The 113,400-nt window shown below is 73.1% G+C and carries 98 protein-coding genes, 1 pseudogene and 1 riboswitch (1 of these 100 only partly in view); of the genes and pseudogenes, 51 read left to right on the forward strand and 48 right to left on the reverse strand.

Annotation, left to right across the window (positions count from 1 at the left end; genetic code table 11):
* The 10 genes and pseudogenes from ACFVQG_RS03935 to ACFVQG_RS03980 all read right to left on the reverse strand — a co-directional run.
* Positions 1-146: pseudogene (locus tag ACFVQG_RS03935) on the reverse strand (sulfate adenylyltransferase small subunit); the annotation flags it as partial.
* Entirely contained in the window at positions 143-679 is a 537-nt protein-coding gene (gene cysC / locus ACFVQG_RS03940) for an adenylyl-sulfate kinase (protein WP_383376542.1), read from the reverse strand. The pseudogene ACFVQG_RS03935 and the gene cysC, both read right to left, overlap by 4 nt.
* A gap of 65 nt (positions 680-744) precedes the next feature.
* Complete coding sequence (locus ACFVQG_RS03945) at positions 745-1,464, reverse strand: phosphoadenylyl-sulfate reductase (RefSeq protein WP_383376544.1); 720 nt, start codon at positions 1,462-1,464, stop codon at positions 745-747.
* Positions 1,461-1,640, reverse strand: coding sequence for a hypothetical protein (locus ACFVQG_RS03950; RefSeq protein ID WP_383376546.1), 180 nt, complete (start codon positions 1,638-1,640; stop codon positions 1,461-1,463). The genes ACFVQG_RS03945 and ACFVQG_RS03950 overlap by 4 nt, the downstream gene beginning before the upstream one ends.
* On the reverse strand, positions 1,637-3,334 hold the full coding sequence (locus ACFVQG_RS03955) for a nitrite/sulfite reductase (RefSeq protein ID WP_383376548.1): 1,698 nt from the start codon (positions 3,332-3,334) through the stop codon (positions 1,637-1,639). The genes ACFVQG_RS03950 and ACFVQG_RS03955 overlap by 4 nt, the downstream gene beginning before the upstream one ends.
* Positions 3,335-3,460: 126 nt before the next feature.
* Positions 3,461-3,544, reverse strand: coding sequence for a putative leader peptide (locus ACFVQG_RS03960; protein ID WP_309486338.1), 84 nt, complete (start codon positions 3,542-3,544; stop codon positions 3,461-3,463).
* Positions 3,545-3,680: 136 nt separating this feature from the next.
* A complete protein-coding gene (locus tag ACFVQG_RS03965) occupies positions 3,681-4,256 on the reverse strand; it encodes a GNAT family N-acetyltransferase (protein WP_383376550.1) in 576 nt (191 codons plus the stop codon).
* A gap of 29 nt (positions 4,257-4,285) precedes the next feature.
* A complete protein-coding gene (locus ACFVQG_RS03970; RefSeq protein WP_383376552.1) occupies positions 4,286-5,575 on the reverse strand; it encodes a hypothetical protein in 1,290 nt (429 codons plus the stop codon).
* Positions 5,576-5,724: 149 nt separating this feature from the next.
* Positions 5,725-6,996, reverse strand: coding sequence for a GAF domain-containing protein (locus tag ACFVQG_RS03975; protein WP_383377909.1), 1,272 nt, complete (start codon positions 6,994-6,996; stop codon positions 5,725-5,727).
* A gap of 308 nt (positions 6,997-7,304) precedes the next feature.
* Positions 7,305-8,939, reverse strand: a complete 1,635-nt coding sequence (locus ACFVQG_RS03980; RefSeq protein ID WP_383376554.1) for an acyl-CoA dehydrogenase family protein — start codon at positions 8,937-8,939, stop codon at positions 7,305-7,307.
* A 177-nt stretch (positions 8,940-9,116) separates the two neighbouring features.
* Here ACFVQG_RS03980 and ACFVQG_RS03985 point away from each other — a divergent pair, with 177 nt between their 5' ends.
* Positions 9,117-10,316 (forward strand): YihY/virulence factor BrkB family protein, encoded by a 1,200-nt coding sequence (locus tag ACFVQG_RS03985; protein WP_383376556.1) that lies wholly within the window; start codon positions 9,117-9,119, stop codon positions 10,314-10,316.
* A 21-nt stretch (positions 10,317-10,337) separates the two neighbouring features.
* On the opposite strand, the gene ACFVQG_RS03990 is transcribed toward ACFVQG_RS03985, so the two are convergent.
* The gene (locus tag ACFVQG_RS03990; RefSeq protein ID WP_383376558.1) at positions 10,338-11,189 is read right to left on the reverse strand and encodes an NmrA family NAD(P)-binding protein; all 852 of its coding nucleotides are present in this window, start codon (positions 11,187-11,189) and stop codon (positions 10,338-10,340) included.
* An 81-nt stretch (positions 11,190-11,270) separates the two neighbouring features.
* On the opposite strand from ACFVQG_RS03990, the gene ACFVQG_RS03995 reads away from it, so the two are divergent.
* On the forward strand, positions 11,271-12,212 hold the full coding sequence (locus ACFVQG_RS03995) for an AraC family transcriptional regulator (protein ID WP_383376559.1): 942 nt from the start codon (positions 11,271-11,273) through the stop codon (positions 12,210-12,212).
* A 20-nt stretch (positions 12,213-12,232) separates the two neighbouring features.
* Positions 12,233-12,922, forward strand: coding sequence for a helix-turn-helix domain-containing protein (locus ACFVQG_RS04000; RefSeq protein WP_383376561.1), 690 nt, complete (start codon positions 12,233-12,235; stop codon positions 12,920-12,922).
* 113 nt (positions 12,923-13,035) lie between these two features.
* Here the strand turns inward: ACFVQG_RS04000 and ACFVQG_RS04005 are convergent, their stop codons facing one another.
* The gene (locus ACFVQG_RS04005) at positions 13,036-13,437 is read right to left on the reverse strand and encodes a VOC family protein (protein ID WP_383376563.1); all 402 of its coding nucleotides are present in this window, start codon (positions 13,435-13,437) and stop codon (positions 13,036-13,038) included.
* A 119-nt stretch (positions 13,438-13,556) separates the two neighbouring features.
* On the opposite strand from ACFVQG_RS04005, the gene cutA reads away from it, so the two are divergent.
* Positions 13,557-13,886 (forward strand): divalent-cation tolerance protein CutA, encoded by a 330-nt coding sequence (cutA, locus tag ACFVQG_RS04010; protein WP_383376564.1) that lies wholly within the window; start codon positions 13,557-13,559, stop codon positions 13,884-13,886.
* A 26-nt stretch (positions 13,887-13,912) separates the two neighbouring features.
* On the opposite strand, the gene ACFVQG_RS04015 is transcribed toward cutA, so the two are convergent.
* Positions 13,913-15,517 carry a carboxylesterase/lipase family protein gene (locus tag ACFVQG_RS04015; RefSeq protein ID WP_383376566.1) on the reverse strand — a complete coding sequence of 535 codons (1,605 nt, stop codon included), beginning with the start codon at positions 15,515-15,517 and terminating at the stop codon, positions 13,913-13,915.
* A gap of 104 nt (positions 15,518-15,621) precedes the next feature.
* On the opposite strand from ACFVQG_RS04015, the gene ACFVQG_RS04020 reads away from it, so the two are divergent.
* Both ACFVQG_RS04020 and ACFVQG_RS04025 read left to right on the forward strand, forming a co-directional pair.
* Complete coding sequence (locus ACFVQG_RS04020) at positions 15,622-15,825, forward strand: hypothetical protein (RefSeq protein ID WP_383376568.1); 204 nt, start codon at positions 15,622-15,624, stop codon at positions 15,823-15,825.
* Positions 15,826-16,002: 177 nt separating this feature from the next.
* Positions 16,003-17,016 (forward strand): hydroxyacid dehydrogenase, encoded by a 1,014-nt coding sequence (locus ACFVQG_RS04025; RefSeq protein WP_383376570.1) that lies wholly within the window; start codon positions 16,003-16,005, stop codon positions 17,014-17,016.
* A gap of 16 nt (positions 17,017-17,032) precedes the next feature.
* On the opposite strand, the gene ACFVQG_RS04030 is transcribed toward ACFVQG_RS04025, so the two are convergent.
* Positions 17,033-18,217, reverse strand: a complete 1,185-nt coding sequence (locus tag ACFVQG_RS04030) for a septum formation family protein (RefSeq protein ID WP_383376572.1) — start codon at positions 18,215-18,217, stop codon at positions 17,033-17,035.
* A 293-nt stretch (positions 18,218-18,510) separates the two neighbouring features.
* On the opposite strand from ACFVQG_RS04030, the gene ACFVQG_RS04035 reads away from it, so the two are divergent.
* Positions 18,511-19,557, forward strand: a complete 1,047-nt coding sequence (locus tag ACFVQG_RS04035) for a LacI family DNA-binding transcriptional regulator (RefSeq protein ID WP_383376574.1) — start codon at positions 18,511-18,513, stop codon at positions 19,555-19,557.
* Between the two features lie 2 nt (positions 19,558-19,559).
* Here ACFVQG_RS04035 and ACFVQG_RS04040 read toward each other — a convergent pair whose 3' ends face one another.
* Both ACFVQG_RS04040 and ACFVQG_RS04045 read right to left on the reverse strand, forming a co-directional pair.
* Positions 19,560-20,219 carry a ThuA domain-containing protein gene (locus ACFVQG_RS04040; protein WP_383376576.1) on the reverse strand — a complete coding sequence of 220 codons (660 nt, stop codon included), beginning with the start codon at positions 20,217-20,219 and terminating at the stop codon, positions 19,560-19,562.
* Between the two features lie 109 nt (positions 20,220-20,328).
* Positions 20,329-20,964: a hypothetical protein gene (locus tag ACFVQG_RS04045; RefSeq protein ID WP_383376578.1), complete on the reverse strand. Its 636-nt coding sequence runs from the start codon at positions 20,962-20,964 to the stop codon at positions 20,329-20,331.
* 63 nt (positions 20,965-21,027) lie between these two features.
* On the opposite strand from ACFVQG_RS04045, the gene ACFVQG_RS04050 reads away from it, so the two are divergent.
* Positions 21,028-21,675: a VOC family protein gene (locus tag ACFVQG_RS04050; RefSeq protein ID WP_383376580.1), complete on the forward strand. Its 648-nt coding sequence runs from the start codon at positions 21,028-21,030 to the stop codon at positions 21,673-21,675.
* A 339-nt stretch (positions 21,676-22,014) separates the two neighbouring features.
* Here ACFVQG_RS04050 and ACFVQG_RS04055 read toward each other — a convergent pair whose 3' ends face one another.
* On the reverse strand, positions 22,015-22,836 hold the full coding sequence (locus ACFVQG_RS04055) for a class I SAM-dependent methyltransferase (protein WP_383376582.1): 822 nt from the start codon (positions 22,834-22,836) through the stop codon (positions 22,015-22,017).
* Between the two features lie 44 nt (positions 22,837-22,880).
* Positions 22,881-23,582 (reverse strand): NIPSNAP family protein, encoded by a 702-nt coding sequence (locus ACFVQG_RS04060; RefSeq protein WP_383376585.1) that lies wholly within the window; start codon positions 23,580-23,582, stop codon positions 22,881-22,883.
* Between the two features lie 115 nt (positions 23,583-23,697).
* Here ACFVQG_RS04060 and ACFVQG_RS04065 point away from each other — a divergent pair, with 115 nt between their 5' ends.
* Both ACFVQG_RS04065 and ACFVQG_RS04070 read left to right on the forward strand, forming a co-directional pair.
* Entirely contained in the window at positions 23,698-24,675 is a 978-nt protein-coding gene (locus ACFVQG_RS04065; RefSeq protein ID WP_383376587.1) for a helix-turn-helix transcriptional regulator, read from the forward strand.
* A gap of 911 nt (positions 24,676-25,586) precedes the next feature.
* Positions 25,587-25,994: a RidA family protein gene (locus ACFVQG_RS04070; RefSeq protein WP_383376589.1), complete on the forward strand. Its 408-nt coding sequence runs from the start codon at positions 25,587-25,589 to the stop codon at positions 25,992-25,994.
* 5 nt (positions 25,995-25,999) lie between these two features.
* Here the strand turns inward: ACFVQG_RS04070 and mmuM are convergent, their stop codons facing one another.
* The gene (mmuM, locus tag ACFVQG_RS04075) at positions 26,000-26,944 is read right to left on the reverse strand and encodes a homocysteine S-methyltransferase (protein WP_383376591.1); all 945 of its coding nucleotides are present in this window, start codon (positions 26,942-26,944) and stop codon (positions 26,000-26,002) included.
* A gap of 230 nt (positions 26,945-27,174) precedes the next feature.
* On the opposite strand from mmuM, the gene ACFVQG_RS04080 reads away from it, so the two are divergent.
* From ACFVQG_RS04080 to ACFVQG_RS04105, 6 genes are all read left to right on the forward strand, one after another.
* Positions 27,175-28,299, forward strand: a complete 1,125-nt coding sequence (locus tag ACFVQG_RS04080; RefSeq protein WP_383376593.1) for a family 43 glycosylhydrolase — start codon at positions 27,175-27,177, stop codon at positions 28,297-28,299.
* A complete protein-coding gene (locus ACFVQG_RS04085) occupies positions 28,296-29,705 on the forward strand; it encodes an RICIN domain-containing protein (RefSeq protein WP_383376595.1) in 1,410 nt (469 codons plus the stop codon). The genes ACFVQG_RS04080 and ACFVQG_RS04085 overlap by 4 nt, the downstream gene beginning before the upstream one ends.
* Before the next feature lie 249 nt (positions 29,706-29,954).
* Positions 29,955-31,034, forward strand: coding sequence for a rhamnogalacturonan acetylesterase (locus ACFVQG_RS04090; RefSeq protein ID WP_383376597.1), 1,080 nt, complete (start codon positions 29,955-29,957; stop codon positions 31,032-31,034).
* Between the two features lie 62 nt (positions 31,035-31,096).
* A complete protein-coding gene (locus tag ACFVQG_RS04095) occupies positions 31,097-32,842 on the forward strand; it encodes a DUF2264 domain-containing protein (protein ID WP_383376599.1) in 1,746 nt (581 codons plus the stop codon).
* Between the two features lie 10 nt (positions 32,843-32,852).
* Positions 32,853-33,611 carry an isocitrate lyase/phosphoenolpyruvate mutase family protein gene (locus tag ACFVQG_RS04100; RefSeq protein ID WP_383376601.1) on the forward strand — a complete coding sequence of 253 codons (759 nt, stop codon included), beginning with the start codon at positions 32,853-32,855 and terminating at the stop codon, positions 33,609-33,611.
* Between the two features lie 105 nt (positions 33,612-33,716).
* Entirely contained in the window at positions 33,717-34,163 is a 447-nt protein-coding gene (locus ACFVQG_RS04105) for an NUDIX hydrolase (RefSeq protein WP_383376603.1), read from the forward strand.
* Positions 34,164-34,178: 15 nt separating this feature from the next.
* Here the strand turns inward: ACFVQG_RS04105 and ACFVQG_RS04110 are convergent, their stop codons facing one another.
* The 3 genes from ACFVQG_RS04110 to ACFVQG_RS04120 form a co-directional block, all read right to left on the reverse strand.
* Positions 34,179-34,904 carry a hypothetical protein gene (locus ACFVQG_RS04110; RefSeq protein ID WP_383376605.1) on the reverse strand — a complete coding sequence of 242 codons (726 nt, stop codon included), beginning with the start codon at positions 34,902-34,904 and terminating at the stop codon, positions 34,179-34,181.
* Positions 34,905-34,940: 36 nt separating this feature from the next.
* Positions 34,941-36,398, reverse strand: a complete 1,458-nt coding sequence (locus ACFVQG_RS04115; RefSeq protein ID WP_383376607.1) for a hypothetical protein — start codon at positions 36,396-36,398, stop codon at positions 34,941-34,943.
* 127 nt (positions 36,399-36,525) lie between these two features.
* Positions 36,526-37,113, reverse strand: a complete 588-nt coding sequence (locus ACFVQG_RS04120; protein ID WP_383376609.1) for a TetR/AcrR family transcriptional regulator — start codon at positions 37,111-37,113, stop codon at positions 36,526-36,528.
* Positions 37,114-37,373: 260 nt separating this feature from the next.
* Between ACFVQG_RS04120 and ACFVQG_RS04125 the strand changes: the two genes are divergently transcribed.
* The 3 genes from ACFVQG_RS04125 (at position 37,374) to ACFVQG_RS04135 (ending at position 41,025) form a co-directional block, all read left to right on the forward strand.
* On the forward strand, positions 37,374-39,092 hold the full coding sequence (locus ACFVQG_RS04125; protein ID WP_383376611.1) for a PHP domain-containing protein: 1,719 nt from the start codon (positions 37,374-37,376) through the stop codon (positions 39,090-39,092).
* Positions 39,089-39,604 (forward strand): hypothetical protein, encoded by a 516-nt coding sequence (locus ACFVQG_RS04130; RefSeq protein ID WP_383376613.1) that lies wholly within the window; start codon positions 39,089-39,091, stop codon positions 39,602-39,604. Before ACFVQG_RS04125 ends, ACFVQG_RS04130 begins: the two co-directional genes overlap by 4 nt.
* Positions 39,605-39,870: 266 nt before the next feature.
* Positions 39,871-41,025: a phosphatidylserine/phosphatidylglycerophosphate/cardiolipin synthase family protein gene (locus ACFVQG_RS04135; RefSeq protein WP_383376615.1), complete on the forward strand. Its 1,155-nt coding sequence runs from the start codon at positions 39,871-39,873 to the stop codon at positions 41,023-41,025.
* Positions 41,026-41,086: 61 nt separating this feature from the next.
* Here ACFVQG_RS04135 and ACFVQG_RS04140 read toward each other — a convergent pair whose 3' ends face one another.
* The 8 genes from ACFVQG_RS04140 to ACFVQG_RS04175 all read right to left on the reverse strand — a co-directional run bounded on the left by ACFVQG_RS04140 (position 41,087) and on the right by ACFVQG_RS04175 (position 50,684).
* A complete protein-coding gene (locus ACFVQG_RS04140) occupies positions 41,087-43,948 on the reverse strand; it encodes a glycoside hydrolase family 2 TIM barrel-domain containing protein (protein ID WP_383376617.1) in 2,862 nt (953 codons plus the stop codon).
* A gap of 12 nt (positions 43,949-43,960) precedes the next feature.
* Positions 43,961-44,818 carry a carbohydrate ABC transporter permease gene (locus ACFVQG_RS04145; RefSeq protein WP_383376619.1) on the reverse strand — a complete coding sequence of 286 codons (858 nt, stop codon included), beginning with the start codon at positions 44,816-44,818 and terminating at the stop codon, positions 43,961-43,963.
* Complete coding sequence (locus ACFVQG_RS04150; protein WP_383376621.1) at positions 44,815-45,705, reverse strand: carbohydrate ABC transporter permease; 891 nt, start codon at positions 45,703-45,705, stop codon at positions 44,815-44,817. Before ACFVQG_RS04150 ends, ACFVQG_RS04145 begins: the two co-directional genes overlap by 4 nt.
* Before the next feature lie 20 nt (positions 45,706-45,725).
* Positions 45,726-46,991 (reverse strand): ABC transporter substrate-binding protein, encoded by a 1,266-nt coding sequence (locus ACFVQG_RS04155; protein WP_383376623.1) that lies wholly within the window; start codon positions 46,989-46,991, stop codon positions 45,726-45,728.
* Between the two features lie 167 nt (positions 46,992-47,158).
* On the reverse strand, positions 47,159-48,409 hold the full coding sequence (locus ACFVQG_RS04160) for an ROK family protein (protein WP_383376625.1): 1,251 nt from the start codon (positions 48,407-48,409) through the stop codon (positions 47,159-47,161).
* Positions 48,410-48,483: 74 nt separating this feature from the next.
* Positions 48,484-49,737, reverse strand: coding sequence for an FAD-binding protein (locus ACFVQG_RS04165; RefSeq protein WP_383376628.1), 1,254 nt, complete (start codon positions 49,735-49,737; stop codon positions 48,484-48,486).
* 39 nt (positions 49,738-49,776) lie between these two features.
* On the reverse strand, positions 49,777-50,082 hold the full coding sequence (locus ACFVQG_RS04170; protein WP_383376630.1) for a hypothetical protein: 306 nt from the start codon (positions 50,080-50,082) through the stop codon (positions 49,777-49,779).
* A gap of 77 nt (positions 50,083-50,159) precedes the next feature.
* The gene (locus ACFVQG_RS04175) at positions 50,160-50,684 is read right to left on the reverse strand and encodes a TetR/AcrR family transcriptional regulator (RefSeq protein ID WP_383376632.1); all 525 of its coding nucleotides are present in this window, start codon (positions 50,682-50,684) and stop codon (positions 50,160-50,162) included.
* Positions 50,685-50,824: 140 nt separating this feature from the next.
* Between ACFVQG_RS04175 and ACFVQG_RS04180 the strand changes: the two genes are divergently transcribed.
* The 5 genes from ACFVQG_RS04180 (at position 50,825) to ACFVQG_RS04200 (ending at position 57,214) form a co-directional block, all read left to right on the forward strand.
* Positions 50,825-52,147 (forward strand): radical SAM protein, encoded by a 1,323-nt coding sequence (locus ACFVQG_RS04180; RefSeq protein ID WP_383376634.1) that lies wholly within the window; start codon positions 50,825-50,827, stop codon positions 52,145-52,147.
* Between the two features lie 161 nt (positions 52,148-52,308).
* On the forward strand, positions 52,309-53,847 hold the full coding sequence (locus ACFVQG_RS04185) for a cellulose binding domain-containing protein (RefSeq protein WP_383376636.1): 1,539 nt from the start codon (positions 52,309-52,311) through the stop codon (positions 53,845-53,847).
* Positions 53,848-54,077: 230 nt separating this feature from the next.
* Complete coding sequence (gene rsgA, locus ACFVQG_RS04190; RefSeq protein WP_383376638.1) at positions 54,078-55,178, forward strand: ribosome small subunit-dependent GTPase A; 1,101 nt, start codon at positions 54,078-54,080, stop codon at positions 55,176-55,178.
* A 93-nt stretch (positions 55,179-55,271) separates the two neighbouring features.
* Positions 55,272-56,669, forward strand: coding sequence for a DNA-3-methyladenine glycosylase 2 family protein (locus ACFVQG_RS04195; protein WP_383377911.1), 1,398 nt, complete (start codon positions 55,272-55,274; stop codon positions 56,667-56,669).
* A 2-nt stretch (positions 56,670-56,671) separates the two neighbouring features.
* Positions 56,672-57,214: a methylated-DNA--[protein]-cysteine S-methyltransferase gene (locus tag ACFVQG_RS04200; RefSeq protein ID WP_383376640.1), complete on the forward strand. Its 543-nt coding sequence runs from the start codon at positions 56,672-56,674 to the stop codon at positions 57,212-57,214.
* On the opposite strand, the gene ACFVQG_RS04205 is transcribed toward ACFVQG_RS04200, so the two are convergent.
* A complete protein-coding gene (locus ACFVQG_RS04205; protein WP_383376642.1) occupies positions 57,177-57,659 on the reverse strand; it encodes a DUF456 domain-containing protein in 483 nt (160 codons plus the stop codon). The genes ACFVQG_RS04200 and ACFVQG_RS04205 overlap by 38 nt on opposite strands.
* Before the next feature lie 170 nt (positions 57,660-57,829).
* The gene (locus ACFVQG_RS04210) at positions 57,830-58,813 is read right to left on the reverse strand and encodes a helix-turn-helix domain-containing protein (RefSeq protein ID WP_383376644.1); all 984 of its coding nucleotides are present in this window, start codon (positions 58,811-58,813) and stop codon (positions 57,830-57,832) included.
* Between the two features lie 304 nt (positions 58,814-59,117).
* Here ACFVQG_RS04210 and ACFVQG_RS04215 point away from each other — a divergent pair, with 304 nt between their 5' ends.
* The 3 genes from ACFVQG_RS04215 (at position 59,118) to ACFVQG_RS04225 (ending at position 62,881) form a co-directional block, all read left to right on the forward strand.
* Positions 59,118-60,431 carry a protein phosphatase 2C domain-containing protein gene (locus ACFVQG_RS04215; RefSeq protein WP_383376646.1) on the forward strand — a complete coding sequence of 438 codons (1,314 nt, stop codon included), beginning with the start codon at positions 59,118-59,120 and terminating at the stop codon, positions 60,429-60,431.
* A 79-nt stretch (positions 60,432-60,510) separates the two neighbouring features.
* Positions 60,511-62,253, forward strand: coding sequence for a pyruvate dehydrogenase (locus ACFVQG_RS04220; protein ID WP_383376648.1), 1,743 nt, complete (start codon positions 60,511-60,513; stop codon positions 62,251-62,253).
* Between the two features lie 187 nt (positions 62,254-62,440).
* Positions 62,441-62,881, forward strand: coding sequence for an ATP-binding protein (locus ACFVQG_RS04225; RefSeq protein ID WP_383376650.1), 441 nt, complete (start codon positions 62,441-62,443; stop codon positions 62,879-62,881).
* 140 nt (positions 62,882-63,021) lie between these two features.
* On the opposite strand, the gene ACFVQG_RS04230 is transcribed toward ACFVQG_RS04225, so the two are convergent.
* Both ACFVQG_RS04230 and ACFVQG_RS04235 read right to left on the reverse strand, forming a co-directional pair.
* The gene (locus ACFVQG_RS04230; protein WP_383376652.1) at positions 63,022-64,074 is read right to left on the reverse strand and encodes a DUF2637 domain-containing protein; all 1,053 of its coding nucleotides are present in this window, start codon (positions 64,072-64,074) and stop codon (positions 63,022-63,024) included.
* 303 nt (positions 64,075-64,377) lie between these two features.
* Positions 64,378-65,232 carry a (2Fe-2S)-binding protein gene (locus ACFVQG_RS04235; RefSeq protein WP_383376654.1) on the reverse strand — a complete coding sequence of 285 codons (855 nt, stop codon included), beginning with the start codon at positions 65,230-65,232 and terminating at the stop codon, positions 64,378-64,380.
* 162 nt (positions 65,233-65,394) lie between these two features.
* Between ACFVQG_RS04235 and ACFVQG_RS04240 the strand changes: the two genes are divergently transcribed.
* Positions 65,395-66,126 carry a GntR family transcriptional regulator gene (locus ACFVQG_RS04240; protein ID WP_383376656.1) on the forward strand — a complete coding sequence of 244 codons (732 nt, stop codon included), beginning with the start codon at positions 65,395-65,397 and terminating at the stop codon, positions 66,124-66,126.
* A gap of 57 nt (positions 66,127-66,183) precedes the next feature.
* On the opposite strand, the gene ACFVQG_RS04245 is transcribed toward ACFVQG_RS04240, so the two are convergent.
* Both ACFVQG_RS04245 and ACFVQG_RS04250 read right to left on the reverse strand, forming a co-directional pair.
* Positions 66,184-66,942, reverse strand: coding sequence for a hypothetical protein (locus ACFVQG_RS04245; RefSeq protein ID WP_383376658.1), 759 nt, complete (start codon positions 66,940-66,942; stop codon positions 66,184-66,186).
* A 142-nt stretch (positions 66,943-67,084) separates the two neighbouring features.
* A complete protein-coding gene (locus ACFVQG_RS04250) occupies positions 67,085-68,758 on the reverse strand; it encodes a PucR family transcriptional regulator (protein ID WP_383376660.1) in 1,674 nt (557 codons plus the stop codon).
* Between the two features lie 355 nt (positions 68,759-69,113).
* Here ACFVQG_RS04250 and ACFVQG_RS04255 point away from each other — a divergent pair, with 355 nt between their 5' ends.
* The 5 genes from ACFVQG_RS04255 to ACFVQG_RS04275 all read left to right on the forward strand — a co-directional run bounded on the left by ACFVQG_RS04255 (position 69,114) and on the right by ACFVQG_RS04275 (position 75,740).
* Positions 69,114-70,004, forward strand: a complete 891-nt coding sequence (locus ACFVQG_RS04255; RefSeq protein ID WP_383376662.1) for an FAD binding domain-containing protein — start codon at positions 69,114-69,116, stop codon at positions 70,002-70,004.
* The gene (locus ACFVQG_RS04260) at positions 70,004-70,558 is read left to right on the forward strand and encodes a (2Fe-2S)-binding protein (RefSeq protein ID WP_383376664.1); all 555 of its coding nucleotides are present in this window, start codon (positions 70,004-70,006) and stop codon (positions 70,556-70,558) included. The genes ACFVQG_RS04255 and ACFVQG_RS04260 overlap by 1 nt, the downstream gene beginning before the upstream one ends.
* A gap of 3 nt (positions 70,559-70,561) precedes the next feature.
* Complete coding sequence (locus ACFVQG_RS04265) at positions 70,562-72,952, forward strand: xanthine dehydrogenase family protein molybdopterin-binding subunit (protein WP_383376666.1); 2,391 nt, start codon at positions 70,562-70,564, stop codon at positions 72,950-72,952.
* A 127-nt stretch (positions 72,953-73,079) separates the two neighbouring features.
* Positions 73,080-74,537 (forward strand): NCS2 family permease, encoded by a 1,458-nt coding sequence (locus tag ACFVQG_RS04270; protein ID WP_383376668.1) that lies wholly within the window; start codon positions 73,080-73,082, stop codon positions 74,535-74,537.
* A 51-nt stretch (positions 74,538-74,588) separates the two neighbouring features.
* Positions 74,589-75,740, forward strand: coding sequence for an XdhC family protein (locus ACFVQG_RS04275; RefSeq protein WP_383376670.1), 1,152 nt, complete (start codon positions 74,589-74,591; stop codon positions 75,738-75,740).
* A 6-nt stretch (positions 75,741-75,746) separates the two neighbouring features.
* On the opposite strand, the gene ACFVQG_RS04280 is transcribed toward ACFVQG_RS04275, so the two are convergent.
* Positions 75,747-77,381: a hypothetical protein gene (locus ACFVQG_RS04280; protein ID WP_383376672.1), complete on the reverse strand. Its 1,635-nt coding sequence runs from the start codon at positions 77,379-77,381 to the stop codon at positions 75,747-75,749.
* A gap of 93 nt (positions 77,382-77,474) precedes the next feature.
* Here ACFVQG_RS04280 and ACFVQG_RS04285 point away from each other — a divergent pair, with 93 nt between their 5' ends.
* From ACFVQG_RS04285 to ACFVQG_RS04295, 3 genes are all read left to right on the forward strand, one after another.
* The gene (locus tag ACFVQG_RS04285; RefSeq protein ID WP_383376674.1) at positions 77,475-78,929 is read left to right on the forward strand and encodes a hypothetical protein; all 1,455 of its coding nucleotides are present in this window, start codon (positions 77,475-77,477) and stop codon (positions 78,927-78,929) included.
* A 113-nt stretch (positions 78,930-79,042) separates the two neighbouring features.
* Positions 79,043-79,861 (forward strand): hypothetical protein, encoded by an 819-nt coding sequence (locus tag ACFVQG_RS04290; RefSeq protein ID WP_383376676.1) that lies wholly within the window; start codon positions 79,043-79,045, stop codon positions 79,859-79,861.
* Complete coding sequence (locus ACFVQG_RS04295) at positions 79,858-81,654, forward strand: S1 RNA-binding domain-containing protein (RefSeq protein WP_383376679.1); 1,797 nt, start codon at positions 79,858-79,860, stop codon at positions 81,652-81,654. Before ACFVQG_RS04290 ends, ACFVQG_RS04295 begins: the two co-directional genes overlap by 4 nt.
* Positions 81,655-81,661: 7 nt before the next feature.
* On the opposite strand, the gene ACFVQG_RS04300 is transcribed toward ACFVQG_RS04295, so the two are convergent.
* Positions 81,662-82,102 (reverse strand): SRPBCC family protein, encoded by a 441-nt coding sequence (locus ACFVQG_RS04300; protein ID WP_383376681.1) that lies wholly within the window; start codon positions 82,100-82,102, stop codon positions 81,662-81,664.
* A gap of 143 nt (positions 82,103-82,245) precedes the next feature.
* Here ACFVQG_RS04300 and ACFVQG_RS04305 point away from each other — a divergent pair, with 143 nt between their 5' ends.
* The 12 genes from ACFVQG_RS04305 (at position 82,246) to ACFVQG_RS04360 (ending at position 94,536) form a co-directional block, all read left to right on the forward strand.
* Positions 82,246-83,223 carry an NAD-dependent epimerase/dehydratase family protein gene (locus tag ACFVQG_RS04305; protein ID WP_383376683.1) on the forward strand — a complete coding sequence of 326 codons (978 nt, stop codon included), beginning with the start codon at positions 82,246-82,248 and terminating at the stop codon, positions 83,221-83,223.
* A 152-nt stretch (positions 83,224-83,375) separates the two neighbouring features.
* A complete protein-coding gene (locus ACFVQG_RS04310) occupies positions 83,376-85,016 on the forward strand; it encodes a carbamoyltransferase (RefSeq protein WP_383376685.1) in 1,641 nt (546 codons plus the stop codon).
* A complete protein-coding gene (locus ACFVQG_RS04315; protein ID WP_383376687.1) occupies positions 85,013-86,011 on the forward strand; it encodes a glycosyltransferase family 2 protein in 999 nt (332 codons plus the stop codon). The genes ACFVQG_RS04310 and ACFVQG_RS04315 overlap by 4 nt, the downstream gene beginning before the upstream one ends.
* A 59-nt stretch (positions 86,012-86,070) precedes the next feature.
* A complete protein-coding gene (locus ACFVQG_RS04320) occupies positions 86,071-86,628 on the forward strand; it encodes a D-glycero-alpha-D-manno-heptose-1,7-bisphosphate 7-phosphatase (RefSeq protein WP_383377913.1) in 558 nt (185 codons plus the stop codon).
* Positions 86,625-87,635: a glycosyltransferase family 9 protein gene (locus ACFVQG_RS04325; RefSeq protein ID WP_383376689.1), complete on the forward strand. Its 1,011-nt coding sequence runs from the start codon at positions 86,625-86,627 to the stop codon at positions 87,633-87,635. The genes ACFVQG_RS04320 and ACFVQG_RS04325 overlap by 4 nt, the downstream gene beginning before the upstream one ends.
* Positions 87,632-88,570, forward strand: a complete 939-nt coding sequence (locus ACFVQG_RS04330; RefSeq protein WP_383376691.1) for a glycosyltransferase — start codon at positions 87,632-87,634, stop codon at positions 88,568-88,570. The genes ACFVQG_RS04325 and ACFVQG_RS04330 overlap by 4 nt, the downstream gene beginning before the upstream one ends.
* Positions 88,567-89,793 (forward strand): glycosyltransferase, encoded by a 1,227-nt coding sequence (locus tag ACFVQG_RS04335; protein WP_383376693.1) that lies wholly within the window; start codon positions 88,567-88,569, stop codon positions 89,791-89,793. The genes ACFVQG_RS04330 and ACFVQG_RS04335 overlap by 4 nt, the downstream gene beginning before the upstream one ends.
* Complete coding sequence (locus tag ACFVQG_RS04340; protein WP_383376695.1) at positions 89,793-90,389, forward strand: SIS domain-containing protein; 597 nt, start codon at positions 89,793-89,795, stop codon at positions 90,387-90,389. The genes ACFVQG_RS04335 and ACFVQG_RS04340 overlap by 1 nt, the downstream gene beginning before the upstream one ends.
* On the forward strand, positions 90,382-91,725 hold the full coding sequence (gene rfaE2, locus ACFVQG_RS04345) for a D-glycero-beta-D-manno-heptose 1-phosphate adenylyltransferase (protein ID WP_383376697.1): 1,344 nt from the start codon (positions 90,382-90,384) through the stop codon (positions 91,723-91,725). Before ACFVQG_RS04340 ends, rfaE2 begins: the two co-directional genes overlap by 8 nt.
* A gap of 11 nt (positions 91,726-91,736) precedes the next feature.
* A complete protein-coding gene (locus tag ACFVQG_RS04350; RefSeq protein ID WP_383377916.1) occupies positions 91,737-92,762 on the forward strand; it encodes a glycosyltransferase family 9 protein in 1,026 nt (341 codons plus the stop codon).
* Entirely contained in the window at positions 92,759-93,643 is an 885-nt protein-coding gene (locus ACFVQG_RS04355; RefSeq protein ID WP_383376699.1) for a glycosyltransferase family 2 protein, read from the forward strand. Before ACFVQG_RS04350 ends, ACFVQG_RS04355 begins: the two co-directional genes overlap by 4 nt.
* A complete protein-coding gene (locus ACFVQG_RS04360; protein WP_383376701.1) occupies positions 93,640-94,536 on the forward strand; it encodes a glycosyltransferase family 2 protein in 897 nt (298 codons plus the stop codon). Before ACFVQG_RS04355 ends, ACFVQG_RS04360 begins: the two co-directional genes overlap by 4 nt.
* Before the next feature lie 29 nt (positions 94,537-94,565).
* Here ACFVQG_RS04360 and ACFVQG_RS04365 read toward each other — a convergent pair whose 3' ends face one another.
* Together ACFVQG_RS04365 and ACFVQG_RS04370 are read right to left on the reverse strand one after the other, a co-directional pair.
* Positions 94,566-95,489: a polysaccharide pyruvyl transferase family protein gene (locus tag ACFVQG_RS04365; RefSeq protein WP_383376703.1), complete on the reverse strand. Its 924-nt coding sequence runs from the start codon at positions 95,487-95,489 to the stop codon at positions 94,566-94,568.
* 84 nt (positions 95,490-95,573) lie between these two features.
* Positions 95,574-95,999, reverse strand: a complete 426-nt coding sequence (locus tag ACFVQG_RS04370; RefSeq protein ID WP_383376705.1) for a MarR family winged helix-turn-helix transcriptional regulator — start codon at positions 95,997-95,999, stop codon at positions 95,574-95,576.
* A 112-nt stretch (positions 96,000-96,111) separates the two neighbouring features.
* Between ACFVQG_RS04370 and ACFVQG_RS04375 the strand changes: the two genes are divergently transcribed.
* The gene (locus ACFVQG_RS04375) at positions 96,112-96,537 is read left to right on the forward strand and encodes a PaaI family thioesterase (RefSeq protein ID WP_383377918.1); all 426 of its coding nucleotides are present in this window, start codon (positions 96,112-96,114) and stop codon (positions 96,535-96,537) included.
* 4 nt (positions 96,538-96,541) lie between these two features.
* Here the strand turns inward: ACFVQG_RS04375 and ACFVQG_RS04380 are convergent, their stop codons facing one another.
* Positions 96,542-98,611 (reverse strand): SpoIIE family protein phosphatase, encoded by a 2,070-nt coding sequence (locus tag ACFVQG_RS04380; RefSeq protein WP_383376707.1) that lies wholly within the window; start codon positions 98,609-98,611, stop codon positions 96,542-96,544.
* A 209-nt stretch (positions 98,612-98,820) separates the two neighbouring features.
* Between ACFVQG_RS04380 and ACFVQG_RS04385 the strand changes: the two genes are divergently transcribed.
* Entirely contained in the window at positions 98,821-101,295 is a 2,475-nt protein-coding gene (locus ACFVQG_RS04385; RefSeq protein ID WP_383376709.1) for a SpoIIE family protein phosphatase, read from the forward strand.
* Here ACFVQG_RS04385 and ACFVQG_RS04390 read toward each other — a convergent pair.
* Entirely contained in the window at positions 101,282-101,845 is a 564-nt protein-coding gene (locus ACFVQG_RS04390; RefSeq protein WP_383376711.1) for a hypothetical protein, read from the reverse strand. The two genes, ACFVQG_RS04385 and ACFVQG_RS04390, sit on opposite strands and share 14 nt — an antisense overlap.
* A gap of 217 nt (positions 101,846-102,062) precedes the next feature.
* Here ACFVQG_RS04390 and ACFVQG_RS04395 point away from each other — a divergent pair, with 217 nt between their 5' ends.
* Entirely contained in the window at positions 102,063-102,863 is an 801-nt protein-coding gene (locus ACFVQG_RS04395) for a helix-turn-helix domain-containing protein (RefSeq protein ID WP_383376713.1), read from the forward strand.
* 4 nt (positions 102,864-102,867) lie between these two features.
* Here the strand turns inward: ACFVQG_RS04395 and ACFVQG_RS04400 are convergent, their stop codons facing one another.
* The 6 genes from ACFVQG_RS04400 to ACFVQG_RS04425 all read right to left on the reverse strand — a co-directional run.
* On the reverse strand, positions 102,868-103,719 hold the full coding sequence (locus ACFVQG_RS04400; protein ID WP_383376714.1) for an energy-coupling factor ABC transporter ATP-binding protein: 852 nt from the start codon (positions 103,717-103,719) through the stop codon (positions 102,868-102,870).
* Positions 103,716-104,465, reverse strand: a complete 750-nt coding sequence (gene cbiQ / locus ACFVQG_RS04405; protein ID WP_383376716.1) for a cobalt ECF transporter T component CbiQ — start codon at positions 104,463-104,465, stop codon at positions 103,716-103,718. Before cbiQ ends, ACFVQG_RS04400 begins: the two co-directional genes overlap by 4 nt.
* Complete coding sequence (locus ACFVQG_RS04410; protein WP_383376718.1) at positions 104,466-104,804, reverse strand: energy-coupling factor ABC transporter substrate-binding protein; 339 nt, start codon at positions 104,802-104,804, stop codon at positions 104,466-104,468.
* Positions 104,801-105,493: an energy-coupling factor ABC transporter permease gene (locus ACFVQG_RS04415; RefSeq protein ID WP_383376720.1), complete on the reverse strand. Its 693-nt coding sequence runs from the start codon at positions 105,491-105,493 to the stop codon at positions 104,801-104,803. Before ACFVQG_RS04415 ends, ACFVQG_RS04410 begins: the two co-directional genes overlap by 4 nt.
* A gap of 29 nt (positions 105,494-105,522) precedes the next feature.
* A riboswitch (cobalamin riboswitch) is annotated at positions 105,523-105,708 on the reverse strand.
* A gap of 96 nt (positions 105,709-105,804) precedes the next feature.
* Complete coding sequence (locus ACFVQG_RS04420) at positions 105,805-106,134, reverse strand: hypothetical protein (RefSeq protein ID WP_383376722.1); 330 nt, start codon at positions 106,132-106,134, stop codon at positions 105,805-105,807.
* 135 nt (positions 106,135-106,269) lie between these two features.
* Positions 106,270-113,400: the 3' portion of a DNRLRE domain-containing protein gene (locus ACFVQG_RS04425; protein WP_383377920.1), read on the reverse strand. 1,455 nt of this gene lie beyond the right edge of the window; 7,131 of the gene's 8,586 nt are visible here — the last part of the coding sequence; its start codon lies beyond the right edge, outside the window — the gene reads right to left on this strand; it ends in the stop codon at positions 106,270-106,272.

The raw sequence follows: 113,400 nt of genomic DNA on the forward strand, positions 1-113,400 counted from the left end.
TTGCCGCCGGAGAAGAGGATCACCGGCTTCTCGAACTCGCCCGCCACCTCACGGAAGATATGGACCGCCTCGGACTCCAGCGCGTCCAGGTGGGAGAGGGTGTACGGGGCGCCCGTGCTCTCCTCGAGTGTGGCAACGGTCGTCATGCCAGTCCCCTTTCGCTGAGCAGGGCGTACACGGACGCCGCGGACTCCCGCACGGTCTGGTGCTGCGACTCGATGCGCAGGTCCGGCGTCTCGGGCTCCTCGTAGGGGTCGTCCACCCCGGTGAGCCCGGTCAGTTCGCCCGCGGCCTGCTTGGCGTACAGGCCCTTGACGTCCCGTTCGCTGCACACGTCGACGGGAGTGGCGACATGCACCTCGACGTACGACGTGCCACCCACCTCGTGCCGCTTGCGCACGGCGTCCCGGCTGTCGGCGTAGGGCGCGATCACCGGAACGAGTGCCTTGACGCCGTTGCGGGCGAGCAGTTCGGCGACGAAGCCGATGCGCTGCACATTGGTGTGCCGGTCCTCGCGGCTGAAGCCGAGGCCCGCCGAGATGAACTCGCGGATCTCGTCGCCGTCGAGCACCTCGACGAGGTGGCCCTCCTCGCGCAACCGGTCGGCCAGTTCGTACGCGATGGTGGTCTTGCCCGCGCTCGGCAGACCCGTGAGCCAGACGGTGGCTCCGGTGGTCACGGCATTCTCCTGGGGTGTCTCGGGGATCGGGTGAAGGGCATTGTTCACCTGAACGGCGCCGGCGGTCATCCGTGCAGTCCGCACTCGGTCTTGGCCCGGCCCGCCCAGCGGCCCGCGCGCGCGTCCTCGCCCTCGAGGGTGCGGCGGGTGCAGGGGGCGCAGCCGACGGAGGCGTAACCGTCCATCAGCAGCGGGTTGGTGAGCACGCCGTGCTCGGCGACGTAGGCGTCCACGTCGTCCTGGGTCCAGCGGGCGATGGGGGAGATCTTCACCTTCTGGCGCTTCTCGTCCCAGCCGACGACCGGGGTGTTCGCCCGCGTGGGTGACTCGTCGCGGCGCAGTCCGGTCGCCCAGGCGAGGTAACCCTTGAGCCCTTCCTCGAGCGGCTTGACCTTGCGCAGGAAGCAGCACAGGTCGGGGTCGCGGTCGTGCAGCTTGGGGCCGTATTCGGCGTCCTGTTCGGCGACCGTCTGGCGGGGGGTGAGGGTGATGACGTTGACGTCCATCACGGCCTCGACCGCGTCGCGGGTGCCGATGGTCTCCTCGAAGTGGTAGCCGGTGTCGAGGAACACCACGTCGACGCCGGGCATCGCGCGGGAGGCGAGATGGGCGACGACGGCGTCCTCCATGGAGGAGGTCACGCAGAAGCGCCTGCCGAAGGTGTCGGCGGCCCACTGGAGGATCTCCAGCGCGGAGGCGTCCTCCAGGTCGCGGCCCGCCTGCTCGGCGAGCGCCTTGAGATCGTCGGTCGTGCGGTCCTCTGACTGTCGCTGAGCCGTCGTCATATCTCGTCCCCGTCCGTGGTCTGGTGCCGAAGGCCCCGGGCCAGCAGGCCCAGGAACTTCAGCTGGAATGCGCGGTTGCACGCGGCGCATTCCCAGGCGCCGTGGCCCTGCTCGCTGGGTCGCAGGTCCTCTTCGCCGCAGTAGGGGCAGTAGAAGGGGGCGGCCCGCTCGCTCATGAGAGGGCCTCCTCGGACGCGCGGGCGACCCAGGTGGCGAACCGCTCGCCGTCCTCGCGCTCCGCCTGGAAGCGCCGGACGACCCGCTCCACGTAGTCGGGCAGCTCGTCGGCGGTGACCTTCAGGCCGCGCACCTTGCGGCCGAACCCGGCCTGCAGGCCGAGCGCGCCGCCGAGGTGCACCTGGTAGCCCTCGACCTGGCGGCCCTGGTCGTCGAGGACCAGCTGGCCCTTGAGACCGATGTCCGCGACCTGGATACGGGCGCAGGCGTTCGGGCAGCCGTTGAGGTTGATGGTGATCGGTTCGTCGAAGTCCGGGACCCGGCGCTCCAGTTCGTCGATGAGGGAGGCGCCGCGCGCCTTGGTCTCGACGATGGCGAGCTTGCAGTACTCGATGCCGGTGCAGGCCATGGTGCCGCGCCGGAACGCGGACGGCCGGACGGTCAGGTCGAGCGCCTCCAGCTCCTCCACGAGGGAGTTCACCTGCGCCTCTGCCACGTCGAGCACGATCATCTTCTGCTCGACGGTGGTGCGCAGTCGGCCCGAGCCATGGGCCTCGGCCAGCTCGGCGATCTTGGTGAGGGTGGCGCCGTCGACGCGGCCGACGCGGGGGGCGAAACCGACGTAGAAGCGGCCGTCGCGCTGCTGGTGCACGCCGACGTGGTCGCGCCAGCGCTCCACGGGCTGGGCGGGGGCGGGTCCGTCGACGAGCTTGTGCCCCAGGTACTCGTCCTCCAGGACCTGCCGGAACTTCTCCGGGCCCCAGTCGGCGACCAGGAACTTCAGGCGGGCGCGGTTGCGCAGCCGACGGTAACCGTAGTCGCGGAAGATGGAGATGACGCCCTCGTAGACGTCCGCGACCTCGTCCAGCGGGACCCAGGCGCCGAGCCGGACGCCGATCTTGGGGTTGGTGGACAGTCCGCCGCCCACCCACAGGTCGAAGCCGGGGCCGTGCTCGGGGTGGACGACACCGACGAAGGCGACGTCGTTGATCTCGTGGGCCACGTCGAGCAGGGGCGAGCCGGAGATCGCGGACTTGAACTTGCGGGGCAGGTTCGAGAACGCCTTGTTGCCGATGATCCGGCGCTGGATCTCCTCGATGGCCGGGGAGCCGTCGATGATCTCGTCCGCGGCGATCCCGGCGACCGGCGAGCCGAGGATCACCCGGGGGGTGTCGCCGCAGGCCTCGGTGGTGGACAGGCCGACGGCCTCCAGGCGGTCCCAGATCTCGGGGACGTCCTCGATGCGGATCCAGTGGTACTGGATGTTCTGCCGGTCGGTGATGTCGGCGGTGCCCCGGGCGAACTCCTGCGAGATCTCGCCGATGACGCGCAGCTGCTCGGTGGTGAGACGGCCGCCGTCGACGCGGACGCGGAGCATGAAGTACTTGTCGTCCAGCTCCTCCGGCTCCAGTACGGCGGTCTTGCCGCCGTCGATGCCGGGCTTGCGCTGGGTGTACAGGCCCCACCAGCGCATCCGGCCGCGCAGGTCGTTGGGGTCGATGGAGTCGAAGCCACGCTTGGAGTAGATCGTCTCAATGCGTGTCCGCACATTGAGACCGTCGTCGTCCTTCTTGAACTGTTCGTTGCCGTTGAGCGGGGTGAAGTGACCCACGGCCCACTGACCCTCACCGCGGTGACGGCTCACCTTGCGGCGGGAAGTCGCGGCGGCAGGGTTCTGCGGGGTGGCGGCCATGGTGGATACGTCCTTCGGGACAGGCGGAAGCGGCTCTGACCTGCGCATACGGGCGCATGGAAGCATGCTCGCGCAACGTTGCGCGGGGAGGCTGGGAAGCTGGGTGTCGGCGGTGCTGCGGGGCGGTCAGCTCGCCGGACAGATGGCGCTGGACATGCGGCCGAGATCGACGTGACGTCGACTCACCAAGGCGATTCCAGTTCCAGACATGACGGCAGCGTGTCATGGCGATCTGGACACAGTCCAGCTTCGTCCATGATGTGGACATACTTGTCTCACCTTGCAAGACAGGTATGTCCTTCGTCACATGGCGCGTCCGCGCCCTTGTCGACGCAGGTCAGAACGGCTAGGGCGAACCCCAGGCGCCCGGCCAGGGGCCGGGGGAGGCGACCTCCGGCTCCTCCTCCACCTTGGTGTCGAACAGCTTGAAGCCCCGGCGCTGGTAGTTGGCCATGGCGTGCTCACCGTCCTTGCTGCACGTGTGCAGCCACACCCGCTTCGTGCGCGCCAGCCCGGGCCAGCGGTCCGCGAGATCCCAGGCGCGGGCGGTGCCGTACGACAGCAGGTGACCGCCGATCCGGCGCCCGCGGAAGGCCGGAACCAGCCCGAAGTAGACGATCTCCACGACCCCGTCGTCCTGCGGCTCCAGCTCCACGTATCCCGCGGGCGTGCCCCGGTCGTAGGCGACCCAGGTCTCCACCCCCGGCCGGGTCAGGTGCTCCCGCCACCGGGCGTGGCTCCAGCCGAGCCGGTCCACCCAGGCGATGTCCTGGCCTACGGAGGCGTACAGGAAGCGGCTGAACTCGGGGGAGGGCACCTCGGCGCGGACGATCCGCACCTCGCCGTGGGGGGCGGCGGCGGGCAGGAGGTCGCCCGGGGCGGTCTGCTCCAGGGACCAGGTGGTCACGGGGATGTTCGGCATGCCGGAAATCATGCGGGAAAGGGAACCATCTACTCCAGCGAGCTGTCGATCGTGTTCAGGGGCAGCGCGAACAGCACCCGCCCCGACTGCGACCAGACCTCGCCGGTCTCCGCCCACAGGGACAGCGACTGCGCGGACCCGCTCCAGCACAGATACGTCCGGTCCGCGCCGCACCGCGCGGTGCGGATGCCGTCGGTGTCCTGCCGCCACAGCGAGCCGTGGCCCGCGGGCCCGTCGCTCTCCCTCGCCAGGTACCAGCGGGACCGTGCGGTCCCCGGCGCGCGGTGGGAGAGGACGCCTCGCACGTCGGCCACCCGGGTGGCGTAGGCGGCGTCCGGGTGGGCCGTACCGTCCGGGGAGGTGGCGAGCAGCCCCATGCGGGACCGCTCCCCGCTGAAGGAGTAGCGCCACAGCCCGGTGGGCCGCTCGTCGTCCCCCGCGACCGGACCGCTGGCGACCAGGCTGTCCGGGGCGGTGCTGCGGTCCAGGGAGACGGCCGCGAACCGGGCCTCGTCCCCGGTCAGCCGGTACGCGCCCACCGCGGGCAGCACATAGCGGTCGCCGTCCGCCGCGAAACCGCCGGGGACCCGGCCGACCGCGTCGGCGTCGACGTCGGTGCGCTGGATGCGGTCGAGGTCGCAGACGTACAGCGAGCGGCCCTCGTCGGCGGTGACCAGCAGCTTGTCCTCGTACCAGACGAGACCGGAGACGTCGGAGCCCAGGGCGCGGTAGTCCCGGCCGTCGTCGACCGGCACGACGAGCATGGCCCAGGTGTACGTCAGCCGGTCGGGGTCGCCCGCGTCGACGAAGGCGATCCTGGCCTGGTCGTCGCCGCCCGCCGTCCGGCTCCAGCCGGAGAGGATCACCCGGTTGGCGCCCCAGCGGCCGTCGTCGTCGGCGTCTCCGGAGGTGGTGACCGCACCGGCGCTCGCCGTCCGGGTGTCGTCGGCGTGCCAGCAGTACGCGCGTGTGGCGGCCGGTTCGACGGGCAGCGCCTCGCGCTCGTCGGAGGAGCAGTCGTCGGCGGTGCGCAGGGTCCGGTCGGCGTCGGCGAGGACCGTCCCGACACCGACGGGTTCGCCCATCGCGTCGGACAGCCGGTCGAGGCTGCGGCGCGGGACGAGGTCCTCGCTCAGCCGCAGCGGGGCGGTGGCGTCGGCGGCGGTGAGCGGCTTCAGCGCGCCGGGGTCGTCGGCGACCGTGGCCTGGGAGGTGCTGATCAGCGCGGCGGCGGCGGTCAGCGCGAACGCCGTGGAGGCCAGCGCCGCGCGCAGCGCCCGGCCGCGTCTGCGCCGACGGTGTCTGCCGCGATACGTCATTCGTCCTCCCGACGCGCCAACTGCGTCCGCTGATCCGTACGTTGACCGAGGAGCAGATGGGGTGGCCCTTAGGGATGCTACGGCAGGGGGCCGCGGTGGCGGACGAAGACCCCGGAAATACCCGGAACCCGGGCCGGGGCCGGAGGGGCTCAGCAGGGCGCCACCCGTCCGGTCCGGGCGCGCACCACGGCGGGCGCCGTCGAGTGCGGCAGCAGGTCAGCGGGGTCGTCGGGAAGCCTCACCTCGACCCGGGCGGCATCGCAGAAACGATACGGCCGGTGTTCCAGAAACCCCCCGAGGTATCGACGGACCCGGGACATCTCCGCCCGCGCCGTCACCGTACGTGACGGGTCGCCGAACAGATCCCCGGCGAGCTGCGCGGCGCTGCGCCCGGACCGGTGTTCGGTCAGTACGAACAGCAATTCGGCGTGCCGCGGGCTCAGTTCATGGGTCCACGTGCCCACGCCGTCGGCCACCGTCACCGACCACGGGCGCGGCCGGGCCAGGTCCAGCACGATCCGCACCGCCCCGGACGGCCGCGGCTCGTCGGTGGGCCGCAGCAGCCACCCCCCGGCCAGCGGCTCCACCGAGCACATCCCCAGCGCGGGCAGCAGCCGCCGCCCCGGCGCCAACGACACCGGCAGCGCGACCCGGTTCGGATACGGCATCCCCGTCACCGCCGCCGTCCAGCCGTCCCGGTCGACCACCAGCGCCCGCCCGGCGACCCGTGCCAGCACCGGCGCGCCCACCGCCCGCAGCCGCTCCAGCGACGCCGAGTGCATCTCCCGCAGCCGTGCCTCGGCGAGCTTGGCCACCGAGTCCACCCAGGCCAGCGTCGCCGGGTGCATGGTCTCCAGCGGCCCGCTCACATCCACGACCCCGAGCATCCGGCCGTCGCGCGGATCGTGCACGGGCGCACCGGCGCACGTCCACGAGGTCTGCGACCGTACGAAGTGCTCCGCGGCGAACACCTGCACGGGCCGCCCCACCACCGCCGCGGTCCCCACGCCGTTGGTGCCGACGACGCTCTCCCGCCAGTCCGCGCCGAGCAGGAACCCGAGCCCGTCCGCCTTGCGCAGTACCGCCGCGCTGCCCTCACGCCACAGCACCCGGCCGTCCGCGTCCGCGACCACCATGATGTGGCGGGCGGCGTCCGCGACGGACACCAGCCCCTCCCGCAACACGTGCAGCACCTGCCGCAGCGGTGTCTCGGCACGCCGCCGCCGCACCTCCGCCGCGCTGAGCAGCCCCGAACGGAAGTCGTGCTCGGGATCGACGCCGCCGCGCAGCATGCGCTTCCAGGACTCCTCGATGACCGGGCGGGGTGCCACCCGCGCGCGCCGCCCGGCCAGCGTGGCCTCCCGCACCTCGCTGAGCACCCGTGCCGCGTGCGCCGTGTCGGCGGCGGCGAGTCGCGTCATCTGCAACGGCGGGTACGCCACGACGATCCTCCGGCGGTGATCCGGTTCCGGTGTGCTGACCGACTGTTCATGGTTCCTCTCATACTGGCCGCCCCGGCGTGGCGGAGGGGCACAGTCCGGTCACAGACACCACCAAGTTGCAACCCCTTGCAACCCTGGATAACAGGCCAACGCTGCTTGAAACTTGAGCAACGCCGCCGATGCGGCGTCCGTGGCCTGCTACGGGCCAGCTGGGCGGGGGTGGTGCCGTGTCGGCGCAGCACCACCCCCGCGCACGGTGACCCGACACCCGCGTACGGACAGCGCGTTCACGCCACCGGGCGGGCCCGCTCCACCACCGACGCCAGGTCCAGGGTGTGCGGCAGGGTGCCGAAGGACGCGCCCCAGTCGCCGCCCAGCCGTGACGCGCAGAACGCGTCGGCGACCGCGGGCGGCGCGCACCGCACCAGCAGCGACCCCTGGAGCACCAGCGCCAGCCGCTCCACCAGCCGTCGCGCCCGCGCCTCCACCCCCTCCAGATCCGCGAGTTCGGTGAGCAGGCCCTTGATCGCCGCGTCCAGCCGGTGATCCGCGCCCCGCGCAAGGCCGATCTCCCGCAGACACGCGTCCAGCGCCTCCGGCTCCCGCCGCAGCGCCCGCAGCACGTCCAGCGCCTGGATGTTGCCCGCGCCCTCCCAGATCGAGTTCAGCGGCGACTCCCGCACCAGCCGCGGCAGCCCCGACTCCTCGACGTAGCCGTTGCCGCCCAGGCACTCCGCGGCCTCCACCGCCACCGGCGCACACCGCTTGGTCACCCAGTACTTGGCCGCGGGCACCGCCAGCCGCAGCAGCGCCCGGTCCTGCTCACTGTCGCTGTCGTACGCCGCCGCGAGCCGCAGCGCGAGCGTGGTCGCCGCCTCCGACTCCAGCGCGAGATCGGCCAGGACGTTGCGCATCAGCGGCTTGTCCAGGAGCTTCCCGCCGAACGCCTCCCGGTAGGCGCAGTGGTGCGCCGCCTGCGCCACGGCCTGCCGCATCAGCCCCGCCGAGCCCAGCACACAGTCCAGGCGGGTCGCCGCCACCATCCCGATGATGGTCCGCACCCCGCGCCCCTCCGCGCCCACCCGGCGCGCCCAGGTCCCGTCGAACTCGACCTCGGCGGAGGCGTTCGACCGGTTGCCCAGCTTGTCCTTCAGCCGCTGGATGAGGAACGTGTTGCGGGTGCCGTCCGCCAGCACCCGCGGCACCAGAAAGCAGGTGATCCCCTCCGGCGCCCGCGCCAGCACCAGGAAGCCGTCCGACATCGGTGCCGAGCAGAACCACTTGTGCCCGGTCAGCTCGTACGTGCCGTCCTCCGCGAGGGGCCGCGCGGTCGTCGTGTTGGCGCGTACGTCGCTGCCGCCCTGCTTCTCCGTCATGCCCATCCCGAACAGCGCCCCCGCCTTCGCGTGGGCGGGCCGCAGCTCACGGTCGTAGACCGTCGACGTGAGCCGGGGCTCCCACTCCGCCGCCAGCTCCGGGTCGGCGCGCAGCGCGGGCACCGCCGCGTGGGTCATCGACAGCGGACAGCCGTTGCCCGCCTCGACCTGCGTCCACACCAGGAACGCCGCAGCCCGCCGCACATGCCCCCCGGGCCGCGACCAGGCGGCCGTCAGCCCCGCCGCCACGCCCTTGCCCAGCAGCCGGTGCCAGGACGGATGGAACTCGACCTCGTCGATCCGCTGGCCGTACCGGTCATGTGTCCGCAGCCGCGGCGGGTACTCGTTCGCCAGCACCCCCCATTCCTGCACCTGCACCGAGCCGGACGTCCGCCCGAGCGCCGCCAGCTCGCTTCTCGCCTCGTCCAGCACGTCCCCGTCGACGTGCCGCTCGACCGCCTCGACCAGTGCCCGGTCGGCACTGAAGACGTCGTATCCCACCAGCGGCGGGGCCTGATTGGTGACGGTGTGGGTGGTGCGTGCCATGTCCCGCAACCTACCCCGTGGTACGCAGAAGGCACCTACGGCCCGCTCCGCCGCCATCCGTGCCGGTCCGGCGGGGGGTGAGGGATGAGCGGGGGCCCGCGCGGCGGATACCTTTGGCTCGTGCAGCCAGCAAGAGAACAACCCCCCGAGCGGCCCGCCGGACCCCCCGGACGGCCCATGGGGCTTCCTGATCGCCCCTCGGGACCACCCCCCGGACCGTCCGCGGGTGCCACGGGGCTCCCCGGGCAGCCCTCGGGCCGTCTCCACCGTGCCCGGGCGCTCTACCGGAACGTCTCCAAGCGCAGGACCGCCTGGCTGCTGCTGAAGGACACCGTCAACTCCTGCATCGAGTACCGCATCCTCGGCCTGGCCGCCGAGGCCGCGTTCTTCACCCTGCTGTCCGTGCCGCCGCTGCTGCTCAGCCTGATCGGCCTGCTCGGCTACGTCGACGACTGGACCGGCACCGACACCATCAGCAGCCTGGAGACCAACCTCCTGGAGGCGTCCCGCACCGTCCTGTCCGACAAGGGCGTGGACCAGATCGCGCAGCCGATCCTCGACGACGTGATGAAGGGCGGACGGCCCGACGTCATCTCCATCGGCTTCCTGTTCGCCGTCTGGTCGGGCTCCCGCGCGGTGAACGTCTTCATCGACACCATCACCGTCATGTACGGCCTGGACGGCGTGCGCGGCATCGTCAAGACCCGCCTGGTGGCGTTCGCCCTGTTCATCGCCGCCCTGCTGATCGGCTCGGTCGCGCTGCCCCTGATGGTCGCCGGGCCGGACGCGGTCGTACGGATCCTGCCCTGGTCGACCACACTGGTCCAGGTCCTGTACTGGCCGGTGGTCATCGTCCTGTCCGTCGCCTTCCTCACGACCCTGTACCACGTGTCAGTGCCGGTGCGCTCCCCGTGGATCGAGGACGTGCCGGGCGCCCTGGTCGCGCTCGGCATGTGGGTGCTCGGCAGCTTCCTGCTCCGCATCTACCTCACCAACACCGTCGAGGGCGCCACCATCTACGGCTCCCTCGCCGCCGCCGTCGCCGTCCTGCTGTGGATCGGCGTGTCCGCCTTCGCGGTGCTCGTCGGCGCGGCCGTCAACGCCGCCATCGACCGGGTCTGGCCCGCCGCCGCCACCGCCGCCGCCCGCGCCGCCAACGAACGCGTCCGCGAGGCCCAGGTCGCCGAGTACGTCGCCCGCGCCGCCGCCGCGCGGGAGGCCGCCGACCCCGACGACCCGGACGACCCGGACATGCCCTCCGAGTTCCCGGAGCGCTGGTCCCGCTTCCTGCCGCCGGAGGATGTGACGGGACGCTTCCGCACGCATGCGAAGAGCACGCCGAAGGGGGAGGGGGAGCCCGGGGCGCCGGAGAGGTGAGCGGCCCGGCGGCGGTCCCCGTCAGGGCTTCCAGGCCCCCGCCCCCGCCGCCTCCGCCGCGAACACGGCGAAGTCCCGGGGCTCCCGGCCAAGGACCCGGCGCACCCCGTCCGACAGACGGGCGTTGCGCCCGTCGAGGAGGGTCCCGAAGACACCGGTCAGGAAGGCGGCCTCCTCGTCCGGCACCCCGAACCCGGTGAGCCGCTCCCCGTAGTCCCGCGCGGGCAGCGACCGGTACGTCAGCTCCCGTCCCGTCGCCCGCGCGACCTCCGCCACCGCCTCCCCGAAGGTCAGCAGCCGCGGCCCGGACACCTCCACCACCTCACCCGCGTACCGGTCACCCTCCGCCAGCACGGCCACCACCACGTCCGCGATGTCCCGCACATCGACGAACGGCTCCGGCACCGCACCGCCCGGGAACACCAGCCCCCCGCTCAGCCGCAGCTCCTCCGCCAACGGCCCCTCACTGAAGTTCTGCGCGAACCACGCGGCCCGTACGACGGTCAGACCGGCACCTGACTCCCGTACCGCCTCCTCCGTCGCCACGGCCTCCGGCTCGCCGCGCGCCGACAGCAGCACCAGGCGCCGTACCCCCAGCGACACCGCCTCCCGCGCGAGCATCCCCATCGCGCGGGTGGCCGCCGGGGCGCCCACGTCGGCGGGGTGCACCAGATACGCGGCGTCGGCGCCGCGCAGGGTCTCCGCCCAGCTCTCTGGGGCGTCCCAGTCGAAGCCCCGCGCGCGGGAGGCGGCCCGCACCCGCCACCCGGCCGCCCGCGCGGCTTCGGCGACCCGCCGTCCGGTGCGGCCGGTGGCGCCGGTGACGACGACGGTGATGGGCGTGCCCGGTGTGTTCTGCGTCTTCTCGGTCATGTCGGCCAGTCAACCGGGGTGCCGCGCACGGGCCCATCGCTGAACGGCTCGTTCCCATAAGCGCGCGTCTACGCTGAGGCCATGGACGCACTGGCAGGCCTGCTGGAGGGCCCACGCGCGCGTGGCGCGTTCGTCATCCGGGCGTGCTTCGACCCGCCGTGGAGCGTGCGCGTCGAGGACCGCGCGCCGCTGTCGGTGATGGTGGTGGTCCGCGGGGACATGTGGGTGGTCCCGGACACGGGGGAGCGGGTGCGGCTGCGGGCCGGTGACCTCGCCATCGCGCGCGGCCCCGACCCGTACACCTGCGCCGACGACCCGGACACCGCGCCGCAGGCCGTGATCCTGCCGGGCGGCGAGTGCGGCTACCCCGACGGCCGCCCCCTGAACGGCTCGATGGACCTGGGCGTGCGCGCCTGGGGCGACCGCCCCGACGGCGCCACGTCGCTGCTGATCGGCACCTACCTCTGGCCCGGGGAGGTCGGCCGACGGCTGCTCGACGCCCTGCCGCCGCTGCTGACGCTGCCCGCGGACGACTGGAACTGGCCGCTGTCCCCGCTCCTCGCGGACGAGGTCACCCGCGACGAACCCGGCCAGGAGGTCGTCCTCGACCGGCTCCTCGACCTGCTGGTGATCGCGGCGCTGCGGGCCTGGTTCGCCCGCCCCGAGGCCCGGCCGCCAGCCTGGTACCGGGCGCTGGCCGATCCGGTGGTGGGCAGGGCGCTGCGGCTCCTCCAGGACGACCCGGCGCACCCCTGGACGGTGGCCGCGCTGGCGGCGAAGGCCGGGGTGTCGCGGGCGGCGCTGGCCCGCCGCTTCCACGACCTGGTGGGCGAGCCGCCGATGACCTACCTCACCCACTGGCGCCTGGCCCGCGCCGCCGACCTGCTCCGCGACACCGACGCCACCCTGGAGGCCATCGCCCGCCAGATCGGCTACGGCAGCGCGTTCGCCCTCTCCGGCGCCTTCAAGCGGGTCTACGGCGTGAGTCCGCAGGACCACCGCACGGGCAGGGCGGCCCCGTAGGTCGGCGTAGCCTGGCGTACATGTACGCGGAACGCCGCTCCCGGCTGCCCGGCGCCGTCGTCTGGACGAACACCCCGTCCGCGTCCGGTACCGGACGCGTCCTGCCCGACGGCTGCATGGACCTGCTGTGGCACGAGGGCACCCTGCTGGTCGCGGGCCCGGACACGCGCGCCCACCTCACCGGTGGCGGGCCGACCCGCTGGACGGGCGTCCGCTTCCACCCCGGTACGGCACCGGCGTATCTCGGCGTCCCGGCCCACGCACTGCGCGACCAGCGCGTCCCCCTCACCGACCTGTGGTCCCGGGCGCGGGTCGGCCGCCTCGCGGCCAGGGTGGACGCGGCGGCGGACCAGGCGACGGCCCTGGAGGAAGTGGCCCTGCGCGTCGCCGCGGAGGCCCCGCCCGCCGACCCGGTGATCCCCCGGATCGTCGCCTCCCTGGCCGAGGACCGGCCCGTCGCCGCGACGGCCGACGAACTGGGCCTCAGCACACGCCAGTTGCACCGCCGCAGCCTGGCCGCCTTCGGCTACGGCCCCAAGACGCTGGCCCGCATCCTGCGCCTGCACCGCGCCCTGTCACTGGCCCGCGCGGGCACCCCGTTCGCGGAGACGGCCACCCGCGCGGGTTACGCCGATCAGGCTCACCTCTCCCGGGACGTACGGGAGTTGACGGGGCTGCCGCTGGGTGACCTACTCGGCCGCGGTGGCTAGGGCCTGTCTGACCCGTCCCGCCTGCTCCGCGACGCCATGCACGCCCTCTCGCCGCACCCCCGGAGCACGCACCTGACGCCGCTGAGCCGCCCTTCGGGCGACGACGGGAACGGTCAGACAGGCCCTAGCGGCGCGAACAGGTCCACCGCGTTGCCGTCGGGGTCCAGTACGACGGCGTAGCGCTGCCCCCAGAAGGCGTCCCACGGCTTCAGCTCACCGTGGTACCCGTCCGCCACGAGCCCCTCGTACACGGCGTCCACCTCACCGGGCGTGTCGCACCGCATCACGAGCGAGGCCCGCCCGCCGCCGTCACGCGGCGCCCGCCAACCCGGGTGGAACGACCGCACCGTCTCCTCGGTGTCCAGCAACAACCGCGCCCCGCCGCCCAGTTTGGCCTCGACGTGCGGCTGCTCCTCGGCCCCGTCGGGGAACACCATCCCGAGCCGACGGTAGAAGGCGACAGCGGCGCGCATGTCGGAGACGACCAGGCCTACGGAATCGAATCGTGTACTCATGCGGGCCACGCTAGGCAGCGCGGGGTGCGCGGTCTTGAAGGAATCGGACGCGAGGGCCCGCTCGACCCGGCGCGCCTTGCGGGTACCGTCGCGGCATCCGAGGCAGAAGGAGATCCACCGTGGCCGATCCCGCGTACCTGACCGTCCTGACCACGACCGACGCCGCCGACAAGGCCCGGACGCTGGCCCGCGGCGCCGTGGCGGCGAAGCTGGCGGCCTGCGCGCAGGTCGAGGGCCCGATCACCAGCGTCTACCGGTGGGAGGGCGAGGTGCGGGCCGACCAGGAGTGGCGGGTTCTGTACAAGACGACCACCGAGCGCTACCGGGAGCTGGAGGCCCACATCAAGAGCGTCCACGACTACGACACCCCGGAGATCATCGCGACGCCGGTGACGCACGGGAGTGACGCCTATCTGGCGTGGGTGAGCGCGGAGACGAGCGAGGGCTGACACCGGTGGGGTGTACGGCTGGCGCCTCAGGTCCGACCGCCGCTCGTGGTGCGGCGCAGGCGGCGGACGACCGACCGCAGTTCCGCGACCCTGGCCGGTGACGCCTCGGCGAGCGGTGGCGGTGGGGCGGGGGCGCCGTCCACGGCGGCGTTGGCGGACTTGGAGTCCGCCGCCCACAGGGCGAGTTCAGGATCGCGCGGACCGTATGCGATATGCGGTTCACCGTCGCCGAAGATCTGCACGGGGTGTACGGAATCCCAGCGCCGCCATCCGGGATCCCCGTCCGCCGCGAACCGCACCCACGCCCGGTGCATCGCGTCGGCCAGTTCACGCGGCGCACCCGACCCCGCGAGCTTGGCGGACGCGGGCACCTCGCCGGTGTCGAAGACGAAGCCGAGTTCCAGGGCGTGACAGGCACCGAGGTCCGGCAGCAGGGACGGCCAGGCGAACTCGTACACGTACGAGGCGTCGCCGCGGGCGTCGGCGAGGCGGTGCAGCGGCAACCGCAGCAGATGGTCGGTGACCATCTGACCGACGATCTCCGCCGTACCGGCGTCAGGGTGCAGGGCGCGGTAGCCGCGCGGCACCTCGTGGCCGCAGCGGCAGCGGGCCATCGCCCCGGCCAGCGCGACCGTGCCGAGCCGGTCGAGGCGCTCCAGCAGACCGCCGGGGACCAGCCAGAGGCGGTACTCGTCCCGCGTCCAGCCCATCAGCAGGTCGACGCCCGTCGCCGCCCCGCCGTCCGTCAGCGCCTCCAGGGGGTCGCGCGGGACCAGATCGCCGTCGACGACGATCCCGAAGGCGGGCCCGCCGAGCACCGGGCTGCTCAGCCGCCCCACCTCGGCCTGGGTCCGCAGCAGCAGGTCCCGGTCGACGGCCGCGAACGCCTCGGCGGTCGCCGGGACCTTCAGCCGGGCCGCCATCCGGCGCACCATCCGCCGTACCTTGTCCCGGTCGGAGACCTCCGGCGGCCCGCTCTGCAACACCGCACGCCGCACCAGCCCCCGCGCCTGCGGCGCCGCGAGCAGGGCACCCGCACTGATCGCCCCCGCCGACTGCCCCGCCAGCGTCACCCGGCCCGGGTCGCCCCCGAACGCCTCGATGGACTGGTGCACCCACCTCAGCGCGGCGAGTTGGTCGCGCAGCCCGGCGTTGGCCGGGGCGTCCGGGAACAGGCCGTAACCCTCCACGCCCAGGCGGTAGTTGAGGGAGACCAGCACCACGCCGTCCCGGGCGAAGGGGCGGCCGTCGTACACCGGGACACCGGAGGACCCCCTCGTCAGCGCGCCGCCATGGATCCACACCAGGACCGGCAGCCGGGCGCCCGGGCCGGGTTCCGGGGTCCAGACGTTGAGGTTGAGACAGCCGTCGCCGGGGACGACCGGGTCGGAGAGGTAGCGGTCGAAGGCCTCCGAGTACGGCGGCTTCGGGGCCGTCGGGCCGAAGCCGCCCGCGTCCCGCACGCCGTCCCAGTGCTCCGGCGGTACCGGCGGCCGGAAGCGGCGGGGACCGAACGGGGCGGCCGCGTAGGGGATGCCCCGGAAGACGGCGACTCCCCGCTCGTATCTGCCGCGTACGGCGCCGTACGGGGTCTGGACCACGGGGTTCGTCGGTTCCGCGTCAGCCGTCATCCGTCCACCAGCCCTTCGCCGCGCTCGTGCCCGTCCACCTCAGAGCATCACACCGCGCGAAGGTATTCCGGCGGATTCCGGTGTATTCCGGCAGGGACTACGGCGTGTTCTGGAGCGCGGGCGGCGTGTTTCTGACGGAGGGCTGGCGGCCCGTGAACGGCCATTGGTTCATGGAGGGCCACTGGTTCATGGGTGGCCACTGGTTCATGGAGGGCCACCGGTTCATGGGGGGCTGGCGGTCCGTGGACGGCCACCGGTACATGGACCGCCACCGGTACATGGACGGCCACCCCTACATGCGTGACTGACGGCCCCTGGACGGCCACCGGTACATGCGTGACTGACGGCCACCGCTACCTGCATGGCTGACGGCCCCTAGACAGCCGTAGGCCCATCCCGCTGCCCGGTGATTGCCTCCACCCCACACCGGACCTACCGTAGAAGGCGCTTTCCACACAGGCCGTATGACGCCCCGAGGGAGAAGCATGCCCCGCACCCCGCCACCCCGGGCCGTGTTCGCCATGGACCCCGTGCACCTCCCGCTCCTCTTCCCCGACGCCGTCATGGCGCGGCTCCGGCAGACGGCCGACGTCGACTGCTCCCTCGTCGTCCAGGATCTCGCCGACCCCCGCGCCGCCGCCGCGCTCGCCCGCGCGGAGGTGCTGGTCACCGGCTGGGGCTCCCCGCACCTCGACGCCGCCGCCCTCACCGCCGCACCCGCGCTGCGTACCGTCCTGCACGCCGCGGGCTCCGTCCGCGCCCTCGTCGGCGAGGCGCTGTGGCGGCGGGGCATCAGCGTCTCCAGCGCGGCGGACGGCAACGCCGTACCCGTCGCGGAGTACACGCTCGCCATGATCCTGCTGACCGGGAAGGACGCCTTCGCGCACCGCGAGCGCTTTCGCGCGGCCCACGCCCACCCCGCCCCCGCCCAGACCGCGGCCACCGGCAACCTCGGCCGCCGTATCGGTGTGATCGGCGCCTCGCGCGTGGGCCGCCGCCTGCTCGAACTGCTGCGCCCGTTCGACTTCCAGGTGCTGCTCCACGACCCTTACGTGGACGCCGCGGAGGCCGCCGCGCTCGGTGCCGAACCCCTGCCGCTGGACGAACTCCTGCGCCGCAGCGACACCGTCACCCTCCACGCCCCGGACATCCCCGAGACCCACCACATGCTGGACCGGCGACGGCTCGCCCTGATCCGCGACGGCGGCGTGCTCGTCAACACCTCACGGGGCGCCCTGGTCGACCACGAGGCCCTCACCGGTGAACTGGTCTCCGGCCGCCTCACCGCGGTCCTCGACGTCACCGACCCCGAGCCGCTGCCCGCCGACTCGCCCCTCTACACCCTCCCCAACGTCTTCCTGACCCCCCACATCGCGGGCTCCCTCGGCAACGAACTCGAGCGGCTCGGCCGTATCGTCGTCGAGGAGATGGAACGCCTGGCCACGGGGCTGCCCTTGGCCCACGCGGTCCGTTACGGCGATCTCGCGCGGGTCGCCTGAAACCCCTGACCCCAGCTCAGCCCCGCGCGCCGTACCGCACCTGACTCCCGCCCGGCACGGGCAGGTCCAGCAGCCCACGGATCTCGCCGAGCTGCGTCGCCCCGTCGTGCTCGCCGAGGGACCGCAGATGCCCGAGGAAGGTGTCCACGTCGGAAGCCCGGGCCGCCTGCCGCCAGGAGGCCAGCCCGGCCTCGAGTTCGGTCACCAGTTGGGCGACGGGGCGTTCCGCGCCGGGCAGGTCGGCCTCCTTCAGCAGGCCGATGGTCTCGGCCTGCGCCTCGGCCATGCGCCCGGCCCAGGCGGTGGCACCGGCGAGGTCGTCCCGGGGCCCCTTGGCGGGGCGCAGGACGAGGGCGACGTTCACCGGCTTCAGCGCCTCCAGGAACGACGCCTGGGCGGAGGTGAGGTCGGAGGCGTCACGGCGTACCGAGAAGTCCAGGTCGGCGTTGCCCGGCCGGGCCACCCAGCACAGGACCGTGCGCCGCCCGTCCCGCCAGCCGCTTTCGTCCGGGTGGAAGAAGTAGGTCTGGAGCCGCCCGAAGGCCAGCGGGTCCATCGAGTAGTCGAGGTAGAGCTTCGCGCACCGCGGCCACGCGATCGCGGTGATCCGCTCCCGGCCGGGGAAGGCCCGCCCCTCCTCCAGGGTGAAGGAGGCGTACGCCTCCCCGCGGTGCGGCTGGTCGCACGGTACGACCTCCACGGCGGCGTCGAGCAGCGACGGCGTGCCCTCCTCGGGCAGCGACCCGCTCGGCGTGAAGCAGTCGCCGCTCCGGAGGTCGTCCAGCGTGGTCCAGCCGCCCTCGGTGACCTCACCGGCGTCGCCGCGCGCGGGTGGCGTCCAGACCTTGAGGTCGACCGTCGGGACGGCGACGGCCGCCAGCACGAGTACGGCGCCGGAGACGGAGAGCCCGGCGATCGCCAGCCCCTTGCCGCGCTGTCCGCGCCGGGAGATCTGCCGCAGCGCGATGACGGCGAAGACCAGGCCGAGGGGTGCGAGGCAGAGCAGCGAGGTCACCAAGGCGACGATCGCGAAGGGGTTGAAGGGCGGCGGCTGGGTGGGGGTGTGCGGCGGCCATGGGGGTGCGTCGTGCCATCCGCCCGGATCGCCACCCGGCTGGCCCCCTGGGTCTCCACCCGGACGCCCGCCGGGCTGTCCACCCGGCGGAGGCGGCGGCGGATACGACGGTGGTGGCATCGACATGGCGGCGGGGGCCTTCCGGGCGGCGGCGGTACGGGGTCGCGAGCGAACCGCCCGTCCGGGGCCGTAAGCAGCGGCCCGGGGTTTGTAGTCATTTCCGTGAGGCGGTGTCAAGCAGGGGGACATTCGGGGCGGACGCCTTGAAGCCGCGCGTGCCGGACGCTCAGCCGGGCTCCCGCGGCTCTCCACCACTCTCCGGCGTCTTCCCGTGCCGTTGCGGCATGCCTAGGGTAGATCACGGTAGGAAGCGCTTTCTATCCCGATGGCCCTCGGGCGGGCCGGAGAGGTGGTTCCCGATGGTCCGTACGGGGAGTCCGAGCGCACCGGCCGCCGGGCCGACGCTGGCGGTCGTCGCCCGGGAGGCCGGGGTGTCGGTGCCGACCGCGTCCAAGGTGGTCAACGGTCGGGAGGACGTCGCCCCCGAGACCCGGCGCCGGGTCACGGAAGCGCTGGACCGGCTCGGCTATGTCCGCAGACCCCGCTACGACGCGGCGAAGGCGCCGCGGCTGATCGACCTGGTGGTGCACTCGCTGGACAGTTCCTGGTCGGGGGCGGTGCTGCGGGGGGTGGAGCAGGCGGCGCACGACGCGGGACTGGACGTCGTGGTGTCGGCGGGCCTGGCCCGCAGCCGGGCGGGGCGGCCGGAGCGCGGCTGGCTGGACAAGCTCACGACGCGCGGTTCGGCGGGGGTGTTGTTCAACCTGGCCGAGCTGACCGACTCGCAGTACGCGTGGCTCGAACACCACCGCATCCCCTACGTGATGGTCGACCCGGTACGCGAACCGCCGCCCGGCGTGGTGTCGGTGGGCGCGGCGAACTGGCAGGGCGGGGTGACGGCGACCGAGCATCTGCTGGCCCTCGGCCACCGCCGTATCGCCGTCGTCGCCGGATCCCGGCGCACGCTGTGCAGCGGGGCGCGGATCGCCGGGTACCGCTCGGCGCTGACGTCGGCGGGCCTCGCGGACCGCCCGGAGTACGTACGCCACGCCGATTTCGAGGTGGCCGCCGCCCGCGGCCGTACCCGCGAACTGCTCGACCTCCCCGAGCCGCCGACGGCCCTCTTCGTCTGCTCCGACCGCATGGCGCTCGGCGTGTACGAGGCGCTGGCCGAACGCGGGCTCCGGATCCCCGACGACATCAGCGTGGTCGGCTTCGACGACCTGCCGGAGGCGCGCTGGGCCGCCCCGCCGCTGACCACGGTCCGCCAGCCGCTGTCGGAGATGGCGGCGACGGCGCTGCGCCTGCTGGTGCGGATGATGGACGGCGACCGCCCGGAGAGCACCCGCACCGAACTGTCGACCCGTCTGGTGGAGCGGGCGAGCACGGCACCGCCGGGCGACTGAGGTCAGCCGACCGACCGCCGGACCGCCGCGGCCCAGGCGATACCGCCCCGCAGATGGGCGCGGAAGTCCGGGTCGGCGTAGGCCTCGCTGGCGTGCCCGAGGGCGGTGTAGAAGACCCGGCCCGCGCCGCGCTCGTGGCACCACGCCAGGGGGTGGTCGGCGCCCATCCCGCCGCCCTCGTACGACGACTCGTCGGCGCGCAGCAGGACCCGCACGCGGTCGCGCGGGTTGTCGTGGAAGTCGTACCACTCGTCGGTGAAGTCCCATGCGGCGGGCAGGTGCCCGGTCGCGGGATGGTCACGGTCCTCGACGACGGCCTTGCCCGGCTGGAGGGCGGGGTGCCGTGCGAAGCGGGCGCCGAGGAGGTCGCCGTAGTACGGCCAGTCGTACTCGGTGCAGGCGGCGGCGTGCACGCCGACGAACCCGCCGCCGGACTCCACGTATCCGGCGAGCCGGGTCCGTCCGGCCGGGGTCAGCACCTCGCCGCTGGTGGAGAGGAAGACGACGGCGGCGTAACCGTCCAGCGGGGCCGCGAGCTTCCCGGGGTCCTCGGTGTGGTCGACGTCGAACTCGCCGAGGGTGCGCAGGGCGTCGACGGCGGCGGGGATGGAGTCGTGCCGGTAGTCGGTGGTGCGGGTGTAGACGAGGAGCCTGGGTGCCATGACGGCTGATTCTGTCATCCGCTCCGGCATCCGCTCTGTCCTGTGGTCTCTCGTCCGCTCTGTCCTGTGCTCTCTCATCCGCTCTGTCGGTGCTCTCCCACTCGCCTTGTCATCCGCCCGCGCCCACGTCGTTGTTGGGGGCGCCGTCGCCCCCCGGGGGCAGGTCGCCGCGTTCCACCGGTGCGGTGGGCCGGGCACCGGTCGCGGGCGGCAGGAGGGTGTCGAGTTCATCGCCGGACGGCCGGTGTACGGCGTCGGCGGCGGCGCGCAGGGTGGCGCGCGGGACCGCGGCGTCGGCGCTCAGCCGGATCACATGGCCGTCCTTCGAAAGGGCGTACTCGTGCTGGACGCGGCCGTCGCGGTACCAGGCGTCGCCGTCGCGCTCGCACACCGTCGGACCGCTTCCCAGATCGCCGACGGCTTGCTCCGGGCAGCTCTTGGTGGTCATGGAACCCCGGTCCACGGTGAGGGTGAAGTGGGTGCCGGTGCGCTGTGAGAAGTACGCCGCCGAGAAGCCGTCGTCGCCGGAGACGCCGACGGACTGCTGGGCGAGGGTGAATCCGGGGGCGTCGGTGACGTACACGTGGGCCGGTGCGATGCCCAACGGGCGGGCCCGGTCGGATATCTCGGCGGAACCGGCGGGATCGGCGGCCTGTCCGGCTGCAGGTCGCTGCTCGGTGCCGCAGGCGCTGAGCAGTACGGGGACGGCGATCCACGGCAGGATGCGCACGGCACGGGTGATCATGCGACCCATCCTGCCGTACAAACGTTCCATAGATAGGGGTGGATTGCGCTAACCTCGGCGCCGATGGACACCATTCCCCCGGCGCTGGACCACCTCGTCCTCGCGACCCCCGATCTGGCCGCCACCGTCGCCGACTTCACCGAGCGCACGGGCGTGGTGCCCGCGGCGGGCGGTGTCCATGTCGGGCTCGGCACCCGCAACCACCTGGTGGCGCTGGGCGGGGGCGGCTATCTGGAGATCGTCGGCCCGGACCCGGAGCAGTCCGACCCCGAGGGCCCGCGCCCCTTCGGTGTGGACGGCCTGGCCGGTCCGCGCACGGTGACCTGGGCGATCCGCACGACCGACCTGGACGCCACGATCGCCTCCGCCCGTGCCCGTGGCTACGACCCCGGCCCCGCCATCCCCATGAGCCGCCGCACCCCCGAAGGCACCCTCCTCCGGTGGCGCCTGACCGACAGCGCGGCCCACCCCTCGGGCCTGGTGCCGTTCCTCATCGACTGGGGCACGTCCGTCCACCCCTCCGCCTCGGGCCTGCCGACGACACCGCTCCTGAAGCTGTCGGCGACGACTCCCGTCCCCGAGGAGATCCAGCCGGTGTTGTCGGCCCTGGGCACGGAACTGGTCCTGACTCGGGGGCCGGTGGGGATGTCGTACACCCTGGACACACCGCGCGGTCCGGTCACCTTCGACGCCAGCAGCATCTGCAGGTAGGCGCCGACGTCGGCGGCCAGTCGCGGCCCGCCGTCGCCGGTGACGAACAGGAACGCGGCATGGGGCGCCCCGTAGGAGCCCAGGCTCTCCGCGTCGTAGGCCGCGCGGGCCGTGTGGTCGTCGGGGCCGATGCCCAGCGCTCCGTACGGGTCGGCGCCGGAGGCGGCCCGCCGTTCGTGGTGGACGGGGGCGTACCTGTCCTCGGAGCACGGGCAGTCGGGCGTGACCCGTCGCTCGGCGTGGACCGTTCGCAGGGCGTCGGCCAGACGGTCCCGCCGCGCACCGCCGACAACCTCGACCCGCCCCCGGCTGGCACGGATCCGGTGCGCGGATGCCCGTTCATCGATGCCGCCGTGGAGTTTCCTGACCCGCGGAACGCGGCGCACTCCCATGCCCGCGAACGGAAGCTGCTGATGGTGCGGCTGGTGGCCGAGCAGTCTTCCTGCGGGCCACGAACACCAGCTCCCGACCCGGACGGTCCGGCGCGCCCCGCACGTCCTCCACCGCGAACCCCGCCGCCTCCAGGTCCGCCGCCACCTCCGCACGCTCCCGGAACCGCAGCGTGGAGTCGGAGACGAGCACCTGCCCGTCGTCGTCGAACACGAGGGTCCAGCGGAACGTCACGAACGGGCCGCTGACGTCGGTCACGTCCAGCCAGTTCTCGACCGCGCCGCCATCTGGAAGCGGTGTGACCCGGTGTGTGGCCTCCCGGTTCCACTCCTCCCAGGCCCGCCGCGCCGGATCGCGGGTCTCGAACACCAGCCGCCCGCCCGGCCGCAGGGCGCCGTACGCCCCGCGCAGGGTCCCGTGCCACGTCTCCTGATCGGTGAGGGTCTGGGCGGCGTTTCCCGTCATGGTCGCCAGGTCGACCCGTAGCGGGGGCAGGTCCGTGGCGTCCCCGTCCAGCCAGCGCACCCGCTCGGCGCCCGTCTTGCGCCGGGCCACGTCCAGTGAGGCCCGGGCGGGGTCGACGCCGACGACCTCCAGCCCACGGTCCGCCAGCAGCAGCGCGAACGCCCCCGTACCGCAGCCGATGTCGAGCACGCGCCGTGCGCCGAACTCCTCCACCATGCCCAGATACGCGTCGAGATCGTCCCGTTCGCCGTCGAGGAGGTCGTAGAGGGCGGCCAGCCGCGGGTGCCCGAAGATCTCGTCAACCATGGGGGGACGGTAGGCAGATGGCGCCGGGCGGGCAACCGAGTTGTTCAGCGGATGAGGGAGCGGCCCGTGGGGGTCAGCCGGAGCTGCTGGGGAGGTGCCGTCTGTTCCCGTTCGATGTCCGGGAGGACCGCGTCGCGCAGCAGGGCCGCGGTCTCGGCGGCGTGCTGGCGCCGGGCCCGCTCGGTCGGGTACGAGGCGAAGACGGCGACGGTGTTCTCGCCGGTGCGGACCGGGAGCCGGGGGAAGGTGTTCGGCGCGGTCTCCGTCGTGAGGGCGGCGAGGGGCGCGGGGCCCGTGACGCGTAGGGCGGGCAGGAGGCCGTCCCTGATCAGGGTGGGGCCGACGGCGCGTCCGGGCGGGAAGGACCAGACCGTGGCGGACACGAAGCGGTCCGGTGCGGGCGCGCCGGGTCGGGGCCGTTCGGCCGGGTCGACGGTGAAGCCGCTGCCGGGGGAGAGGGCGCGCAGCAGCAGGACGTCGTCGGAGTCGGTCATCGTCGCGTTGGCCCGGGGGCCGTGCTCGGCCCACGCGGGACCGTCGTAGAAGGACGTCAGGGCGTGGTGACGTGCCGTCATGTCCGGGAAGCCGCGCAGCCAGACGAAGCGGTCCGGGGCGTCGAGGTCACGGAACTGGCCGAGCACGGTCATCCCGGCCTCCTCCTGCGTCTCGATGAACTCGCGGTCGAACAGCTCGACCAACTCCTCCCGTCTGCCGGGACGCAGCGTGTACTGGCGAAGTTCGATCACGGTGGGGCGGCCTTGGCGCACGTGGGGACTCCCGTTCGGTACCGGTGTGGTGGGGCACCGACGCTAGGCGGGCCGTGTGCCAGGTGCTGTCAGGGTTTCCGGCGAGAATGTGCGCATGTCCGCCGGTCGACTGCTGTCGCTGCTGCTGTTGCTCCAGGCCCGTGGCCGCATGTCCGCGCGCGGGATCGCCGAGGAGCTGGGGGTGTCCGTGCGGACGGCCTACCGGGACCTCGGGCGTCTCCAGGACGCCGGGGTGCCGCTGCGCGCGGAACCGGGGCCCGGCGGTGGCTATCGGCTGGTCGACGGTTATCGCACCCGTCTGACCGGGATGAGCGAGGGCGAGGCGCGGGCCCTGTTCTTCGCGGGGCTGCCCGGCCCCGCCGCCGATCTGGGGCTGGCGGCGGACGTGGCGGCGGCGCGGCTGAAGCTGCTCGCCGCGCTGCCGACGGGGCTGCGGGAGGCGGCGGCGCGGACGGCGGAGGTGTTCCACGTCGACGCGCCCGGCTGGTACCGGGAGCCGGAGGAGACGCCGCATCTGCCGCTGTTCGTGGACGCGGTGCTCGACCGGCGCGCGGTGGACGTGCGGTACCGCCGCTGGCGGGCGCCGCAGGAGGTCGAACGTCGTCTGCGTCCCTACGGCCTGGTGCTCAAGTCCGGTACCTGGTACGCCGTCGCCGCCTCGGAGCGCGGGGTCGCGACCTACCGGGTCGCCCGGGTCCTGGACGCCGTACCGGCCGACGAACGCTTCGACCGGCCCGGGGACTTCGACCTGCGTGCCCACTGGATGTCGTATACCGACGACTTCCGGGCTCGTCGCCACACCGGCACCGCGACCGTCCGGCTCTCCCCGCGCGGTCGTCGGCGGCTGCCCGACAACGTCGCCCCGGACGTCGTCCGCGCCGTCGACTCCACCGCGATCCCGGTCGGCGACGAGGGCTGGATCGAGGCGGTCATCCCGACCGAGAGCACCGAGCACGCCTGCGGCGAACTGCTACGGCTCGGCACGGACGTCGAGGTCGTGGCGCCCCCCGGACTACGTCGTGCCATGACCGCCACGGTCGGCCAACTCGCCCGGGTCTACGGGGCCTTGTGAGTCGGCGGGTTTACGGGGCCTTGTGAGTCGCCGGGTTTGCGGCGCCTTGTGAGCCGCCGGAACCTTTCCGCCGCGAGCCCCAGCTCGCGGATGATCCGGTGCGGGTCGGCTAGGGCGGCGGCGCGGCGGACCGGGGCACCGGCGTCGTCGAGTTCCGTAAGGTGCCAGGACGCGGCACGGTGGCGCCGTCGCTGCCACGGGCCCGCCGTCCAGGGCGATGTGGGTGCCGAAGGAGTGCGGGTTGTAGGCGGTCGCTTCCAGGAAGCGCGCGGAGAAGTACACGTCGCCCGCGGTGCGGGGCGTGGCCGCGGCGGCCTCCTCGGGTGTACGGACCCGGGTGGCCCGCCAGGCCCAGACGGACAGGGCCAGGCTCACCAGCGAACCCTTGGTCCCCGCACCCCCACCCGCCCACACCGCCGGGTGCCCGACGACCACGCCCACGACCGCGGTGAGCACCGCCCCGGGGACCGCCACGCCGAAGGAGACCCACAGGACACGCCGGTAGCGGGGACGGAAGGTCACTGGTCGCACGTGGTCGGTCACACCGCGACGCTGCCGCCGCCTGGTCGCACGTGGTCGGTCACACCGCGACGCTGCCGCCGCTTGGTCGCACGTGGTCGGTCACACCGCGACGCTGCCGCCGCCTGGTCGCACGTGGTCGTCACACCGCGACGCTGCCACCGCCTGGTCGCACGTGGTCGGTCACACCCGCGACGCTGCCACCGCCCGGTGCGCGGGAGCCGGTGCGGAGCACGGCGGAATCCCGGCCCCCGACGTTGCCGACGACGCCCTGAGCTGCTCGGTCACCAAGAGGTTCCCCGGTCACCGAAAAGTGCGTTCTTCCACGTCGGCCGCCACTCTCCTACGGTGACCGAGTAACCGTAAGCGAGTACCCGCCGGGAGGCACCACCATGGCCATCACCCTTCACGACCCCGCCGGACTGCCCCGGATCGACGTCTACCGTCAGGTGTCCACGGCGACCGGCTCACGGATGGTCTTCGTCGCCGGACAGGTCTCCTGGGACGCCGACGGCGTCACGGTCGGCGAGGGCGACCTCGCCGCCCAGGTCGAGCAGTGCTACCTCAACGTCAGCACCGCGCTGGCCTCCGTCGGCGCCACCTTCGACGACGTGGCGAAGCTGAACGTCCACGTCGTCGACTGGACCCCCGACAAGATGCCCCTGCTCCTCGACGGCATCGCCCGCGCGAGCGCGAAGCTGGGGAGCGCCCCGGTGCCTCCGGCCACCCTGCTGGGCGTCGCCGCCCTGGACGTGCCCGAGCACCTGGTGGAGGTCGAGGCCACCGCGGTCCTCGACTGAGCCGCTCAGGGGCCGGGCCGGTCTCCCAGCACCCCCGCGATCGAGGCGATCGTCCCCGGCCCCACCCGGCAGCACCCCCCGATCAGCCGTGCCCCCGCGTCCCGCCACCCGAGCACCCGCCCCGGCGCGAGGGTGGCCCGACCGCGCCAGCGACGCGCCCCGGCGTCCCAGGTCTCACCGCTGTTGGGGTAGACCACGACCGGCTTGCCCGTCACCCGCGCCGCCGTCGCCACGGCGTGGTCCGCGTCCCCCGGGGCACAGCAGTTGACGCCGACCGCGATCACCTCGTCCGCGTCGGCGGCCAGCGCGAAGGCCTCCTCCAACGGTTGTCCGGCGCGCGTGTGTGTCCCGTCGACTGTGTACGACAACCAGGCCGGGACCCCGAGTCCCCGCACCGCCCGCAGCAGCGCCGTGGCCTCGTCGGCGTCCGGCACCGTCTCGAGCGCCAGCACGTCGGGCGCGGCGGCGGCCAGCACCTCAAGCCGGGGCCGGTGGAACCGCTCCAACGCGGCCACGGTGAGCCCGTACCGGCCCCGGTACTCCGAGCCGTCCGCCAGCATCGCCCCGTACGGCCCCGCCGACGCCGCCACCCACAACGGACGCGCGGCACCCCTGGCCCGCGCCCGCCCTGCCGCCTCCCGCGCCGCCGTCACGCTCAGCGCGAGCAGCTCCGCCGCCCGCCCGCGCCCGATTCCCCGCCGCGCGAATCCCTCGAACGTGGCCTGGTAACTGGCGGTGATCACCACGTCGGCGCCCGCCTCGAAGTACGCCAGATGCGCCTCGGTCACCGCCTCGGGCAGCTCCGCAAGCAGCCGCGCCGACCACAGCTCGTCGCCCAGGTCGTGCCCGGCGGACTCCAGTTGGTTGGACATCCCGCCGTCCAGCACGAGCGTGCGGGTGGCGAGGGCTTCGGCCAGGGAAGGCGCGGTGGGGGTGGTGTCGCCGGTCATGTCCTCGACCGTAGACCGTCGTCATCGGACGCACCGCACCCGTTGACCTCCCCCTGACACGCCTCTACCTTTTCGGCGTTCGGTATGACAGATCACGTACGAGATCTCGAACGGATCGTCAGCAGAACGGATCGTCAGCAGAACGGATCGTGAACAGAACAGATCGTGAACAGAACGGATCGTGACCGGATCGAACAGTCGTCCATGCCGACCCTGGAGAGGCAACCCGCATGCCCACCCCCACGCCCCCACCCCCACCCGGGACACCCCCACCTCCCCGCCGACAACTCCTCAAGGGTGCCGCGCTCACTGCCGGTGCCCTCGTCGGCGTCCCCTTGGCCGCCCGCCCGGTCGCGGCCGAGCCCGCGTCCAGCTCCGCCGCACCCAGCCCGAAGGCAGCGCCGTACGTGAACCCCCTCGTCCAGCACCGCGCCGACCCGCACGTCACCCGGCACTCCGACGGCTTCTACTACTTCACGGCCACCGTCCCGGAGTACGACCGGATCATCCTGCGCCGCTCCCGCACCCTCGCCGGGCTCGCGACCGCCGCCGAGACGGTCATCTGGCGGGCGCACCCGAGCGGTGACATGGGCGCGCACATCTGGGCGCCGGAGCTGCACCGCGTCAACGGCAAGTGGTACGTGTACTTCGCCGCCGCGCCCGCCGAGGACGTGTGGCGGATCCGGATGTGGGTGCTGGAGAACGCCAACCCCAACCCCTTCCGGGGAACCTGGGTGGAGAAGGGCCAGATCAGGACGGCCTGGGAGACCTTCTCCCTCGACGCCACCACCTTCACCCACCGTGGCACCCGCTACCTCGCCTGGGCGCAGCACGAGCCCGGCATGGACAACAACACCGCCGTGTGGCTGTCCCGGATGGCCAACCCGTGGACCCTCACCGGCCCCCAGATACGGCTGACCACACCCACGTACGACTGGGAGTGCGTCGGCTTCAAGGTCAACGAGGGACCGTACGTCCTGCAGCGCAACGGGCGCGTCTTCCTGACGTACTCCGCCAGCGCCACCGACCACCACTACTGCGTCGGCCTGCTCACCGCCCCCGACGACGGCGACCTCATGAACCCCGCGACCTGGACCAAGTCGCCCACGCCCGTCTTCGCCAGCAGCGACACCACCCGGCAGTACGGGCCCGGCCACAACTGCTTCACCGTCGCCGAGGACGGCCGTACCGACGTCCTCGTCTACCACGCCCGCCCGTACAAGGAGATCGTCGGCGACCCGCTGGACGACCCCAACCGCCACACCCGCGTCCAGCCGCTGGGCTGGCGCGCCGACGGCACCCCGGACTTGGGGGTCCCCGTCGCCGACACGGCACGAGCGGAGGCCTCGCGATGAGACGTGCCGCCGCCTTGCTGCTCGCCCTCAGCCTGGGCCTGTTCGGCGCCCTCGTGACCGCCGGGCCCGCCCACGCCGCACCCCAGACGGTCACCAACGGCACCCAGTTCAGCACTACTTCGGGCGCCCCCGTGCACGCCCACGGGGGCGGGGTGCTCAAGGTCGGCTCCTTCTACTACTGGTTCGGCGAGCACCGCAACGCCGACAACACCTTCCGCTACGTCGACGCCTACCGCTCGACCGACCTGAAGAACTGGGAGTTCCGCAATCACATCCTGACCCAGTCCAGCCACCCCGAACTCGCCACCGCCAACATCGAACGACCCAAGGTCATGTACAACGCGGCCACCGGCAAGTTCGTGCTCTGGGCGCACAAGGAGAACGGCAGCGACTACAGCGAGGCCCGCGCCGCCGTCGCCGTCTCCGACACCGTCGACGGGAACTACACCTGGCAGGGCAGCTTCCGTCCGCTGGGTCACATGTCCCGGGACATCACCGTGTTCGTCGACACGGACGGCACCGGCTACATGGTCTCCGCCGCCCGCGAGAACTACGACCTGCACATCTACCGGCTCACCGCCGACTACACCGGCGTCGCGAGCCTGGTCGCCAACCCCTGGCCGGGCGGCCACCGCGAGGCCCCGGCGCTGTTCAAACGGGGCGGCGTGTACTTCATGCTGACCTCCGGCGCCACCGGCTGGAGCCCCAACCAGCAGCGCTACGCCACCGCCAGCAGCCTCTCCGGTCCCTGGTCGGCGATGTCCCAGGTCGGTGATGCCACCGCCTATGGATCGCAGACCGCATACGTTCTACCGGTGCAGGGATCCCAGGGCACGTCCTACCTGTACATGGGTGACCGCTGGGGCAACTCCTTCGGCGGCACCGTCAACGACTCGCGGTACGTCTGGCTGCCGATCACCTTCCCCAGCGCCACCTCCATGTCGCTGTCCTGGTCCCCGGAGGTCACGGTCGACACGGCCGCCGGGACGGTCGGCGGCGTCAGCGCCACGTACGAGACCCTCACCGCCCGGCACTCGGGCAAGTGCGCCGACGTGCCGAACCAGTCGCTGTGGCGGGGCGTGGCGCTCAGTCAGTACACCTGCAACGGCGGTGGCAACCAGCGGTTCTGGTTCCGGGACGCGGGAAGCGGTTACTACCAGCTGATGGTGCGCAACAGCTCACTGTGCCTCCAGGAGTTCACCGCCGACGTCCGTCAGGAGGACTGCGCGGCCGGGACCGTCGCCCAGCAGTGGAGCGTCACCTCGTCCGGGGGGTACTGGCAGATCAGGGCGCGGGGGACTGGGGAGTGCCTGGACGTGTCCGGGGGGTCCACCGCCAATTCCGCCGCGCTGATCACGTATGCCTGCAACGGCGGAAACAACCAGCAGTGGACTCGCGGGACTTGATCCCGTACGGCCCTGATCCCGTACGGCCCTGATTCCGTACGGCCCTGATCCCGAACGACCCTGATCCCGTACGGCCCTGATTCCGTACGACCCTGATTCCGTCCGGCCCCCGATTCCGTACGACTTGGTCCCGTACGACCTTGATCCCGTAGGACCTGAGTCCGTCCGACATCTAGAAAGCGCTTGCCGTCGCACGGTACGGTCCAGCCGCCAGGAGATCGATCTGACGACCTGCCGGAGGGTCCGCCCATGAGACGTGTCAGCAGCCTCGCCGTGACGGCGGCGATCGCCCTGAGCGCCGGACTGACGGCCGTACCTGCCCACGCACGGCAGGAGCCCGGTCCGGCGCTCGGCATCGACCACTGCACCACCACCGCTACCACCGCCACCACCGCCACCACCGTCTGCCACTTCGACGTCCCGCCCGGCACCTACGACGTCAAGGTGCTGCTCGGCGGCGAGTCCGCGTCCCGTACGAGCATCGGCGGCGAGACCCGGCGCGCCCTGCTCCCCGAGACGGCCGCACCGGCGGGCGAGCGCGTCGCCCGCGCCTTCACCGTCGACGTCCGCACCCCGGAGGGCGAACCCACCGGCGCCGACGGCACTCCGGGCCTGGACCTGACGATCGGCGGGTCCGCGCCCGCGCTGGCCGACATCCGCGTCACCCCGGCGGGCGAGCGCACCCGGCAGATCCTCCTCGTCGGCGACTCCACCGTCTGCGACCAGCCAGGGGACCCCTACTACGGCTGGGGCCAGCAACTCCCGCAGTACCTGCGCAAGGGCCTCTCCGTCGCCAACCACGCCGACTCCGGCGAGTCCACCGTCAGCTATCTGGCCGACGCGCGGCTGTGGGACACCGTCCGGCCGCTCGTCCGACCCGGCGACCTCGTCCTGATCCAGCTCGCCCACAACGACAAGACGACCGACGAGACGACCTACCGCGCCAACCTGGAGACCCTGGTCGCGGGCGTACGGGAACAGGGCGGCGAACCGGTCCTCGTCACACCCATCGTGCGCCGCTGGTTCAACGCCGACGGCACCCTGAACAACGGCACCGCCCTCCTCGTCAACGGCCTCGGCGTCGACCACCCCGCCGTCGTCCGCTCGGTCGCCGCCGCCCAGGACGTGCCGCTGATCGACCTGACGGCGAAGACCAAGGCCGTCGTCGAGTCGCTCGGCGTGGAGGGCTCCAAGTCCCTGTACCTCTACAACGAGAAGCGCGACAACACCCACACCTCCGGGCACGGCGCCACCGTGTACGCGGAACTCGTCCGGGACGAACTCGTCGCCCGGCATCTGGTACCCCCGGGCCTGGTACGGGTGGGGTGAAGCCCCTGGGACGCCTCGACCGGAACCGGGGCGTCCCAGGCCCTCGCTGGAAGGACCCGCCGATGCTCCTGCCGCCCGACGACCACCTCCGCAGCCCGCACACCGGTTTCACCCGCGCCCACTGGGAGGCCGCCGCCGACGCCCTGCTCGCCGCCGTCGAGCCGTACGCCACCCCCGACCACGCCCTCTACCACCTGCCCGGCGACCACACCAGCTGGTCCGGCCGCCTCTCCGACGGCCTGGAGGGGTACGCCCGGACGCTGCTGCTGGCCGCCTTCCGCCGGGACGAGGAGGTCCTGGAGCGGTACGCGGACGGGCTGGCGGCCGGGGTGTCCGGGGTCTGGCCCCGTATCGAGGACCGCGGCCAGCCGCTCGTCGAGGCGGCGTCCATCGCCCTTGCCCTGCGGCTCACCCGCCCGCTGCTGTGGGACCGGCTGCCGGACGCGGTACGGCAGCGCGCGGCGGCCTGGCTCGGTGACGCGCTGACCGCCCAACCGTGGCCGTGCAACTGGGAGTTGTTCCCGGTGACGGTCGGCGGATTTCTGTATGCAGTCGGCTGTGAGCCGGATACTGCACGTCTCGCCGTCGACCGTGGACTGGAGCGCGTCGAGCGGTGGTACGTCGGCGACGGCTGGTACACCGACGGCGACGGACGCAAGTTCGACTACTACAACGGCTGGGCCCTGCACCTCTACCCGGTCCTGCACGCCTGGCTCGCCGACGACCCCCGCCTCCTCGACCGCTACGGCCGCCGCCTCGCCCGTCACCTCAGCGACTACGCCCGGCTGTTCGGCGGCGACGGCGCCCCCCTGCACCAGGGCCGCTCCCTCACCTACCGCTTCGCCACCACCGCCCCCCTGTGGCTGGGCGCGCTGACCGGCCACACCCCCCTGCCGCCCGGCGAGACCCGCCGCCTGGCCTCCGGCGCCCTCAAGCACTTCCTCGACCGGGGCGCCGTGGACGAGCGCGGCCTGCTCACCCTCGGCTGGCACGGCCCCGACCCGTCCGTCCTCCAGGGCTACTCCGGCCCCGCCTCCCCCTACTGGGCCAGCAAGGGCTTCCTCGGCCTGCTCCTCCCCCCGGAGCACGAGGTCTGGACGGCCACCGAACAGCCCGCCCCGGCCGAGCGCGCCGACGCGGTCACCCCCCTCCCCGCCCCCAACTGGCTGCTCCAGTCCACCCGTTCGGACGGCGTCGTCCGCCTCCACAACCACGGCAGCGAGGACGTCCGCTACGACCCGTACTACACGCGCCTCGCCTACTCCACGATCACCAAGCCCACCACCACGTCCACACCGTCGTACGACAACAGCCTGGTCGTCGGCGGCGACGCGAGCCGTACCGGCATCGAGCCGCTGGGCGTGGGGGAGGGGTGGGCCGCCTCCCGGCACCGGGCGGGCGGCGGGGCACGGGTGGTGAGCCTGGTGGTGGCCCGCGGCGCGGTGGAGGTGCGGGCCTTCCGGGTGAGCGCGGCGGCCGAGGGGACGCCGGTCCGGGTGACCGGATGGGCCACGGCGGCGGGAGCGGGCGTCCGGGCCGAGGCGCTGCCCGCCCACGGTCTGGACGACACCCTCACCGGCACCCTCGGCCAGGGCCCCGGTCTCTACGTCGCCCTCGTCCGGCTCACCGCCGAGCCGGAACCCCGCCCCCTCCCGGAGTTGGCGTCCGTCACGGTGGAGGACGGTGACGACCTGTGCGTACGGTGGGCCGACGGACCACCCGCCCGGTTCCGCTTCCACCCCGGCCTGACCGTGCTGCCGCTCCCCGGCGCGGACACTTCGGCCCGCACCGAAACGCCCCACCGTTAGCGTCTCCGGCATGACCGCCTTCGCCGCACTCCACCGCCCCGGCGCCCCGCTGCTCCTCCCCAACGCCTGGGACCACGCCTCCGCGCGGCTGCTCGCCGCCCAGGGGTTCGCGGCGATCGGCACCACCAGCCTCGGGGTCGCGGCGGCGGCCGGAGTGCCGGACGGGGCGGCGGCGACCCGCGACGAGACCCTGCGGCTGGCCCTGGGCCTCGGGTCCGACCCCTTCGCGCTGTCCGTCGACGCCGAGGACGGCTTCAGCGACGACCCGGCCGAGGTCGCCGCGTTCGCCCGCGAACTGTGGGCCGTGGGCGTCGTCGGCATCAACCTGGAGGACCGGCTCGGCCCGGCGGACCGGCACGCCGAGAAGATCGCCGCCGTGAAGGCCGCGGCACCGGGGCTGTTCGTCAACGCCCGCACGGACACGTACTGGCTCGGCCCCCACGACCGCCCTCACGGCGAGACGCTGGCCCGCCTCGACGCCTACCGGCGGGCGGGCGCCGACGGCGCCTTCGTCCCCGGCCTCACCGACCCCACCGCCATCGCCGCCCTGGTGCGCACCCTCGGCGACCTCCCGCTCAATGTGCTCTACTCACCCACCGGCCCCACCGTCCCCCAGCTCACCGACCTCGGAGTGCGCCGTGTCAGCCTCGGTTCGCTTCTCTACCGGCGCGCCCTGGGCGCCGCCGTCGAGGCGCTGGCCGGGATCCGGGCGGGCCGCGCGCCCCGGGGCACGACACCGGCGTACGGGGACGTGCAGGCGCTCGCGTGAGGCCGGTGCCACTGCCAGTTAGGGGCGATCCTGGTACGGTTGACGCTTTCGCGGGTATCAGAACCTTTGGACTCGTCACGGGCGAAGGGCCGAGGACCGATGAGCATGGACACCCTCTCAGGGAGCACCCCCCCGGGGACCACTCCCTCCGACAGGCGGCTCGCCTCCGCCATCGTGATGGACGGCGAGGGCCGGGTGCTCCTGGTGCGCCGCAGCGAGCGCGAGCGGTTCCTGCCCCGGGTCTGGGGTGTGCCGTGCGGCAAGCTGGAGCCCGGCGAGAGCGCCGCGGACGGCGCGCTGCGGGAGCTGAAGGAGGAGACCGGGCTGCTCGGCGAGATCGTCCGCAAGGTCGGCGAGTCGTCCTTCGTCAGTGACTACAAGGGCCACGAGACCAAGAACTGGCAGGAGAACTTCCTGGTCAGGCCGCTGACCCGGCAGGTCACCCTGCCCGAGCCGGACCAGGCGCACGCCTGGCTCGCCCCGGCGGAGCTGTCCGGCGTCGACATCGACGACTACAACATGGACGTCGTCCGCCAGGCCCTGGCCCCCTGACCGGCTCCTCCCGACTCACGTACTCCTCAACAGATCCGCCAGACCGCTCAGCGCCCCCAGATAGTCCGGCACCTCCAGTGGCACCTTCGCCACCGCCCCCGGATGCGGGCCCGCCGCGGTGAACACATCGGTGTGGCGCCGCCGTTCGCTGCCCGTCTCCAGGAAGAGCGTCACCGTCGGGGCCTCCGTGTCGCACCACGCCCGGTGCAGGGTGTGCGCGGGCAGGGCGTAGGCGCTGCCCGCCGCGAAGTGGGCGACATGCGTGAGCCGCAACCGGGCCGGGCCCGCGGGGGCCAGCCGCCAGTGCGCGGACTCCTCGGCCAGCGACTCCTGGTAGCGCGTGGTGGCGATGTCACCGTCACCGTCGGTCTCGTACAGCTCCATGGCGAGCCGCCCCCGCACCACACAGGACGCCAGCGGGGAGCGGTGGTTGTGGATGTCCTCCTTGCCGATCGCGCCCCGGCCCGGGTGCCACAGATGGGCGCGGAGCATATGGCGCGGGCCGCCGTCGACGAGCAGCAGCTTGTCGAAGCCGAGGACATGGCGGTACGACAGTCGCGCGCAGCCCTCCGGATCGCCCTCGCCGGAGGCGAGTTCGGCGATCAGCTCCAGCAGGCGGCCGGGGGCGCCGAGTTCGGCCACCACGTCCCGGGCGGCGATCGCCAGCTCGTGCTCGGGCAGTTCCGCGTCCAGTGTCGCGGTCAGCAGCCGCCGGGCCGCCAGGACATGCCGACCACCCATGTGGTCTTCCTCCAACTCCGGCCCGCTCGGGCACGGTCAGTGACGGTGTGGGACAGCCGGGTGATCCGGCTGGTACATCCATACGGCATGCGCCCGCAGCGCCGACAGCCCTTGATACGTCATCCACATCGGGCGGCGCAGTTCGGTGCTGTCGCCGCGCCCCCAGATCCAGATGCCGTCCGTCTGCCCGGCCCACACGGCGGCGATGGCGCCGTCCAGCCGTTCCCGCCAGTCGTCCGTGCGGCCGTCCCGACGGGCGACCTCGCGGGCGCCGGGGGTGAGCAGGGCGCGGGCCATCCAGGAGGCGGTGAAGTGCCGTACGTTCAGCACCTCGTGGCGTAGGGGGTCGTCGGTGCGGGGGCGGCGTACCTCCTCGCGGAGGTTCTCCAGGTCGAGGCAGGCGTGGTGGGGCGCGTCGCGGCAGGCCAGCAGCCAGCGGACGCCGTCCTCGCGGGCGGCGCGGGCGGCTGCGGTCTCGCCGAGCACCCGGGCGGCCCGGTCCAGGGCGACCACCGCGAGCGCGGTGTGCAGGGGGGACGGGGGACCGTAGGGCGGGCCGAGGCGGTAGCTCCAGCAGCGCAGATGGTCACGGCGGTCGTCGCTGATCGCGCCGTCGACCAGGGCCTCGTGCAGCCGGGGCACGGTCCGGTGGCGGGGCGCGGCGCGCAGCAGGCCGCGCAGGACGGTCGTCACGACGTGCGTGGACTCGCGGCCCGCGCGGTCGAGTTCGCGGGTGAAGCCGCTGGTGCAGCGGTCCACCTCGGCGGCCAGCAGATCGCGGGACGCCCCCGCGCGGGCGAGCGCGCCCAGCACCAGCGCGGTGACCTCCGGGCGGGCCTCGGCGCCCTGTGACCGCGCCGACCAGCCGCCGCCCGGCAGCCGCAGCCGCCACAGCGTCTGCACCAGGTCGCCGGTGCTCAGCCGCCCGTCGGGCATGCCGAGGTCGAGCATGGTGTGCAGGCCGTAGGCGGTGCCGACGGGGGTCGGGCGCTGCGGGGCGGGATCGCCGGGGCCGCCGGTGGGGTCGGGTTCGCCCAGGGAGTGCGACCACCCCGTCAGCAGCCCGGCCTCCGGATCGTCGACCACCGAGACCTGGCCGACGAGCGTCTCGTAGGCCGCGCTGAACACCTCGGGCAGCGGACCGGGCCCCGGTGCCAGCGCGCCCGTGCCGAGGGCGGCCGGATCGCGCTGCCCGGCCTGGGCGGCGGCGGCCGTGCGGGCGCGCAGCAGGGCCGCCGCCAGCCAGGCCGCCACGCCGGTGCCGAGGCCGCTGAGCCCGGCGATCAGATAGCGGGCGGTCTCGCCGCCGAGGGAGTCGGGCAGGACGCCGAAGAGGAACTGGAACACGGCGTACCCGGCCGCGAGGCAGCCGAGGCCCCCGAGCCAGCCGACGAACCGCGCGGGCGGCGAGCCGCCGTCGTCCGGGCCCGTGGGCTGGTCGGGGCCGGGTCCGCGGGTGGGCAACGGGCCGCGTCCGAGCTGCTGTTGGGACAAGACGCGCTCCCTCCCCCGTGGCGGCCCCCGCTGAGCGGAACGCGGGGCCCGTGAAGATTCCAGTCTAGGGAACCGGTCTCCGACATCACGTTCGTACCGCTGTTTTCGCCCATCCACACCGCGCCGTTCACTTCCGTGGCCGAGGTGTCTCACGTGGCCAGTGCTCCAGCGCCGCGTGCAGGGCGTCGACGGCCTTGTCCCAGGACGCCTGGACGTCGCGGGAGTGGGCGAAGGCCCCGGCGGCCTCCAGGGCGCAGTAGCCGTGGAAGGTGCTGCGCAGCAGGCGGACGGCGTCGGTGAGGTCGGGTTCGTCGAGGCCGTAGCCGCGGAGCATGCCGTAGGTGATGTCGGCGGTGCGGCGCAGGGCGGGGGAGTCGGCGGCCAGGGCCGGGTCGACGCGGATCTGGGTGGCCGCGTAACGGCCGGGGTGCTGGAGCGCGTAGGCGCGGTACGCGGCGGCGAAGGCGGTCAGCGCTTCCTTGCCCGCGCGGCCCGCGACCGCCGCCGCGATGTGGTCGATCAGCTCGCCCCCGGCCAGCAAGGCCAGCCGGGTGCGCAGTTCGCCCAGGTTGCGTACGTGGGAGTAGAGGCTGGCGTCCCGCACCCCGAAGCGGCGGGCCAGCGCGGACAGGGTGACGTGGTCGAAGCCCACCTCGTCGGCCAGGTCGGCGGCGGCCGCGACCAGGCGCTCGGCGGTGATGCCCGCACGGGCCATGGGCGACCTCCTCCACCGTTCCGCCCGTTGACATGGGCGGCAGCCTAGTCCAGCCGGACAGGCGGCCCGGCAACTCACGGCCCTGGTACGGCAGTTGGGAAGGCCGTGACGGGCGGGACGAGCGGCCGTGTCCGGGACGCCTGGCGCTCATCCCTGGGTCGTTCAATATTCATCTTCCGCCTCGATTCTCCTCACGCGACGCAGTGAGCGCCGCAGCAGGCAGCCGCGCGGAAGTCGGCGGCATCCAGGAGGCACATTTCATGGGTCACGGTCACGGCCACGGACACGGCCATCACCACCACGGACACCACCACGATCACGATCACGGGCACGCGACGGCCCCCCTGCCCGCCGCCTTCGACACCTCCGTCCCGGACGAGGCCCTGACCCCCGAGCAGCAGTCGCGCCGCTCGCTGCTGCGCCGCGCGGGACTCCTCGGCGCGGGCCTCGCGGCCACCAGCGTCCTCGGCACGGCCGCCGCCCCCGCCTACGCCGCGCCGTCCTCCTCCGGCAGCCGCCGCGGCGGCTTCCTGTGGCTGGCCGGTGACCACCACATCCACACCCAGTACAGCAGCGACGGCAAGTACCGCGTCGTCGACCAGGTCCGCCAGGGCGCCCGCTACGGCATGGACTGGCTGGTCATCACCGACCACGGCAGCGCCACCCACGCCAAGATCGGTGTCGACAAGGTCAACCCCGACATCCAGCAGGCCCGCGCCGCCTACGAGGACACCCTCGTCTTCCAGGGCCTGGAGTGGAACATCCCCGCCGCCGAGCACGGCACGGTCTTCGTGCACCCGGGCAAGAACGAGGTCTCCGTCCTCAAGCAGTTCGAGACCGCCTACGACGGCAGCGTCAAGGGCGCCTCCGACTCCACGCCCGCCAACGAGGCCCTCGCCATCGCGGGCCTGAACTTCCTCGCGGAGCAGGTGCAGCGGCGCAAGGTCAAGGACGCGCTGATGCTCGCCAACCACCCGGCGCGGCGCGGTGTCGACTCCCCGCACGAGATCCGCGGCTGGCGCGACGCCACCGGCGCCGACCGGCAGATCGCCGTCGGCTTCGAGGGCGCCCCCGGCCACCAGGCGGGCGGCCTGCCCGCGCCGCTCGGCCCCGGCCGTGCCCGCGGCATCTACGACAACAACCCCAGCGCCAACTCCTTCGCGGGCTACCCGCCGGAGTCGTACCGCACCTGGGGCGGCTTCGACTGGATGACCGCCACCGTCGGCGGTCTGTGGGACAGCCTCCTCGCCGAGGGCAAGCCGTGGTGGATCACCGCCAACTCCGACTCCCACCAGAACTACGCCGACACCACCGTGCGCGGCCCGGGCAGCGACTTCAACGCCAACGGCAAGTACGAGGACCCGGTCTACGCCGGTCAGATCGACCTCGCCCAGGCGGACTACTGGCCCGGCTACTACAGCCGTACCCACGTCGGTTCCGACGGCTTCTCCTACGCCGCCGTCATGGACGGCATCCGCGCGGGCCGCATCTGGGTCGACCACGGCCAGTTGCTCAGCGGCCTCGACGTCCGCGTCTCCGGCGGCAGCCGCTGGGCCACCCTGGGCGGCGCGCTGCACGTCCGCAAGGGCACCAAGGTCACGCTGACCGTCGACGTGGCCCTCGCGGGCGGCCCCAACTGGGCGGGCTTCGTCCCCCAGCTGGCCCGGGTCGACGTCATCCAGGGCGATGTCACCGGCGAGGTCTCCGACAAGGACACCTTCACCGCGCCCTCCGCCAAGGTCGTCAAGTCCTACGAGGTCAACAAGTCCACCGGCACGGTCCGCCTCACCTACGACCTCGGCCGGGTCGACCGCCCCGTCTACGTCCGCCTGCGCGGCACCGACGGCAAGCGCGGCGCCGTCGGCGCGATGGGCGCGGCCGTGGACCCGGCCGGTCCCGCCATCGACGTCGTGGGCGACGCCGACCCGTGGCAGGACCTGTGGTTCTACACCAACCCCGTGTGGGTCCTCCCGTCGTGACGACCCCGTACGCCCTCACCGTCGACGCCGGTCTGAGGGATCTGCGCGCGGCCGACCACCTCCTCAGGACGCTCGCCGCCGAACTCGCCCTTCCCGAGGGCGCGTTCGGCTGCACGCACCTGATCCGGGGCGACCGGCCGCGCGTGGCGGTGTCCTTCACCGTCGCCTCACCGGCCCTGCGGGACCCGGCCCGCGAGTGGCTCACCGCCAAGGGGTACGAGGTGACGGACGGCGTCCCCGACGACACCGGCCGCGCGGTCCTCTACCCCGGCGCCGACGCACTCACCGGCACGCTGACGGTCGCGGAACTGCTGTCGCGCTCGGCGATCGACCGGGTGACGGTGCTGGGGGCGCCCGGGGAACCGGAGGGCTCCGCCCGCCTGGTGACTCGGGATCACGTACGCCCGCAGTGGCAGGGCGGTGAACTCGTCCTCATCGCGCAGCCCGCGATCGGCGGCACGCTCGTGCCCTTCGAGGTACCGGAGCCGACACCGTGCTGCGCGGACCACTGACCGGCCGGGAACGGGGCAGGCAATCGCACGAACTCCCCCCGGTGAACGGGCAGTTGAACCGGGGGGAGCGTGCGACGGCCTGGTCCCTGACTACCAGCACTCCATGGCCGGAAGGGGCCCCGCGCGGCAGCTGACGGTGAGATTATCAGAGCGGGGCGTGGAGGTGGCTGGAAGGTGACGGCGCCGTGGACGTCGCACAGGTGTGCGACTTAAGGTGTCGCATGATCCGTACATGCTGGACCGGTCGGCGCCGGTCCCTTCTCGTCATGTTCCTATGCGCCGCCTCCTTGGTGCTGGCGTCCCTCAGCGCCCCGCCCGCCGCCGCGGCGACCGCGGACTGCGTCGAGGAGGGCAACTACGAGGTCTGCTTCACCTACGGCGGCACCACCGAGACCCTGATCGCCCGCAAGATCAAGGCGAAGATCGACGCGACGGCCGACGCGGCGCAGAGCGGCGACTACATCCGGGTCGCGCTGTACGAATGGGTCAAGGACACCGACGGCTACGGCACCCAGGTCGCGCAGTCGCTGGTCCGAGCCGCCCAGAACGGTGTCAACGTCCGGGTGGTGCTGAGCAGCCTCGGAAGCAACGACGCCGTGGTCAGTTACCTCGAGGCCAACAACATCGACGTCCACCAGTGCGCCAAGGCGTGCAACGGCCCCGACGGGACCATGCACAACAAGATCTTCCTGATCAAGAAGGGCGACACCAGGCTCGTACTCCAGTCGTCGTCCAACTTCAGCCTGAAGCAGGCCCAGCACGCCCAGAACCTGCTGATCAGCAGGGACGACACGGCACTGTTCACGCACTACGTGGACTACTGGAACCGCATGCGCGCGGCGAACGACGCGACGAAGACCTACTGGACCCACGGCGGAGTGACCTGGGACGACGATGCCAAGGCCCGTGCCGGGGACAACGACCTGTCCCGTGCCTACTTCTACCCCATGGAGACCAAGAGCCCGCTGGTCGGAGTCCTGAGGAACGTCACCGCCTGTGCGGCGGGCAACGACCGTGTCTGGCTGGAAGCCAGCCTGTTCAACCCGAGCGACTACTCCAAGGCGATCGCCGCCGAGTTGAACCGGCTCGTCGGCATCGGCTGCAATGTCAAGGTCATCGTGCAGAAGGAGAGCGGGGAGACCGAGCTGAAGGCGCAGGGCTTCCCCGCTGCTCGCGTCTTCTGCCACGGTGAGCACCACAACAAGCTCACCCTGATTGACGCGTACTACGCGGGCGCCTGGCGCGAGGCGGTCTTCGTCGGCTCCTACAACGTCACCGAGAACTCGCTGAGGAACGCCGACGACGCCATGCTCCGCGTCATCAACGGCTGGGCCACCGCCCGTTACGTCGAACAGTTCCAGGCGCTGTGGGGCGCCGATGTCGGCTGCGACCAGACGGACGACGGGAGCGGCAGCAGCTGACCGCCGCCACACCCCACACCGCGCCGCGCGTACGTGAGGCGCGCGGCGCGGTCCTGAGCGGTCAGCCCAGCGTCGAGAAGACGAACGAGAACCCGGCCGGTTCGGCGCGCAGCCGGTACCGCGGCAGCACACCCGGTCCGCAGGACTGCGAGCCGATGCCCATCTGGGCGTGGTCCAGGCTGACCCACACCCGGTCCCCGGGGGTGAGGTCCGTCAGGTGGGCGGCGGCGTCGAGCTGTTCCGTGGTCCAGCGGCGGGCCGTGAACCAGAACTCCGGCTCGCCCTCGATCCGCAGACCGCCCAGCTCCACCCAGCGGACGTCGGCGCGGGCGCCGTTCTCCTGGGGGCGGACGTAGGGGGTCTGGAGGCCGTCCACCGTCGACTCCCAGCGGGCCAGCCGCGACGCCGACCGGGTGTCGGGGTACGCCTCGCCCGGACCGCCGCCGTACCAGCGCACCCGGTCGGCGCCCGCGAGGCCGAGGCGGACGCCGAGCCGGGGGAGGGGGAGCGTCCAGTCGCCCGCCGGGGTGACGGATACCGTCAGCTTCAGCCGGTCGCCGTCCGACGTCCAGCGGTATGCCGTATGCAGTCCCACCTCCGCGGCGGCGGGCGCCACGCGGGTGTGTACCGTCAGCGTGTCGTCGGTGAGCTGTACATCGTCTACACGGTGCTGCATACGGTGTAGCCCCAGCTTCCGCCAGAGCAGGCCGTAACGGGCGTCGGGCTGCCAGGGAGCACCCTCGTCGTTGTCGGTGGGCGCCCGCCAGACGTCCAGGCGGGGGCCGGACAGCTCCAGGTCACCGAGGGTGAGCAGGGCGCCGGTGCGGGCGTCGAAGGTGGCCGGGCCCAGGTGGATCCGGTCGGTGGTGGATGTCGGGCGGGCGGTCGGGGTGAGGGCGGGGGTGCGGCGGGGGGTGACGGGGAGTTGCGCCCAGGCCACCACGTGGTCCTTCGGTGCCCAGGGGGTGTCCGTCGCCAGGAGCGCGCGGATCGTCCACAGGGCCTCCGCCGGGTCCTCGGCGGCGGGCGGCTCCGGCAGCTTCAGCTCCGCCGACTCGCCCGGTGCCAGCGCCGGGACCGACAGGGAGCCCGCCTCCACCGTCGCGCCGTCCACCTCGTACGACCACTCGAAGGCCAGCGCCGAGAGGTCGGCGAAGTCATGGGTGTTGGTGACGCGTACGGTGCCGTCCCGGCCGTCGCCCTCGACGCGCACCGGCTCGATCACCTTCTTGTACTCCACCAGCCCCGGTGACGGCGTCCGGTCCGGGAACAGCAGGCCGTCGCAGACGAAGTTGCCGTCGTGCAACTCCTCGCCGAAGTCGCCGCCGTAGGCGTAGCCCAGCTCCGGGTGCCGGATGCCGTGGTCGATCCACTCCCAGATGAAACCGCCCTGGAGACGGCCGTACCGCTCGAACAGCCGCTGGTAGTCGGCCAGCCCACCGGGGCCGTTGCCCATGGCGTGGCCGTACTCGCACAGGATGAAGGGGAGTTGGCGTCGCTTGTGCGTGCCGCCGTCGAGGCCGCGGCCGATGCGCTCGACGTCCTCGTGGAAGGCGTACATCCGCGAGTAGACGTCGGTGTCGCGGCAGTCGACGTCGCCCTCGTAGTGGACCAGCCGGGAGGTGTCCCGGGCGTGGATCCACTCGGCCATCGCGGTCAGGCCGCGGCCGGTGCCCGCCTCGTTGCCGAGGGACCAGATGACCACCGACGGGTGGTTCTTGTCCCGTTCCACCATGCGGGCGGCGCGGTCCAGCAGGGCCGGGGTCCAGCGGTCGTCGTCGACGGGGTTGTCCCGCCAGGCGTGCTCGACGAAGCCGTGGGTCTCCAGGTCGCACTCGTCGATCACCCACAGGCCGTACTCGTCGCAGAGGTCGAGGAAGGCCGGGTGCGGGGGGTAGTGGGAGGTGCGGACGGCGTTGATGTTGTGGCGCTTCATCAGGAGCACGTCCTGGCGCATGGTCTCCAGGTCCAGGGCGCGGCCGTGCTCGGGGTGCCACTCGTGGCGGTTGACGCCGCGGAACAGGACCGGCCTGCCGTTGACCTTGATCAGGCCGTCCTCGACGGCCACCGTGCGGAAGCCGACGCGCAGCGGCACCCGCTCGCCCGGCGTGGCGAGGACACCGTCGTAGAGCGTCGGGGTCTCCGCCGTCCACGGCATGACCGCCACGGTCACGGCCTCACCCGTGGCGACGTCGATGTCCAGGGACGGCACGGTGACCCGGCCGGGGACCTCGGAGTCGACGCGCAGGGTGCCCTCGCCCGTGCGGTGGTCGTACGAGGCGTGCAGGAAGAAGTCACCGGCGCCGCCCTCGGGGCGGTGCAGCAGGGTGACGTCACGGAAGATGCCCGGCAGCCACCACTGGTCCTGGTCCTCCAGGTACGAGCCCGCCGACCACTGGTGGACCCGGACCGCGAGCACGTTCCCGGTCGGCCTCAGCAGCGCGCCCACCGAGAACTCGTGCGGCAGCCGCGAGCCCTTGAACTCCCCGATCTCCGTGCCGTTCAGCCACACCCGGGCGCAGGACTCCACGCCGTCGAAGCGGAGGAACGCATCGCCGTCCCCCGGCCACTCCTCCGGCAGGTCGAAGTGGCGCAGGTGGTCGCCGGTCGGGTTGTCGGTCGGGACGTGCGGGGGGTCGACCGGGAAGGGGTAGAGGTGGTTGGTGTAGATCGGAGAGCCGAAGGCGCCGTCGCCCTGCAGGACCCAGTGGCCGGGCACGGTCACCTCCGGCCAGCCCCCGGCGTCGTATCCGGGCGCGGCGAAGGAGTCGTCCTCGGCGTCGGCCGTCGCCGAGAGCCGGAAGCGCCAGTTGCCGTTGAGGGAGAGGGACTTCGCGTCGGAGTCGCGGTACCGGGCACGGGGCGGCAGGGCGCCCGTGCCCGGGGCGGTGTCCTCGACGTAGGCGGTGGTGCGGAAAGACATCGGTCTCCTTGGTCAGCCCTTGATGCCGGTCTGTGCGATGCCCTGGACCAGCCAGCGCTGGAGGAAGAGGAACACGAACACCAGGGGCAGGATGGAAATGGCGGTGGCCATGAAGATCAGGTGGAAGTTGACGGTCTGGTTGGTCATGTACGAGGAGAGCGCCACCTGGACCGTCCACGCCTGTTCGTCCTGGCCGATGACCAGCGGCCACAGGAAGGCGTTCCAGCCGCTGATGAAGGTGATGGTGGCGATGGCGGCGAAGAAGTTCAGCGAGTTGGGCACGACGATGCGCCAGTACGCGCCCCAGTAGCCGAGCCCGTCCACGCGTGCCGCCTCCTCCAGTTCCTTGGGGAACCCCAGGAAGTACTGCCGGAAGAGGAAGCAGGTGAAACCGCTGAACAGCCCCGGAATGACCAGTCCGCGCAGGCTGGACACCCAGCCGAGTGACGAGACGAGGACGAAGCTCGGTACGAAGGTGACCGCGGTCGGCACCATCAGGGTCACCAGAACGGCGTAGAAGATCTTGTTGGCGTGCCGGTAGGGGATGCGGGCCAGGCCGTATCCGGCGAGGGAGCACACCAGTAGGGTGCCGACTGTATGCAGTACGCCGACGACCGTCGAATTCCACAGCGACTGGGCGAACGGGACCGTCGGGTCGTCGAACAGCTCGGTGACGTTCCCCCACTGGATGTCCGTGGGAAAGAACCGCCACTCCTCGCCGGTGATCTCGGCGTCCGTGGACAGGGCGTTGCGGACGATCAGATAGAAGGGGACCAGGAAGAGGAAGGCGGCGATCCCGGCGCCCAGATAGAGGCCGGTGGAGGAGAGCGTGTGGCCGCGTCCGCGGCGTCCCGAGGGGGTGGTGGTCACTTGGCCTCCTCACCCCTTCCGAAGCCCATGAGCCTTCCCTGGAAGAGGGTGACCACGCAGATCAGCAGGGTCAGGATCATCGCGCCCGCGCTGCCCGCGCCGTAGTCCTGGTTCTCGCCCAGCGCGGTGTAGTACAGCTCGACCAGCGGCGGGCGGCCCCAGGTGGTCTTGGCGAGCAGGTTGAAGAACTCGTCGAAGGCCTGGTACGCGGCCACGAGCAGCAGCAGGATCACGGCCGTGGACGTGGCCCGCAGCTGCGGGAGCGTGACATGGCGGAAGGTCTGCCAGCCGGGCTTCGCGCCGTCGATCGCCGCCGCCTCGTACAGCTCGCGCGGGATGTTCTGGAGGGCGGCCAGGAACAGGATCATGTAGAACCCCGACTGCAGCCACAGCCTTACGGTGACGATGACCAGCCAGTACCAGGGCGGGTTGGGGTCCGCCAGCCAGGCGATGTTCTCCACGCCGAACCAGCCGAGCACGGTGTTCGCCAGACCGAAGCGGACCCCGCTGAAGACGGACATCTTCCAGATCAGCGAGGCCGCGACGAAGCTGACCGCCGTCGGCAGGAAGAACACCGACCGGAAGAACGCCCGCATGAACCGGATCCGGTTCACCAGCAGCGCCAGCCCCAGCGACAGCGCCCAGGTGACGGGGACGACGATCGCGGCGAACACGGTGAACGTGACCAGCGCGTCGGTGAAGCGGTCGTTCGTCAGCATGTACCGGTAGTTGTCGAAACCGACGAACGTGCTCGGTGTGACCGTGTAGCGCGCCTCGAAGAAGGAGAGGTACGCGCTCCAGCCGATCGGGATGTAGACGAAGACCACCAGCCCGATCAGGAACGGGCCGGTGAACAGCCAGAAGTTGAGGGTACGGCCACGGATCATGGCGTCAGTCCGTCCCCGGCCTATCCGAACAGCTTCTTCAGCTCACGGCCGACCGTCCGGTCCGCCTTGTCGAGCGCGGCCTCCGGGTTCCCGCCCTTGCGGACCGTGTCGGCGACGACGCCCTCCAGGGCGACGATCATGGCCTGGGTCCAGGCCGGGTTGTCGAAGTGCCCGAACTCGTTGAACAGCCGTACGCCCTCCGCCGCCAGGCCCGTCTTGAGCTTGTCCGCGGACTCGGCGAGCGAGGTGCGCGGCGGGATGTGGAAGCCGTAGGAGAGCGCCCAGTCCTCCTGGTGCTCCTTCTGGTCGATCCACAGCCACTTGACGTACTCCTTCGCCTCGTCCAGGTGGGTCGACTTGGCGTTGACGAACATCGACCAGCCGCCGTTGACCACGGCGGGCTTGCCGCCGTCCGCCGAGGCCGGGAAGGGGATGATGCCGACGTCGTCGCCGAGCGCCTCCTGGATCACCGGCATCGCCCACATCCCGCACCACTGCATGGCGACCAGGCCCTGGGTGAGCGCCGACGGGTCCCACCAGTCGGCGGGCGCGTCCAGCAGCAGATGACCGTCCTTGAACATGGAGCGCAGCTTGGTCAGCCCCTCGGCGACCGCGGGCGTGTGGTAGGCGATCTCGTTGTCCTCGGTGAGGGTGTTCGCGCCCGTCGACCAGATCAGCGGGTTCATCACCGGGGTGACGGAGTTGCCGAGGAAGACGCCCTTGACCTTGTCGGTGGTGAGCCTGGCCGCCGCCTCCACCAGCTCGTCCAGGGTGGCCGGGGGCTCGATGCCCGCGTCCGCCAGCAGGGACTTGCGGTAGTAGAAGAACTGCGGGTCGTCGATCATCCGGATGCCCCACACCTTGCCGTCGATGGTGTGCGAGGCGATGTCCGCCTGGTTGAAGTCGTCCCTGACCGGCTCGATCAGCTCGGTCAGATCGGCCACCTGACCGCTCTTGACGAGCTGTATCTGCGGGTGGAACTCGAAGACGTCGGGGGCGTTGTCGGTGAGCAGGGCGGAGAACAGCTTGCTCTCGAAGTTGGTGCCGGTGATCCACTGCGTGGAGACGTCGGCCTTGTCGTAGGCCTTGGCGTACCGCTTGACGGCCTGTTCGGTGCCCGCCTCGCCGTAGGCGTGGAAGTACTGCACGAGGCTGGTGCCCGAACCGGAGCCCCCGCCCCGGCCGTTGTTGCCCCCACAGGCCGCCAGCGAACCCGCGGCGGTCAGGCCCAGGGCGGCCCGCAGTACGGATCGGCGGTCCCGGTTGCTGTTGCTCGATGCCGACATGGTGACGTCCTTGTCTCGAGGTTCTGCTGCGGCTCGGTGGCTCGGCGCGAGATGGCTCACTTCGGCTTGCGGTGCCGGACGCTAACCTTCGGCAAATGCTTCGGCAAGGGGTTGGACGAAGCCCGTACGAAATGTTGTGCGACGTACGGAATGCCGACCGCGCGGGGTCAGACGGGCGGCGCGGTACGGCTCCTGGCCGGGGCGGGCTGACGGCGTACGGTGGCCCGCTGGCCGACCGACTGGAGCGCGCCCTCCAGCGCGAACGTCGCCGCGCCCAGGCACACCGGGTCGGTGGGGATCGGGGACAGCACGATCTCCGTGGCGGCCAGCGGCCGTCTCAGGGCGTGCCGGGCCACGGCCGTACGCACCTCGGCGAGCAGCGGTTCACCGAGGGTGGCGGCGACCCAGCTGCTGAGCACCACCACCTCGGGGTTGAGCAGGTTGACCAGGTCCGCGATCCCGGCGGCGAGATAGCGGGCGGTGTCCCGCACCACCCGCACGGCGACCGGATCGCCCGCGGTCACCCCGCGGGCCAGCGCGTCGATGGTGGCGGTCTGGTCCCCGGGGCGCAGCAGGGCGCTGTCCGGGCTCAGCTCCTCCAGATGGCGCATGATGCCGGGCGCGCCGACATACGTCTCCACGCAGCCGTGGTTGCCGCAGTGGCACGGCCGCCCGTCGAGCACCAGCGTGGTGTGTCCCCACTCGCCCGCGCTGTTGCTCACCCCGCGGTGCACCCCGCCGCCCAGCACGAGCCCGGCGCCCACCCCGGTGCCGAGGTTGACCACCACGGCGTCCCGGCGGCCACGCGCCGCCCCGAACCACAGCTCGGCCACCGCGCAGGCCCGCAGCGGGTTGTCCAGGTGGAGCGGGTAGGAGATGTGCTCGCCGAGCAGGTCGAGCAGCGGTACGTCGTGCCAGTGGTCCCAGTTCGGCGCGTACTCGGAGACGCCGGAGTCCCGGTCCACCTGTCCCGGCATGCTCACCCCGACGCCCAGCACCCGGGCCGCCTCGGTCCCGGCCTGCGCGACCACCGAGCCGACGGCGGCGGCGACCTGGCCGACGAGCCGCTCCGGGCGGTTCCCGCCGGTGCGGACGTCCTCCTCGGCGCGGGCCAGCACGTTCAGCGCGAGGTCGAACAACTCGACGTGGACGTACGTCTCCGCGATGTCGACGCCGATCAACGCGCCCCCCGCCGCGTTGACGGCGACCAGTCCCCGGGGGCGCCCGCCCGCCGAGTCCTCGAAGCCGACCTCGGTGATCATCCCCAGGTCGAGCAGCTCACCGACGAGCGTGGCGACCGTGGCCAGGCTCAGTCCGGTGGCGGCGGCCAGCTCCTGCCGGGAGGTGGGGGACGAGGCGATGATCTGGCGCAGCACCCCGTAGCGGTTCGCCGTGCGGATGTCCCGTGATGTGCGCACGGTCGGAAGGCTAGGGGGTGCCGGGTACTTTCCACAAGGGATGGGGAAAGGGGTGAGGCAAGCCCTCGGCGGGGTCAGCTCCCGAGCACGTCCCGCACGAAGGCGTTGGCGAACTTCCCGGCCGGGTCGAGGTCGGCGGCCAGCGCGCGGAAGTCGCCGAGCCGGGGGTAGCGCTCGCGCAGGACCGCCGCCGGGGTGGTGAAGACCTTCCCCCAGTGCGGCCGGGCGTCGAAGGCGTCCAGGGCCGCCTCCAGCCGCCGTACCACCGGCACGACGGCCGCCGTGTCCTCGATCCAGGTGAAGTGCGCCGCGACGGTGTCGCGTCCGTACGCCGGGCTCAGCCACTGGTCGTCGGCGGCGACCGCGCGGATCTCGCAGGTCTGCAGTACGGGGGCGACGACATCCCGTATCCCGTCGATCGCATACAGCATGTCGACCGCATACCGGCGCGGCAGCAGGTACTCCGACTGCAGCTCCGCCCCGCTGCTCGGGGTGAACTCCGCCCGGAAGTGCGGCAGTCGCTCGTGCCAGGGCCCCGGCACCCCGAACTGCTCGGTGCAGTTGACGGCGGGCATGCCCGGCACCGGGTGCATCTTCTCCGTCGCCGGGGCGGCGAACGGGAAGGTGGGCAGCGGCTGGTCGGTGCGGCGCTTGAGCCACACCTGACGGAACCCCGGCGCCCGCCAGTCGGTGAACAGGCTCACGCTGTACGCCGCCGACATCACCGTCTCGAAGGCCGCCTGGTCCAGCCCGGCGAGCGGCAGTTCGGTGAAGACGTGCTGCTCCACCTCGTAGGCGGGCTCCAGGTCGAGGGTGAGCGCCGTGACCACGCCGAGCGCGCCGAGGGCGGTGACGGCGCCGCCGAAGCGTTCCTGCCCGCGCTCGACCGTCACCGTCGCACCGTCCCCGGTGACCAGTTCCACCGCCCGCACCGCGGCCGACAGCGGGCCGTTGCCGACCCCCGAGCCATGGGTGCCGGTGGCGACCGATCCGGCGACGGAGATGTGCGGCAGGGAGGCCATGTTGGGCAGGGCGAGGCCGCGGGCGTGCACCAGGCGGGCCAGCTCGGCGTACCGGACGCCGCCCGAGACCCGTACCGTACGGGCCGTCGTGTCGACGTCGACCACGGGCGGCAGCGCGTCGAGGGAGAGCAGTACGCCGTCGGGGCCCGGGTCGGCGATCTCGTTGAAGGAGTGCCCGCTGCCCAGCACCCGCACCCGCGCCCCGTCCGCGACGAGGGAGCGCAGGGCGTCCAGGGAGCGCGGGCGGTGCAGCTCCTTGGCGGCGTAGGTGATGTTGCCCGCCCAGTTGGTCACGGTCTCGGTCATGCGCGGCCCCTCCCTTGGGAAACGTCGGGGCCCATCACATCACTGCCGTGACCGGCGCCGGTGCCAAGGGTCCGCCCGCCACAGCCGGGCGTGGACCAGACCGACGGCCAGCACACCCGCCGCGGCGGCCGTGTACCCGGGGCCCGGATGGGCGCCGGTGTCGGCGAAGTGCCAGCAGACGGCGGCGATCAGGAGCATCGCCCAGCCGGTGACGACGTTCGTGGCCGCCGAGGGGCGGAAGGGGTGGGGGCCGGTGGCGTCGCCGGTGCTGCCCGCGACGTAGTAGGGCAGGCCGTTGCCCGCCCAGAAACCGGAGGCGAAGGCGAGGAGGACGGTACCGAGCATGCGTCGGGTCCCTTCAGCGGGCGCGTCGAGATCCTTCAGTGGGCGCGTCGAGTCCTTCAGTGGGAGCGCCGAGTCCTTCACTGGGCAAAGAGGCCGGTGACGGTCAGGTCGACCAGGCGCCGCAGTCGGCGCCGGAGCACCTCGGGTCCGCCCTCCGACTGGCCGATGCCGACGGCCGAGGCGAGCAGGACGGAGGCGGTCTCCAGCGGTTCCGGGGTACCGGCGAGGAGCTGGGCGAGGACGTAGACCAGCTGGTCGTCGGCGGGGGCGACGCCCATCGCCACGGCCTGGGCGATCAGCTCCCGCCGGTGGCGGGCGTCGGCGATGCCGGTGGCCGTGTCCAGCTTCACCAGCAGCACGCCGTACACCCGGTCGGCGAGGCTGCCCTCGGCCTGGCTGGCCCGGTGGGCGGCCTCCACCAGCTGGTCCGTGACGTACTCGGCGACGGCGGTGAAGACGTCCTGCTTGTTGCGGAAGTACTGGTAGAGCGCGGGCCGGGAGACCCCGGCGGCCTGGGCGATCAGGTCCATCGAGGTCTGCCGGAAGCCGTGCCGGGCGAAGACCTCGACCGCGGCCGTCACGATGGCGTCGCGCTTGCTCATACTGACAAAGCTGACAGAAAACGTCAGGATCGTCAATGTCCAGGGCCGCCCAGCCCCGGTTTCCGGACCCGGTTGCACGGTCGTGGCACGCGGGGGCATACCGTGAGGAGTCGAACGTCGCCGCAGGGAGGAGACACGGGATGGGCAGCCGTACCGCGCTGGTCGAGGATCTGATGGAGCGCTTCCCGCACGTGCCGCGGGAAGCGGTCTTCAAGGAGGACCTGCTCCGCGGCGGTGTCGCCTTCGACGCGTCCGCGCTCAGCGACAACGAGGGGGGCGAGGTCAAGCCGAAGTCGTACTTCATCTTCTCCTTCGACCACGGCACCCTGCCCGAGCTGGGCGAGGCCGCGCTGCGCCGCCCGCCGGAGGAGATCATCCTCACCGGTGGGCCGTACGACCTGCGGCGCACCGTCGTCTCGGTGCGGGTGAACCCGGCGTCGCCGTACCGGGTGGCCGCGGGCGAGGACGGGCTGCTCGGCCTCTACCTCGACGGCAAGCGGATCGCCGACGTCGGTGTGCCGCCGATGCCGGAGTACTACCGGCACAAGCTCTCCAACGGGAAGTCCGTGATGGAGGTGGCCCCGACCATCCAGTGGGGCTACCTGATCTACCTGACCGTCTTCCGGGTCTGCCAGTACTTCGGCGCCAAGGAGGAGTGCCAGTACTGCGACATCAACCACAACTGGCGACAGCACAAGGCCGCCGGTCGACCGTATACAGGAGTCAAGGACGTCGAGGAGGTCCTCGAAGCCCTGGAGATCATCGACCGCTACGACACCGCGAAGGCCTCCACCGCCTACACCCTCACCGGCGGCGCCATCACCAAGACGGTCTCGGGCCGCGACGAGGCCGACTTCTACGGCCACTACGCCAAGGCCATCGAGGAGCGCTTCCCCGGCCGCTGGATCGGCAAGGTCGTCGCCCAGGCACTGCCGCGCGACGACGTCCAGCGGTTCAAGGACTACGGCGTGCAGATCTACCACCCCAACTACGAGGTGTGGGACGAGTACCTGTTCAAGATGTACTGCCCCGGCAAGGAGCGGTACGTCGGCCGCGACGAGTGGCACAAGCGCATCCTCGACTCCGCGGAGGTCTTCGGCCCCCGCAACGTCATCCCCAACTTCGTGGCGGGCGTCGAGATGGCCGAACCCTTCGGCTTCACCTCCGTGGACGAGGCCATCGCCTCCACCACCGAGGGCCTGCGCTTCTTCATGTCCCACGGCATCACGCCCCGCTTCACCACCTGGTGCCCGGAGCCCACGACCCCCCTCGGCAAGGCCAACCCCCAGGGCGCGCCGCTGGAGTACCACATCCGCCTCCTGGAGGCCTACCGCGCCACCATGGACGACTTCGGCCTCTCCTCGCCCCCCGGTTACGGGCCGCCCGGACCCGGGCGCGCGGTGTTCTCCGTCAGTTCGTTCATGGACAGCCTGTCGGCCCGGGAGGAGCCGGTGGAGGTCTGAGGCGGCCGGGTGACCGGTGCCCGAACGGCGTTCGGTGGGTTTGAAGAGGCGGCTTGTCAGTTGTGCGGGGGCCGTGAAAGGCTCGGTGTCGGCCCCTGAGGTTCCCCGCAACTCCCCCGGTTGTCCGGTGAGTTGACCTCGCATGCGGATGCAGGAGACCCATGCCCGACCTGCCGACTCCCAAGGACGCCGCCGAGGCAGCGCTGTTCTCCGAGTGCTGGGACACGGTCCTGTCCTACGCCGACCTGTGCACGTCCGGTTCCGAGGCGGCCAACCGGCTGGCCCGGGAGGCGTTCGCGGACGGTATGCGTGAGGGCCCGGCGGCCCCCACGACCGACGCCGTGCGGGGTGCGGGCCGACGCGTGGCCCGGCTGCCCCGGATTCCCCGGCTGCTGACCGCCGTACGCGACACCGCCGCCGCCTGGGAGGCACGGGGCCAGGGCCACCGGCTCGACCCCGATCTGCGCCTGTGGCTCACCTCGGAGCAGGCCGCCCGCTACACCGGCCCGCCCCTCGGCCGCCCGCTCGCGCCGCGCACCCTGCGCGACATGCAGCCCGCCGACGCCGAACTGCTGTGGCTGGCCGAGGTGGAGGCGCTGCCGCTGGCCGTGGTGGCCCGCCGACTGCGCCTCGACCCGGCCGGGATCGGCGCCGAACTCGCCGAGGCGCGCGCCCTGTTCCGGGACCGCTGCCTGCGCAACCACCTCGACTCCCCGATGACGGCGGAGTGCCGCGGCTACGCCCGGATGCTCGACGCGCTGACACGGGACCCCGGCGCGGACGCGCCCGACGGCCCCGACGACCTCTCCCAGCACCTCGCCCGCTGTGTCCGCTGCGCCGAGGCCGCCGCCTGCCTGCGACCGCACGGCGGCGGACTGCCCGCCGCTCTCGCCGGCGGGGTGATCGGCTGGGGCGGACTCGCCTACCTGGAGCGCAGGCGCCGCGCCGCCGACGTCCGGCTCGGCCCCGCGCACCCCACGCCCGCCGACCCGGAGCCGGAACCGGTGCTCTCCGGCGCCCACAAGGCGCGCGTCCTGCGCAACGGCCTCCTCGTCGCCGCCGTCCTCGTCTCCGCGCTGGCCCTCGCCGTGTCCCTGATGCCGGGCGGCACCAGCGACCACGCCGCCACCGATCCCGGCGACGGCAGCCCGGTGGCCGACCCCCGCCCCTCCCTGCCCGGCAGCGCCCGCCCCGGCGCGACCACCGACCGCGGTCCGTCGCCGACGCCGGAGAAGACCCCGCGGCCCACCAAGCCCCCCGAGAAGACGGACCCGAACCCCCGCCCCGAACCCCAGGGCACCGCGACCCTCACCCCGCCCGCACCCGCGCCCACCGCGGTCACGCCCCCCGCCGCGCACCCCGCCCCCGAGACCGCCGGGACCACGGCCGCCTGCCGCGTCGACTACGACCTCACCGGCCAGTGGCCCGACGGCTTCCAGGCCACCGTCACCGTCACCACCGCCCACGCCCTCGACGACTGGCGCCTGACCTGGTCCTTCCGGGACGGCCAGCGGGTGAACCAGATGTGGGACGCGGGCTACGTCCAGGAAGGCACCCGCGTCACCGCCACCGCCGCGCACTACAACGGCACCGTCCCCGCGGGCGGCACCCTCGCCCTCGGCTTCATCGCCTCCTGGGACGGCACGAACTCCCCGGGGTACGACTTCGAGCTGAACGGGCGGGGTTGTGTGAACGCGTGAGCGCGAAAACCGGTTGACGGGGCCGTGGGGCCGCCGACTATGGTGACGGGGTCCGCGCAAGAAGGCGACGAGGAACGAGGAGGTGTCGACCGATGGCTGTCATGGCGATGGGCGCTGCCCGCATCCAGGAACCCATCAAGTCCACCTCCGTGGCCACCGGCTGACACTCTCACCCTCCGCGCGCTTCCGTGCGCGCCCGTGTCGGGGCCACCCTTGTGAAGGGTCACCCGTTGACTTCCCTTTCCACCTCTGCTTTCTCCGCCCTCGCTCCCTACGGCTGGGACGAGGAATGGGCGGAGCAGTTCGCCCCCTACGACGCGCAGGGGCTGCTGCCCGGGCGTGTGCTGCGCGTGGACCGCGGGCAGTGCGACGTCGTCACCGCGCACGGTGTGCTGCGGGCGGACACCGCGTTCGTCACGCCGCACGACCCCCTGCGGGTCCTGTGCACCGGTGACTGGGCCGCCGTCGACCCCGAGGGCGGCAACCCGCGCTATGTGCGGACGTATCTGCCGCGCCGTACCGCCTTCGTGCGCTCCACCTCCTCCAAGCGGTCCGAGGGGCAGATCCTCGCCGCCAACGTCGATCACGCGATCGTCGCCGTGTCGCTGGCGGTCGAACTCGACCTCGCCCGCGTCGAACGCTTCCTCGCGCTCGCCTGGGAGTCGGGGGCGCAGCCCGTGGTCGTGCTCACCAAGGCCGACCTCGTGCCCGACGCCACCGCGCTGTCGTACCTCGTCGAGGACGTGGAGAGCAGCGCGCCCGGCGTGCCCGTGCTGACGGTCAGCGCGCTGCACGGGGAAGGGCTCGACGTCCTCGTGGCGCTCGTCTCCGACGGGACGTCCGTGCTGCTCGGGCAGTCCGGCGCGGGCAAGTCGACCCTCGCCAACGCGCTGCTCGGAGAGGACCTCATGGAGGTGCAGACCATCCGTGACGTCGACGGCAAGGGGCGGCACACCACCACCACCCGCAACCTCCTCGCCCTGCCGGGCGGCGGGGTGCTCATCGACACGCCGGGGCTGCGCGGGGTGGGTCTGTGGGACGCCGGGAGCGGGGTCGGGCAGGTCTTCTCGGAGATCGAGGAGCTGGCCCGCGACTGCCGCTTCCACGACTGCGCCCACGACGCCGAACCCGGCTGCGCGGTGCTCGCCGCCATCGACTCCGGCGAGCTTCCGGTACGACGCCTGGAGAGCTACCGCAAGCTGCTGCGCGAGAACCAGCGCATCGTCGCCAAGACGGACGCCCGGATGCGCGCCGAGATCCGCAAGGACTGGAAGCGCAAGCACGCGGAGGGCCGCGCGGCGATAGAGGCGAAGAGGGGGCGGCTGCGTTAGCGGTACCGGTTCCCGTACCCGTGCTTGGCGGATAGTGCCGTGTCCGTTTTCCGCCAGCCGTGGCCCCGTACCTGGCGGACACTGGATCTCGTGATGGACGAGGACACCAGGTACGAGGCCGTGCGCAGCCGGGACGCCCGCTTTGACGGCGAGTTCTTCTTCGGCGTCACGACCACCGGCGTCTACTGCCGTCCGAGCTGCCCCGCGGTGACCCCGCGGCGGCACAACGTACGGTTCTTCGCCACGGCCGCCGCCGCCCAGGGCTCGGGCTTCCGGGCCTGTCGGCGGTGTCGGCCGGACGCGGTGCCGGGGTCGGCCGAGTGGAACGCGCGCGCCGACGTGGTGGGCCGGGCGATGCGGCTGATCGGTGACGGAGTCGTCGACCGGGAGGGCGTCACCGGGCTCGCCGCGCGGCTCGGCTACAGCGCCCGGCAGGTGCAGCGGCAGCTCACCGCCGAGCTGGGCGCCGGGCCGGTCGCCCTGGCCCGCGCCCAGCGCGCGCACACCGCGCGGACGCTGCTCCAGACCACCGAACTGCCGGTCACCCATGTCGCGTTCGCGTCCGGGTTCGCCAGTGTGCGGCAGTTCAACGACACCATCCGTGAGGTGTACGCCCTCACCCCGAGCGACCTGCGCGCCCTCGCCCCCGGCCGCGCTGCGCGCGTGGCCCGCCGTGCCACCCCGACCGCCGGGATCCCGCTGCGGCTCGCCCACCGCGGGCCCTACCAGGCCGGGCCCGTCTTCGACCTGCTGGCCCGGGAGGCCGTCCCCGGTGTGGAGGAGGTCAGCGGTACACCCGGGCGCCGCACCTACCGCCGTACCCTGCGACTGCCGTACGGCACCGGCATCGCCGCCGTCGACGAGCGTCCCGGCAACCGGCGGCCGACCCCGGGGGCCCACCCCGGCGGCTGGCTGGACGCCCGGCTGCACCTCACCGACCCGCGTGACCTGACGACCGCCGTACAGCGGCTGCGGCGGCTGTTCGACCTCGACGCCGACCCGTACGCCGTCGACGAGCGGCTCGCCGCCGATCCCCGGCTGGCCCCGCTCGTCGGCGCCCGCCCCGGGCTGCGCTCACCGGGCGCCGCCGACCCGGAGGAGCTGGCGGTACGGGCGCTGGTGGGGAGGGCGGAGGCCGAGCGGCTCGTGGCGCGCTACGGCAAGGCGCTCGACGCGCCCTGCGGCACCCTCACCCACCTGTTCCCCGAGTCCGCCGTCCTCGCCGGGGCCGAGCCGCACGGCACCCTGGGCGCGCTCACCGCCGCCCTCGCCGACGGCACCGTACGGCTGGACCCGGGCGCCGACCGGGACGACGCGCAGGCGGCGCTGCTCGCCCTGCCCGGCCTGGACGGCGCCACCGCCGCCGCCATCCGTGCCCGCGCCCTCGGCGATCCCGACGTCACGCCACCCGGCGCCGACGTACCCGACAGCTGGCGTCCCTGGCGGACGTACGCCGTACTACACCTGCGGACCGCAGGGGAGTTGGAGTGACCATGACCGTCAGCAGCAGCAGTCCTACGACCAGCCTGTGGGCCCTGGTCGACAGTCCCCTCGGCGCGCTCCTGCTCACCGCCGACCCGGCGACCGGCGCGCTGACCTCGCTCTCCGTGCCCGGACAGAAGGGCGGCCGGACCGTCCAGGACGGCTGGCGGCACGACCCCGGGCCGTTCCGCGAGGCCGGGCGGCAGCTCGGCGCCTACTTCGCGGGTGAGCTGACGGAGTTCCGGCTGCCGCTGTACACCGAGGGCACCGAGTTCCGGGAGAAGGTGTGGGCCGCCCTCGACGACGTCCCCTACGGGGCGACCACGACGTATGGCGAGATCGCCGCCCGGATCGGCGCCCCGCGCGCCGCCGTACGGGCCGTGGGCGGCGCGATCGGCGCGAACCCGCTGCTGATCGTCCGCCCCTGCCACCGGGTGATCGGCGCGGACGGCTCCCTGACCGGGTACGCGGGCGGCCTGGAGCGCAAGACGCGGCTGCTCGGGATCGAGGGCGTCCTCAGCCCCACAGCACCGCGCCCAGCCACGCGCCCATGATCAGCAGGCAGGTGAACAGCTCCGCCAGCACACTCCAGCCGCCCGAGCGCATCGTCGTGCGCAGCGCCGCGCGAGCCTCCCCGTGGCGGCCGAGGCGCAGGCGCTCGGCGAGGTAGATGCCGCCGACGTAGCCGGGGATCGCGCCCAGCACCGGGACCAGGAAGAAGCCGATCAGCGCCCCGCACCCGGCGTACGCCGCCAGCCGCCGGTCGGCCCGGCTCATCCGCAGCCGTCGGGGCGGCAGCGACCAGCGCACCACCTGGCACAGCAGCAGCGCGACCGTGGCGCCGACGAGCACGAACCAGGACACCGCTCGCGGATCCTGCAGCGCCCACCACATCACCGCGGCCCAGACCAGCCACGACCCGGGCACCCCGGGCACGAGCACTCCGCACAGGCCGAACAGAATGACCAGCCCGGCCAGCAGGAGTTCCCACACTCCCATCTGCCCAGGGTGCCGGAGCGGCCGGGGGCCCGCAGGTCGGGCAGCACCCCGGCGGCCGGATCCCGACGGAGAGGGACCGCGGCGGCCGGATCCCGACGGAGACCGGCACCGCGGCGGCCGGATCCCGACGGCCGGATCCGACGGAGACCGGGACGCGCGGCGGCCGGACGTCAGCGCGTCCGCGCCACCCAGCCCCGCTCGTACGCGTGCCAGCCCAGTTGCAGCCGGGTCGTCGCACCGGTCAGCTCCATCAGGCGCTTCACCCGGCGCTGTACGGTGCGCAGCCCCAGGTCGAGCTGTTTGGCCGCGCTCGCGTCGGTCAGCCCGGCCAGCAGCAGGGAGAGGATCTCCAGATCCAGGGCGTCGGGGCCGTCCGGGCGCTCCTCGGTCACGCCGGAGCCGCCGACGCGCAGCGGCAGCGCGTCCCGCCACACCGCCTCGAACAGGCCCGACAGCAGCTCGAGCAGCCCGCTCGCGTGCACGACCAGGGCGGCGGGCTCCGCGACCGGCGCACCGAGCGGCACCAGCGCCGTCGTACGGTCGGCGACCACCAGCTTGGTCGGCACCCGGTCGACGACCCGGACCTCCTCGTCCCGGCCGAGCGCGGCCGTCAGCTCGGTGATGCCGTGCGGCTGGTCCAGCACCGCCCGCTCCACGACCACCCGGTAGCGCACCCCGCGCCCGGCCGCCTGCTCCTCGGCGTCGTTCTCCATGCCGGTGACGGCGACCGGGTCCCCGGTGACCAGGGCGCACACCTCGTGGGCCGCCCCGAGCTGCAACTGGAGGAACCGCTGGGTGACCGCCGCAGCGCCGACCACCACCTCGACCAGGTCGTGCACCGCCGGTTCGGCCGCCGCCGCCCGGTACTCCTCGGCGAGCAGCGCCGCCGCCAGCTCCGCCTGCTCCAGCTCGTGCCGCCGCTGGGTGAGCAGCGCGCCCAGCGCCACCGCGGGCGGGGCCGCCACCCAGCGCCCGGGGCGCGCCGAGGACTGGGCCGCGAGGCCATGCCGCTCCAGCTCCCGCAGCGCCCGCTCGGTGTCCTGCTCGCCGAGCGCCAGCCGCCGCGCCAGCTCGGCCACGTCGGCGGCGCCGACCGCCACCAGCGTCCGGTACGCCGACTCGTGCGCACCGTGCAGACCTATCGCCGACAGCATCAGCCGCTGCCCCTTCCGTGTCCCGGTCAGGTGCGGGGGCGCGTGGCGGGAACCGGCCACGGCGCAAACCCGCCGCGCACCATCATCGCGGCAGCGTACGGCGCTCTGCCAGGGTGGACGGCACGTGCCAGCAGGGGCTTCACGATCGTGACCCGGGCCCGTGACGCGCCGTGGGTGCGCAGGGGCCGGGCCCGGGTCACCCCATGTCGCCGGGCGGTTCTCCCGTGGGGGGTGGAGCCGCCCGGCGGCCCGAATTTCCGGATGACCCGTTTTCCTACGGCCCCCGCGGTGGACAATTAGGGGCATGAGCCAGCAAGGGGGAAGGCCCACCGGTCACTCCGACGACTGGTGGGGGCAGCTGTACGACGACTCCACCGAGGACACCGGCCCGACGGCCGCGCCCGACACGGTGGACGACCGGTTCGCGTCCGCGTCGGGGGCCGTGGGCGACGGGACAGCGTTACCCGGACCGCGTGCCGACTCACGCGGCACCCCCCGCCGCGCCGGGCTGTTCCGGCAGCGCACCCCGCAGGAGCCACCGCCCGCCCCGCCCCGGGGCCCCACCGCCGCCACCACCGGCACCCCCGGCCCCGTACCCCCGCCGGACCCCGCGCCCCCGCCGCCCGCCCCGCGACCCGCCGCCGAGGACCCCCGCCCCGTCGCCTACGTCGGCTCCGGCCCGCCCACCTACGAACCCGAGCCCACCGCGCTGCCGCCCGCCGACCCCGACGACCTCGGCGAACTGGTGGCCGACACCGTGCTGGACGGCGCCCGCTACGGCGCCTGCACCCTGCGCGCGGTGTCCATGCGCGGGGACTCCGCGCGCTACCGGGGCGAGCCGCGCCGCGACGCCCTCCTCACCGCCCGCTTCGGCACCGGTGACCAGGCGCTGGTGCTGGTGGCGATGGCGACCGGCACCCGCGCCACGCCCGGCGCGCACCGGGCGGCGGCCCAGGTCTGCCAGTGGATCGGCAGGGCTGTCGGGCGCAGCCACACCCGGCTCGCCGAGGACATCCGCGCGGGGCGGCGCGGCGATCTGAAGTCGGGCCTGCACCGGCTGACCGACCGCAGCCTCGGCCGCCTGCGCGCGGGCGCCGTCGAGGAGGGCCTCAGGCCCGAGGAGTACTCCGCCACCCTGCGCTGTCTGCTGCTGCCCGCCGACCCCGAGTGCCGTACCCGCGTCTTCTTCGGCGTCGGCGCGGGCGGGCTGTTCCGGCTGCGGGACGGCGTGTGGCAGGACATCGAGCCGCCGGTCGGCGAGGTCACCGGCGAACCCGTCGTCGGCTTCGGCTCGCTGCCCAGCGAGACGCCCGAGGGCGACCGGCTCACCATGGACCTCGGCATACCGACGCCCCCGAGCCCGTACGAACCCGCCCCCGCACCGCCCCGCGAACCCTTCCGGTTCCGCGCCTCCGTCGCCCGGCCGGGTGACACGCTCCTGATGTGCACCGCGGGCCTGGCCGAGCCGCTGCGCGGCGAACCGGACCTCAGCGCCCATCTGACCGCGCGTTGGTCGGCGCCCGAGGCGCCCGGTGTCGCCGAGTTCCTCGCCGACGCCCAGGTCAGGGTCAAGGGTTACGCCGACGACCGTACGGCCGCCGCCGTTTGGGAGGCGTAACCGCCGCGACTGTGGATTGATGGACCCAGCGAGACCAAGGAGATCCAGCGGGACCGGGTGCTAAGGGGTGCATGGGTTCATGGCCAAGCAGAACGTCGCGGAGCAGTTCGTCGACATCCTCGCCCGCGCCGGAGTCAAACGCCTGTACGGCGTCGTCGGCGACAGCCTCAATCCGGTCGTCGACGCGATCCGCCGCAACTCCGCCATCGACTGGATCCACGTACGCCACGAGGAGACCGCCGCCTTCGCCGCCGGGGCGGAGGCCCAGATCACCGGCCAGCTCACCGCCTGCGCCGGTTCCTGCGGCCCCGGCAACCTGCACCTCATCAACGGCCTGTACGACGCCCACCGTTCCATGGCCCCCGTGCTCGCCCTCGCCTCGCACATCCCCTCCAGCGAGATCGGCCTCGGCTACTTCCAGGAGACCCACCCCGACCAGCTGTTCCGCGAGTGCAGCCACTACAGCGAGCTGATCTCCAACCCCCGGCAGATGCCCCGGCTGCTGCAGACCGCCATCCAGAACGCCGTCGGCCGCAGCGGCGTCAGCGTGGTCTCCCTGCCCGGTGACATCGCCGCCCAGACAGCGCCCGAGAAGGCCGCCGAGACCGCCCTCGTCACCTCCCGGCCCACCGTCCGCCCCGGTGACGCCGAGATCGACCGGCTGGTGGAACTGATCGACCGGGCGAACAAGGTCACCCTGTTCTGCGGCAGCGGCACGGCGGGCGCGCACGCCGAGGTGATGGAGTTCGCGGGGAAGATCAAGTCGCCGGTGGGACACGCGCTGCGGGGGAAGGAGTGGATCCAGTACGACAACCCCTTCGACGTGGGGATGAGTGGGCTGCTCGGCTACGGCGCCGCGTACGAGGCCACCCACGAGTGCGACCTGCTGATCCTGCTGGGGACCGACTTCCCCTACAACGCCTTCCTGCCCGATGACGTGACCATCGCGCAGATCGACGTACGGCCCGAGCACCTCGGCCGTCGCTCGAGACTCGACCTCGCCGTGTGGGGGGACGTGAAGGAGACGCTGCGCTGTCTCATCCCGCGGGTGCGGGTGAAGGAGAACCGGCGCTTTCTGGACAAGATGCTGAAGCGGCACGCGGACGCGCTGGAGGGGGTCGTCAAGGCGTACACGCGGAAGGTGGAGAAGCACGTTCCCATCCATCCCGAGTACGTCGCCTCGGTGCTCGACGAGATCGCCGACGACGACGCGGTGTTCACCGTGGACACCGGGATGTGCAATGTGTGGGCCGCCCGCTATCTCTCGCCCAACGGGCGCCGTCGCATCATCGGGTCCTTCTCCCACGGCTCGATGGCCAACGCGCTGCCGATGGCGATCGGCGCACAGTTCACCGACCGGGAGCGGCAGGTCGTGTCGATGTCGGGGGACGGGGGCTTCTCCATGCTGATGGGGGACTTCCTGACGCTCGTGCAGTACGACCTGCCGGTCAAGGTCGTGCTGTTCGACAACTCCTCCCTGGGCATGGTCGAGCTGGAGATGCTGGTCGCCGGGCTGCCCTCCTACGGCACCACCAACAAGAACCCCGACTTCGCCGCCGTCGCCCGGGCCTGCGGTGCGTACGGCGTGCGGGTGGAGAAGCCCAGACAGCTCGCCGGGGCGCTGAAGGCGGCCTTCAAGCACAAGGGGCCCGCGCTGATCGATGTCGTCACCGATCCCAACGCGCTGTCCATTCCGCCGCGGATCAGCGCGGAGATGGTGACCGGGTTCGCGTTGTCCGCCTCGAAGATGGTGCTGGAGGGCGGGGTCGGGCGGATGGCGCAGATGGCTCGGTCCAATCTGCGGAACATTCCTCGGCCTTAGGGGCACGGCGGCGGTCGCTGCGCTCTGCATTTCGGCCAGTTTTGGCTTGCGTTGGTCGTTGACGGTTCTCCATGACTGGGGGCGTACGCACGGGGCATGGATTCCGTGAACGTGTTCGAGCAGGAGGGGAACCGACATCGGCACGCGGGCGGGGGACATGAGAAGGCAGGTACCAGGGGGCGGGCCCATGGCGATCGGGGCCTCCTCCGCACAGACGGCGGGGGACGACGCGGAGGTCAGGGCCGACGGGGACGAGTGGCGGCTGCGCCGCGGGCTGGGGCGGGCCGATCTGCGGGCGGTGTCCGAGGCCCGGCGGGCGCTGCGGGAACTGCTGCGGGACCGGGGGAGGCCCGAGCGGGCCGAGGTCGCCGAACTGCTCACGAGTGAACTCGTCACCAACGCGCTGGTCCACACCGACGGGGACGCGGTGCTCACGGCCACCGTGGGGCGTCGGGGGCTGCGGGTGGAGGTGCGGGACTCCGTCGCCCGGCCGCCGCGGCTGGGTCCCGGGGAGAGCTGCGACGGTACGCACGGGCGGGGGCTGGTGCTGGTGCAGGCCCTGGCGGACGCGTGGGGGGTGCGGGCGCTCGGCGCGGGGAAGGTCGTGTGGTTCGAGATGGCGGTGTGAGGAACGGGTACGCGCGAAGGGGCGGGGCCGACCTCACGGCCGCTTCCCCGCCCCCTGTTCCGGTGTTCCGGACTCTCAGCTCCGGTGTTTCGGACTCTAAGCTCCGGTGTTCCGGACGGTCAGCTCCGGTGTTCCGGATGTCAGCCGAACTGCTGCTCGAGGTCCTTCAGCTTGCGCTCCAGGGAGTCCAGGCGCGGCAGGGCCATCGTGTCGTCCTCCGCGGTCAGGTCGACCTTGACCGGGTCAGCGGCGCCCCTGCGCACGGGCTGGAGTGAGGGACGGGCGCGGACCGGCAGTTGCTCGGGCGTCGGCGACGCGGATATGGCAGGCTCCGCGGAGACCTGGTCGGCGCGTTCCACCGAGGGCAGCTCGACCTGACGTCCGCCGCCCCGGCCGACGAAACCGCGGTGGCCCCGGCTGATCGCCTTCAGCTGGGCGCGCTCCAGGCGCTGCTGGTCCCGGCGACGCAGCCGCGCCTCCTCCTTCTGGCGCTTGTCCTCGCGCACCTCCTCGACCGCCTCGTCCAGGCTGCGCACACCCTCCAGGAGCATCAGCGACCACGCGCGGTAGGTCTCCCGGGGCGCCCGCAGCCAGCGCACGATGCGGATCTGCGGCAGCGGGCGCGGTACCAGACCCTGCTCGCGCAGCGCGGCGCGGCGGGTCTGCTTCAGGGCGCGGTCGAAGAGGACGGCCGCCGACAGGGACATGCCCGCGAAGAAGTGCGGGGCACCGGCGTGTCCGGCGCCCCTGGGCGCGTGCACCCAGTTGAACCAGGCCGCGGCGAACGCGAACGTCCATACGAGTATCCGGGAGCCGAGCGCCGCGTCACCGTGGCTGGCCTCGCGCACCGCGAGCACGGAGCAGAACATCGCCGCCCCGTCCAGACCGAACGGGACCAGGTACTGCCAGCCGTCGGTCAGGCCGAGGTTCTGCTCGCCGAAGCCGACCAGGCCGTGGAAGGAGAGCGCGGCGGCCACGGCGGCGCAGCAGAAGAGCAGGATGTAGGAGACGGTGCCGTAGAGCGCCTCCTTGCGTCTGCGGCGCTCCTCCGCACGCTCCCACGAGTCGTCCGCGCTCGCGTCCTTGGCGAGGGAGCGCTTGCCGCGCGCGAGCACCGCCACCGCCGCCAGCATGCCCAGGAGCAGTACGGCGCCCGGAAGCAGCCAGTTCAGCGATATGTCGGTCAGTCTCATCTGGGGTCCCTTGCAACTGGGATAGGGCGTAACGCCCGCCATGGTGGCCCAAACCCAACGCGCCTCAGGGGGTTTCGGGGCAAGAGGCCGCCAAGGTGGGGGAGAGGGGAGCCCAGGGCGGCGTTCTGCTCGAACTGCCGCTTGAGGGGCGGGAGTTGAGTTCGAATAAGACTACCCGTACGGGTGGTTCCACGGAAAGTTCCGGGGGCGCGTGAGGACATTGTGAATCGCCTGTAACCGTACGGGTGTCACGCTCGCGGGTGATCCTACGGGACGCGGGGCGTGCTGCTTGTTGACACCGAGTCAGGCGGCCGTCTCCGCCAGGAGCTTGGCGACGCGGTCGGCCTCGCAGTTGCGGGGGCAGGTCGCGCAGGTGTCCTCGGGGAGCACCGTGTAGAACATGCAGCAGCTCGCCCGGTCGCGGGTGGGCAGTGACTGGCCGTCCGGGCCGGTCAGTTCGCGGAAGGACGGGGTGCCGACGTACGGCTTCGCGGTGCCGGGGAGGAGTTCCTCGAGTTCGCGCATGCCGCGCTTCTCCTCGCCGAGGAGCTGGGAGACGTACCAGAGGCCCTCGACGATGTCGTCCGTCACCATCCCCCACAGCGCCCGGCCGCGGCGGCGCATGCGCGGGCCGAAGGCGGCGAGGAGCGGTTCGAGGTGCTCGGCGAGGGCTTCGCGGACCTCGGCGCGCAGTGCCTCCTCGTCCGGGACCACTCGGGCGCCCGGGAGGGCGGCGGCGGGGTCGTCCGGGAGGCAGGCGAAGGGGGTGACGGCGTGGGCGGTGGGGTGGACGGCGAGGGCCATGCCGCCGGTGGTGCGGTCGTACGAGACGTCCGTCACGGGGTAGCGGGGGACCCTGCGGTGCAGGAACCACGGGACCGTGATCAGCAGGCAGGCGGGCCAGAGGTAGCGGTGCAGGCCGAAGCTGGCGATGACGTCGGGGCGGGCCCGCTGGTCGTAGTCGCGCAGCGTCTGGGCGTCGTCCCAGGCGAGGAACGCGTCCAGGGCGGGGCCCGCGGCGGCGAGGTCGGCGGCGCTGACCCAGCCGTCGCCGGTGGGGGGCGGGGTGCCGGGAGGCAGCTCCGTGACGGTGAGGTCGGGGAGGACCTCGGTGAGGCGGGTGTACGCGTCCGTGACCGCCGACTGGGGTGCGGGCATGCTTGACCACCGATTCACGCGGCTGCTTGAGGCAAGGCTTACCTTACCCAAGCTTGTCGGAGTTTGAACTGCGGGGGTGTGCGCCTAAGGTGCTTGACGGGTGAGTAACAAGCCACCCTTAATGACCCCAAGTGCCGACAAGCCGGAGCCTGAGGAGGACCTGTGGAGCAGGGAGTGCGGGGCTCTGTGGGTGCGGAGCGGGTTCCCGAGCAGGCTCGGGCACGGGGGGTTTCCGAGGAGCGGGTGCGGGGGGAGCACACCCACAGTGAGGCTCCCCTGCCGCGTTCCGTGGTGCAGCGGGCGTCCGTGCGGGGGCAGGTGCTGGCCGCGCTGCGGGCGGCGCTGGTGGCGGGGGAGCTGGTGCCGGGGGAGGTGTACTCGGCGCCGGTGCTGGGGGAGCGGTTCGGGGTGTCGGCCACGCCGGTGCGGGAGGCCATGCAGCAGCTGGCGCTGGAGGGGGCGGTCGAGGTCGTGCCGAACCGGGGATTCCGGGTGGTGCGGCGGGGGCAGCGCGAGCTGGCCGAGCTGGCGGAGGTGCGGGCGCTGCTCGAGGTGCCGGTGATGCTGCGGCTGGCGGGGTCGGTGCCGGTGGAGCGGTGGGCGGAGCTGCGGCCACTGGCGGAGGCGACGGTACGGGCGGCGTCCTCGGGGTGCCGGGCGACGTACGCGGACTCCGACCGGGCGTTTCACCGGGGTGTGCTGAGCCTGGCCGGGAACGAGGAACTGGTCCGCATCGCCGAGGACCTCCACCGTCGGGCCCAGTGGCCCCTGGGGCGTGGGCCCGTGGCCCTGCTGGCGGACGCGGCGGAGCACACGGCGCTCCTGGACGCGTTGATCGCGCGGGACATGGATGTGGTGCGGGTACTGGTGGGGGAGCACTTCGCGGGGGCGTGACGCCTGGGGCGGCCCGTGGCCGCCGGATCTGCGCGACCCACCCCCGCGCCGCCGGACCTACGCCGTCGCCGCCGGTGGGCTCAGCTGGCTGGTGAGCCACGTGGGGACGCCGCCCAGGAGGCGGAACAGGCGGCGGGCCTCCTCGCGCAGGCGGGACGCCTCCGGCTCGGGTTCGGTCGCGGCGAGCGAGACCAGGGCGGGGGCCGTGCCGACGAGGTAGCCGAGTTCCTCGCGGATGCGGAGGGACTCGGAGAAGCCGTGCCGCGCCTCGGCCAGGTCGCCGTCGCGCAGGGCGAGACCCGCGAGGTGGCGCCAGGTGAAGGAGAGCAGGAGCGCGTCGGGGTGGGCCGTCGCGCCCGCGTGGGCCCGGCGGTAGGCCGCGCGGGCCGCCTGGGGGGCGCCCGTGAGGTTCTCGGCCATCAGGCCCCGGCGGAAGTCCAGGACCGCGCGGCCCGGCGTCCCCGGAGGGATCAGCGCCGCCGCCCGCCCCAGCGCGGCACGCGCCTCGTCGGCGCGGTCGCGTACGCCGTGCAGCGTGGCGGCGTAGGCGAGCTGCCCGCGTTCGCAGGCCGCGGCGCCGCGCTCGTCGTCGGTATGGGCGAGGGCCTCCGCGGTGCGCAGCGCGTCCTCGGCGTCCTCCCAGCCCTGCTCCGTGTACAGGCAGCGCTCGACGAGCAGCGCGGCCCGTTGCAGCGCCGACCGCGCGGTGTCCGGGCGGAGCAGCGCCGCCGCGTCGGCCCAGCAGGCCCGCGATCGCAGCCGCCATACCGCGGTCTGGAGGGGATCGTCTTGAGGGGTCGTTCCGGTACCAGACATGGCGGGATGCGCCACGTTGCCCTCCCCGAGCACGCCATCGAGCTGTTGAGTGGTGGCCGCATTCCAGCACCTACCGGGCCACCCGGCCAAGGGGGTGGGTGAAAGAATTCACAAAGTGGGGGGAGATCCGGACGATCAGGTTTCAGCTCATGCGCAGGGCGAGCAAGAAGTCCAGCTTGTCTTCCAGGCGGGAAAGGTCACGGCCCGTCAACTGCTCGATGCGGCCCACCCGGTAACGCAACGTGTTGACGTGCAGGTGGAGCCGGGACGCGCAACGCGTCCAGGAGCCGTCGCAGTCGAGGAACGCCTCCAGGGTCGGGGTCAGCTCGGCGCGGTGGCGGCGGTCGTAGTCGCGCAGGGGGTCAAGGAGCCGGGCGGTGAAGGCCCGGCGCACGTCGTCGGGGACGAAGGGCAGCAGCAGGACGTGCGAGGCCAGCTCCTGGTGGCCCGCCGCGCAGACGCGGCCGGTGCGGGCCGCCGCGACCCGGCGGGCGTGCCGGGCCTCCTCCAGCGCGCCGCGCAGCCCCTCCGCCGAGTGCACGGCCGCGCTGACGCCCAGGGTGACCCGGCCGTCGTCGTCGAGGCCGGAGGCCAGCGGGTCGCGGATCGAGGCCAGCAGGGTGTCGGCGAGGACGCCGTGTTCCGAGCCGTCGTGCTCGGCGGAGACCGCGGGCAGGGGCACCAGGGCGATCGCCTCGTCACCGGTGTGCGCGACGGCGATGCGGTCGGAGGGCTCGGGGCCGGTGGCGAGGGGGTCCACGAGGATCTCCTCCAGGAGGGACTGGGCCGCCTGGCCGTCGTTGACGGTGCTGTCCTGCCATTCCACCCGGGCCACGACCACCTGCCAGTGCGGGGCCGCTCCCAGGCCCGGCAGCAGGACCGGGGCGGCCACCCGGAGGCGGGCGGCTATCTCGGCGGGGGCGGCGCCCGTCTGGACCAGCTCCAGGACCTCCTGGGCGAGCCTGCGCCGTACCGTGCGGGCGGCGTCGCGGCGGTCGCGTTCCACCGCGATCAGCTGGGTGACGCCGTACAGCAGGTCGAGGCGTTCCTCGGGCCAGTCGCCCGCGTCCGCCTCGACCGCCAGCAGCCAGTCCGACAGGAGCGTCTCGCGGACGTCCCGGGAGCCCTGCGGCGAGCCGCCGCTGCTGCGGATCGGGAAGAGGGAGTAGGTGGTCGACTCCAGCAGCAGGCGGTGCGGGCCGCGGCGGCCGGTGCGGGTGGCCGACAGGTGTTCCGCGGCGAGCTTCGCGCGGGTCTCGGGCGGCAGCTGCGGGCCGCCCACCTTCGGGCCCGCGATCGGGCGGCCGGTGGGGGACAGGACCCAGGCGCGCAGGTCCAGGTCGGAGCCGAGGAGGTCCAGGACGACGTCCGGGCCGCCGCCCGCCGGGCCCGCGGTCATCATCCGGCGGTGCCGGTCGACCACGGCCGCCAGGTCGCCCGCCCGTTCGCCCGAGACCTGGCGCACGACGTGCTCGGTGATCGTCGCGAAGGCCACCGACTCATGGACCGCGAAGAGGGGCAGGCGGTGCCGGGCGCAGGCCACGACGAGGTCCTCCGGGACGTCGCCCAGCTCCGCCTCACCGGCCGCCAGGGCCGCCACGCCCGCCTGCGCCAGCAGGCGCACGAACGGCTCCGAGTCCCCGGCGTCCCGGCGCCAGGCCAGGCCCGTGAGGACCAGTTCGCCGCCGGAGAGGTAGCGGCTCGGGTCCCGCAGGTCCGTCGTCATCACGCCCCGCACGGTGCGGTCCAGCTCGTCCTCGCCGCCGAGCAGCCGCAGCCCCAGCGCATCGGTGTCCAGCAGTGCGCGCAGCCGCATCTCGTCGCCGCCGTTCTCTGTCTCGAAATCAGTGGTGTGTCCGGGGGTGTGGCGGGGTCGTGAGGGCCCGTGGTGCCCTGCTCGCCGGGTGGCGGGCGGGTTCCCTGGTCAGTCGGCCGTGTCTCACGTTTCCACAGGAAAACGGGGAGGTAACTGATCGCCTCCGTTCATACGAATCTACAAGATGCCCGCCCTGGCCAGCCAACTCCTTCATGGTTTCCGTGACTGACCCGACCGGACGACAGCGCTGTGTACTGACAACACTGCGCGTGAACAGCACATGAACGAGCCTCCCCCGCCGCACTCGGATTGGCTCAATCCGTATGACCCCACGAGACGAAGAAGAGAGCCGGTCATGGACTTCCTTCGCCCCGCCAGTTGGGAGGAGGCGCTCGCCGCGAAGGCCGAGCACCCCACCGCTGTGCCGATTGCGGGTGGCACCGACGTGATGGTCGAGATCAACTTCGACCACCGTCGGCCCGAGTACCTGATGGACCTCAACCGCATCGGCGACCTCCGGGAATGGGAGGTCGGCGAGGACAGCGTGCGGCTGGGGGCCTCCGTTCCCTACACCGAGATCATGGAGCGGCTGCGGGGTGAGCTGCCCGGGCTCGCCCTCGCCTCGCACACCGTCGCCTCGCCGCAGATCCGCAACCGCGGCGGCGTCGGCGGCAACCTCGGCACCGCCTCCCCGGCCGGGGACGCCCACCCGGCGCTCCTCGCCGCCGGAGCCGAGGTCGAGGTCGAGTCGGTGCGCGGCTCACGGATGATCCCGATCGACCTCTTCTACACCGGCGTGAAGCGCAACGCGCTGGAGCCCGACGAACTGATTCGCGCCGTGCACGTGAAGAAGGCCGACGGGCCCCAGCAGTTCTCGAAGGTGGGGACCAGGAACGCCATGGTCATCGCCGTGTGCGCGTTCGGGCTCGCCCTGCACCCGCAGAGCCGGAGCGTGCGCACGGGCATCGGGTCCGCCGCTCCGACCCCGGTGCGTGCCCGCGCCGCCGAGGAGTTCCTCAACGCCGCGCTGGAGGAAGGCGGGTTCTGGGAGAACGGGAAGATCATCACCCCCTCGGTCGCCAAGCAGTTCGCCGATCTGTGCGCCGCCGCCTGCAACCCCATCGACGACGTCCGGGGTACGGCGAGCTACCGCCGCCACGCGGTGGGCGTCATGGCCCGCCGGACGCTGACCTGGACCTGGGAGTCGTACCGCGGCACCGCCCGCGCCACGGAGGGAGTCGCGTGATGCGCGTCAATTTCACGGTCAACGGCCGTCCGCAGGAAGCCGACGACGTGTGGGAGGGCGAGTCCCTGCTGTACGTGCTGCGCGAACGGCTCGGGCTGCCCGGCTCCAAGAACGCCTGTGAGCAGGGGGAGTGCGGCTCGTGCACCGTCCGGCTCGACGGGGTGCCGGTGTGCTCCTGCCTGGTGGCCGCGGGGCAGGTCGAGGGGCGCGAGGTCGTCACCGTCGAAGGGCTCGCCGAGTACGCCAGGCAGCGGGCCCGCGGCGGCGGTGGCGTCCGCGGTGAGTCCGCCGAGGGGCCGTCCGACTCGCAGACCGGGGAGGGCGAGGAGCTGTCGCCGGTGCAGCAGGCCTTCATCGACGCCGGCGCCGTGCAGTGCGGGTTCTGCACGCCGGGGCTGCTGGTCGCCGCCGACGAGATGCTGGAGCACAACCCCAACCCGACCGACGCGGACATCCGTGAGGCGCTGTCGGGCAACCTGTGCCGCTGCACCGGCTACGAGAAGATCATGGACGCGGTCCGGCTCGCGGCCGCCCGGCAGGGAGAGGCGGTCTGACCCATGCCGACCAATGGTGCGCCTACGAAGATCACCCAGGGTTCGCAGACCAAGGGCGGCATCGGCGAGTCGACGCTGCGCCCCGACGGCACCCTCAAGGTCACCGGGGAGTTCGCGTACTCGTCCGACATGTGGCACGAGGACATGCTCTGGGGGCAGATCCTGCGCTCGACCGTCGCCCACGCCGAGATCGTGTCGATCGACACCGGCGAGGCGCTGGCCCTGCCGGGTGTGTACGCCGTCATGACCTACGACGACCTGCCGACCGAGGTGAAGAACTACGGGCTGGAGATCAAGGACACGCCCGTCCTCGCGCACGGCAGGGTCCGCCACCACGGAGAGCCGGTCGCCATCGTCGCCGCCGACCACCCGGAGACCGCCCGCCGCGCCGCCGCCAAGATCAAGGTGGAGTACCGCGAACTGCCCGTCGTCACCGACGAGGCCTCCGCCACCGCGCCGGACGCGATCCTGCTGCACGAGGGCCGCGACGACCACCACGCCGCCCATGTGCCGCATCCCAACATCGTCCACCGGCAGCCCATCGTCCGCGGCGACGCGGCCGAGGCCAGCAAGAGGGCCGATGTCGTCGTCCGCGGCGAGTACGTGTTCGGCATGCAGGACCAGGCCTTCCTGGGGCCCGAGTCCGGGCTCGCGGTGCCGGACGAGGACGGCGGGGTGCACCTCTACATCGCCACCCAGTGGCTGCACAGCGACCTGCGCCAGATCGCCCCGGTCCTCGGGCTGCCCGAGGACAAGGTGCGGATGACGCTCGCCGGGGTCGGCGGCGCGTTCGGCGGCCGGGAGGACCTGTCGATGCAGATCCACGCCTGCCTGCTGGCGCTGCGGACCGGCAAGCCGGTGAAGATCGTCTACAACCGGTTCGAGTCCTTCTTCGGGCACGTCCACCGCCACCCCGCCAAGCTGCAGTACGAGCACGGGGCCACCAAGGACGGCAAGCTCACCCATGTGAGGTGCCGGATCGTGCTCGACGGCGGCGCCTACGCCTCCGCCTCGCCCGCGGTGGTCGGCAACGCGGCCTCGCTCAGCATCGGGCCGTACGTCGTCGAGGACGTCGACATCGAGGCCCTCGCCCTCTACACCAACAACCCGCCCTGCGGCGCCATGCGCGGCTTCGGCGCGGTCCAGGCGTGCTTCGCCTACGAGGCACAGATGGACAAGGTGGCCAAGCGACTCGGCATGGATCCCGTGGAGTTCCGGCAGCGCAACGCCATGGAGCAGGGGACCGTCATGCCGACGGGACAGCCCGTCGACTCCCCGGCGCCGGTCGCCGAACTGCTGCGCCGGGTCAAGGCGATGCCGATGCCGCCGGAGCGCCAGTGGGAGTCCAGCGAGGGCGCCGACGTACGGCAGCTGCCCGGCGGGCTGTCCAACACCACCCACGGCGAGGGCGTCGTACGCGGCGTCGGCTACGCGGTCGGCATCAAGAACGTCGGCTTCTCGGAAGGGTTCGACGACTACTCCACCGCCAAGGTGCGCATGGAGGTGGTCGGCGGTGAGGCCGTCGCCACCGTGCACACCGCGATGGCCGAGGTCGGGCAGGGCGGTGTCACCGTGCACGCCCAGATCGCGCGGACGGAGCTGGGGGTCACCCAGGTGACCATCCACCCGGCGGACACCCAGGTCGGCAGCGCCGGTTCGACGTCCGCCTCCCGGCAGACGTACGTCACCGGTGGCGCCGTGAAGAACTCCTGCGAGATCGTGCGGGAGCGGGTGCTGGAGATCGGGCGCCGCAAGTTCGGGTCGTACCACCCGGCCTGGGCGACGGCCGAGTTGCTCCTCGAGGGCGGCAAGGTCGTCACCGACGGCGGTGAGGTCCTCGCCGATCTGGTGGACGTTCTCGGGGACGAGGCCGTCGAGGTCGAGGAGGAGTGGCGGCACCGGCCGACCCAACCCTTCGACCTGCGCACCGGCCAGGGCAACGGACACGTCCAGTACTCCTTCGCCGCGCACCGCGCTGTCGTCGAGGTCGACACCGAGCTGGGGCTGGTCAAGGTCATCGAGCTGGCCTGCGCCCAGGACGTCGGCAAGGCACTCAACCCGCTGTCCGTCCTCGGCCAGATCCAGGGCGGCACCCTCCAGGGCATGGGCATCGCGGTGATGGAGGAGATCGTCGTCGATCCCGCGACCGCCAAGGTCAGGAACCCGTCCTTCACGGACTACCTGCTCCCCACCATCCTCGACACGCCGATCATCCCCGTCGACGTGCTCGAACTCGCCGACGAGCACGCCCCCTACGGGCTGCGCGGCGTCGGCGAGGCACCCACCCTCTCCTCCACCCCGGCGGTCCTCGCGGCGATCCGCGAGGCGACCGGACTGGAGCTGAACAGGACGCCGGTACGCCCGGAACACCTCACGGGCACGGCAACCGCGTAACGCCGTTCCCCCGGCGCCGGAAGCCCCGCGAGCGGCTTCCGGCGCCGGGACACCGAAGACGTACGTACCGGGCCGTCCCCCGGGTCGTGCACATCCCAAACCCCTACGAAACTTGGGAGAGGGCACCATGGCCCAGCAGTCACTGGAGCCGAGGACCGTCGCGGAGGACGCGGGCGCGGGTACCCGCGTCCCGGCCGGACGTTCCTGGCTCGACCGGTACTTCCACATATCCCACCGGGGATCCACCCTCGCGCGCGAGGTGCGCGGCGGCGTCACCACCTTCATGGCGATGGCGTACATCCTCCTGCTCAACCCGCTGATCCTGTCCGGGAAGGACGCGGCGGGGAACACCATGGGCCAGCAGGCCCTGATCACCGCGACCGCGTTCGCCGCCGCGCTCACCACGCTCCTGATGGGCTTCGTCGGCCGGGTACCGCTCGCCCTCGCCGCCGGACTGTCCGTCTCCGGGGTCCTCGCCTCCCAGGTCGCGCCGCAGATGACCTGGCCGCAGGCGATGGGCATGTGCGTGATGTACGGCGTGGTCATCATGCTGCTGGTCGTCACCGGACTGCGCGAAATGATCATGAACGCGATCCCGCTGGCGCTGAAGCACGCGATCACCATGGGCATCGGTCTGTTCGTCGCCCTGATCGGCTTCTACAAGGCCGGGTTCGTGCACCAGGGCGAGGGCACACCGGTCACCCTCGGTCCCGCCGGTGAACTGGCCGGGTGGCCCGTGCTGCTGTTCGCGCTCACCCTGCTCGCGATCTTCATGCTGCAGGCCCGGGGCATCCCCGGCGCCATCCTCATCGGCATCCTCGGCGGCACCGTGCTCGCCGTGATCCTCAACGCGCTCGACGTCATCGACCCCGAGCAGTGGGCCGGGGGCGCCCCCGAACTGCACGGCAGCGCCGTCTCCCTGCCCGACTTCTCACTCTTCGGCGACGTCGAGTTCGGCGGCTGGGGCGAGGTCGGCGCGATGACGGTCGGCATGATCGTGTTCACGCTGGTGCTCGCCGGGTTCTTCGACGCGATGGCCACCATCATCGGCGTCGGCACCGAGGCGGGGCTCGCCGACGACAAGGGGCGGATGCCGGGCCTGTCCAAGGCGCTGTTCGTGGACGGCGCGGGCGGCGCGATCGGCGGGGTCTCCGGCGCCTCCGGCCAGACGGTGTTCGTGGAGTCGGCGACCGGCGTCGGCGAGGGGGCCCGCACCGGCCTGTCGTCGGTGGTCACCGGGCTGTTCTTCGCCGCCTGCCTGTTCTTCACCCCGGTCACGGCGATCGTGCCGGGCGAGGTCGCCGCCGCCGCGCTGGTGGTGATCGGCGCCCTGATGATGATGAACGCCCGGCACGTCGACTGGGCCGACCGCGCCACCGCGATCCCGGTCTTCCTGACCGTGGTGATCATGCCGTTCACCTACTCGATCACGGCCGGGGTCGCCGCGGGCGTCATCTCCTATGTGGCGATCAAGACCGCGCAGGGGAAGGCTCGGGAGATCGGCGCCTTCATGTGGGCACTGACGGCGGTCTTCGTCGTCTACTACGCCCTCCACCCCATCGAGGGCTGGCTGGGCGTGCACTGACGGCACCCCGCGCCCTCCCGCCCACACCACCGCTGACAAGGAGACCGAGAGATGCTGGACATCGCCGAAGAGTTGCACCGGTGGGTCGAGCAGGGGCGTGACTTCGCCGTGGCGACCGTGGTCGCCGTCGGCGGCAGCGCACCCCGCCAACCCGGCGCCGCCCTCGCGGTCGACGCCGACGGAACGGCGGTCGGCTCGGTCTCCGGCGGATGTGTGGAGGGCGCCGTCTACGACCTGTGCCAACAGGCGTTGGCGGACGGGGAGCCGGTCCTGGAGCGGTTCGGCTACAGCGACGAGGACGCCTTCGCGGTGGGCCTGACGTGCGGCGGTGTCATCGACATCCTGGTGACACCGGTGCGGGCGGGGGACCCCGCGCGGACGGTGCTGGCGGACGCGCTGGCCGCCGTGGCGGGCGGGGCGACGACGGCGGTGGCGCGGATCGTCGCCGGTCCCGCCGAACTGCGCGGGCGGGCCCTGGCGGTGCGGGCCGACGGCTCCTACGACGGTGGCTTCGGCGCCCATCCGGAGCTGGACCGCACGGTCGCGGCCGAGGCGGGCGCCTTCCTGGACGCCGGGCGCACCGGCACCCTGGAGATCGGAGAGCAGGGCTCGCGGTGCGGAGCACCGCTCACGGTCCTGGTCGAGTCGTCGGTCCCGGCCCCGCGGATGATCGTCTTCGGGGCGATCGACTTCGCGGCGGCGCTGGTACGGGTCGGCAAGTTCCTCGGCTACCGCGTGACCGTGTGCGACGCGCGCCCCGTCTTCGCGACCGCGGCCCGCTTCCCCGAGGCGGACGAGATCGTCGTCGAGTGGCCCGACAGGTACCTGGAGCGCACCGACGTCGACGCCCGGACCGTGCTGTGCGTGCTGACGCACGACGCCAAGTTCGACGTCCCCCTGCTGCGGCTGGCGCTCCGGCTGCCCGTCGCCTACGTCGGCGCCATGGGCTCGCGCCGCACCCACCTCGACCGCAACGCCCGCCTGCGCGAGGTCGGCGTCACCGACCTGGAGCTGGCGCGGCTGCGCTCGCCGATCGGCCTGGACCTGGGGGCCCGTACGCCGGAGGAGACCGCGCTGTCCATCGCCGCGGAGATCGTCGCCAACCGGCGCGGCGGCAGCGGGGTGTCGCTCACCGGGGCGCACACGCCGATCCACCACGACACGGGGCCGGCCACGGCGGGGCGGATCGGGTCGGTGGCGTGACGGGGCTCAGGGCAGCCGACGCCTGGCCTCGCGGACGCTGTCCAGCAGGTCCTCCAGGGCGTCGACGAGATCACGCAGCAGCTTGCGGCCCCTGAACGCGTCCCCCCGCGCCATCGCCGTCTCCATGCTCTCCGCGCACTCCGCCAGCGTACGCAGCGGGGCCAGGACGGCACCGACGCTCCCCTGGGCGTCGGCGGACGCCATCAGCTCCCTGCGCAGGTCGGTCCGGAACCGGACGGCCCGCAGCCGGATGGCCGTCGCCATCTCCATCGGGATCTGCTCCAGGGGCACCGCGGTCAGCTCCTGCAGGCGGTGCTCGAAGGTGTCCCAGATCTCCATGAGCAGCTTCCGCAGGACGGCGTCGTCGTCCCGCGCGGGCGGCGGCCCGACGACGGCGCCCACCGGTACCGCCGGACCCGGCTCGTCGAGCGGCTCCGCGAGGGCGTGGCAGGTCAGCTCCGGCGCGCTGCCCGGACGCCGCACCCCCTCCTCGTCCAGATACGCCCCGCACGCCTCGGCCGCCAGCCGGTAGAACCACCAGCGGTCGCGGTCCGAGCAACCCTTGCGCCCGAGGAACATCAACGCGCAGGCCTGGACGGCCAGATACCACTGGCGCCGCCAGTCGCGCTGGATGCGGTGCCGCTCCCCCCAGCCGGTCCAGGCCGTGCGGACCGTCGCCACCAGGGCCGCCAGCCCCTGCGGGATCAGCGTGCCGTCGCAGGGGTCGTGCAGCAGTCCGGGGATCAGCTCGTCGCGGGCGTCGTCGTCCATGTGCGGCAGATATCCGGCGACCAGGCAGAGCAGCAGCTGGGCCGGGTCGCGGGCCAGCAGGGCGTCGTCGGAGAACCGGGACAGGTCGATGAGCACGAAGTCGTCGCCGGAGGCGCCCGGTTGGCGCGGCACCATGATGTTGCCGGGGTGCAGATCGCCGTGCGCCCGGCCGCGCTGGGGGACGTCGACGTGGTGCCGGGCGAGGTCGGACCCCGGGCCCAGGTTGTGCGGGTTCGGCACGGGCCGGTCACCGCCGGGGAGCAGGAACCAGGGCGTGTCCAGCGGTTGGGGACGAAGGTGGCCGACGACCCACCGGTGCAGCGCGGCACCGCGGGCGAGACGCTTGTCGAGGATGTCCCGGACGAACTCCGCCGCCGTCCGCTCCACCACCTTCGGGTCCTCCGGATTCCACCCCTCCAGCACCCCGGTGACGATCCGCTCGGCCAGGTGCGGCAGCCGACGCCGGTCCACGGCCGCCAGCGTCACGGCGTCCTCGTCACCGGCGGGCCGCTGGAACATCACCCAGGTGCCGTCCACCTGTTGCGGCTCCAGGGCCAGTGGGACCAGATGCCGGTCGACGAAGGCCGCGTTGCGCTCCGTGCGCGCCAGCAGGGCCGCCTTGTGCCGACCCGGCTCGCCGACCGTCTCGTCCGACGGCGCGAGCATCTTGATGATCATCCGTCCGCCCCGCTGCCCGGGGTCCAGTTCCCGTACGTAGGCGGAGACCAGCACGCCGCCGCTGCCGCCCGCGTCGATCGGGGTGACCGCCTTCAGCTCGCGGTGCGTCTGCCGCTCCCAGTCGGCGAGCGCCTTCCTGACGGTCTCGACCGGGGACACGTCGTCCGGGGCGGGGGTGGAGGAACGATCCATGGCCTCAGTATGGGGCGCCCCCGCACCCACCCCGGGCCCCGCCCGCGACCCGGCCGCGTGACAATTGCCGTACCGGACAAGGGGGATCACCACATGCCAGGTCGCGTACGCCGCAGACGTCCACGCCGGGCCCGGCCGCTGAGCGGTACGGTCGCCGCCGCCATGCTGCGGGCCGCGATCACCGAGTCCGGCGGCGCCCCGGTCGCCTACGACGGCCTGCGCGTCACGGGCCAACTCGACCTCACCCACTGCCGGTTGGAGACACCGCTCGCCCTGACGGGCTGTGTGTTCGACACCCCGCTGGAGCTGACCGGGCTCACGGCTCCGGCGCTGGACCTGTCCGGCTCGACGCTGCCCGCCCTCCACGCCGACCAGCTCACCCTCGACGGGGAACTGCGCCTGTCCGGCGCGCGGTTGGGCGACGGCGGTCCCGCGCGGTTCCCGCTGACCGAACCCGTCGCGGGCGCCGACGGAGGCCGTGCGCCACGCCGCCTGAAGGAGGGCGCCGCCCGTGGGGTGGTACAGCTCGCGGACGCCCGCGTCGGAGGGAACCTGCTCCTCGAGGAGGCGACCGTGGCGGGCGGCGGCGCCTGGTCCCTGCTCGCGCCCCGGCTGTCGGTCGGCGGCTCGGTGCACGCCCGCGCGCTGCGCACCTCCGGCGCCCTGTACCTGCGGGACGCCCGGGTCACGTACGCGGTGAACCTGCACGCCGCCGACGTCGGCGGCATCGACGCCACCGGCCTGGTGTGCGGCGGAGGCTTCTACGCCGACTGGGGCTTCCGGAGCGCGGGGCAGGTGCTGCTGCGCTCGGCGGAGGTCGGCGGCGTCGTCACCTTCCACGACGGCGTGCTCGCCGAACCCGCGGGCTCGCTGCTGCTCAGCAGGTTGCGCGCGCCCCGCCTCCGCATCGACCTGCGGCGGCCCCCGCACGGCCCGGTGCACCTCCAGGACGCCACGGTCGACGTGCTCGTGGACTCCGACGACACCTGGGCGGCCCCCGGCGCCCTCCACCTCGAAGGCCTCACCTACCAGCGGCTGGAGAGCGCGCGCCCGGTCGACGTGCGGTCCCGGCTGGGCTGGCTGACCCGGGACGCCCACGCGGGCGCCGGTTCCTTCGAGCAGCTCGCCAAGTCGTACGAGGCCGCCGGTGACGAACGCGCGGCCCGTACCGTGCGGCACGCGCGGGAGCGGCACCTGCGGCGCCGGGACGGCCTGACCGGCCGGATGTGGGGCGCCGTGCAGGACGCGCTTTTCGGGTACGGCTATGTGCCGCGCCGCGCGCTGGTGTGGCTGGTGTCGCTCGCCGCGGTGGGCTCGCTGTGGTTCGCCCGGCACCCGCCCCGGCCGGTCGGTGGGGACGCCCGCCGCGCCTGGGACCCCGTGCTCTACAGCCTGGACCTGCTGGTCCCCGTCGCCAGCCTCGGCCACCGGGGCGCCTGGGACCCCGTCGGGTTCGACAAGGCCGTGGCCGTCTTCCTGACCGTCTCCGGCTGGGTGCTGGCCACGGCGGTGATCGCGGGGGCGCGGCGGGTGCTGGCGAGGGGGTGAGCGGACCGCGGGGGCGGTACGCTCGATGGCGCGACGTCGTGACAGGAGCTGATGTGCGCTCAGTCCGTCGTCCCGCGGGGGGAGTTGGCGAGCGAGGGGACCTGGGGCACGCCATGGGACACGAGGAATACTGGGTCGCTATCTCCGACCAGTACGGGCTGCTCGGCGGCGGCTTCTTCGTGACCAGGTCCTACGCCCTGACCAGCACGGCCTGTCTGGGCGGACGGCGGCGCGGGGACACGGTCGACCTGCGCACGGCGGGAGGCGTGCCGCTGCACGGCGTGGTCGCCGAGACGGCCGAGGACGTCGGGCTCGCCCTGATCGGCGTACTGCCGGACCCCCTCGTCGACTACGCCACACCGCGGGCCGACCACGCAGTCAAGGGCGACACCTGGCACGCCCCCTTCCGGCCCGACCTCACCTCGGGGTTCCTCAACGGCACCGTGGACGGGGTCGCCCACGACCGGCGCAACGGCGACGGCCGCGCGGTCAGCGTCATCGAACTCGCCGGTGCGGACCGGGACGCCGAGTACTCCGGCTACGCGGGCGGTCCCGTGGAGCGGCGCATGGACGGGGCGGACCCGGCGGTCGTGGGCGTCGTACTCGATCCCGAACTCGCGGTGCTGCTGCGGGAGGGCACCGGTGATCCGCTGGCCGCGTGCGCGATCGGCAGCGCGGTCGGGCTGTTCGAGATGCTGTCGGCGGAGAGTCTGCTGGGGATGCTCGGCGCGGGGGGCGGAGAGTCCGCGGCGACGCGCACGGCGCCGCCGCCCGTCGAGGTGGACCAGTCCCTCGACACCACCCGCCGGGTGCTGCGCGAGTTCAAGGACATGGCGGACGAGGGGCTGGTGGACCCGGTGTACCTCTCGCCCATGCAGATCCGCCTGATGGAGTGGGTCGTGCGGACCGCGCAGGGGGAGGGGGCGCGGTGATCGACTCCTTCTCCGCCGCGGTGGAGTCCGCCGAGGAGGCCCTGCGGGACCCCGGCGAGCTGCGGTTCACGCATCTGCCGAGCCTGGTGGCGTTCGTCGCTGAGCTGGCCCCGGCGGACTGGAGTGTGGACGAGGCCGCGACGGGCGTGCGGCTGACTCGGCTGCTGTACGAACTGGGGTTACGGGGGGAGGCGTCCCGGCTTTTCACCCTGCTCCAAGGGCACCTGGTGCGGAAGACCAGGCGCCGGAAGACCGGGATCTCCCGCCCGGCCAACGCCCTCGCGGCGGTCGGGGCCGCGCTCGGACACGTGGACGAGGCGCGTCTGCTGCTGCGGAAGGTGAGCGCGGCGGACGACCCGTGGTCTCCCGTCACCTGGGCGAACCTCGCCGTGCTGGAGCTGGAGAGGGGCGAGTTGGCCACCGCGAGCGCCTGCGTCCGCAGTGCCCGGCGGTACCTGTCGACCGCCGACCCCGCACAGGCGCGGGAGCTGCGCCGGGTGCTGGCCGCGGTGGATCTGCGACTCGCCAGGGCGAGCCGGGCGGGCCCGCTGGGCTACGGCGTCCAGCTGCTTCGCGGCCGCTCCGGCGGCGCCAGCGGGACGAAGCGCTACACCGAACTCGCCGAGACCGTCGCCAGGCTGGTCCGGGACCGGGGCGGCGACAGCCCGGAGGCGTTCCTCGCCGTCGCGCACCTCGCCGTGGCGCGGGCCGAGGGCGCGGTCGACGCGTCCGACGGCAAGGAGCTGGAGTCGGCCCTGACCGTGCTGGAGGTCGCCGCGCAGCGGCTGGCCGCCATGCTGGGCGCCGACCATCCCAAGGCGCTCGCGGTGCGGGCCGACCTCGCCGCGGTGCAGGTGGAGGCGGCACGCGCCGCCCGGTCGCCCGCCCGGCTGGAGCGGGCGGTGGGGCTGCTGCGGACGGTGGTCGGACGGCTGGAGGCGCGGCTGGGCCCCGCGCACCCCCGCACGGTGGCGGCCCTCGCCAACCTGGTCACCGCGCAGGTGGAGTCGGTGGTCGCGGCGCGGGAGCCGGGCAAGGCGGAGCGGACCGCCGAACTGCTCGCCGAACAGGCGGCGCGGTCCGGGCGGGTGCTCGGGGCGGGGCATCCGGTGACGCGTCTGGTCCGCGCTTCGTCGGCCGCGTGCAGCCGGATGGCCTTCGGCGGCGGCCAGGGTTTCGACGGGGGCTCGACCATGCTGCTGACCCTCCTGGACACGCCGGGGGAGTGGCGGACGGACAGCGGGGCCTACCGGTCCTTCACGGAGGGCATGCGGGAGGTCGACGAGGGCGCGCGGGTGTTCCAGGCCGCGAGCGACTACGTGCTGACGTTCCACGGCACGGTGGTCTCCGTCAGGGAGGACGGGGCCGACATCGAGGTACCGCATCTGGACGACCTGGGATTCGTGCCGCGTGACAAGCTGCCGCTGGGAGACGCCCCCGAAGTCGGCCAGACGGTCGAGGTCAACCCCCTGGGGATGACGGACGACAGGGGCCGTCCCCTCTTCGTCGCGAGCGACAGCCAACGGGGGCGGGTACCGGACGTGCCCAAGCTCGCCCGGTCGCTCGCCATGGGGGAGGCCCTCTGGGGCATCGTCGTCAGGGTCACGCCGGACGCCCTGGTCGTCCGCGTGGAAGGCCGCGTGGGACGGGTCGATCTCTCCCGGCCGGTACCGGGTGGTGTGCCGGACGAGGGTGAGCACGTGCGTGTGAAGGTCGTCAGGACCGACTCCGACTCCCGTCGGCTCGACTTCGAACTGGTGTGGCCGTACGAGGAGCCGCACGACTCCCCGTGAGCCACCGTCACGGCATCCGCAGCAACCGGTTCACCGCCTGCCCGAACACCGCCCGCGACGCGCCCCGCAGGACGGGATCGAAGGCGCCCGGCAGGAAGCGCGCCCCGATCTCCTCCCGCCACACCACCCGCGACCGCCCGCCCGGCCCCGGCCGCACCTCGATCTCGGCCCAGCCGAGCACCACCCGGCCCCGCTTCTCCAGACGGCAGCGGCCGGGTTCCGTCTCCGTCGGGGGCCGCCACTCGACGACCTCCATGCGGTCGTCGAAGGCGAGCGGGCCCAGGCCCGAGCGGGCGACGAACACCGTGCCCGTCCTGGTGGGCGGCGCGGTGACGACCGTGACGCGGGTCAGCGGGACGACGGCGCCATGGCGGGGCCAGTCCGTGAGGCGGCGCCAGGCCTCCGGCAGGGGCAGCGGTGCGGTGCGTTCGAGGAGGAAGGTGACCACGCGACGATCCTAGGCACCGGTGGCGGTGGACGATTCGCTTCGGTGCGCATACCTATTCAAAGCGGTTTCTTCCGATGCGGAAGTCCTCTCCCGGGGTACTCGCGACGGCACTCCAGTGATCGCGCGAGAGTGAGGAGCCATCCGTGAACGGACACGCGTACGCGCAGGTGACCGGGGAGCGGGTGCTGGTGACCGGTGGGGCCGGGTTCGTGGGGTCCCATCTGTGCGGCCGACTGCTCGACAGCGGTTGTCAGGTCGTCTGTCTCGACGACCTCTCCACCGGGGCCCGCGCCAACGTGGTCGAATTCGAACGCTCACGCGATTTCCGGTTCGTCGCCGCCAATGCCAGCGACCCAGCCGCCTGGCGCGCCCTGCCCGGCCGTTTCGACCTGATCCTGCACTTCGCCTGCCCCGCCTCACCCGTCGACTATCTGCGCCTCCCGCTGGAGACCCTCGACGTCGGCAGCAACGGCACCCGGCACGCCCTGGACCGCGCCCGGCGCGACGGCGCCCGGCTCGTCCTCGCCTCCACCTCCGAGGTGTACGGCGACCCCCTGGAGCACCCGCAGCGGGAGAGCTACTGGGGCAACGTCAACCCGATCGGGCCGCGCAGCGTGTACGACGAGTCCAAGCGGTTCGCCGAGGCCCTGGTCGCCGCCCACCGCCGGGTGCACGCCACGGACGCGGCGATCGTGCGCATCTTCAACACCTACGGACCCCGGATGCGCACCGGGGACGGCCGCGCCGTGCCCACGTTCGTCGCCCAGGCGCTGGACGGCACCCCGCTGACCGTCGCCGGTGACGGCAGCCAGACGCGTTCGCTGTGCTACGTCGACGACACCGTGGACGGGATCCTGGCGCTGGCGGCGTCTGGCGCCCCCGGGCCGGTCAACATCGGGGGCGGCGACGAGATCACCATGCTGGAGCTGGCCCGCCACATCGTCGACCTCACCGGGTCACGGTCCCTGATCCGGTTCGTGGACCGTCCGGTCGACGACCCGGGGCGCCGCCGCCCCGACACCCGGCTGGCCCGCGAGCTGCTGGGCTGGCAGCCCCGCGTCGACTGGCGCGAAGGGCTCGAGCGGACGGTGGGCTGGTTCGCGCGCTCGGTCGCCGCCTAGCGGCCCGCACCCGCCGCACCCGCCTCTGCAGTCACAGAAAGTCACATTGCGGCTCACAACGGGCCAAGTTGTCTCCAAGTGTTTGAGACAACCTCACAATGGCACCCGCGTGAGCCGAGTCCCCCGCCACGTCGTACGGGACGGAGCCCCCCATGCGCATCCTTGGTATCAACGCCCTGTTCCACGACCCGGCCGCCGCCCTGGTCGTCGACGGCCGGACCGTCGCGGCAGCCGAGGAGGAGCGCTTCAGCCGCCGCAAGCACGGCAAGCGCCCCGTGCCGTTCTCCGCCTGGGAGCTGCCCGAGCTGTCCGCCCGCTGGTGCCTGGACCACGCCGGTCTGCGCCCGGACGAGCTGGACGCCGTCACGTACTCCTTCGACCCGGCGCTCGCCCGGCCCGCCCGTGACCTGGGCCTGAACGACCCCTGGGACCCGCTGCGCCTCGCATACGCCCGCCGCGCCCCTGAGTTCCTCGCCGAGGCGCTGCCCGGCCTGGACCCCGAGAAGGTCGTCTTCGTACCGCACCACGTGGCGCACGCCGCCTCCGCGGGGCCCGCCGCCCCGCACCCCGACAGCGCCGTCCTGGTCCTCGACGGCCGCGGTGAGGCCGCCTCCCACCTCGCGGGCCGCTACCACGACGGCACCCTGCGCACCCTCGCCGCCCAGGCGCTGCCCGACTCCCTCGGCCTGGTCTACGAGGAGCTGACCGAGCACCTGGGCTTCCTGCGCAGCAGCGACGAGTACAAGGTCATGGCCCTCGCCTCCTACGGCAAGCCCCGCTTCCTGCCCCAGTTGCGCCAGTACGTCCACGCCACCGGCGACGGCGGCTTCCGCGCGCACGGCGTCGAGTGGGCCGAGCTGGCCCCCGCCCGCGCCCCCGGTGAGCCCTGGTCGCAGGACCACGCCGACCTCGCCGCCAGCACCCAGGCCGTGCTGGAGGAGACCCTGCTGGAGCTGGTGACCTGGCTGCACACCGAGGCGGGCGGCGACGCCCTCGCCCTGGCGGGCGGGGTCGCCCTGAACTGCGTCGCCAACTCGAAGATCGCCGCCCGTGGCCCGTACCGGCACGTGTGGGTGCAGCCCGCCGCCGGGGACGCCGGGACCGCCCTCGGCGGCGCCCTGCACCTGAGCCGCGACCCCGAGCCGCTGCCCGGCCCCGACCTCGGTCGGGGCTGGAGCGACGAGGAGCTGCGGGCCCGCCTGGACGCCGCCGCCGTACCGTACGAGCGGCCCGCCGACATCGCCGAGGCGGTGGCGGAGGAGCTGGCCCGTGACGGGGTCGTCGCCTGGTTCCAGGGGCGCAGCGAGTACGGGCCGCGGGCGCTCGGGCACCGGTCGCTGCTCGCGCACCCCGGCCGCGCCGAGAACCTGGAGCGGCTGAACTCCGTCAAGGGCCGCGAGGAGTTCCGGCCGGTCGCGCCCATGGTGCTCGCCGAGCGGGCGCCGGAGCTGTTCCAGGGGCCGATGCCCAGCCCGTACATGCTGTTCGTGCACGACGTCGTACGGGAGTGGCGGGACCGCATCCCGGCCGTCGTGCACGTCGACGGCACCGCCCGCATCCAGACCGTCGACGAGCGCCGCGAGCCGCTGGTGGCGCGGATGCTGCGCGGCTTCGAGCGGCGCACCGGGCTGCCCGTCGTCGTCAACACCAGCCTCAACACCGCCGGGCGGCCCATGGTCGACGACCCGCGCGACGCGCTGGAGTGCTTCGGCTCGGCGCCGGTGGACCTGCTGGCGATCGGGCCGTACGCGGTGCGGCGGGGGCGGGCCTACGAAGGGAGCGCGCGGGCATGACCGACTACGCCGTGGTGATCCCCACCCTCGTGCGGGACACCCTCGCCGACTGCCTCGCCGCGCTCGCCGCCGCGACCGGGCCGGGGCCACGGGAGATCGTCCTCGTCGACGACCGGCCCGACCCCGACCGCGCCGACCTCCAGCACCCGCTGAGCGTCCTCGGCGACCTGCGGGACCGTACGACCGTGCTGCGCAGCGGGGGACGCGGGCCCGCCGCCGCCCGCAACACCGGGCTGCGCGCCGTCGCCTCCCCGTGGGCCGCCTTCCTCGACGACGACGTGCAGGTGGGCCCGCACTGGTGCGAGCAGCTCACCCAGGACCTCGACGAGGCGGGCCCTGACATCGCGGGCGTCCAGGGCGTGATCGCCGTCCCGCTGCCCGGGGCGCGCCGCCCCACCGACTGGGAGCGCAACACGGCCGCCCTCGCGCAGGCCCGCTGGATCACCGCCGACATGGCCTACCGCACCGACGCCCTCAAGCAGGTCGACGGCTTCGACGAACGCTTCCCGCGCGCCTACCGCGAGGACGCCGACCTCGCCCTGCGGCTGCTGGACGCGGGCTGGCGGATCCGGCAGGGCCGCCGCACCACCCGGCACCCGGTGCGCCCCGCCGACCGCTGGGTGTCGCTGCGCTCCCAGCGCGGCAACGCCGACGACGCGCTGATGCTGCGGCTGCACGGGCCGAACTGGTGGCACCGGGCGGTCGCGCCGCGCGGACGGCTGCGCTCCCACCTCGCCGTCACCGGCGCGGGCGCCGCCGCCGGACTGCTGGCCCTCACCCGACGGCGCACGGCCGCCGAGATCGCCGCGACCGCGTGGGCGCTGGGCACCGCCGAGTTCGCCTGGTCGCGGATCGCGCCCGGGCCGCGCACCCGGTACGAGGTGACGACGATGCTCGTCACCAGCGCGCTGATCCCGCCGCTGGCCAGCTGGCACTGGCTCAGCGGACGGTGGCGGCACCGGCAGGCGCCGCCCTGGCGGGAGGTGGCGCGATGAGCGCGGGAGACGGCGCGATGAGCAGGGCGGACGGGCCGATGAGCAGGGCGGACGGGCCGATGAGCAAGGCGGACGTCCCCATGTCCGTGCGGGCCGTGCTGTTCGACCGGGACGGCACCCTCGTCGAGGACGTCCCCTACAACGGCGACCCCGCGCTGGTGCGGCCGGTCCCCGGGGCCTGGGCGGCGCTGCGGCTGCTGCGCTCGCGCGGGATCCGCACCGGCGTCGTCACCAACCAGTCCGGTGTCGCCCGGGGCCTGCTCACCGAGGGCCAGGTGCGCCGGGTCAACGCGCGGATCGACGAACTCCTCGGCCCGTTCGACGTGTGGGCGGTGTGCCCGCACGGCCCCGGCGACGGCTGCCACTGCCGCAAACCCGAACCCGGCCTGATCCTGTGGGCCGCGGGGCGGCTGTGCACCGCCCCCGCCGACTGCGCCGTGGTCGGCGACATCGGCGCCGACGTCGAGGCCGCCCGGCGCGCGGGCGCGCACGGCGTCCTGGTGCCGAACGACCGGACCCGGCCCGAGGAGACCGAGGCAGCCGGGCATCTCGAGCCCGACCTCGCCTCGGCCGTGCGGGCGCTGCTCGCCCCCCAGACCTCCGGGAGGCCGGTGTGAGAGCCCTCGTCGTCCGGCTGGACAGCTTCGGGGACGTGCTGCTCGCCGGGCCCGCCGTTCGCGCGGTCGCCGCCCGCGCCGACTCGGTGACCCTGCTGTGCGGACCGCTCGGCGCGCCCGCCGCCCGGCTGCTGCCCGGCGTGGACGACGTCGTCGTCTGGGACGCCCCGTGGGCCGGGTTCGCGCCGCCGCCGGTGCGCCGGGCCGAGGTGACGGAGCTGATCGACCGGCTGGACGCCGACACGGCGCTGGTCCTGACTTCCTTCCACCAGTCGCCCCTGCCCACCGCCCTGCTGCTGCGCCTCGCCGGGGTCGCGCACATCGCCGCGGACAGCGAGGACTACCCCGGGTCCCTGCTCGACGTACGACACCACCGCGCGCCGCACGCCCACGAGGTGGAGGCCGCCCTCGAACTGGCGGAGGCCGCCGGGTTCCCGCCGGTCGACGACGGGCTGCCGAGGGTGCTGCCGCCGCCGGACACCACGGCGCTCACCGGCCCCGAGCCGTACGTCGTGCTGCACCCGGGCGCGAGCGTGCCCGCCCGCGCGTGGAGCGCCGAACGGTGCGCCGAGGCCGTGGGCGAGCTGGCCGCGGCCGGGCACCGGGTGGTGGTCACCGGCGGCACGGGGGAGCGGGAGCTGACCGCGCGGGTGGCGGGCGGGGCCGGAGCAGGCCGTAGCGGCCCGCCCGTCCTCGACCTCGGCGGGCGCACCGACGCCCCCGCACTCGCCGGTGTCCTCGCCCGCGCCGCCGCCGTCGTCACCGGCAACACCGGCCCCGCGCACCTCGCGGCGGCCGTCGGCACCCCCGTGGTGTCCCTGTTCGCCCCCGTCGTACCCGCCGAACGCTGGCGGCCCTACGGCGTCCCGTACGTCCTGCTCGGCGACCAGGACGCGCCGTGCGCGGGCAGCCGCGCCCGGGTGTGCCCCGTACCGGGCCACCCGTGCCTGGAGACGGTGACCGCCTACGACGTCCTGGCCGCAGTGGAGAAGGTGATGCAGCCGTGAGGATCCTGCTCTGGCACGTGCACGGTTCCTGGACCACGTCCTTCGTCCAGGGCCCGCACACCTACCTCGTCCCCGTCACCCCCGACCGCGGACCCGACGGCCTCGGCCGCGCCCGCACCTTCGACTGGCCGGACTCCGTCGTGGAACTCCCGCCCGAGCGGCTGCGGGACGCGGACATCGACGTCGTCGTCCTGCAGCGCCCCCATGAACTCGCCCTCGTCGAGGCGTGGCTGGGCCGTCGCCCGCCGCTCGTCTACCTGGAGCACAACGCCCCCCACGGCGAGGTGCCCGACACCCGCCACCCCGCCGCCGGTATCCCCGGCGTCACGCTCGTCCACGTCACCCACTTCAACCGGCTGATGTGGGACAACGGAACCACTCCGACGGAGGTGATCGAACACGGTGTCGTGGACCCCGGCCAGCGCTGGACCGGGGAACTGCCACGGGCCGCCGTCGTCGTCAACGAACCCGTGCGCAGGGGCCGTACCACCGGAACCGATCTGCTGCCCGCGTTCGCCCGCGCCGCACCCCTCGACGTGTTCGGCATGGGCACCGACCGGCTCACCACCCTGCCCGACCCCTGCCGCACCCATGAACTCGTGCAGGCCGACCTGCACACCGAGATGGCCCGGCGCCGCGTCTACCTGCACCCCGTGCGCTGGACCTCCCTGGGCCTGTCCCTGCTGGAGGCCATGTTCCTCGGGATGCCGGTGGTCGCGCTCGCCACCACCGAGGTGACCGAGGCGGTGCCGCCCGGCGCCGGGGTGGTCTCCAACCGCATCGACGTACTGACCGACGCCGTACGGGACTTCGTCGCCGACCCGCTGCACGCGCGCGTGGTCGGCGACGGCGCCCGCGCGGCGGCACTCGCCCGCTACGGGCTGACCCGTTTCCTGGACGACTGGGAGCGGCTGCTGAAGGAGGTGACCCGATGAGGATCGCCATGGTGTCCGAGCACGCGAGCCCGCTCGCCGCGCTCGGCGGCCCCGACGCCGGGGGCCAGAACGTGTACGTCGCCCGCCTCACCGAGGAGCTGGCGCGGCGCGGCCACGACGTCACCGTCTACACCCGGCGCGACGCGCCCGACCTGCCGGTGCGGGTGCCGCTGCCCGGCGGCGGGGTCGTGGAGCACGTCCCCGCCGGACCGGCCGCGCCCATCCCCAAGGACGCGCTGTTCGAGCACATGCCCGGCTTCGGCGCGTATCTGGCGCGGGCCTGGGACCGGGACCGGCCCGACGTGGTCCACGCCCACTTCTGGATGTCCGGCATGGCCTCCCAGCTCGGCGCCCACCCGCACGCCATCCCGGTCGTGCAGACGTACCACGCCCTCGGCACCGTCAAGCGCCGCCACCAGGGGCGCCGGGACACCAGCCCCTACGAACGCATCGGCGTCGAGCGGCAGATCGGCCGCACCTGCCACCGGGTCCTGGCCACCTGCACCGACGAGGTCTACGAACTCGCCGACCTGGGCGTGCCGCCCCGGCAGGTGTCCGTCGTGCCGTGCGGGGTGGACGTCCACCACTTCCGTCCCGGCAGCGAACGCGACCGGCGCATCCCCGGCCGCCACGCGCGCTACCGGCTGCTGTCCTGCGGGCGCCTGGTCCGCCGCAAGGGCTACGACCAGGCCATCCGCGCCCTCGCCCGGGTGCCGCGCGCCGAACTCCTCATCGCGGGCGGCCCGCCGCCCGGACTGCTCGACACCGAGCCCGAGGCGGAACGGCTGCTGCGGCTCGCCGAACACCACGGCGTCGCCGACCGGGTACGGCTGCTGGGCGCCGTCGACCCCGCGCGCATGCCCGCCCTGATGCGCAGCGCCGACCTGGTGCTGTGCACCCCGGTCTACGAGCCCTTCGGCATCGTCCCGCTGGAGGCCATGGCGTGCGGGGTGCCCGTCGTCGCCACCGACGTCGGCGGCCACCGCGACTCCGTCGCCGACGGCGTCACCGGACGGCTCGTGCCCTACGGCGACCCCGGCGCCCTCGCCGCCGTGACCCGTGAACTCCTCGGCGACGCCGCGCTGCGCCACCGCTACGGCGACGCGGGCCGCGAACGCGTCCTGGCCCGCTTCACCTGGCGGCGCGTCGCGGACGGCGCCGAGCAGGTGTACCGGCACGTCACGGCCGGGCACGCGCTGTCGACATCGACGGAGGTGGCGTGATGAGCGTCGAGGCCAACGCCCTGGTCGCGCACTGCGACGAACTGAGCGACGCGATCGCCGAGTTCCGGCGCTCGGTGCCGGTCACCCAGCGGTGGGGCGAGCGGCTCGCCACCGTCCTCGGCGGCGGCGGGCGGCTGCTCGCCGCGGGCAACGGCGGCAGTGCCGCGCAGGCCCAGCACCTCACCGCCGAACTCGTCGGCCGCTACCGCGCCGACCGGCCGCCGTTCTCCGCGATCGCCCTGCACGCGGACACCTCCAGCACCACCGCCATCGCCAACGACTACGGCGTGGACGAGGTGTTCGCCCGCCAGGTCCGCGCCCACGGCCGCCCCGGCGACGTGCTGATGCTGCTGTCCACGTCCGGCGCCAGCGCCAACCTGCTGTCGGCCGCCGACGCCGGACGGGCCGCCGGGACGCGGGTGTGGGCCCTGACCGGACCGGCCCCCAACCCGCTGCTCGCGGGCAGCGACGAGGCGCTGTGCGTGGCGGCCGGATCGACGGCCACCGTGCAGGAACTCCACCTGGTCGCCGTGCACATGGTGTGCGAGGCGTTCGACGCGGCGCTGGACGGCACCCACGGGAGGTCCCATGGCTGAGCGCACCCCCCTCGTCGTGGTCGGCGACGCCCTCCTCGACCACGACCTCACCGGCACCGCCGACCGGCTCGCCCCCGACGCCCCCGTGCCCGTCGTCGCCGACTGCGCGGAACGGCGACGGCCCGGCGGCGCCGCCCTGACCGCGTACCTCGCCGCCCGCGACGGCCGCGAGGTCACCCTGATCACCGGCCTCGGCGACGACGAGGCCAGCCACGCGCTGCGCCGACTCCTGGACGGCACAGTGGAGTTGATCCCGCTCCCGCTGACCGGCCCGCTCCCCGAGAAGACCCGCGTCCTCGCGGCGGACCGCCCCCTGGTCCGCCTCGACCGCGGCGACGGCCGCACCCGCGAGGCCACCGACGCCGCCCGCGAGGCGCTGAGCCGCGCCCCGGCCGTGCTCGTCTCCGACTACGGCCGCGGCGCCGCCGACGCCCTGCGCGACACCCTCACCGAACGCCCGCCCCTGGTCTGGGACCCCCACCCGCGCGGCGGTCCACCCGTACCCGGCACCCGCCTGGTCACCCCGGCCGAGAAGGAGGCCCGCGCCTTCGCGGGCGTCGGCGAGGGCCTGCGGGCCGTCGCCCACGGGGCCGCCACCCTCGTACGGCGGTGGCGGGCCGCGGCCGTGACGGTGACCCTGGGCCCGCGCGGCGCCCTGCTCTCCTACGGCGAGCACCCCCTCCTCGTCCCCGCCCCCGCCGCCCACCACGGCGACGCCTGCGGCGCGGGCGACCGGTTCGGCGCGACGGCCGCCGGGCTGCTCGCCGACGGGGCGCTGGTGGAGGAGGCCGTGGCAGGGGCGGTGACGGCGGCCACCGAGTTCGTCGGCGCCGGGGGAGCGGGGGCGGCCCTGCGGGGCGAGCGCCCCCGGCTGCCCGTCGACGACCCCTACGCCCTCGCCGACCGGGTCCGCGCCACCGGCGGCACCGTCGTCGCCGCGGGCGGCTGCTTCGACCTGCTGCACGCCGGACACGTCGGGCTGCTGCAGGCCGCCCGCCGCATCGGGGACTGCCTGATCGTGTGCGTCAACTCCGACGCCTCCGTACGCCGCCGCAAGGGCGACGGCCGCCCCGTCAACTCCCTCGCCGACCGGGTGCGCGTGCTGCGCGCCCTGGCCTGCGTCGACGCCGTCGCCGTCTTCGACGAGGACACCCCGGGGCGGCTGCTGACCGACCTGCGGCCGGACGTCTGGGTCAAGGGCGGCGACTACGCGGGCGCGGACCTGCCGGAGGCCGCGCTGCTGGAAGGGTGGGGCGGGCAGGCGATCCTGCTGCCGTACCTGGACGGGCGGTCGTCGACGGCGTTGCTGGAGCGGGCGCTGGGGAGCGCCGTATGACCCGCCGCCGTATGAGCCCCCATCCCCATCCCCATCCCCACCCCCATCCCCACCCCCGCCCCCGCCCCCGTCTCCTTGTCCTGCGCGCCCTCGGCCTCGGGGACCTGCTCGCCGGAGTGCCCGCGCTGCGGGCCCTGCGGCGGGCGTTCCCCGGGCACGAGCTGATCCTCGCGGGGCCCGCCGAGCTGGCGCCGATCGTGGCGGCCACCGGCGCCGTCGACCGGCTGCTGCCCGCGTCCGCGCCGGGGCGTGCCGTGCCACGGCGGCTCGACTGGAGCGGCCCGCCCCCCGACGTCGCGGTGGACCTGCACGGCAACGGCCCGCCCAGCCACCGCCTGCTGCAAGACCTGCGCCCACTGCGGCTGCTGGCCTTCGCGCACCCGGAGACGCCCGAGATCGACGGCCCGCCCTGGTGGTCCGAGGAGCAGGAGCGCGACCGCTGGTGCAGGCTGCTCACGGCCTACGGCATCGACGCCGACCCGACCGACCTGCGGCTGCCGCGCCCGCCCGAGCCCTCCCCGGCGCCCGGCGCGGTCGTCCTGCACCCCGGCGCCGGAGCACCGTCCCGGCAGTGGCCGGTGGAGCGGTACGCCACCGTCGCCCGCGCCCTGCGCGCCCACGGCCACCGGGTCGTCGTCACCGGGGGAGCCGACGAGCGCGCCCTGGTCGCCCGCCTCGGCGAGCACGCCGGACTGACCCGCGCCGACCTCCACGGCGGCACGCTCACCCTGCCCCGGCTCTCCGCCCTCGTCGCGGGCGCGCACACCGTCGTCAGCGGGGACACCGGCATCGCGCACCTCGCGGTCGCCCACGCCACCCCCACCGTCACCCTCTTCGGCCCGGTGCCGCCCAGCCGCTGGGGCCCGCCCCCGCACCCGCGCCACCAGGCCCTGTGGCACCCCGGCCCGGACGGCGACCCGCACGGCCGCCGACCCGACCCGGCACTGCTGCGCATCCACCCCGACGACGTCCTGGCAGCCCTCGACCGCATCGGACACGTAACGGCCCCCCGCACCCTGGACCGGCAACCGTCATGAGCAACCCGCCCCTGGGCATCGCCATCGCCACCCGCGACCGCTCCGACCGCCTCGCCGTCACCCTCCGCCACCTGCTCGCCCTCCCGGAACGCCCACCCGTCGTCGTCGCCGACAACGCCTCCACCGACGACACCCGCGCCCGCCTCGCCCGTGACTTCCCCGAGGTCCGGGTGCTGGCCCTGCCCTCCAACCGGGGCGCCCTGGCCCGCACCCACGCCGTCCGCGCCCTGGACACCCCGTACGTGGCCTTCAGCGACGACGACTCCTGGTGGGCGCCGGGCGCGCTGGCCCGCGCGGTGGAGCACTTCGAGGCCCACCCCCGGCTCGGCCTGCTCTCCGCCCGCACCCTCGTCGGCCCCGAGGAGACCCCCGACCCGCTCAACGCCCTCCTCGCCCGCTCGCCCCTCGGCCCGGCCCCCGACCTGCCCGGCACCCAGGTGCTCGGCTTCCTGGCCTGCGCCGCCGTCGTCCGCCGCGCCGCCTACCTGGACGCGGGCGGCTTCCACCACCTGCTGTTCTTCGGCGGGGAGGAGACCCTCCTCGCCTACGACCTCGCCACCCGCGGCTGGGGCGTCGCGCACTGCCCGGACGTGACCGCCCACCACCACCCGGCGCCCTCGCCCCGTCACGAGCGCCCGGCGCGCGACCGCCGCAACGAGGTCCTCACCGCCTGGCTGCGCCGCCCCGTGCCGCACGCCCTCGCCCGCACCCGCCGCCTCGCCGCCGAGGCCCGCCACGAGGCCCCCGCCCGGCGCGCCCTGCGCGAGACCGTCACCCGCCTGCCCGCCGCCCTGTACGCCCGCAGCCCGCTGCCCCCGCACCTGGAACGCGCGGCCCGGCTGCTGGACGAGACCCACGGCCGCCAGGGAGCGATCCCATGACCGACCCCCGCGTCTCCGTCGTGATCATCACCCACGACCGCCGCGCCGAACTCCTGCGCACCCTCGACCACCTCGCCGAACTCCCGGAGCGGCCCGAGGTGTTCGTCACCGACAACGCCTCCACGGACGGCACCGCCGCCGCCGTGCGCCGCCACCACCCCCGGGTACGGCTGCTGCCCGCCGCCCGCAACCTCGGCGCCGTGGGCCGCAACGTGGCGGTCCGCCGGGTCCGCACCCCCTACGTGGCGTTCTGCGACGACGACTCCTGGTGGGCGCCCGGCGCCCTGTCCGGCGCCGCCGACCTGCTCGACCGGTACCCCGCGCTCGGCACGGTCACCGCGCGGATCGTCGTGGAACCGGACGGCACGGACGACCCCATCGTGCGCGAACTGCGCACCTCACCCGTCCCCGGCCCCGACTGGCTGCCCGGCCCGGCGCTCGGCTCCTTCCTGGCCGCCGCGACCGTGCTGCGCACCGACGCCTTCCGCACCGCGGGCGGCTTCCACCCCCGGCTGTGGCTGGGCGGCGAGGAGGAGCTGCTCGCCGCCGACCTGGCGGCGAACGGCTGGTGGCTGACGTACGCCGACCATCTGACGGCCCATCATCAGCCGTCCGAGCTACGGGACTCCACCGCGCGGCGGGCGCACGGCATCCGCAACACCCTGTGGTTCACCTGGCTGCGCCGCCCGGCCCGGCCCGCCCTGCGCCGCACCTGGCACCTGGCCCGCACCGTCCCGCACGACACCACCTCCCTGCGCGGCTTCGCCGAGGCCGCCGCCGCCCTCCCCTGGGTACTGCGCGAACGCCGGGTACTGCCCGCCGAGGTCGAGTCCCGGCTGCGCACGCTGGAACACGCCCAGAGCACGTCGACGGCCCGGCGCTACGTGGGGTGAGGGTGACCCCGTGTGCGCGAACGCCCCGTTCAGCCCGGGGACCGCTGCACCTCCAGTGCCTCCAGGAGTCCGTCCGCGCTGTCCGGCAGGGACCCCTCCAGGAACTCGGCGCGCACCTGCCGCGCGGCCACCCGGCCGGACGTCAGGCACCACTCCCACCAGCGTTCCAGCAGGCGTCCGTCCAGGCGCTCGGCGGGGATCAGCGCGGGCCAGCCGCAGGCGCGGGCCTGGGCGGTCACCTTCGCGCCGCCCGCGACCGGGTCGACGGCGATGGCCGGGGTCCCGGCCCGCAGGGCCAGCACCAGCCCGTGCAGCCGGTCGGTGACGACGAGGTCGAGACGGGCCAGTACGGACAGCAGTTGGGCGGGGGTCGCGCTGAGCCGCCAGTCGTGGGTGTCGAGCCGGGTGTCCAGTTCCAGGCGGGCGCAGTCCCGCTCGGCCAGCCAGTGCGTGACCGTGCGGGCCACCTCGTCGTGCCGCCGCTGCGGCCCGTACTCGTACTGGCCGTGGGTCAGGATCACCCCGGCGACCGGCCGTACCGGTACGGCGGGCGCGCGGGCCGACAGGTCCTCCACCGGAGGGGCGGCGGGCGCGTCGCGCGCGAGGACCCGGTGGAACCCGGCCACCGCCGGGTCGTCCGGGTCGAGGACGGACGTGCCGACGGCGATCCGCGCGCAGTGCGCGAACCGCCGGTGCAGCGCCTCGACCTGTGCCCCGTGCAGCGGCCCGCACACGAACACCAGATGCGTGTAGTCCTCGGGCCGCACCTCCTCCAGATGCAGCGCGCCCGCCCGGAACCCGGGGCTCCACACGACGTCGTAGGAGACCCCGGCCCGGCGCAGGACGTCCTCCACCCGGCGCAGGGCGAGCACGTCCCCGGCGGTCGCCTCCCCGTGCAGGAAGCTGAACCACCCGGCGACCAGGATCCGGCGCCGCGGCAGTCGCTGCCGCACGTCCGGCTCCCTCACGTGGTGCGTGCTCACAGTGGGGTCCGGGTGCCCAGCACACCTCGCCCGCAACCCTCGTGACGCACCCCGTCACGGCTCCCAGTGCGCCAGCCGGTGCAGCGCGGCGGCGGTCCCGGCGAACCCCTGCTCGCCGAGCAACTCCCGCAGTTCCCCGTTGAAACGGTCGATCTCCGGCCGCGCGGCGGCCAGTGCCGCGGTCCCCTCGGCGGTCAGCTCCAGGACGACGGCCCGGTGCTCACGCGGATGCGGTCGCCTGACCACGAGCCCCGCCTTGGTGAGCCGTGCGACCAGTCCCGTCACCGCCGACTCGCGCAGCCCCAGCACCCGGGCCAGCCCCTGCTGGGTGATCCCGGGCTCGTCGTGCACGGCGAACAGCGCGCCGAGCTGCGCGGTGGTCACCCCGGCGGCGGCCAGACAACGCCGGTCCACCCCGGTGCGCAGCTGGTGCGCCGCCCGCTGGAGCAGGAAGTACAGACGCTGGTCGGCCTCGGACATGGGCCGATCTTGACAGAAGCGGCGCTCGCGCGCGAGGGTCGGGGAACAGTCACTTCACTAGTGAAGTGAGCACGGTGAAGTGAGCGCCGACTCGACGCGAGGGGCCATGACCATGCGCACCATCGACGACCTGGAGACCGCCCGGAAGGTGCTGGCCGCCCAGCCCTTCAGCGACCTGATCCGCGCCCGCCTCGTCGCCTTCGGCGGTGGCGAGGCCGTCCTGGAGCTGGACATCCGCGACGAACTCCGCCAGCAGTACGGCTTCCTGCACGGCGGCGTCCTCGGCTACGCCGCCGACAACACCCTCACCTTCGCCGCGGGCACGGTGGCCGGTGCCCGGCTGATCACCGCCGGGTACACCATCGACTACCTCAAGCCCGCCGACGGCGTCCTGCTGCGCGCGCACGGCCGCGTCGTCCGCGCGGGCCGCACCCGCGTGGTCAGCCGCTGCGACCTGAGTACGGTGGCCGAGGACGGCACGGAGACGCTGTGCGCGGTGGCGCAGGGCTCCGTCGCGGTGCTGGCGCCCGGCTCCTGACCGGCTACTGGGTGCGGGCCACCAGGAGGGCGACGTCGTCGTGGTCGTCGGGGTTGCGCAGCCCGTAGAGGAGCAGGTCGCAGGTCTCCTCCAGGGACTCGGGGGGCTCGTCGAGGAAGCCGAGGAGGACGCCCAGGCGGTCGTCGATGGGGTGGTGCCGGGTCTCGACGAGGCCGTCCGTGTAGAGGACCAGCAGATCGCCGGGGGCGAGTTCCACGGTGGCGGTCTCGAACGGGATGCCGCCGATGCCGAGCGGGGCCCCGGCGGGCAGGTCGAGCAGGGTGGCCGCCTCGCCGGGGCGGGCCAGCGCGGGCGGCATGTGGCCCGCGTTGGCGATGCGGCACGTCCTGGTGCGCGGGTCGAACACGGCGTAGACGCAGGTGACGATGTAGTGCTCCAGATCGCAGGTGATCTTGTCGAGGTGCTGGAGCACCGCGCCGGGCTCCAGATCGAGGTCGGCGTAGGCGCAGGTGGCGGTGCGCAGTCGGCCCATGGTCGCGGCGGCGTCGATGCCGTTGCCCATCACGTCGCCGACGACCAGGGCGGTCTTGTCGTCGGTCAGCGGGATGACGTCGTACCAGTCGCCGCCGACCTCGCTGGTGGCCTGGGCGGGCTGGTAGCGGGAGGCGAGTTCCAGGCCGGGGTGGTGCGGTGAGTGGTCGGGCAGCAGACTGCGCTGGAGGGTGAGCGAGGTGTTGCGCACGCTCTGGAACCAGCGGGCGTTGTCGATGGCCACGGCCGCCCGTCCGGCCAGCTCGCAGGCGAGGATGACATCGTCCTCGTCGAACGGGACCGGGTTGCGGGTGCGCTTGAGGTCCAGGACGCCGAGCACCTCACCGTGGGCGATCAGCGGCACGGCGAGATACGAGTGGACGCCCGCGCGGGCCAGCAGCGTGGTCGCCTCCTCGTCCCGCGCGATCCGCGGCAGGTCGTGGTGGCCGACATGCTTGACCAGCACCGGCCGCGCGGTGTGCACGCACAGGGTGACCAGGCGGTCGCCGTCGTAGGCGGCCAGGTCACCGGGGGCGTCGGCGGCGCGCAGCGCGACGGTGGGGTGCGCCGCCTTGAGTGCCAGGGCGCGGAACAGCTCCGGTCCGTTGTCCGGCTTGCGGCTGCGGCGGCAGGCGAGCGCGGCGTCCAGGACGTCCACGGCGACCACGTCGGCGAGTTCGGTGGAGGCGATGTCGGCCAGTTCGCGGGCGGTCTGCTCCACCTCCAGGCTGGTGCCGACGCGTGCGGAGGCGTCGGCGATCAGCGCGAGGCGGCGCCGGGCGCGGTCGGCCTCGCCCGCCGCGCGGTGCCGCTCGGTGACGTCCACGACCGAGGTGGCGGCGCCCAGCACCCGGCCGCCGGGGTCCTCAAGCCGGTAGAACGACAGCGACCAGGCGTGCTCGTGCTCGGGGTCGGCGTGCGGGCGGCCCACGTGGTACTGGTCGAGGAGCGGGGTGCCGGTGGTGAGCACCTGCTGCAGCGCCGACTCGATGGTGGCGACGTCGGGGAGCGCCGGGGTCTCCCGCAGATGACGGCCGATGTGGTCCTCCGCGGGGATGCCGTCGATGCGTTCCAGCGCCGGGTTGACCAGGCGGTAGCGCAGGTCGGGGTCCATCAGGGCGAGACCGATCGGGGACTGGTTGATCAGCCTCTCGCACAGCGCGAGATCGGTCTCCACGCGCTCCAGGAGGGCGTGGTCGGCCGCGATGCCCAGCGCGTAGACGTCCCCGAGGTCGTCCGTCAGCCGCATGTTGCGGAACTCCGTCAGCCGGGTGGAGCCGTCCTTGTGCCGGACGGGGAAGGCACCGGCCCAGCTGCGGCCGGTCTGCAGCACCTCGGTGAACAGGCTCATCACCGCCTGGAGGTGCTCGGGGTGGATGAACAGCCGCGCCGCGTACTTGCCGAGGGCCTCCTCCTCGGAGTACCCGAACAGTTCCCCCGCCTGCGGGGTCCAGAAGACGATGCGGCCGTCGGCGTCGACGACCACCGCGGCGACGCTCAGCACATCGAGCAGACCGGTCGGCCGGGGCGGCTCCGAGTCGCCGTACCCCCCACCCCGGGACCGGAAGGATCCGGCTGTCATGGCAGCGCACCTCCTCCACCGGCCGGTGGGACGCCCACGGCACGGGGGCCGCACGCCGGGTTCCGACCCCCGGCACTTCCATGCTCCCCCGGGGCATCCTCCTTTGCCCAACCGGAGCGCTTCCCGTTCCCGGGCCGGAGCGCCGGAGCGCCGGAGCCGTGCGGATCGGGCGGACTAGCAGGAACATGGTCCTGTAAAGGATGCGACCCATGAACTCTCCCGACGCGCCCACCCCCGACACCCCCCATGACCACCTCGACGCCTCCTCCGACGCCGCAGCCGTGCTGTCGGCGGACGGTGTGGTCGTCGGGTGGACGCGGGGGGCCCAGGAGCTGGTCGGGTGGGCGGCGGGGGATGTCGTCGGCAGGTCGGCCGGGCGGGTGCTGGCCGGGCCGGGGGATCCGGCGCGGGTGGCGGGGATCGCGGAGCGGTGCCGGGGCGGGGTGGGGTGGAACGGGCAGGTCGCGCTGCGGCACCGCGACGGGGCCCGGATCGACGTCGACCTGCGGGTCTCCGCGTCCTTCCGGATCGGCGACGCCGAGTGCTTCCTGCTCTCCGCGTGGCAGCGGCGCCAGCAGTGGGCCGTGGGCCAGTCCGTCCTCGACGGCTTCCTCACCCGCTCGCCGGTCGGCATGGCGGTGATGGACCTGGACCTGCGCTACGTGTGGCTCAACGACACCCTGGAACGCTTCGGCGGCGTCCCGCGCGAGCAGCGCCTCGGCCGACGGCTGAGCGAACTGCTGCCCGGCCTCCAGACGGAGACCATCGAGGGCCTGATGCGCAAGGTCCTGGCGACCGGCCTCCCGGTCACCGACTACGAGTACGTCGGCTGGAGCTGGGCCGACCCGCACCGGCAGCACGCCTACTCGACGTCCTTCTTCCCGCTGGTGGACGCCCACGACGCCATCACCGGGGTCTGCTACATGGTCCTCGACGTCACCGAGCGGTGGAACGCCCGTCGCCTCCTGACCCTCGTGAACGAGGCCGGGACCAGCATCGGCAGGACCCTCGACGTGCTCCGCACCGCCCAGGAACTCGCCGACTTCGCCGTCCCGAACTTCGCGGACTTCGTCATCGTCGACCTGCTGGAGACCGTCCTCAGCACCGAGGGGCACGGCGCGTGGCTGACCGACGCGGGCCCGGCGCCCGTCCGGCCGGTGATGCGCCGCGCCGGGATGAAGTCGGTGCGCGAGGGCGTCCCGGAGGCCGTGGCCCAGATCGGGGACCGGGTGACCTTCCTGCCGCCGCCGCACGACGTGCACCTGCTGATCAGCGGCGAGCCGATCCACCTCCCCGTCCTCGACCCGTCCGACGAGCTGTGGCTCAGCGAACAGCCCGAACGCGCCGCCCACATCCGCGAGTTCGGCCTGCACTCCCTGATCTCCGTGCCGATGCGGGCCCGCAACACCGCCCTCGGCCTCACCACGTTCCTCCGGTCCCTCAACCCCGTCCCCTTCCAGCCCGACGACGTCCTGCTGGCCCGCGAGCTGGTGGCGCGGGCGGCGCTGTGCGTCGACAACGCCCGCCGCTACAGCCGGGAGCACACCGCGGCGGTCACCCTCCAGCGCAGCCTGCTGCCGCACGCCCTGTCCGGCGGCACGGCCCTGGAGGTGGCCTCCTCCTACCTCCCCGCGGACGCGCCGGGCGGCGTCGGCGGCGACTGGTTCGACGTGATCCCGCTGTCCGGCGGCCGGGTGGGCCTGGTCGTCGGCGACGTGGTGGGGCACGGCATCGCCGCCGCCGCGACCATGGGGCGGCTGCGGACCGCCGTACAGACCCTCGCCGACATGGAGATGCCGCCGGACGACCTGCTGGCCCACCTCGACGACCTCGTCCTGCGGCTCGGCGAGGAGGAGACCGGCGCCGCGCGCCCGGACGAGGACACCACCCCCTCCTTCCTCGGCGCGACCTGCCTCTACGCCGTCTACGACCCGGTCACCCGGTGCTGCACGATGGCCCGCGCCGGACACCCGCCGCCCGTCGTCGTCGACCCCGGCGGAACCGTGACCTTCCTCGAACCCCCGGCCGGACCGCCGCTCGGCCTGGGCGGCATGGCCTTCGAGGCCATGGAGATCGAGCTGGCCGAGAACAGCCTGCTCGGCCTCTACACCGACGGGCTCATCGAGGGCGCCGACCACGACATGGAGCGGGGCATGGCCCGGCTCGGCGAGGTACTGGCCCGGCCGGGCCCCGACCTCGACGCCCTGTGCACCTCCGTGGTCCAGCGGCTCGTCCCGGTGCCGCAGGCCGACGACATCGCCCTGCTCCTCACCCGCACCCACGCCCTGGGCGCCGACCGGGTGGTCTCCTGGGGAGTCCCCGCCGACCCGGCCGCCGTCGCCGACATCCGGGCCCGCGCCGCCCGCCAGGTGGCGGCCTGGGGCTTCGAGGAACTGGCCCTCACCACCGAACTCATCGTGAGCGAACTGGTCACCAACGCCATCCGCTACGCCCACCCGCCCATCCGGCTACGGCTGCTCCGCGACACCCGCCTGACCTGCGAGGTCTCCGACGCCAGCGCGACCGCCCCCCGACTGCGCCACGCCCGCTCCACCGACGAGGGCGGCCGGGGACTCTTCCTGGTCGCCCAGCTGGCCCACCGCTGGGGCGCCCGGTACACCCACAACGGCAAGATCATCTGGGCCGAACAGGAGATCGGCCAAGGGCCCGCTACTCCACCGTGAAGGGGTCGTCGTCGATCTCGCAGTGCGCGATCGGCGAACCCGTCCCGTCGCAGCCCTCGGGCAGCGCCCCCCAGACCCAGACCTTGCCGGGCTCGGTCGGCAGCATCTGGACCCAGGAGACATGGCGGACGTACTGGGTGCTCGGCCGGTTGACGGTGACCGTTCCCTCGCTGACCGTCTCGCTGGGCTCGTACGGCGTGACGTCCACCCGTGGGGCCCGGCCCATCGGCTCACCGCCGGGCCGGTGCAGCGACGCCTCCACGAATCCCGCCATCTCGGGGCCGTCCGGCACGAGGGGGCACCAGAAGCTCGCCGAGTACGTCAGATCGCTTGGATTTCCCTGCGTCCAGCGGGCGTTGACGCCCCACTTGCACGGGACGACACCGCCGACCGGCGACCCGTCCGCCTCGCTGACCTGGACGGCGACGAACTCGCCGTCCCGCGGCTCGGCGGCCGGTGACGGAGTGACGCCCCCGGCGAGCAGCAGGGCCGGGAGGGCGAGGCCGACGACGGCCGGGCGCGGCCGAAGACGTGCGGTGACGCGGTGCATGACGTGCTCCTGTCGGTTGTGCGGCGCGGCCCGCGGTCAAACGGCGTGACCGGCGCCGGAAGCGGTGATCCGCACGCGTCTCGGCGGTGCGGTGACCCGAGTTTGTGCAGGTGCGTCACCCTTCGCAAGCTTGTCCCGTTTGCTTCCTCGATGTCGGGATCCCTAAGGTTCCGACCTGCGGGGACGCGGATGTCCCGGGACAGTGGAGGACTTGGAGATGGCCATCGGCAAGGTCTCCCCGGACGACGACCCGGCGCGCGTCCTGGGCAGTGCCCTGCGCGCGCTGCAGCAGCGTTCGGGCCGCACGTTGCGGGCGCTGGAGAACGAGGTGCGCATCAGCGACTCGTCCCTGTCGCGCTACTTCCGCGGCAGTACGGTGCCGCCCTGGTCCACGGTCCGTGACCTCTGTGTCGCCCTGAAGGCCGACCCGGCCGAGTACCGGGCCCTGTGGGAGGCCGCGGACCGCAGCCAGCCCACCGCGCCCCCGGCCCGCGCGCCGGACCCCCCGGCCGCCCCCCGCCGCCGCCCGCGCGCCCGCTGGCGGTACGTCGCCGCCGGAACGCTGGCCGGTGCCCTGCTCGGCGGCGCGCTCACCGCCGTACTCCTGCCGACCGGAGGCGACGCGGCCGACTCCGCGCACAACGGCCCGCAACTGCCCGACCCCGGCCGGATGTTCGTCAACCGCGCCACCGGCGCCTGCCTGGACGACAGCCTGGACGCGGGCCTGCGCACCTACCCCTGCAACGCCCTCAACTACCAGCGCTGGTCCAGGACCACGGCGGACGACGGCACCACCCGGCTCAGGAACCACGCCACCGGCGCCTGCCTCGACCACGGCGACGACGGACTGCGCCCCGCCGTCTGCGGCTCGGAGGCCACCCAGCAGTGGATCGTGACCGCCCTGCGGGACGACTCCGTGGAGATCAGGAACGCCGTCACCCACCACTGCCTCACCGACAGCGCCACCGGACTGCGCGCCCTGCCCTGCGAGCGCACGGACCGTCAGAAGTGGGGCTGACCGGTCACCCCCGCGGCGGCGCCACGGCCCCGGCGAGGGCGGCCAGGTCCTCCGCGGTGCGCGGCCCGTCGGCCGTCTCGCCCAGCAGGCCCTGCGTGCGCAGCAGCCGGGCCGCCGCGATGCCCCAGGGCAGCCGCAGCCCCGCCTGCCCGAGCAGCTCGGTGCGGGCCAGCGTCGCCGCCACGGGACCGGTGTGCACGCCCGACGGGGTGAGCAGCGCCGCGTCGTCGGCCCAGCGCAGCGCGAGGTCGACGTCATGGGTGGCCATCACCACCGTCGTCCCGCTCGCGCGCAGCTCGTCCAGGGTGGCCAGCAGCCGCTCCTGGCCGTCCGGGTCCAGGCCCGCGGTCGGCTCGTCGAGGATCAGCACCCTCGGCCGCATCGCGACCGCGCCCGCGATCGTCGCCCGCTTGCGCTGGCCGTAGGACAGCAGATGGGTGGGACGGTCGGCCAGGGCGCCGATGTCCAGCGCGGCCAGCGCCTCGCCGACCCGGGTCCGCACCTCGGCGTCGGGCAGGCCGAGGTTGAGCGGCCCGAACGACACGTCCTGCGCCACGGACGCGGCGAACAACTGGTCGTCCGGGTCCTGCACCACCAGCTGGACCGTCGTCCGCAGCCGGGTCAGCCCCTTGCGGTCATGGGCGACCGGCCGCCCCTCGACCGTCAACCGGCCCTCGCGCGGCCTGAGCCCACCGCTCAGCAGCCGCATCAGGGTCGTCTTGCCGCTGCCGTTGCGGCCGAGCAGCGCGAGCGCGCGCCCCTCGTGGACGTCGAAGTCGAGGCCGCTGAGGACGGTGGGACCGTCCTCGTAGGCGAAGGACACACCCCGCAGGGCGACCAGGGCGGGCTCGCTCATGTCAGCGGCCTTTCGAGTACGAGGGTGAGGGCGGCCAGCGCCGCCAGCAGGAGGAGGCTCGCTCCGGTGAACCGGACGGAGACCCGGGCCTCGGGCAGCAGCACCCGCAGGGAGCCGTCGTAGCCGCGCCCGGCGAGCCCCGCCTGCAGCCGGGCCGCCCGGTCGAAGGCCCGCACGAACGCGGTCGCGCCGAGCCCCGCCAGGGACCGCCAGGTCGCGGCCCGGGTGGTGTGCCCGAGCCGCGCGGCCTGCGCGGCCCGGATCCGGCGCACCGAGTCAAGCAGCAGGAAGCTCATCCGGTACGTGACCAGCGCGACGTCCACCACGGGCGCGGGCACCCCGGCGCGCACCAGCCGCGGCAGCAGATCGGACATCGGGGTGGTGAACGCGAACAGCAGCACCCCCAGGGACGCCGCCGACGTCCGCAGCAGCAACTCCCCGGCGCGCAGCGGCCCGTCGTCGGCGAGGGACACCAGCCCTCCCGGACCGCCGACCTGCACGAGCAGCGTCGCGGCGCCCGTCGCACAGAACCCCAGCGGCACCTTGTACGCCCGCCACAGCCCCCGCCCCGGCACCCCGGCCGGGCCCAGCAGCAGCGCCAGCGCCGTCACCAGCACCAGGGCCGCGCCCGGCCAGGGCGGCAGCGAGATCGCGAGCACGGTCAGACCGAGCCCGAGCACGGCCTTGTCCACGGGGTGGCGGCGGCGCCAGCGACTGCTGTGCGCCGCCGCGTCGATCGGCAGCACTCAGTCGTCCCCGGCGCTCACCCGGGGTTCGGCCAGGGCCCGCTCCGCGCCCTGCCGACGTCCCCGGCGCAGCCCGAAGTAGTACGCCAGCACGCCCGCGCCGAGCGCGGCCTGCACCGCGAACAGCGCCGACTCGATCTCGCCGGACGGCGGTTCGTACAGCGGCGAGAACCACGGCTCGTAGTCCGGCTCGATCTCGGTGATCGCCGTCTCCGCCTCCGCGTCGGCGCCGGTGAACGGCTCCTCCTTGTGGTCGCCCAGACCGAGCGCCAGCGGCAGCACCGCCAGCGCGGCCACCGCGAGCAGCAGAAGCAGGTTGATCTTCGTGTTGCGCTTCACCGGGCCACCGCCTCACGCTTCGCGGGCTTGGTCAGCAGCACTCCGAGCCGGGTCAGCTCCCCCTTGCTGGACTGCACCAGCAGCCGCATCACCAGCACCGTCAGCAGGCCCTCGCTCACCGCGAGCGGGATCTGCGTGACCGCGAAGATGGAGCCGAACTTGCCGAGCGCGCCCAGGAACCCGCTGCTCGGGTCGGGGAAGGCCAGCGCCAGCTGCACGCTGGTCACGCAGTACGTGGACAGGTCGGCGACGAACGCGCCGCCGAAGACGGCGCCCATCAGCGGCACGTCGTACCGGCGCAGCAGCCGGTAGACCCCGTAGCCCGCCCAGGGGCCGACGATCGCGAGGGAGAAGACGTTGGCGCCGAGCGTGGTCAGCCCGCCGTGCGCCAGCAGCAGCGCCTGGAACAGCAGGGTGATGGTGCCCAGGACCGCCATCACCGGCGGCCGGAACAGGATGGCACCCAGACCGGTGCCGGTGGGGTGCGAGCAACTGCCGGTCACGGAGGGCAGCTTCAGCGCGGACAGGACGAACGTGAAGGCGCCGGAGGCACCGAGGAGCAGGGTGCTCTCCGGGTGCTCCCTGACCTCACGGGTGAGGGAGCGGACTCCGTGGACGACGAACGGCGCGGACGCGGCACCCCAGGCGATCGCGTGCGCCGGAGGCAGGAAACCCTCGGCTATGTGCATGGCTCAGCAGACCCTCTCCAGCACCTCGTGGATGGTTGACGCGCCTTGGCCGGTCTCCTGGCTGACGGGTACCACCGCCCGTGCTCCGCCTTCCCGGGTCCCGAAGGACCCAGTGGCCGCCCGTGAGGGCTGGAGCCGGACTTCCCGATCACAGTGGCGAGGGCCGCACCGGCATCACACCGGATTTCCCGTTCACCAAGGCGTGGTGACAGTAATCGGCCCCCGGGGGTGGTGACAAGCGGGCACGAGGGGCGCGAATGCGGGCGCACACCCGCACACCGGCGCACTCGGACGCCCGGGGGTGCCATGTCTCACACTCGAGGACCCCGGGAGGAGTCACGGTAGATCAGATAGAGCGTGGTGCCGATGACGGCGAAGAGACCGACGACTCCCACCGGCAGCAGCCCCATCAGGACGTCCTCCTCGACCCCCAGGGCCAGCAACAGCCGGGCCGCCAGCAGCCCGCAGCCGAGGGGCAGGAACGCCGTGCCCAGTCTGCGCGCCAGCAACTCCGGACTCATCCCCGGGCGGGGGCTGCCCGTGCGCCAGGCGAACCGGACGTACTTCGCCGCGAGCCCGAACGGGTTCGCCACGAAGACCAGGCCGACCAGGAGGAACAGGGCGCCGACCACCGTGAACATGGATCCGGGCTCCTTTCGGTGAGGTGCGGTGCGTGTCAGGGAGGTGCTGATCAGTGAGGTGCGCGGGGCCGCCGGTGGCGGGAAGCCGTACGGGCTCCCCGCCACCGGCGGCCGGTGATGACGCCGCTCAGGACATCAGTGGACGCCCGTGCACGTGTAGGAACCCGACACGTCGAGTTCCGGCGTGGTGATTCCGTACTCGATGGACCCCACCGGCACGCCGTCGCTGTTTCTCACCACCCCGGTGATCGGCGCGCCCACCGAGCAGGTCGCCGAGGTGGAGTTGGACGCCTGACCATAGCCGCCGTAGATCCCGATCGGGGCACCGCCCGAGATCTCGCCGCCCACGGTGGTGCCACGGACCTGGCCCCAGTCGTCGGCGTTGCTGTACATCAGGCCGAGGTTGGCCGAGGGGATCGGACCCCAGCCGACCTCACCGCCGTACGTCCCGGTCCAGGCCACGTCGTAGCCGCCGTCCGTCTTCATGACGGCCAGACAGCCGGACGCGGTGAAACCGAGCCCGAGCGCGATGTCGGCCCCGCCGCAGATGCCCGAGGTGTTGTAGTACCCCAGGTCCGAGCCGAGGTAGTCGCCGATGAACGGGACGCTGTTGACGGGGTTGCCCATCTGCGTGCCCCAGTACAGGGCGCCGCCGACGAGGTTCTCCCACAGCGGCGGCTCCTTCGGCTCGCTCGGGAGCGTCGAGGCGTCCCCGTTCGGGAAGGCACCCGGCAGCGTGTTGTTGTACTGCCAGGCGTTGCCCCACTCGCCCGAGCCCGACACCGGGGTGGCGGGGGCGTCCTCGGGGTCGTCGAACATCCAGTCGTTGCTCCCCGCGGGCATCCGCGGGCAGGTGAAGCTGTTGTAGCCCATGCAGTCCGGCTCATGACCGTCGATCTCGATCCGGCTGACCGGGTTCCCGGCGGTGAACGCGTACCGGTTGCCGGTCATCGGGTCCGAGGCGAGCCGCATGTCGGAGAGCGCTCCGGTGTACATGTCCCGGGTGGTGAAGCGGTTCAGCTCCGGGTTGTAGTCACGGAAGCCCATGTCGTACGTCCCCGACGAGACGTCCCAGCGCTTGGCGTTGTAGCGGTAGGGGTTGTACGCGTCCTGCGCCGCCGGGTCGGCCGGGTCGGGCTTGTCGATGCCGGTGAACTCCCCGGCGTCGTCCTTGCCGTAGGCCGAGTAGCCGTAGGTGGCCGTGGTGTCCCCGTCCGTCGCGGTGACGGACTCGACGTCGCCCCGGGTGTTGTAGCCGTACACGCCCAGCTCGTCGGTGGTGCCGACCCGCTTGACCTGCGAGAGCCGCTCACCCCACGGCGAGTACTGGTAGGACGCGGTGACCGCCCCGGCGATCTCCTCGCTGAGCACCTCCGACGACAGACCGAGGTAGCGGTAGTCGGTCGTCTCGCCGTCCGCGGTCTTGCTGGTGGTGCGGTCGAACGGGTCGAAGGTGTAGCGGGTCACCGACTGCCCGCCGCTCTCGGTCAGCTTCGACGTCTCCACCACGTGGTCGAAGCCGTCGTAGGTGTTGCGCGAGACGACCTTGCCCTCGCCGGTGATGGTCGACAGACGGCCGAACGGGTCGTAGTTGTACCCGGCAGCGGCGCCGTCGACGGTCGCCGACAGCAGCCGGTTGCGGTCGTACGTGAACGTCGAGGGCACGCCCTTGACGTTCTGCGAGACGACGTTGGCGTTGTCGTCATGGACGTAGGTCTCGGTCCCGGGGCTGGTCCCGGCCTTCGTCACCGACGCGATCCGGTCCACCGGGTCGTAGGTGTAGTCCGCCGTGACGTCCACATACGCGGAGGGGCTGTCGGCGTTCATCTTCTTGCCGACGTCACGCGCCTTGTTGCCGTTGGGGTCGTAGGTGACGGTGTGCTCGGAGACGAGCGTGCCGTTGGCCTTCCGCTCCCGCTGGGTCTTGACCGCGCTGTCGAGGTAGTAGGTGTAGTCGACGGTGTTGCCGTTGGCCTTGGTCTCCTTCAGCTTCTGGCCGCGGTCGGTGTAGGTGTACGAGGTCACTTCCGGGGTGGTGTCCGTCGCGCTCTTGCCGACGGAGACCGTCTTGACCAGCTCTCGCAGGTCGTAGGTGTACTTCGAGAACTGGTCGGGGTGGGTGACCGTCTCCGGCTGGCCGTTGGCGTCGTAGGTGTAGGTGGTGGCCTTCTTCTCCTGCCCGGAGAGCGCCTCGGTGACCTTCTGGACCTGGTTGAGGCCGGTGTAGGTGACCGTGTAGGCGTCGATGGCCGCGCCCGACGACGTGTCGTCCAGCGAGGTCAGGTTGCCGTTGACGTCGTAGACGTAGGAGAAGGTCTTCTTCTCGGCGTCGGTCTCACCGCTGGTGTCCCGGACCAGCTTGACCGCGTCGGCGACCACGACGCCGCCGCTGTTCTGCGCCAGCTTCAGCTCGGCGCCCTCGGACTGCTTGAGGGAGTACGAGCCGAGCTGCACCCAGGTCCGCGGGTTCGCCCGCTGGTCCTTGGTCACCGACGGCTCGGTGGTGGTGCCATGGGCCAGCGTGTACTTCGCCGTCGACGCGGCCCCCGTCACCTCCGGGTACTTCACGTACGCGGTGTACGTGCCGTCCTTGGGGACGTCCAGCTTCCAGGTGAACGTGTCCGTGCCGGTGCCCGCCGCGTGGGTGACGTGGTCGTAGCCCTGCTGGCCGGTGAGGCTCCCCTTCGTCCAGGTGCCCGTGGCGGTGGTGTTCTGGGTGTCGGAGTTGTCCACCAGGACGACCGACTTACCGGCCGGAACACCGTCGTCCGAGCGGGACTTCAGCTTGCCGTCCGGGTAGTACGACCAGCTCATGGTGCGGTCCGAGGAGCCGCCCGCCGAGGTCAGCGTCCGGGCGGTCTGCTTGCCCAGCGCGTTGTAGTCGTACGTCGTGACGATGTCCCACGGGTCCGTGGTCGACCGCACCCAGCCGTTGTCGAAGTAGCTGTAGGTGGTGTCGTTGCGGACCGTCTGGTCCTTCGACGGCGGCAGCGAGGTCTTCGCCACCCGGCCCACCGCGTCGTACACCGTCTCGGTGTAGACGTTCGGGCTGTTGTAGCGGCCGTCGTTGGGGTCGTACGCCTGGTACTGCTTCACCGGACGGTTCAGCGCGTCGTACTCGGTGCGCGTGGCGAAGTCGTCCGCGTTGGCCGTCGCCGTCCCGCGCGGGCTGATCACCCGGGTGGTGTTGCCGACCTGGTCGTACTCGTACTTCGTGGTGCGGTAGGTGATGGTCGAAGTGCCGTCGTGGGGCGCCTTCACCTCGGTCTGCTTGCCACGCTGGTCGTAGGTGACGGTCGTGGTGTTGTTCTCGGCGTCGGTGGTCGTGACGACCCGCGAGTCCTTGTCGTAGGTCCGCTTGGTGGTCTTCCCGGCGGCGTCGGTGACCGTCGTGACCCGGTGGTTCAGGTCGTAGGCGGTCTTGGTGGTGAAGTCGGTGGTGTCCGCGGTCGCGTTCTTCTTCGGGTCGACGACCGTGACGAGGTTCCCGACGTTGTCGTACTCGTAACTGAGCCTGCCGCCCTCGGCGTTGACGACCGAGGTGAGCTGGTAGATGGCGTCGTAGTGCTGGGTGGTGACGTAGTCGGTGGCGTCGGTGGTCAGCGTGCCCTTGGGCTCGGTCGTCGTCCTGAGGTTGCCGACCTTGTCGTAGGTGTACGCCGTCCGCCGCTCGCCGGACGTCGTGGTGTCCTTCGGCGCGGTGGCCGAGGAGATCTGGTCCGCGGCGTCGTAGGCGGCCGTGGAGACCGCGCCGTTGGGCGCCGTCGACTCCACCACGTTGTCGTTGGCGTCGTACTTCGGCTCCGGGGTGGTGATGAGGACGCCCGGCTCCTTGGGCACCTGCCGGACCTTGGGGCGCCCGAAGGCGTCATAGGTCTGGGTGGTCCTCGCGTTCAGCGCGTCGGTGACCGCGGTGACCTGGCCGCGCTCGTCGTAGTCGAACAGCGTCGACTTGCCCAGCGGATCGGTGATCCGCGCCGGGTAACCCGTCGGACCGAACTCGCTGTTGGTCGTCGGGTTGCCGTTGGCGTCGGTCGCCTTGGTGAGCTGGCCGTAGGAGTCGTAGTCGTAGGACGTGGTGTAGTCACCCGCGGTCGTGGTCGCCACGCCCTTGGGGTCGGTGACCGTCTTCAGGTTGCCGAAGGTGTCGTAGCCGAACTGCCAGGCATGGCCCTCGGGCGAGGTCTTGCGGAACAGGTCGGCGGAGTAGCCGTCGGCGCGGGTCTGGTACGCGTACGTCGCCGCGTTGGCCGGGTACGTACCGGGCGCGCAGTCGGACTGCGGCGGGACGCCGGTCCTGTTGTTCTCCGCGTCGCGCTGCCAGAGCGGGTAGCCCGTCTTCTGGTCGTGGCAGTACGCGGTCTTCGCGCCGTTGGCCTCCTCCAGGTACGTGACGTTGTTGTCCGCGTCCCACGCCATCTTCGTGCTCTGGGACTTGGCGTTCACCGACTCCACGGGGCGGCCGAAGTCGTCGGTGACGTACTTCGTGGCGTGGTTCTCGGCGTCCGTCACCGTGGTCCTGGTGAAGCCGGTGTTCACGGTGTCGGCCGCGTAGACGAACCCGGTGTCGCCGCCCAGGCGGTCGGTGATGGTCTTGGCCCACCAGTGGTACTTGGGATCGTCACCCGCCGTGGGCGTGTTGTACGCCAGGGAGGTGGCGTTGCCGCGCGGGTCGGTGGCCTTGACCAGCTTGACGTTCTTGTTGCCCTGGGTGGCGTCGTAGGTGAACTTGAAGACCTTGGGCTGCGTGGTGCCGTCACCGTCGGTGAACTGCCCGAGCAGGCCCTTGTCGGTGTAGTGGAAGGAGATCTTCCGGCCGGAGATGTCCCTGATCGACTTGATGTGGTCGTAGATCTTCGCGTTGGTCAGGTTGGAGCCGGTGACCTTGGCGCCGCTGTCGTTGACGTAGTCGTACGACGCGTCGCCCTTCTTGTAGTAGTCGACCGTGAGGGACTGACGGCCCGCCGGGTCGGTGATGTACGTGAGGAACTTCGTCGGCTTGTTGTTGGACTTGCGCTCCTCGTACGTGTACGTCTGCGTGTTGCCGTTCCGGTCGACGACCGAGGTCAGATAGCCGTCGCAGCCGAAGAAGAAGCGGGTGCCGTCCGGGCGCAGCAGCGTCCAGGCGTCCGGGACCGGGTCCTTGTCCGGGGTGCAGTCCAGACCCGCCTTCATCGACAGCCGGTAGTGCACGCCCGCGGGCGCCTTCCAGGTGCCGTCGTCCTGCTTGCGGAAGACGTGCGTGGTGCCGTCGCCGTCCGGGAGGCGGACCTCCGTCGGGTTCGGGTTCGGGTGGAAGTCCAGCGGCGCGCCCAGCCGGATCGGCCCGGCCAGCTGTGCCGACCAGCCCGCGCCCGTGACGGTGTCGGAGGTGTCCAGCGAGTTGTACGCGAACCGCGCGAACGTCGACAGACCCCGGCCGGGGTTGGTGAACGCGTTGTACGACCAGACGCTGTTACCGGCCGACAGGTTGTTCATCACCGTGGATCCGGCGCCGGTGTTCTTGCCGGTGTAGGCGTAGAACTTCTCCAGGCCCAGGGTGTTGGAGGTGGGGTCCTCGACCGCGATGTTCTGCTTCAGGCCGGGGATGCCGCCGGTGCCCGCCGACAGCCAGCTGCCGGTGGTCTTGTCGAACAGGTCCCAGGTCAGGACGTAGTCCGTGCGCTTGTTGCCCGAGGCGGAGTTGATGGGCGTCTTGACCTGTGCCTGGAGGGTGATCGTGTCACCGGGCACGACGTCCTTCGGCAGGGCCGTCTGGACCTGGTTGCCGCCGGTGGTGGCGTCGGTGCCGTCCGGGAGGGCCCAGGTGTAGGACAGCGCCCGGTCGGCGGCCCGCCAGGTGGTGTCGGTGGTGTTGGTGAGGGTGAACTCGACCGAGTAGTCCGAGTTCGGGGTCATCCGCGCCGGGGTCTTCGGCGCGTGGTACGTCGAGGCGGTCGTCGCGTCGATGTAGGTGACGACCATGCGCGGGCGCAGCCGCTTCTCGGAGGCCTCCGAGGAGAGGAAGACGCTGCGTTCCTGCTGGACCGACTCGTTCTGCATCTTCAGCACGACGCCCTGGCCGGTGCCCGTGCCGCGCACCCAGTCCTGCACCAGGCCGGTGGCGTTCCAGTCCTGGCGGGCGGGGTCGTTGCTCATCGCCGGGACCGTGTCGGCGAGCGCGGCGCCGAAGTCGCCGCCCGGGGTCGTCCAGTTGGTGGTGGCGTTGGCCTTCACCCAGGTCGCCGTGGACTCGTCGAAGTCACGGGTCAGCGGGCGCATCTCGTAGACCGCGCCGGAGGCCCCGGTGGTGGTCTGCGTGCCCCACAGACGCAAGGTGGCGTCCATGACGCGGGCGGACGCGGGGATGCCCAGGGCGGGGAACTTCAGCGCCGCACGGGTGGTGCCGTAGGTGGTGGAGTTGTTGCCGACCGTGAGCCAGTTCTGCGGCACCCCGTCGGTGAGGGTGTCGTGCGGGGTGGTCGACTCCGTCGAGGACAGGGTGGTGTCCTGGGCGGCCTCGACGACCTTGGTGGTGCGGCCCGCCTTCGGCAGCCGGACCAGCTGGGTCGGCGCCGGGGTGACACGGCCGTCCTTGGTCTTCACGGCGACCATGTAGTAGTACGCCCGCCCGAACGGGTCGGAGCTGTCGGCCGCGGTCGGGGTCGCCGAGGTGTCCGTGTAGGACGTGGTCCCGTCCGGGACCGGGGCGACCAGGGTGGCGGCGGACGGGGTGAAGGTCTGGAACACCGAGCGGTGCACCTGGTACTCGGCGATGTCGTCACCGGTCGCGGTGGACGGATCGGCGTAGCCCGACCACTTCAGCTCCGCGCCGGTGTCGTGGATCGTCGTCGGCGGGTCCAGCTCGACGCCCGGACGGCCGTAGGTGAGGATCAGCCGCGGGTAGTTGGCGGTCTCACCGCCGTAGCCGAACTCGCTGCCCTCGTAGCGCGGGCCGCCCTTGGGGCCGCTCGCGGACTCGTCGCCCGCCTTGACGACGAAGCCGTGGTTGTCGTGGGTGCCGTCGATCCACTGCTGGACCGTCTTCGTCACCGGGAACGAGTGCCAGGCGTTCACCTGCGAGGGCTGCTTGGTGACCACACCGCCCTTGGTGAAGCGGACGGAGTCCGCGAGCACCGCGGTGCTCGTCGACGCCGGACCGTCACCGAGGACGACCTTGCCCACGGTGCCCGCCTTGAACCGGTGGGTGCCCAGCGTCTTCCACACGCCCGCGCTGCCCGCCGACTGGTCGACCGCGTAGGTCTTGGAGCCGCCGTCGTAGGTGAC

The organism is Streptomyces sp. NPDC057877 (assembly GCF_042796855.1).
In the GTDB taxonomy this organism is placed as follows: Bacteria; Actinomycetota; Actinomycetes; order Streptomycetales; family Streptomycetaceae; genus Streptomyces.

Bases quoted from the DNA above. Each gene is read 5' to 3' on its own strand.
- ACFVQG_RS04245 (WP_383376658.1), bottom strand. From the start codon at position 66,942: ATGTCTGGTACCGGAACGACCCCTCAAGACGATCCCCTCCAGACCGCG.
- ACFVQG_RS04400 (WP_383376714.1), bottom strand. From the start codon at position 103,719: ATGAGCGAGCCCGCCCTGGTCGCCCTGCGGGGTGTGTCCTTCGCCTAC.
- ACFVQG_RS04085 (WP_383376595.1), top strand. From the start codon at position 28,296: ATGAGACGTGCCGCCGCCTTGCTGCTCGCCCTCAGCCTGGGCCTGTTC.
- ACFVQG_RS04350 (WP_383377916.1), top strand. From the start codon at position 91,737: ATGAGCCCCCATCCCCATCCCCATCCCCACCCCCATCCCCACCCCCGC.
- ACFVQG_RS04225 (WP_383376650.1), top strand. From the start codon at position 62,441: ATGGCGATCGGGGCCTCCTCCGCACAGACGGCGGGGGACGACGCGGAG.
- ACFVQG_RS04175 (WP_383376632.1), bottom strand. From the start codon at position 50,684: ATGAGCAAGCGCGACGCCATCGTGACGGCCGCGGTCGAGGTCTTCGCC.
- ACFVQG_RS04195 (WP_383377911.1), top strand. From the start codon at position 55,272: ATGGACGAGGACACCAGGTACGAGGCCGTGCGCAGCCGGGACGCCCGC.
- ACFVQG_RS03950 (WP_383376546.1), bottom strand. From the start codon at position 1,640: ATGAGCGAGCGGGCCGCCCCCTTCTACTGCCCCTACTGCGGCGAAGAG.
- ACFVQG_RS04120 (WP_383376609.1), bottom strand. From the start codon at position 37,113: ATGGCCCGTGCGGGCATCACCGCCGAGCGCCTGGTCGCGGCCGCCGCC.
- ACFVQG_RS04380 (WP_383376707.1), bottom strand. From the start codon at position 98,611: ATGACAGCCGGATCCTTCCGGTCCCGGGGTGGGGGGTACGGCGACTCG.
- ACFVQG_RS04290 (WP_383376676.1), top strand. From the start codon at position 79,043: ATGGGACACGAGGAATACTGGGTCGCTATCTCCGACCAGTACGGGCTG.
- ACFVQG_RS04165 (WP_383376628.1), bottom strand. From the start codon at position 49,737: ATGACCGAGACCGTGACCAACTGGGCGGGCAACATCACCTACGCCGCC.
- ACFVQG_RS04185 (WP_383376636.1), top strand. From the start codon at position 52,309: ATGCCCGACCTGCCGACTCCCAAGGACGCCGCCGAGGCAGCGCTGTTC.
- ACFVQG_RS04080 (WP_383376593.1), top strand. From the start codon at position 27,175: ATGCCCACCCCCACGCCCCCACCCCCACCCGGGACACCCCCACCTCCC.
- ACFVQG_RS04275 (WP_383376670.1), top strand. From the start codon at position 74,589: ATGCTGGACATCGCCGAAGAGTTGCACCGGTGGGTCGAGCAGGGGCGT.
- ACFVQG_RS04260 (WP_383376664.1), top strand. From the start codon at position 70,004: ATGCGCGTCAATTTCACGGTCAACGGCCGTCCGCAGGAAGCCGACGAC.
- ACFVQG_RS04180 (WP_383376634.1), top strand. From the start codon at position 50,825: ATGGGCAGCCGTACCGCGCTGGTCGAGGATCTGATGGAGCGCTTCCCG.
- ACFVQG_RS04045 (WP_383376578.1), bottom strand. From the start codon at position 20,964: ATGATCACCCGTGCCGTGCGCATCCTGCCGTGGATCGCCGTCCCCGTA.
- ACFVQG_RS03980 (WP_383376554.1), bottom strand. From the start codon at position 8,939: ATGGCACGCACCACCCACACCGTCACCAATCAGGCCCCGCCGCTGGTG.
- ACFVQG_RS03990 (WP_383376558.1), bottom strand. From the start codon at position 11,189: ATGACCGAGAAGACGCAGAACACACCGGGCACGCCCATCACCGTCGTC.
- ACFVQG_RS03995 (WP_383376559.1), top strand. From the start codon at position 11,271: ATGGACGCACTGGCAGGCCTGCTGGAGGGCCCACGCGCGCGTGGCGCG.
- ACFVQG_RS04320 (WP_383377913.1), top strand. From the start codon at position 86,071: ATGAGCAAGGCGGACGTCCCCATGTCCGTGCGGGCCGTGCTGTTCGAC.
- ACFVQG_RS04310 (WP_383376685.1), top strand. From the start codon at position 83,376: ATGCGCATCCTTGGTATCAACGCCCTGTTCCACGACCCGGCCGCCGCC.
- ACFVQG_RS04070 (WP_383376589.1), top strand. From the start codon at position 25,587: ATGGCCATCACCCTTCACGACCCCGCCGGACTGCCCCGGATCGACGTC.
- ACFVQG_RS04205 (WP_383376642.1), bottom strand. From the start codon at position 57,659: ATGGGAGTGTGGGAACTCCTGCTGGCCGGGCTGGTCATTCTGTTCGGC.
- ACFVQG_RS04005 (WP_383376563.1), bottom strand. From the start codon at position 13,437: ATGAGTACACGATTCGATTCCGTAGGCCTGGTCGTCTCCGACATGCGC.
- ACFVQG_RS04335 (WP_383376693.1), top strand. From the start codon at position 88,567: ATGAGGATCGCCATGGTGTCCGAGCACGCGAGCCCGCTCGCCGCGCTC.
- ACFVQG_RS04210 (WP_383376644.1), bottom strand. From the start codon at position 58,813: ATGCTGTCGGCGATAGGTCTGCACGGTGCGCACGAGTCGGCGTACCGG.
- ACFVQG_RS04135 (WP_383376615.1), top strand. From the start codon at position 39,871: ATGTTCCTATGCGCCGCCTCCTTGGTGCTGGCGTCCCTCAGCGCCCCG.
- ACFVQG_RS04050 (WP_383376580.1), top strand. From the start codon at position 21,028: ATGGACACCATTCCCCCGGCGCTGGACCACCTCGTCCTCGCGACCCCC.
- ACFVQG_RS04235 (WP_383376654.1), bottom strand. From the start codon at position 65,232: ATGCCCGCACCCCAGTCGGCGGTCACGGACGCGTACACCCGCCTCACC.
- ACFVQG_RS04100 (WP_383376601.1), top strand. From the start codon at position 32,853: ATGACCGCCTTCGCCGCACTCCACCGCCCCGGCGCCCCGCTGCTCCTC.
- ACFVQG_RS03975 (WP_383377909.1), bottom strand. From the start codon at position 6,996: ATGACGCGACTCGCCGCCGCCGACACGGCGCACGCGGCACGGGTGCTC.
- ACFVQG_RS04230 (WP_383376652.1), bottom strand. From the start codon at position 64,074: ATGAGACTGACCGACATATCGCTGAACTGGCTGCTTCCGGGCGCCGTA.
- ACFVQG_RS04370 (WP_383376705.1), bottom strand. From the start codon at position 95,999: ATGTCCGAGGCCGACCAGCGTCTGTACTTCCTGCTCCAGCGGGCGGCG.
- ACFVQG_RS04055 (WP_383376582.1), bottom strand. From the start codon at position 22,836: ATGGTTGACGAGATCTTCGGGCACCCGCGGCTGGCCGCCCTCTACGAC.
- ACFVQG_RS03970 (WP_383376552.1), bottom strand. From the start codon at position 5,575: ATGACGTATCGCGGCAGACACCGTCGGCGCAGACGCGGCCGGGCGCTG.
- ACFVQG_RS04280 (WP_383376672.1), bottom strand. From the start codon at position 77,381: ATGGATCGTTCCTCCACCCCCGCCCCGGACGACGTGTCCCCGGTCGAG.
- ACFVQG_RS04340 (WP_383376695.1), top strand. From the start codon at position 89,793: ATGAGCGTCGAGGCCAACGCCCTGGTCGCGCACTGCGACGAACTGAGC.
- ACFVQG_RS04375 (WP_383377918.1), top strand. From the start codon at position 96,112: ATGCGCACCATCGACGACCTGGAGACCGCCCGGAAGGTGCTGGCCGCC.
- ACFVQG_RS04215 (WP_383376646.1), top strand. From the start codon at position 59,118: ATGAGCCAGCAAGGGGGAAGGCCCACCGGTCACTCCGACGACTGGTGG.
- ACFVQG_RS04220 (WP_383376648.1), top strand. From the start codon at position 60,511: ATGGCCAAGCAGAACGTCGCGGAGCAGTTCGTCGACATCCTCGCCCGC.
- ACFVQG_RS04170 (WP_383376630.1), bottom strand. From the start codon at position 50,082: ATGCTCGGTACCGTCCTCCTCGCCTTCGCCTCCGGTTTCTGGGCGGGC.
- ACFVQG_RS04090 (WP_383376597.1), top strand. From the start codon at position 29,955: ATGAGACGTGTCAGCAGCCTCGCCGTGACGGCGGCGATCGCCCTGAGC.
- ACFVQG_RS04140 (WP_383376617.1), bottom strand. From the start codon at position 43,948: ATGTCTTTCCGCACCACCGCCTACGTCGAGGACACCGCCCCGGGCACG.
- ACFVQG_RS04395 (WP_383376713.1), top strand. From the start codon at position 102,063: ATGGCCATCGGCAAGGTCTCCCCGGACGACGACCCGGCGCGCGTCCTG.
- ACFVQG_RS04265 (WP_383376666.1), top strand. From the start codon at position 70,562: ATGCCGACCAATGGTGCGCCTACGAAGATCACCCAGGGTTCGCAGACC.
- ACFVQG_RS03945 (WP_383376544.1), bottom strand. From the start codon at position 1,464: ATGACGACGGCTCAGCGACAGTCAGAGGACCGCACGACCGACGATCTC.
- ACFVQG_RS04035 (WP_383376574.1), top strand. From the start codon at position 18,511: ATGGTCCGTACGGGGAGTCCGAGCGCACCGGCCGCCGGGCCGACGCTG.
- mmuM (WP_383376591.1), bottom strand. From the start codon at position 26,944: ATGACCGGCGACACCACCCCCACCGCGCCTTCCCTGGCCGAAGCCCTC.
- ACFVQG_RS04285 (WP_383376674.1), top strand. From the start codon at position 77,475: ATGCCAGGTCGCGTACGCCGCAGACGTCCACGCCGGGCCCGGCCGCTG.
- ACFVQG_RS04415 (WP_383376720.1), bottom strand. From the start codon at position 105,493: ATGCACATAGCCGAGGGTTTCCTGCCTCCGGCGCACGCGATCGCCTGG.
- ACFVQG_RS04155 (WP_383376623.1), bottom strand. From the start codon at position 46,991: ATGTCGGCATCGAGCAACAGCAACCGGGACCGCCGATCCGTACTGCGG.
- ACFVQG_RS04065 (WP_383376587.1), top strand. From the start codon at position 23,698: ATGTCCGCCGGTCGACTGCTGTCGCTGCTGCTGTTGCTCCAGGCCCGT.
- ACFVQG_RS04150 (WP_383376621.1), bottom strand. From the start codon at position 45,705: ATGATCCGTGGCCGTACCCTCAACTTCTGGCTGTTCACCGGCCCGTTC.
- ACFVQG_RS04105 (WP_383376603.1), top strand. From the start codon at position 33,717: ATGGACACCCTCTCAGGGAGCACCCCCCCGGGGACCACTCCCTCCGAC.
- ACFVQG_RS03985 (WP_383376556.1), top strand. From the start codon at position 9,117: ATGGGGCTTCCTGATCGCCCCTCGGGACCACCCCCCGGACCGTCCGCG.
- ACFVQG_RS04000 (WP_383376561.1), top strand. From the start codon at position 12,233: ATGTACGCGGAACGCCGCTCCCGGCTGCCCGGCGCCGTCGTCTGGACG.
- ACFVQG_RS04420 (WP_383376722.1), bottom strand. From the start codon at position 106,134: ATGTTCACGGTGGTCGGCGCCCTGTTCCTCCTGGTCGGCCTGGTCTTC.
- ACFVQG_RS04255 (WP_383376662.1), top strand. From the start codon at position 69,114: ATGGACTTCCTTCGCCCCGCCAGTTGGGAGGAGGCGCTCGCCGCGAAG.
- ACFVQG_RS04315 (WP_383376687.1), top strand. From the start codon at position 85,013: ATGACCGACTACGCCGTGGTGATCCCCACCCTCGTGCGGGACACCCTC.
- ACFVQG_RS04390 (WP_383376711.1), bottom strand. From the start codon at position 101,845: ATGCACCGCGTCACCGCACGTCTTCGGCCGCGCCCGGCCGTCGTCGGC.
- ACFVQG_RS03960 (WP_309486338.1), bottom strand. From the start codon at position 3,544: ATGTCTGGAACTGGAATCGCCTTGGTGAGTCGACGTCACGTCGATCTC.
- ACFVQG_RS04355 (WP_383376699.1), top strand. From the start codon at position 92,759: ATGAGCAACCCGCCCCTGGGCATCGCCATCGCCACCCGCGACCGCTCC.
- ACFVQG_RS04015 (WP_383376566.1), bottom strand. From the start codon at position 15,517: ATGACGGCTGACGCGGAACCGACGAACCCCGTGGTCCAGACCCCGTAC.
- ACFVQG_RS04250 (WP_383376660.1), bottom strand. From the start codon at position 68,758: ATGCGGCTGCGCGCACTGCTGGACACCGATGCGCTGGGGCTGCGGCTG.
- ACFVQG_RS04040 (WP_383376576.1), bottom strand. From the start codon at position 20,219: ATGGCACCCAGGCTCCTCGTCTACACCCGCACCACCGACTACCGGCAC.
- ACFVQG_RS04125 (WP_383376611.1), top strand. From the start codon at position 37,374: ATGGGTCACGGTCACGGCCACGGACACGGCCATCACCACCACGGACAC.
- ACFVQG_RS03955 (WP_383376548.1), bottom strand. From the start codon at position 3,334: ATGGCCGCCACCCCGCAGAACCCTGCCGCCGCGACTTCCCGCCGCAAG.
- ACFVQG_RS04385 (WP_383376709.1), top strand. From the start codon at position 98,821: ATGAACTCTCCCGACGCGCCCACCCCCGACACCCCCCATGACCACCTC.
- ACFVQG_RS04025 (WP_383376570.1), top strand. From the start codon at position 16,003: ATGCCCCGCACCCCGCCACCCCGGGCCGTGTTCGCCATGGACCCCGTG.
- ACFVQG_RS03965 (WP_383376550.1), bottom strand. From the start codon at position 4,256: ATGCCGAACATCCCCGTGACCACCTGGTCCCTGGAGCAGACCGCCCCG.
- ACFVQG_RS04360 (WP_383376701.1), top strand. From the start codon at position 93,640: ATGACCGACCCCCGCGTCTCCGTCGTGATCATCACCCACGACCGCCGC.
- ACFVQG_RS04030 (WP_383376572.1), bottom strand. From the start codon at position 18,217: ATGTCGATGCCACCACCGTCGTATCCGCCGCCGCCTCCGCCGGGTGGA.
- ACFVQG_RS04095 (WP_383376599.1), top strand. From the start codon at position 31,097: ATGCTCCTGCCGCCCGACGACCACCTCCGCAGCCCGCACACCGGTTTC.
- ACFVQG_RS04110 (WP_383376605.1), bottom strand. From the start codon at position 34,904: ATGGGTGGTCGGCATGTCCTGGCGGCCCGGCGGCTGCTGACCGCGACA.
- ACFVQG_RS04270 (WP_383376668.1), top strand. From the start codon at position 73,080: ATGGCCCAGCAGTCACTGGAGCCGAGGACCGTCGCGGAGGACGCGGGC.
- rfaE2 (WP_383376697.1), top strand. From the start codon at position 90,382: ATGGCTGAGCGCACCCCCCTCGTCGTGGTCGGCGACGCCCTCCTCGAC.
- ACFVQG_RS04200 (WP_383376640.1), top strand. From the start codon at position 56,672: ATGACCGTCAGCAGCAGCAGTCCTACGACCAGCCTGTGGGCCCTGGTC.